Genomic DNA, 112,509 nt, shown 5'->3' on the forward strand with positions numbered 1-112,509 from the left:
GCGTGACCGCGAGACCGTAGCGTTGATCGGCAAGCCGGTCATGCTCGGCCAAGGCATGAACCTGCAGCAGTGCAATAAGGCGATCTACCTGGGCGTCTCGTACAAATTTCACGACTTCATTCAAAGCCAGCACCGCATCCAGCGGTACGGGCAGACCCGCACCTGCCGCACCCACATCATCCATGCCGAATCGGAACGTGAAGTCGTGCGTGCTCTGCGGGACAAGTGGACCCAGCACAAGGAGTTGAACCATCGAATGACCGAGATCGTGAAAGAGGTTGGGCTGCGGCCCGCCGACGTCGTCGACGTGTTGAAGCGGTCCATCGGTGTTGAACGAATCGAAGCGTCGGGGGACGGGTGGCTGGCCGCCAACAACGACTGTGTCCCCGAAACCCGCGACATGGAAGGCGATTCGGTAGACCTGATCGTCACCAGCATCCCGTTCGCCAACCACTACGAGTACACACCCGCCGTCGAAGACTTCGGGCACACCGACAACAACGACCACTTCTGGCGTCAGATGGACTACCTCAGCCCGCAACTGCTGCGGATCCTCAAACCCGGGCGCATCTACTGCTGCCACGTCAAGGACCGAATCCTGTTCGGCAACGTCACCGGCGCCGGCGTCCCCACCGTGTCACCCTTCCACGCCGAGGCGATCTTCCACGCCCAAGAGCACGGATTCGACTACCTCGGCATGATCACCGTCGTCACTGACGTCGTACGGGAGAACAACCAGACCTACCGGCTGGGATGGTCGGAGCAGTGCAAGGACGCCACCAAGATGGGTGTCGGCTCTCCGGAGTACATTCTGCTGTTCCACAAGCCGCAGAGCGACCGGTCTAAGGGCTACGCCGACACCCCGGTCACGAAGGACAAAGCGATCTACACGCGGGCCCGGTGGCAGATCGACGCGCACGCGTTCTGGCGGTCCTCCGGTAACCGGCTGCTGACCACCGACGAGCTCGCCCAGCTGCCCGCCGATCAGCTGTCACGCATCTTCACCGAGCAGACGCTGCGCGAGGTGTACGACTACGAATCCCACGTCCGGATCGGGGAGCATCTCGACGGCCGCGGCGCCCTACCGGCCACGTTCATGAGCTTGGCGCCCGGGTCGTGGTCACCGGAGGTGTGGCACGACATCAACCGCATGCTCACCCTGAACACCACCCAATCCCAACGCGCACAACAGATGCACGTGTGCCTTGCCCGCGACTCACTGGTGCTGACGAGGGGCGGGTACAAACCGATCCAGCAGGTCGGCACCGGTGAGCTTGTGCTGACCCACAGAGGCCGCTGGCGTCCCGTGCTGGCTGTGCAGAACACCGGTGTTAGGCCGGTCGTCAACCTGCGCGCCCATGGTGTTCCTCACGCTGTCATGACGCCTGATCACAAGGTCTGGACCCGAGATCCCAGGGCATACGCGCGTGAATCGGACTACCTGCGAAAGGTGAACCCAGACTGGGCTGAAGCGGCGCAGACAGTAGGTGCCTATGTCAACAAGAAGCTCGCACCCGAGGAACATCCGTCGACGTCTGACCGACGCGTCTGGTGGACCGTCGGCCGATGGCTCGCTGACGGCCACATCGACGCCCGCGGCTGCGTGATCCTCTCCTGCGGGGCACACGAGGTCGACGACCTATCGGCCCGCCTCGGACCATTCGTTGGCAGGACGTTCCGCCCGACGAGCAGCGGCGCCGCGCGCCAAGTTCAACTCCACGACCCAGATCGTGCGCTCCGCAACATCCTGAAGACCTGCGGGCACGGCGCTGCCAACAAGCACCTGCCGCAGGAGGCCTACACACTCCCCGCCGCCGAAGCGGCCGCCATCCTCGACGGCTACCTCTCCGGTGACGGACACTATCGGCCGGACCGGCGCAGGTGGATGGCCAGCAGCGTGTCCAGGGAGCTGATGCTCGGCGTCGCATACCTCGCGCAACGTGTGCACGGCGCAGTGGCAAGCGTCTACCCCGGGCGCCCGGATCGCGACGGCACGATCCTCGGCCGCCAGGTCCGAATGCGCCAGGAATGGGGCCTGTCCTTCGACTTGCCGGACGAGTCTCGACGCAAGCACCCCCACGTTCTCGACGACGGCGCCTGGATGCGCGTCCGGAGCGCCGAACCAGTCGGCGAGGTTGAGACTTGGAATCTGCGTGTGGCGGAGGATGAGTCGTACCACGCCGACGGGATGGTCGTGAAGAACTGTCCCCTGCAGTTCGACATCGTTGACCGGCTCATCAACCGCTTCTCCAACCCCGGCGAGTTGGTGTTCGACCCGTTCGGCGGGCTGATGACTGTGCCCGTCCGGGCACTGAAGCTCGGCCGCCGCGGCCGTGCAGTCGAACTGAACCCCGGCTACTTCCTCGACGGCGTCAAGTACCTGCAGGCCGAGGAACACCGCCGCGACATGCCCAGCCTGTTCGACATCGACTCTGAGGTGGTCGCCTGATGATCTCATTCGACGTGCATCTCAATGACCGCCAGGTCGGGCAGGTCACGATCCACCGATTGGAGGGCGCCAGCCACCCCTCCAATGTGAACACCTATGAGGCGACGTTCGAGTGGGTCGAACTGGACGGCGCAGCCCAGCGCCGCCATGTCACGTTTACCCACACCTACGGCGATCCGTGGCCAGCCATGCTGCACGCCGCGCTCGACGCACTTCGGCTCAGCGGCGTGGTGCGCTGATGTCCCTACCGATCACGCATCACGGGGAGGCGACGTCGCCGGCGGACGCCGCGCGGGTCCTGGCGGACTGGCTGGCCGCTCACACCTACCGGTGGCTGTCGGAGGCGGATCTGCAGGCCGCGATGCGTGACGTGCTGTCGGAGAGGTTTTTCACGGACCGGGAGAAACCTCTGTCCCGCCGTGACCGGCCCGACTTCCTCGTCACCGTCGGGGAGTTCACCGTCGCAGTCGAGGTGAAGGTGAAAGCTCCACGCGCGGTGGTGATCCGCCAGCTCGGCCGCTACGCCGAGCACGAATCGGTGGACGCGATCGTGTTCGCCTCCGGGCGCCGGTCCCTCGTCCCGGCCATTCCCGCCGTGATTCACGGCAAGCCTGTCGTGTCGGTGTTCGTTGGGTCGGTGGCGCTGTGAAGCGGGTCGCAGGCACCATCGACTACGGCAGCACCGGCACCCGCCGGGCGTGGAGGATCATCGCCGAGCCGGACATCATGATCCGGCTCAAACGGCTGATCCCCGGCGTGAAGCATTCAGCGGCAGCCCTGTTCGTCTCCGACACCGAGGAGATGGCGCAGGAACTCGAATGGATTCTGCACCGCTGGGAATTCGTCATGACCGACGAGGCCCGCGCCCTCCTCGCTCAGCGTGCGGCAGCCGCGGCGGCGCGGGAGGAACTCGTCCAAGGTGTGCTGGCCGGTACCCGCACACCCCGCGGGCAGGAGTGGATCGAATCCGCTCTGCCGCTGCGCGACTACCAGCGCACCGCCACCGACCTCGTCCACGCCACCGGCTCCACCCTCGTCGTCGACGAACTCGGCCTCGGCAAAACACTGATGTCGCTGGCGTTGCTCGAAAACCCCGCCCGCCGGCCCGGTGTGGCGGTCACCCTCACCGGGTTGGGTGGGCAGTGGCTGCGGGAGTTACGCAAGTTCTACCCGACGTTGCGCGGCCACGAGGTCCGCTCCACCAAGGTGGAGAAGGAACTACCCCGCCTCCTGTCCGATGGGCAGCTCGACGTCGACCTGATTCTCCTGAACTACGCGAAACTGTGGGCGTGGGGACCGGTCCTGGCCGATCACGTCAACACCGTCATCTTCGACGAGATCCAGGAACTGCGCCGCGCCGAGTCCCTCAAGTACGAGGGCGCTCAAGCGTTGATCTCGAAAGGCGCTGTCACAGCCGGGCTGTCGGCCACACCGATCTACAACTTCGGCGGCGAAATGTACTCCGTCATGAACATCCTGCGCCCGGGTTGTTTGGGCACCAGGGAGGAGTTCCTTCGTGAGTGGGCGGGCGGGTGGAGTAACGACCACAACGGGAAGGTGCGGGTCCGCAACCCCGAAGCGTTGCGGGCGCATTTGAAGTCGCAGGGCCTGTTCCTGCGCCGCACCCGCGAGGACGTCGGCATCGAACTCCCCGCGATCGAGACGATCGAACAGCAAGTCCCCTCAGACCAGAAACGCCTCAGCGAACTGTCGGGCAACGCCGTGGAGATGGCACGCTTGATCCTGTCGCAGGACGCCACCAACAGCCAGAAGTGGCAGTCCGCTGGGGAACTGGACTGGCGGCTCCGCCAAGCCACCGGCGTGTCGAAGGCGCCGTTCGTCGCTGACTTCGTGCGACTGCTGCTCGAATCACAGGACAAGGTGCTGCTGTTTGGTTGGCATCGCGACGTTTACAGCATCTGGATGGAGCGGCTGCGGGAGCACCGCCCCGTCCTGTACAGCGGCACCGAATCGCCGAAGCAGAAAGCCGAAGCGTTCGAACGGTTCACCAAAGGCGATTCCCGTGTCCTGATCATGTCGCTGCGCTCCGGAGCCGGTCTCGACGGGTTGCAGGACGTGTGCTCCACCCTCGTGTTCGGTGAGCTGGACTGGTCACCAGGCGTGCACCGGCAGGCCATCGGCCGGCTCGGCCGACCCGGACAGAAACATGGTGTGCTGGCCTACTTCTGCGTCACCAACGACGGCTCCGACCCGGTCATCTTGGACACCCTGAACATCAAACGGATGGAGTCCGACCGGCTCATCGAACCGGAAGTCGGCACCGTCGCCACCGCCACACCGGCGCAATCACACCAGCACATCAAACGGTTGGCCGCTGCGCTGATCGAGCGGACGGAGAAGTCAGCATGAAGGCCTTGTCGCGATTCTTCTACCGGGGTGCGCACCGCGCCAAGCAGTTCAGCATCCGTGTCGCCGACATCAAGGACCGCCTGGACCAGGAGCCCGTCGGCAAGATCGGTGCCTGGACGGTTCTCGGCGACGGCACCCTGGTCATCCCAAACATCACCATCCGGTTCCCCAGCGCGCCGGAGGCGGAGCGCGGCGTCGTGATGCTCGCCCCTCCGGGCGGCGTCTCCAGCTTCCCCGCGTTGGTGGGCGATGACTGATCCGCGTATCCGGCTGCTGTTCACCCCGAAGGAACTCGCGGCCCTCGGCCGGTGCACCAGCTGTGGTTGGCACCCACCGACCCAGTTTCATCACCCGGACTGCCCGGAGGCTGAAGCCAGGAAGGACACAGCGTAGTGGCCAACGCAGGCGCACTCATCAACGAGGGACTCTGGCGGAAGGACAAAGAATTCCAGAAGGTGCCTCGCCTCGCGCAATGCACGTTCTGCCAGGTGCTTTCAGGTAAGGACCTGGACACCGCCGGAGTCATGACCTTCCACCTGGACCTGCTCGCCAAAGGCTGCGACGAATTGACAGTCGAGCAGCTCAAGGAGGACTTCGCCGCTCTCGAAGATCGACGCTTCCTGTTCGTCGACTACGACACCGACGAACTGTTCATCCGGTCGTATGTCCGCCTGGTGAGCGTGAAGAACCGCAACTCGTGGCTGTCGGTTCCGAAGAACGCCCGGATGGTGGCGTCGGAGAAGATCCGGCACGAGCTGGCCATGGAGTTGCGGCGGCTGAAGCGAAAAGACGCGACCGAACTCGCCGACGAAATAGACCCGGTCCCAACCCCGTCTGGACCGGGTGGAAACCCCGTCGAGACCACGTCTCAACCAGGTACCCCGTCGGAACCCCGTCGGGACGGGGACAGTCAAGTACTAGTCCCAGTCCTAGTGTCACCTTCCGTAGTTGGTTCTGTTGGTGTGCAGCGCGCGCGCCCGAACTGCTCCAAACACGAAACCGACGCCGACGAGAATTGCCGCGCCTGCATGCGCCGCCGACTCTGGGACGAAGAGCACGCAGCCGACGAGCTGGAACGCCAACGCGACAAACGCGCCGCCGTGGCCAGCGCCCTACAGGCAGCGATCGACGCCTGCCGTGAGTGCGACGAAGAGGGCTGGCGCTACGACGATCGTGCAGTCAAGTGCACACACCCGGCGGTGGCCCATGGCTGACATCAAGTGCGAGCGGTGCCGACTCCGGATCACCGAGGGCCAGTTCTACATCGAGGCGCGGAAGCGCGCTGGGGCGCCGTTCATAGCTCCGAGGCCGGGAATCGACAACGGGCTGAACTTGGACCCGATCACCTACCTGCACATTCCGTCGTGCGACGTCTACCAGGAGGCCAATCATGGCTGAGCAGTGCGATCGTCACGCGTTCGGTGGTGGCCGGTGTGAGCTCGACGCTGGCCACGACGGCAAGCACTACCGGGCCTGGCCTGACCGTGACGGCGGATTCGAGTGGACCGACAAGTCCCAAGCAGAGCTGGTCGACCGCTACAGCTCGAGGTTCGACTGATGCCCACCTACCCGACCGGGCCCGGATCACACCGCCGCGGGCGGGGCCCGGTCATCGAAGCCTACGCCGACACAGGGGCCCTGGACCGGCCCTGCCCGCACCCCCCGGTCGGGTGCGGCGCTGCCGTGGGCGAGTTCTGCACCCAGCCCACCGACGACATCCGACCTGACCCAATTCCGCGCGCGATCCCGTGCGTGGCCCGCACCCGCGAAGGAGAACACGATGACAGGCCCTGAGAGGTCCCCGAGAGCTGCGGCGGGCACAACCACCCGTGCGAGGCAGGAACTGGCGGCCCCGGACTATCTGGCCGCGATAGCGCATGCACTGGTGTCGATCGCCGAGACGCTGGCGCGCCACGGGGCGACCGTTCCTGCGCCTCCACCACTCAGGAGCGGACTCGACGGCATCGAGGTCGTCAAGTCTCTCGGAGTGCCCCACAGAGACCGGCAGTGGATCGGAATGGACGGGATCTGCTGGCGATGGCGCGAAGACGACCAGGCTTGGGCCAGCTTCGACAACCGCTCCGAGCGGCGGCGCCAAGACCCAACCGGGCGTGGCCCGTTCGTCGAGATCAGCATGCGCTCATGAGTGACGGTCCGGACGAGTTGAGCATCATGCGTGCCAGGCGGCAGAACCGCGACACCGAGCAGGCCGTCGAGGAGGCGAGCTGGCCGCGCATCGAGTCGACTCTCGACGCCCTGGTCGCCGACTACCGCCGCCACGACGGGACGAGGGGTTTGCGCGGCTGGCATTACCGCCACTACATGAAGGCCGGCACGGTGAAAACCCTCGCGGCCCTGCTTGCAATCGCTGTTCAGCGGCTCGCCCGAACGGAGCAGTCATGATGAATCCACCGCCCCCGCACGCTGTTGCCCGGTTTGATCAACGTGTCGCAGCGTGCGAGACCACAGTCGATGCCCTAGTGCAGCGATATCGCGCATTAATCACCGCCGGCAACAGCGAAACCATGGTGATGACCTGCTTGGCTAAGGACCTCGACGACGCGGCCCGCACCTGGCCAAATGGACTAGACGCGATGACAGACATGCTCTGCGTGGCCATCAAGAAGCTGGCGCAGCCGTGACCGCCCCCGACCTCGAACCGTGCGTTTGGTGCGGGCATCCCTGCCACACGCATGGAACAGGCCCCTGCATCGCGAAAACGGTGTCTGGGCCGCCCTCCAGCAGCGGGCAGCCGAACTACGAGACCGGCGACTACGACCACATCGGCCGCACCGTAACCCCATGCCCCTGCACCGAATACGCCACCACACGCAACGGAGTCGCCCATGCCTGACCTAGCCCCATCACTGGCGGATGTCATCGCCACCCACCGATGGAGTCGGACCACGGACCTGCCGTGGGTGGTGCGTTGCGCCGGGTGCGAGTGGACCACCGACCTCCGCAATACCGCCAAAACATCAACCAAGCTGGTCGCCGAGCACGCCGAACAGGTGTGGCGTGAAGCCTGCAGCATCCGCTCAGTGGCCCAGCTCGACGCGCTGCCGCACCGATCGGTGATCCTGGACCGGGACGGGGCGGTGCTGCGCCGAGACCCGTGGGGCGTGTTCCATGACAGCCCGAAGTGGCATCCACTCGACAGCGAGGGAGGCGCGTACGAGAACGATTTCGGCCTCGATCCCGGCGAAGTGAAACTCGACGCGCTGCTGCTCTGGCACCCCGATTGGGCGCAGCGGTGAGCGCCGATCTGGTGTCGACGTTGGTGTCGATGCGCTACCGGGCCGGCCTGTCGCAGGAGGCGTTGGCGGAACGGATGGGCGTGACCCGTTCCAGCATCGGGCATTTCGAAACCCGTAACACTTGCCCACGCCTGGACACACTGCAGCGGTACGCGGAAGCGGTGGGCGCCGAGATCACCGCCACCCCGAAACCACGGCCGGAACAGCCCCGCCCGGTGCGGCTACGGATCATCTGCGACACCTGCCGCGACGACGGCGAGCCGAAGCACTGGGACCAGACGTGTGAGGACTGCGCCGCCGAGCTCCTCGAACGGCACGCAGCCGAACACACGGACCACACTTTCACCATGCTCGGGAGGTTGCCGTCATGGCCATGAAACCGGACCGCCAGTGGACCGATACGTGGGGCGACAAACTTGAACTGCACTACGCCGGATCGGGCGTCGTCATCGCCGTCGTCCGCCGCGGCTCACCATCCGATACCGATCACCCGTGCGTCGAGCTCGACTCTGCGCAGCAGCGAGAGCTGCTCCAAGCCCTGCAGGCGAGATACATATGAACGCGACCGTCTCGGAGCTCACTTTCACCGACCCGGAACTGCGTGAACATGAGTGGCTCGACAGCACGGGATGCCAGTTCAGGTGGGTCGGCGAAATCTGGTGCGAATGGTCAGACGCTGGGCGTGGAGAGTGGCGTCCGTACGGACTAACGGTCTACCTGACGGGGCCGTTCACGGCAGTGCCCCGCGACGACGAGATCGGCCTGTACGCCGACTGGTGGTGGGAGGACTGGTGGGAGGACTGGGAGGACTACGGCGATGAGGACTAACAGCACGTTCACAGCGCGCTTCGAGGGCGACTGCCGCACTTGCCCGGACCGGATCAGGGTGGGGGACCGGATCCGCAAGATCGACGTCGGCTCCGACACATTCGCTGTGTACGTGCACGCCGACTGCCCCGACCCAACACCGGAACCCGACCCGCTGGCCACCGACGGCCTACCGCTGTGTGGCGACTGCTTCACCTGACCACCGAGGAGCTTGCTTGTGACGAACCAGAAGTGCGAATCCTGCTCCGCCCCATCGGACCTGTTCTTGTGCGGAAGGTGCATATCGGATTTGCGGGACCTGCTGACGTCGCTCGTGTCGTGCGGCTCGGTCACCGACCAGATCCTGCAAACCGTCGAGATCGACGAAGACCTGACCGAGGTGCGCCTCGTCGACCGCACCCGCAAGCTGGCCGGCCTGCTGGAGTACCTGCGCGGCTACGCGGTCGGTCAGGCACGCCGCGGCGAACAAGCCCGCCGCACCCACCGCGAACCCGACACCCTGAACGGTGACGACACCCTCGCATCGCACATCGACCCGCTCGCCGGATGCGAATGCCCGGAAGACGGCGAATGCGTCTGCAGCCTCGACAAGTCCAGGGACCGCCGCGAGTATCTCGCCCTCAACCGCGCCCTGGCGTCGGGTGGAGTGAACACCGCCGCGTCCTGGCTCCTCACCGAGATGAACTACTCCCTCGGCTCCTGGGCGAAGGGCATCGCCAAAGCGCACAGGATCACCCTGCAGTGGAAAACCACCACCGGCTACGCGCATTTCCTCGCCCAGAACGTCCCGAAGATCGCCCTCGATCCGGACGCCGGCCACTTTCACCACCGGGTGCGGGCATTCGTCCGCCGCGCGGAGAAGATCATCAACCCCCCTGAAGCCCCTGAGCGGGTGTGCGGGCCCTGCCCCACCCCCGTGGAGACCGAACACGGCCGCACTCTGTGCGCCACACCCCTCACCGCGGACCGCGCCGCCACGGAGGTCATCTGCCCGCAATGCAAGGAAACCCACCGCGTCGACGACCTGATCGACCGCCTGTGGAACGACGTCGACGAATGGCACCTCACCCGCCACGAAATACTCGCCCTCGTCGAAGTCCTCGAACGACCCGTCTCCGTCGACACGTTCAAAACGTGGTGCCACCGCGGCAAGAAGATCGGCGACCCACCAGTCCTGCAACGTTTGCATCCGCGCGGCTACCGCCGCCCCGGCGAAGCGGTCGGGGAGTGGCACGCCCTCCGCAACAGCCCCGGCGACAAACCCGTCTACCGGCTCATCGACCTCCGAAAGTTCATGACAGACGGCAAGAGATCCACAGTCTCCGCCTAAACCCACAGGAAGGAACCAACCAGTGAGTACCGATCCAGACACCGAACGCGGCCTGTACAGCAAGTACCGCGTCGAGAAGGTCAACGGCAAACCCGCGTCGTCGCACTGTGCGGCGAGGTGTTTCCGGTGACTCGCTCGGCCAAGCCGGGTTCACCGGTGTGCCCGGACTGCGAACGCATCTACCAGAATCTCAAGAAATGAACGCGCGGGTGACGGTCGGCCGTGTCGGGACTGGCGACGGTCGCGACGGTCGCTACGTGGAAGTCGCGGTGCTGGTGCCCAGCGGGAACGTGTATGTCAGCACCTCTCACAACACGGGCCACTTCACCACGGACGCACTCGCCGCCGAGAAACTCAGGGCAGTGATGGCTGCCGCGGTAGCCGCGGCGCCGGCCATCGTCGCCGCCTACGAGACGTGCGACCGGGACCAGACACGCGCCGCTGAAACGCGGGCCCGCCTGGTCCGTAACGCAATCGAGACGGCCGTCAGGAAAAAGAAGTGACTTTCCGGAAACACAGCCTGCTAGACCGCCTGGCACGCATCCTCGGCTATGTCCCCGCTGGGGAGCAGATCACCGGAACCGTCGAGTTCAAGCGCGACGAGCAGCCATTCGTGAACCTTGAGCTGCCGGGCGGCCAACGCGTCTACGGCTGGGTGGACAACCGATTCCCGTGGATGAAGGTCGTCCACGAACCGCCACCGGTGACAAGCGACATCACCACCCTGGCCGGTATCGCCGCTGAAACGCACTGCTTGGCCGAATCACCGGACGGCTACGCCTGCGGGGAGGAACCCGGGCACGACGGTTGGCACCGCGCCGAGGGAAGCGATGGGCAACTCTACGACACCTGGCCACAGGAGACACCATGAGCGACCTTGTTCCTGCTGAGGACATAGAACGGATCGTCGGCGTTCCCCGCCACCGAACCGTTCACTACGGTCGAGCCGTCTCATCGGAGCAGACCGTGTACATCCTGCACTCCCGCGAGTGCAAGGAATCCGGCATCGACCTGCGCGACTGCCGATTCTCGATCGCCATGGACCGCGGTATCGAGATGTCCTCATGGGATGGCCACGAGGACACCTCGGTCATTCTTGGCGTCTGGAACGAACGCCTCATCCCTCTCAAAGGCGCAGAGATTCGCCCGTGAGTGGACGCCGAGCGAAGCCACGAACCGGGGGCGTCCAACAGGCCAAGGCGCCGAGCTTGCGCGAAGCACTACGCGACCTTCCACGGGCAACCTGTATGCGCCCCGACAAAGTCAAGTACCGGTCACTCAAGGCGGCGCAGACCGCCGCGGAGAAGCAGTGGATCGCCGACAAACGCATCCTCAAGCCCTACCTGTGCGGCGACCACTACCACCTCACCAGCAGACGACCATGAGATGGCCGCACCGTCTGGCCACGCACGCACTCGACGCGGTATTCATCGCCGCTCCACCGACCGACCGGTGGCCGCGCATGACGCCAGCCGATGACCGAGACCGCCGAGCGGCCCGCGACGGCGAGCCGTTCACCGCCACCACGGACTGCCCCGACTGCGGGGCCGTGGCGGTGCACTGGCTCGAACAACCCCGCCAGGAACCGGTCTACGACGACACCCCGGCAAGCAGAGTCTTGCGGATGGCTGATGAGATCAGCGATTCTCTTGCTGCCGCTGCTGGCGTGCACAGCATCCACCGAGATAGCGAGGTTGTGCGTGTCTGCGTCCGCTGCGGGCACCGGTGGGGCCAAAGATGAGGCCCTGGCACAGTAGTAGGGACATGCAACAACTAGTGGGGGAAAGATGTGGCTATGACAGACATCCGAGATATACCGCCCGACCCAGGCTCTACACCTGAAGCGCTCGCCAGGAAAGCGCAGGCCGACCTCAACAAGATGAACGTGTACTGCGAAGGTTCCCGCACTACAGCCGCACATGAACGCTACGTAGCCGACCTAACAACCACTGAACACGGTGGCCTCGTATACACCTGCAAAGTTTGCGATCAACGCCTGCAAATCGGACACAAGAGCGTCCAGGGGATACGTGAGTTGGTAGCAGGACAGCCGTCGTTGGACGACGGAGTATCACTACTGTTCCTAAATCAAGTCATGAGCCGCTTCGCTGGGGCGGTCCGCAAGCGAAGATAAGACATGCGCGGCCACACAGGTCGACATTCCCGACTAAATGACATGCGTGTAAGCATCCTGGTGTACAGTTGAACCCGGTTCGGAGCTGCTGACTACGCGCGCCCGGACCACGATCCCAAGCCCGCCGACCAGGGAAAACACCCCCAGGTTACGGCGGGCTTCCCTCGTTGCAAGGGAGCTCGCACCGTGACCGCACCAGACGACAACACCATCGATCAGCTCGTGCAGTCCGGAGCCTTCGCATCCAAGGGCGCGGCCCGCCGCGCATTCGGCATCAACGACGGCCTACCACAGATCACCGACAACCTCGTCACTGTCGTCGGCCGACTCACAGCCGGCATCGCCGGCGCGCGGCCACCACTGCCCAACCACTGACCGGATGCCCAGCAAGTCCTGCGCAGCATGCGGGAGCACGTTCGTGGCGCGGAAGGAACGCAGAGCGTGCAGCCGGGCATGCAAGTACGCGCTTCAACGCAGGCCCGCCGAGCCACGCAAGTGCGGGCACTGCACCCAAAGCTTCATCCCAGTCCTGCCTAAGCAGCGGTTCTGCACCAAGAGCTGCGCAATGTGGGACCGCAACCTCGGCCGCGCCAGCAAGACCGCGTCCGCGGTCCGATTCCCCGACTGCGTCGCATGCGGTAAACCGTTCTGCACCCGCAACAGCACAGCCAAGACCTGCAGCAGAGAGTGCCGACGCAAAGCCGTTGCCGAATGGACCCGCAACAAGTACGCGGCGAACCCCGAGTTCCGTGCCCGCAGCCTCGCCGAAGCCCACGCGAGGCGCGCCAACAAGCTCGGCCTCGGCAACAAGAAAGTGCTACTGAGCTACCTCATCGAGCGCGACGGCGGCCAGTGCCGAATACCGAACTGCCTCTTCCCCCACCGCAAGGTCACCCCACTCGGAAGCACCGGGCCGCGCCGCCCCAGCATCGACCACATCGTCCCCCTCAGCAAGGGTGGCGAGCACGCACTGCACAACGTGCAACTGGCACACACCAAGTGCAACCAGTCGAAGAACAACCGCGGCGCCGGCGACCAACTCGCACTGGTCGGCTGATGCCAAGCAAAGGATCCACCAGCGCACGCGGATACGGCGGGAAACACCAAGCCGAACGCGCATCATGGACCCCCAAGGTCAGAGCAGGCGGCGTCAACTGTCGACGCTGCGGCAACCCGATCGACCCGCGAGAACCCTGGGACCTCGGCCACCAAGACCACGACCGATCACTGCCACGCCACCCCGAGCATCGTAAATGCAACCGCGCCGCACCGAGCCGAAGGCGAAGCCGACCAGCCGCCCCACCAGTCGTCGTCGCGCCGGCCCTCAAGTTCTTCGACACCACCGAAGCATAACCGCAGGTCAGGGCCATTTTTTTGAGCCACCACGCCCTGACCCCCGGTCACAGTCAGGAATATCTCCCCGCCGTTTTTTTCCACCACCAAACCGGCGACGCTGCGTCTTAATGTGTTGTGCCGCAACGTATTTCGACTCATGAAACCTGTTGCAGCACTGTACATTTCGCGCATCATCGGAACTTGGACAAGGAGGTGCTGTTGGGGATGGCTGGTAAGACGGGGCTGCGAGCCGTCCAACCAGGCGAAACAGCAGCTCAGACCAGGCGCCGCCCCAAGTCCGTCACCACTGCCGCAAGGTCGGGATCGCACCGCGAGCTGCTCGTTGCTATGCGGGAACGCATCGCCACAACGGTCTCTGATCCGGGCTGCCCGCCGCGCGACCTCGCCGCGCTGACGCGCCGGCTGCAAGACATCGCGAAGGAGATCGAGTCGATCGATTCCCGCGGAGATGACGGCGAACGAGCGCAACTGCTCGAGTCCGCGCTGCGAGAGATCGCGCCGGACCATCCGCTTCTGAACGATGCCGTCGATGACGCCTTCGACGCCTCGGTTATCTGAGGTAGCGCGCCGTCTCGTTATCCCTGAGGGGATCGAGACATCGGTGTGGCCGCGGGTGCAGAAGCGCCTGAATGCCGCAGGCGCGTTCTTCGATCCGTGGCAGCAGGGTCTGGCAATGGCGGCGCTGGGATGTCGCGCCAACGGCAAGTACGCCGTCACCGTGGGCGGGGTTGTCATTTCGATCCCACGCCAGGTGGGCAAGACGTACACCGTCGGCGGGATCGTCCTCGGTCTATGTCTGGAGTTTCCGGGGTCGAAATGGATCTGGACGTCGCACCACAACAGGACGACCACAAACACCTTCCGCTCGATGTCGGCGATGGTGAAGCGCAAAGGGATCGTCGAGCATCTGGCACCGACCACCAATCAAGGCATTCGAGCTACCAACGGTGAGCAGGAAATCGCTTTCCGCAACGGGTCTCTGATTCAGTTCGGAGCCCGGGAGCAAGGGTTCGGCCGCGGCCTCGATGCGATCGACGGCGAAGTGTTCGATGAGGCACAGATCCTGTCCATCAGGGCGCTTGAGGACATGGTGCCGGCAGCGAATCAGGCGAAGCATCCACACGGTGGCCTGATCTTCTATATGGGTACGCCGCCACGGCCGATCGATGACGGTGAAATGTTCACCGTTAAGCGGAACAAAGCACTCAAGCTCATTCCAGAGGGCGAGAGTATTGTGACCGCCGGCGATCAGATGTACGTCGAACTCGCGGCGGACCCGGATGCTGATTCGGACGACCAGACGCAGTGGCGCAAGGCAAATGTGTCGTTTCCGCATCGTACGCCGCTGGAGTCAATGCTACGTCTGCGGGAAAACCTTCCCGACGAGGACTCCTGGCGTCGTGAGGCGTTGGGAATTTGGCCGGCGCTGGGTATGTCGGTGATCGACTACGCGCACTGGTTGACGCTGGGCAGCTCCGAAGTTGAACAGCCAGAGCGGGCTGTTCTGGTAGTTGCCGTATCGCAGGACCGCAAGTGGTCCTGCATCGCCGCGGCCGGCGACGTTGGTGGCAAAACGTTGGTGATGTGCCAGTCCTTGCAGGGCCTGTCGCAGGTGGCGGGGGTCCTCGCCGAGTTGATGGACAAACGCGACATCGTTGAATTGGCACTCGCAGGAGATCAGGCCAAGGCGCTACAGCCAGAACTAGTGAAGGCTGACGTCGAATTTTCAGTGCTGACTCGCAGCGATCTAGGCGCATCTTGTGCGGCGTTTCAAGAGGGAATCAAAGACAGCACTGTGATCCACGTCGGACAGCCTGTCCTGAACATCGCGGTGGAGAACGCGAAGACTCGATTCTCCGGCGAATCGGAGCAGTGGGACCGCCGGGATCCGAAGGTCGACGATTCCCCCCTCGTGGCGTGCTCGGCCGCTTTCTATCTGTGGGGGCTCAAGTACGACCCGAACTACGAGATCTTGGAGTCGATCCTATGAAGGCTGGGGCGGTGGTGACGACAGTGCTCGACCTGGTCGGCGTCGTCTGCCTGGCCGTGTTCGCGTGGTTTGTGTGGCCGCCGGCCGCTCTGCTGCCGGTCGCCGCTGGAGCCCTGTTCGCGAGTTGGTCTGCTCAGCGCGGCGGTACCGAGTGAGTCCGTCGACTAGGTGTGCCATTCCATGACATTGGTGACACGGCTACTCGTCGTCGAACAGGTCCAGCTGTTCGTTGGGGCGCTTCGGTAGTTCCACGTCGGTGATCCCCTCTGCGGTCAGTCGGTAGGTGTCCAGCGGTACCCGGCTGGCGGGCGGCTTGTGGCCCAGCGAGGCGTGCGGGCGGTGATAGTTGTAGTGGTTCAGGAAGTCGACCAGCGCGGCCCGGCGCGCCGCTTCTGAGTCGTACTCGCGGACATAGGCCCACTCGCGAGCCAGGGTGCCGTTGAACCTCTCCACCTTCCCGTTGGTGCGCGGCGTGTACGGCCGGGTCCGCTTGTGCGTGGTCCCGGTGGCTTCGAGTGCCGCTGCCCATGCGCGGGAGCGGTAGCACGACCCGTTGTCAGTCAGACAGCGCACGATGTGCTCGATGCCATGCTCGGCGAAGAACGTCACGGCGCGGAGCCAGAAGTCCGCCGCAGTGGTGCCCTTCTCGTCTTCCAGGCACTCGGTGTACGCCAGCCGGGAGTGGTCGTCAATCGCGGTGTGCAGGTAGGTGTAGCCGACGCGACCGGTGCCAGCGCCCTTGCGCTTGGAGGCCCGGTGCTCGTCGCTACCGACGCCGTGGATGCGCCAGCCGCCACCGGTAGGGATCTTGCCCAGCTTCTTCACATCGACATGCACCATCGCGCCGGGGGCGTCGTGCTCATATCGCAGGACGGCGCGCATCTGGTCGCCGGTCGGCGGGTCCAGGTCGGCCACACGGTTGATGCCGCGCCGGACCATGATCCGGTGCACGGTGACGGGTGCTACGACGATGCCGTGGTCGGCTTTGAGCACGGCAGCGAGGCGGGCGGCACCGAACTTGGTCTCTCGGCGCAGCTGTTCTACGAGGTCTTCGATCATGGGGGCGGTCCTGTCTGGCAAGGTTGTCGGGGCAGACGAGCGATCCGCCAAACCGTCAGGCCCCTCGGCCTCCCAGCGGGCGTACCACTTCGCCAGACAACGACGCGAGATCCCCGCCTCAGCAGCCACGTGAGCGATCGGCCTGCCCTGGTCAACCCGCTCACACAACCGCCGACGACCAGCCGGTGTGAGCGGGGCATTGGGATGCCCGCTCACAGCCGTGAGGCCCGCGTCGATGTCATGACAGCAGGCTAGCTGGGTGTTATGACACGTAACGCTTTGCTCGCATTGATACGAGCACATTTGGGGATAACTACTGCCCTGTTGATAACCGCGAAAAGATCTTGCCGGTGTCATTACACCGTGCTACCCTGGGTGTTATGACACGCAGCCACCCGAACGACCGTCACGACACCTATTCGTTCCTACTGGACGTGAGCGACTTTCTCCGCAGCCTGGACGGCATGAGCGACTGGTCGGACCGGATCACAGCCATCGCCGATGAAAACTTCGACCCGTCTGTTGACGGTGACAAATGAGCCCCCACACCGGCCTGCCGAGCATCACCAACCTGTGCGGCAAGGTCGTAGTTCTATGCCCCGAATCGCACGTAATCGCTACATACAAGCCCGAGGATTGGGCACATTCATCCGCCGAGGCGAACATGCACGTCGCCGTCACCTGCTACGGGAACTTCTGATGGATCGGATCACAACCAGGGACGAGCTATTCGCCGCTCTTGATGAGTTGGTGCAGGCCATCGACAGCCCTGAAGTCTTCACGGACGAGATGAGTGTCCAGATTTTCTGGGAGCGTGGCCGCGCTCATTGGGAGGCGTGATGGTAGAGCCGGTGTGCCAGGACTGCAATCAGTTGGTGGCGGAAAAACAGGATTTGCGCGACAAGCTCCGTAGTGCGTATGCCGTCATCGCCGAACGGCAGCAGCGGTTGGAGGACGACGAGCGGAACATGCGAGCAGCTCGACGCCAACTGGAGTTGTTCATGGACGACGGCATTAGGGAACGCATCACCGTCGCGCTCGCCCTGCTCGACGAGAACGTGGAGAGTCGCAGCGAGGCGTGGTTCGACTTCACTGAACAGCGGGGCCAGTAATGCCGCAGACGGTGCACGTCTATCCGAATAACGACCTCATCGAGCACGACACCGACGGCGGCGACTGTCCGTGCGGCCCCACTTCTGAGCCTGTTTTCGATGCGGACGGGGCGTGTGGATGGGTCATCACGCATCACAGCCTCGACGGACGTGAGGCCAATGAGCCGGAGGTGGTGTAATGACACCTATGCCGAATGCGCCCCGCACACCACTCAAGTCCTTCCGTATACCCGAAGACCTCTACCGGGAAGCCCAACAGCTCGCCGCCGACGAAGGCCAGTCGGTCTCTGATGTCGTCCGCAAGGCGCTGGAGCGATACGTCAAAGCCGGCCGCAGGAAGCGCGCTCAGCGTGGGGACGTGTAACCAACCTCATGGAACAACACAACTAGGGCAGTGACGACGTGAGCCTGTTCTTCCGCCGCTCCGAGGAGCGGGTCATGCAGCACTGGTTCGGCGTCGGCGACATGCCGTCGACTGCGGCCACGTCGCATGTCGTCAACCCTGAGACGGCGACCTATTTGGCGCCGGTGTTCGCCGCGCTGCGTCACATCGTCGACTTCGGATCGACGCTTCCGATCAGCGCGTACCGGAGATCCGACGATGGCACGCGTAGGCGGATCACGCCGCCGCAGCTGATTTCCGGCCTCGACGCCGAGGGGGAGCCGGGGACTGTTGCGTGGCTCGGTCAGGCGTTCTACGGGCTGGCGGCCTACGGGAATGCGGTCGGCTGGATTCGGCGCGTCGACGGGCTCGGGTATCCGACGGCGGTGTCGTGGCTGAGCGACTCTGATTGGGCCTACAGCGAGATCACCAAGCAGTGGTATGTGTTCGGGCAGCAGGTGCCGTCATCTCGGATCGTTCACATCCCGTGGATCGTCCCGCCGGGGAAGAAGATCGGGCTCTCGCCGATCGAGCACTTCGCCTCGATGATCTCGGCTGGCATGTCGGCCCAGGAGTACGCCGATATGAAGCGTGGCGGCGGAATCCCACCGAGTGTGCTGAAGAACAGTGAGAAGGTGCTCGACGCCAAGCAGGCTGCCGAGGTCAAGAGTCGACTGGTCAGGTCGCTGAGCAAGGGTGAGCCGTTCGTCACAGGCCGGGACTGGGACTACACGGCGATCACGATCCCGCCGAACCACCAGCACTTCATTGAGACGCTGAAGCTGTCAGCGAACCAAACCGCGGCGATCTACGGCATCGATGCGACCGAGATCGGCGGCGAGGCGGCGAACTCGCTGACCTACTGCGCCGATACCGAGACGGAGATCCTGACCGATCGTGGCTGGCGCCGGTGGGATGAGGTCGTAGCGGGGGACATTTGCCTGACCCTAAACACGGAAACTCAACTCGGAGAATGGCAGCCGATCGAGACTGTCAACGTGTTCGACGGACCGCATCAGGTCCTGAAACTGCGTAGTGGCGCGCACTCGTCGGTGACGACACCTGATCATCGGTGGCCGACGATCCGGCAGGGCCGGATGCGCTGGAGGACGACCGACGGCATGACATCCGCGGATCGGATCCTGGCTGCTGCTCCCGTCGTGAATGGGCCAGCGGAGCAGAAGTGGTCGGATGCTCTCGTGGAACTGGTCGCGTGGCACTACACGGAAGGTTGGGTCGGCCGTTACGGCGAGATCAGCATTGCTCAGTCTCACGCGGTCAATCCGCAGAATTGCGCCCGCATCCGGGCATGTCTGACCGAAGTATTTGGCCCTTGCTGTGAGGAAAAGTACGTACGATCCCGGCCAGCCTGGGTAGAGGACGCTTCCGATCGGGTGACGCATTTCCGCATCAACAAGATGGGAGCCGAAGTTCTCAGGGAGTTGGCGCCGGAAAAGGTGCCGACAGTCGAGTTCCTCGCGTCGCTGACGCGATCTCAGCTGGAGTTGTTCATCCAGACCTCGATTGATGCCGATGGGAGCGTTAATAGCAACGGGACGCCGATGTTTGCGCAGAAGGATCGACGTCGCGTGGAAGCCTTCCAGGTCGCCTGCAACCTGACGGGGCGCTCTGGTGTTATCCGTCAGCAAAAGTCGGGGATGTGGCTGATCGCGGTGACCGGCTCGGCCTTGCGAGCCCCCAAAGCGCATGGTCGGTACATCGCGACTGGCACGATTGCCGGACCGGTCTGGTGCCCAACGACATCGAACGGGACTTGGTTTGCGCGGCGCGACGGTACGACGTACTTCACCGGCAACTCCAATGAGGAGCATCGGCAGATCAACCGGGCAGCGAACATGCGCCCGTACATCGTACGGGTCGAGAAGACGATCGACCGCATGCTGCCGGGGCCGCAGTTCGTGAAGCTGAACATCGACGCCACGATTCGCATTGACATCAAGACCCGCACCGAGGTTCTGGGCGCGCAGATCAAGGACGGCCGGAAGTCCGTCAACGAGGCACGCGCGCTGGAAGACGAGCCGCCCGTCGACGGCGGTGATTTCCACAATGTGCCCTCGCCGATGGCGGGGCCTGTCAACAGGGAAGAAGGGAACAAGCCATGACCGACGCAGAGCGGCGGTTCACGTCGGTTCGGGTGGAAGTCCGCGCCGGCTCGAACGACAAGATGACGATCGGCGGTTATGCCGCGAAGTTCAACCGGATGAGCCAGAATCTCGGCGGCTTCGTCGAGCAGATCGACCCCCGTTTCTTCAACGGTTCCCGCGGTGACGGCTGGCCCGACGTCATCGCCCGGTACAACCACGACGACATGTCGCTGCTCGGCACCTCGCGGGCCGGCACTCTCCGGTTGAGCATCGACAACGTGGGTTTGGTCTACGACGTGGACCTGCCCTCGTCTCGCGCCGATGTCTACGAGCTGGTCGGTCGTGGCGACGTCAACAAGTCATCGTTCGCGTTCGTCGCTCTCGAAGACGACTGGGGCGTCACCGACCAAGGATTCCCGCTGCGGACCCTGATCGCCGGCCGTCTGATCGATGTGGCGCCGGTAAACACTCCCGCTTACCTCGACACCGACACCGGACTCCGGTACGCCGAGGCGGGGTTACGTTCCCTGGCCAAGAAGTTCGACGCTCCTCTCGAAGAGGTGCGAAAGCTCGCCGAGGGCGACGATCTGATCCGCTTCTTCAAGCGCAACGACAAGCAGTCCGCGCCGCAGCGCCGTTCGCCGCATCTGGCGCTCGGCAGGGTCATGAGTCTGGACCCCGATCTGAAGCTCTGATCACAGTTGGGGGCGGGGATTGCCCCCGCCTGGCCGGGAGGGCGACACCCCTCGGCAAGCGCACAACTGAATACTGCCGGGAGGGCGACACCCCTCGGGACATTTGCGAGAGAACAACATCCATCTATCCCAGAAGGGGAAAACCATCATGGCAAAGTCACTTGCCAACGAACTGATGCAGCGCCGCGCCAAGCTGATCAAGGACGCTCAGGAAATCGCCCAGCGCGGTGTGGCTGAGGACCGAGATCTGACCTCCGAGGAGCAGACCTCGTTCGACCAGATGATCGCCGAGGCGAACAAGCTCCACGAGCGGGCCACGGCTATCCACAACGGCGAGAAGGCCGCCAACGAGCTGGAGGAGTCGTTCCGCAGCGTCACCGGCCGCACTCCTGAGGACGGCGACGAGGAGCCGCGCGACGCGACCTTCGTGACGTGGGCGCGTTCCGCCCGCCCGGGCGACACTTTCGATCTGCCCCAGTCTCGGCAGATCGGCCGGGCTGGGCAGGGTGAGCAGCGCGACATGTCCGCCACGGGTGGCGTCGGCAAGAACAGTGTGTCCTCGCAACTCTGGGAGTACGCGCTGCACGTCGGGCAGATCCTTCAGTCGGGCGTCGACATCATCAACACTGCCGACGGCAACGCGCTGCCCTTCCCGGTGGCCACCGCCCATGCGGAGACCGACGACGACGCGCTGGATCCGCATGACCCGATCGTCAACGATGAGTCGACCATCACCACGGTCGAGTCCACGGTCGCGAAGTACGGCTTCATCTCCTACGTTCCGACCGAGCTGATCCAGGACGCGACGTTCGACCTGGAGGGCTACATCGCCCGAAACGCCGGCCGCGAATTGGGTCGGCGCGTGTCCGCGATCGCCGCGGCGGGGGTGATCGCCAGCTTCACCACAGCAGGCGTGACCGCGCCGGCCGGGGTGCTGACCACACTCGGCGCCCAGACGGCAGTCGGGGAGGGAACCGACCTGATCTACAAGCTGTTCCACTCGGTGTACCCCGAGTACCGGACCAGCGCATCGTGGATCATGTCCGACCCGACCGCGGCTATCGTGCGCGCATTGAAGGGCTCGGACGGCCAGTCGGTGTGGCAGCCCGCGCTGACCGCCGGTGACCCCGATCTGCTCGTCGGCAAGCCGGTCTACATCGTTCCGCAGATCGCCGCCCCCGCGGCGAACGCCAAGTCGATGTTCTTCGGTGACCTGTCGGCGCTGAAGGTCCGCATCGCCGGCGGCCTGCGGTTCGAACGGTCCAGCGAGTACAAGTTCGGCAACGACCAGGTGGCGTTCCGCGGCATCGTCCGCGCCGGCGCCGTCGGCTTGGACCCGAACGCTGTCAAGTACCTGCTGCACCCGGCGACCTGACCACAGATCCGTCGTTGGTTCTTGGTGCGGCGGCCCATTCCGGTCGCCGCACCAAGAACTCGGGAAAGAAGGAGAATCCATGAAAGTGCGGATCAAGGTGCGGCCGACCGGCTACGTCAGCCTCGACGGAGGCCCGCTCACCGCCTGGCCGCCGGTCGGGACAGTGGTCGACCTGCCGGAAGCGATGGCCGAAGATCTCGTCAACGGCGGACGCGCCGAAAAGGTGCGGGTCGGTCGGGCCGAACCTATCTCCGAGACGGTGGAGACACGGCCCGCGCAGACCGCCGACGAGGAACAGCGCGCGAAGCGCCCGACGGCCAGAAAGGGCGCATCAACCGGTGAGTGAACTCGCCCCCGGGGATGTCCAGACATTCACCCGAGGACGGCTACTCGCCACCGATCAGGTGGTGCAGGACATGCTCAAAGCGGCGCTGGCCGTGGCGCGCAACTACACGGGGTGGCCGGTCTCGCCGGTCATCACCGGGGCCGTGATCACCCTTGACGGCCCCGGCGGGCGTGACCTGTTTCTGCCGACTCGGAAGATCACCGCCGTGGAGTCCGTCGTGGAGGACGGGGTGACGCTGGACCCCGCCGACTACGTGTTGTCGGCGAACACCCCGGGGATGCTTCACCGGAAGAACGGTCGTTGGACGACGGCGTACGCCGGGATCACCGTAACCATCGATCACGGCTATACCGAGGTAGAGGCCGCCGACTGGCGTCGCGCCGTGATGCTGATGGTCGACCAGATGTCGCGAGCTCAGCAAGTCGGCGCGAGGTCGGCCGAGGACCTGGTCCGCAAGAAGGTCGACGACGTCGAACTGCAGTGGGCTGACTACGGCTCAATGGCTGAACGAACGCTTCACTCGGTGCAATCCATCCTGGACAGCTATGCGCTGCCCCCCACAGGCTTCGCGTGATCGCTGGCCCCGGCCGAGCCGTCCCGATCTGAAAGAAGTTGATGACCGCACCTGTCAGTGAGTTCTTCGACGACCAGCTCGTCACCCTCATCGCCAAAGGACTGCCGGCGCTTCCGCACCCCGACGGCACCCCGCTGTCGTTCCCCGCGCACGTCGACACCTTCCCCGGTGACACCGAGGAGGAGCAGGCCGCGAAGCACGCGATGAACATCACGATCGCCGAAGCGTTCCTGAACTATCTGCAGTCGCAGGAACACAGCATTGTGTCGAATGCGCTGCTGGCGCAGCCGCAGCAGTTCGGCGAACACACGATCGTCACGATTCATTGCGCGACGTGCGCCGCGGTGATGTTCACAGCGACGATGTCGCGGGACGGGAAGATCAGCATGCCGCCCCGCGCGATCGACCCCACATGCCCGCTTCATGGCGCGGACCGGTAGTGGCGCACCGGATGGGTAAGCGTGGATGCACCGTCGAGAATTGTATGTTCACTCACAACGACCTAGACCGTCCACAAGGGGACGCAGCATGACCGCCCATCAGCAGTTCCCTGGCCACGTCGGAGACGCGGGCTCCACCGGGTTCGCTGCACAGTTGCCGCCGCAGCTGTTGGCGATGATGCCGGCCAACCCGCGGCCCCGCACCCCGCAGGAATCCCTGACCATGCTCGTACAGATCATCGAGCTGTTGGCTCAGCGCGGCCCTGACGCGGCGAACGGATTGACCGTCGTCCAGACCCGCGACGAGCGCGGTGTCACCATCCGGATCGATCTGCCGGGCTGATGGATTTCGGCAGCCAGACAGTCGGTTTCGTGGCGGTCACACTCGGCCAACCTGATGCGAACGGTGTCCGCCCGCCGACGACGGTGCAGGTGAATGTGCATGGTTGCCGGTTCCGACCACTGCGCGTGGAGGAGACGGCCGGCGCGGTGGAGATAGCCACCGAGGTGTGGAAGTGCACCGCCCCGCCCGCGCCGGCTGTGCTGGCCGCCACGTCGATCGACGAACTTGTCTACGACGGCACCAAAAATCCGCAGCGCGGCGCCGACGACGTGAACGTGTACCGGATTGACGGCGGGGTGAAGCCGTTCAACGACGAATCCGAGGACGTCTACAAGGTGACTGTCGTCGCTCACAAGCACAAGGGATAGAAGGGAACCGCATGTCCTACACCGTGGTTGAGGAGTTCGTGATCCTGCGTGACGGCGGCGTCGTGCACCACAAGACCGTCGGATCCGAAGTGGAGCTTACGGTCGAGGAAGCCGCAGCCCTGGTCGCCGCGGGCAAAGTGACGGCCGACAGCACCGCAGCGGTCCCACTGGTGGCCGACGGCGTCGCCCGGGAGATGAGCGAAGCTGCCGCAGACGGCAGCTGGACGGAGATCTCCAGCGAGGACAGCGATGGATCGTACGAGGCCCTGCCCGAGATCGACAGCTATCCGGAGGACGCGACGCCGCTGGAGGTCGCCGAGGTTCAGCAGTCCGAGAAGGTCACCAAGGCGCGGCGCCGGTAGGTCATGGCGCGGCGTGGGGTGCGCGAGTCTGCGCGCGACATCGAGAAGCAGCTCCGGTTGCAGATCGCCGCGCGGGCCGAGCTCGACGCCGCCAACGCTGAGCTTGCCGAGAATGTCAAAGCTGAAGTGCAGTCGCACATCCCGATCGACCAGGGCGACGCTGTCGGGTCGATTCAGATCAAGAAGCTGAAGAACACTCGCGAGCACCCCCTCCCGGGGCGGCTGGTGTATTCGGACAGCCCGATGTTCCACATGCTGGAGTACGGCACCAAGGCCGACCCTGACAGCACGCAGGATCCGAGGCGGGTTCAGATGCCTGATGGGTCATGGGTGACGTTGGGGCCGGACACCCCAACGCAGGCTGTCGCGCCATTCGGTAAGGCGCGCGCGAAGTTCGGAGACAAGATCAGGTGAGCGTGGAGATGCTCGACCGGACCCCGCCGCCGGGGTTGCGGTTCCTGCGGGCGTGGCTGCTGCCACTGGGTGGGGTCGGCGCGATGCGCAACCCCAGTGTCGATCCGCTGCCATTCACGCTGCTGCAACGCTACGACGGGCACGAAGATTCACACACCGACCACGGCTACTACCAGCTCGACCACCTCGCCAGGGCAGTGGGCGGGAAGACGGCGTTCACGGCGTGCGAGGACTACGCCGACCTGTGCAAACGCCGAATCCTGTATCTGCGCGACCACTCCTACACCGAGGTGGACGTGCCCGGGTGGGGTGCGGCGACAGCTGATGTGGTGCGCTGCATCGAATCCCCGCACTGGCAGCCCTACGCAGACCCGGCCATCGCGCGGTTCGTGTCGCGCTACTACGTCGACCTGCGCCTGGTCACCGCCCCCTAACACCTGTCACAGCAAATTGCTGTGATCGGCACCCCTTCTGTGGGTGTGCATCCCGTTTCATCGCCGGATCGCGTCGCGGTCCAATCCCTTGATCCTGGAAAGGAATTGTCATGACACGACCTGCAACCGGCGGGCTGCGGCCGACCCCGACCGGAGAGGGCTTCGACGCCTCGTCCGCGAGGAAGGCGCTCGACGGCTACATGCTGCTGCGCGACCAGGACGGCGTGAACACGTCGCTGGCGTTCGTCGAGGAGGACGGCGTCTGGGTGTCGGGGTTCAACCCGTTCGCGCTGGACGGGCAGATCCGCCACGATCTGATCGTCGAGATGGGCGGCACCTGGTACAACCTCGGTGGCGGTGAGTCCGCCGGACCGACGTTCGCGAACTCCTTCGACGTGAAAAAGGAGCGGTTCTGGCAGACCCGCCAGGTGATCCGCACCGACATCACCTCCGAAGAGGGCACCGTCGAGTTCGGGCTGGGGGAATACTCGACACTGTCGGACACCCTCGAGTTCGATCTGCCGCTGAACTCGACGCCTGTGAAGGGCACCGCCGATTACGCCCGCAAGCGGCCCATCGAGTTCGACGGCCGCCTCCGGCAAGCCATCGTGTACACGCGGGACAAGGGCGGCTACTTCACCGCCGACGTGTTCCCGAACCTGTCCATCGAGAACATCGAGGACCGGGAGCTGTCCGCGGAGAACCTGATCGCCACGATGCTGCGGTGGGGCATCTCCATCGACGCCCACTCGGGTTACTCGCACGCCCGGTTCCGTTCGGGCCCGGGCTGGACGGGCAACCCCGGACCCCCGAAGTTCTCCGCCGCGCCGGTCGCCACGCCGGGTGCTGGCGGCACGGTGGCGTTGGTGTTCCCCGCCCCGGTGGGTCCGGCCACACCATTCACCTACACCGTGAAGAAGACGCGGGAGGACACCGGTGTGGTCACCGATCTGACGTTGTCGGGTGCGCCGGGAGTGGTCGACGGCGTGGTGACGCTCAACGGTACCGGCCTGGATGAGGAGGACTACAGCTTCCAGGTGCACGCCGCCAACGCGGTGAACAAGGTGGCCATCTCGCCGCGGTCGAACATCGTCACCGGCCTCGAATAAGGACCGTCGTGGGGTGCCCGCCTGGTGCGGTCGGGCACCCCACGGCCCCACTCTCTGCCGCACCGACACCGCATCAGCCAACAAGGAGATAACCGCACCCCATGAGCAGCAAGAAGAACAGAGACGAAAGCAAAGACGCCCAGTTCGCTAGCGTCGAGGACGCGAAAGCCCAAGTAGCAGAGTACTTCGGGTTCGCGCTCGGAGTGCCGATTCCCATCACCCTGCCCGATGGGACCGTCGAAGAGTTCGTCGTCCCCTATCCCGGGATGCTCGGCGCTGAACAGCGGAAGCGGTGGAACCGGCTGCAGTTCGAGATCAAGCAGTGCGACCGCTACCCCGACAAGGTCGTCCCCGATCACAAGCTGACCCACAAGGTGGTCGAGAACGCGGGCACCGAGAACGAGCGTGTTGAGGAAACCGAATCGTTCATCCCCGGCTACACCGAGCGGGGCGCACTGATCCTTCCCCACCAGAAAACTCTGCCGGACGGCACCGTTGAACTGATGGAGCCCGACTACGAATCGCGTGTCGCGATCGCGTTCTGGGGCGAGGACGGCTACGAGCGGTTCCTTTCCGGGGGTGGCGACCCCTACATGATCAACCTCATTCAGTCGAAGATGCAGCGCGAGTTCGAGGAGCGCCAGGCTGCAGACCCCAAAAGTGGTTCAGGCGCTGGAAGTGTGGCTGAAGTACCCGAAGCAGATTGAATCTGGGCTCTGCACCGAATACCCGGGTTTGGACATCGGGCAGTGGCATCGCGGCGAGATGTCGTCGCGCAAACTGATCGTCCTCATCGAGGGGTTGTCCGGGGATTCGTGGTTCAAGCAGTCCCTTAACGCTGACCTGAAAGAAGCTGCCGCGCAGCGACGCCGCGAGCAGATGGCCGAATCGGCCGCCGACTTCGAAGGCAGGTTGCGCGGTGAGATCCGCGACCCGTGGGACATGACGGTCGGCCTGGTCGAGAAGCACGCACTGACGGAGGAGTGAGGTGATTCGCTCGTGGTGACCATGGTCGTGGGCACGACGCTTGACGACAACGCCATCCGTCAGGTGTCCAACGACCTGCAGAAGCGTTTCGGCGACGTCGCCGAGGACATCGGCAAGGACTTCATGTCCCAGTTCGCCGACGGCGCGGCTGCGGCGTCACCGAAGCTGCAGAAAGCTGTCGACAAGGCGGCCAACGCCACCGGGAAGCTTCGGGCGGAACAGGAGCGTCTCAACGCGCTCACCAGCGCTGGCGCGTCCCGGGATCGGATCGTCGCCACCTCGGAGCGGGTCGCGACCGCCCGCCGCAATGAGGCCCGCGCGGTGCGGGAAGCCGCCGACGAGTACCGAAACCTTGCGGCCAAGCGGCTGTCGGCGTCGGCGTCGTTCGGATCGGGGTTCTCCCGCGGTATCCCGTTGCTGTCCAGTTGGACAGCTGAATTGAGCCAACTCAACGGCGCCGCGAACAAGGCCGGCTACGTGGCCGGTAGGGCGTTGGGTACCGCGTTCACGATGGCGGCCGGCAGCATCATCGGCGCGGCCGGCTACACCTTGTTCAAGGGTTTCGAGCGGTATGAGGCGATCGAGTCGGCGACGAACCGGCTCAACAACCTCAACAGGGTTCTGGAGAAGACGGGCCGCGCTACCCACGATGTGAATGCGGTGATGGAAACCGTCAACGCGGCGGTGGAAGGGACACCGTACTCGCTGAACGCGGCGTTCTCCATTGCCAGCCAGGGGCTTTCGAGGCCTATCGGGGACCTGAAGCGGTTCATGACGGCGGTGACCAACACTGCTGCGTTCCTGGACACGCCGCTGGAAAGTATCGGCGACGGATTCCTGAAGATGGCCTCGGAAGGCAAGGTCAGCCTCGAGGTGCTGCAGAACCAGCTCAAGGGATTCCCGATCGACCTGCTGGCCGACAAGCTCGGAGTGACGACCGCCGAGCTGTACAAGATGATCAGCGCGAACCAGGTCGGCTTCAAGTCCCTGCTGGAGACCGTCGAGCAGAACATGGATGGTTTCGCCAAGGGCGCGGTGAACACCCTGACGGGGGCGAAGGACCAGTTCAACACCGCGGTGGCGCGTCTCGGCGCGAACTTCCTGGGCGCGGCGTTCGGCAAGCCCACCGAGGAGGCGAACACCCTCAAGGACGCCATCGAGGCCGTCACTGAGCGTTTGAATGAGGCGAACGCTTGGGTTTCGGCGAATTCGGGCCGCATCCAAGGCATGTTTGAAGATGCCACCGAAGTCGCTGGGGATCTCGCCAACGCGGTCGGGTTTGTTGTCGAGCTGATCGACAACATCCCCGGGGGGCTCGGCACCGTGGTGACGGGATTCGCCGCGTGGAAAGCCCTGACAATCGGGTCGGGCGCGATCAGCGCTGTGAGCACGATGCTCGGCGGCATGAACACCATGCTAGGTACGACGCTTCCCGGTTCGGCAGATAAGGGCGCCAAGGGAATTACCGCGGCCTTGGCCCGGGTCAAAGTGCCCGCATGGCTGGCTTTCTTGGTCGCGTCCAACGGTCCTGAGATCGAAGAGTGGGCGGAAAACACCATTCCGGGGGCCCGTGAACTGAACCGGCTCCCTAACCCCGGTGATGCGGGCAAGGCAGCTCGGGAGTGGTGGGACCGCAACATTCAGGGACAGCAGGGGCCCGACCCGGGCCCGTCGCCGCTGCCGCAACAGGGCGGCGGTAACGGCCCAGCGACTGTCGGTGGAATTCCCATCCCCGGCCTGGTGAATCCGAACCAGCCTGCCCCCCTTGCGCCTCCCGGACCTTCGATGCCCGCGATGCCGGGGCGCGGCATGCACTGGGAGGACGGCAAGGGCTGGGTGCTCGATGCTCAGCTACCCCCGGGCGTGGTTGCTCCGGACGCGCCCGGGCGGCCTGGTGAAGCTCCGGCGGGTAACCCGATCTTGGATCCGGCCGGCCTCGACGACGGCAGCGGATCGGGTTCGTCTTCCCCGGTGTTGCCGTACCCCGAGGAGTACGGGCAGGGTCCCCGGCCCGGTGAGTCACCGGAGCAGTGGCGCGACCGCATGGCGCAGATCGCCGCCGATCACGACGTCGCGGAGAAGCGGGCCCGCCTCAACCAGCTGGAGGCCGACAACACCGCCGACGCCAACGATGTGGTTAAGGCGCGCAACGATCTGATCGATGCGGAGATGCGGCAACGCGAGCTGCAGATGCGCGCACAGACAGCGCAGCGCGAGCAGGAGGCCGCGCAGGTGCCGTATGCGCCCGGCTATCTGGCGCCGCCGCGGCCGGGGCAGACCGCCGAACAGTACCGGGCCGAGTCGTCGCTGTTCGAGGCGCAGCAGAAGACAGCGCAAGCGTGGGCGCGGCTTCAGCAGCTCGACGAGTTCACCTCTCCGGAGGATCGGCTCAAGGCGCAGAACGACCTGGCCAAGGCGCGACGCGACGAGTACGAGGCGCAGCTGCGTCTCGCTGACGCGGCCAACAAGACCACGGCGCAGCTTGGTGACCTGACTGCGCAGCTCGACGGCGACTTCGGGTTGTCGGAAGGGTTGCCCGGCCTGGCCGAGAATCTGGTGAAGTTGGCTGGCGCGTTGGCGTTGGCGCCGCTGACAGCTCGGCTGTCGGCGATCAAGGAAGCCGCCGGCGACGAAGGCTCCGGCCTGTTCGGCATTGCCGCCAGCACGGGGATGCTGGGAGAGCGGTTCATGCCCCGCCGTGAGGCCTCTGGGGGCGATCCGAACGCCGCCTACGTACCGACTGAGCCGAGTCCATCGAATTTGGGCCCGTCGGCGCTGCAGCCATCCGGCAACGCGAACGTCAACGCGATGCTGGCTTTGGCCCAGTCCGCGTCCGGGCGCACCAAGTACGCCCCGGCTTCGGATCTCATCAACGGTCTGGCGGACTGCTCGGGGTCGATCTCTGACCTGTACGAGGTGCTGACCACGGGGAAGTCCACCGCGGCGCGCATGTTCACCACCACAAATTTCGCCAGCGACGCCGAAGCGGCGAAGCTGGGGTTCCTGCCGGGCTACATGCCGGGCGCGTTGAATGTCGGTGTCAACCCTTATCCGGGACAGTCCGGCCACATGGCCGCCACGCTGCCGAACGGGGTGAACTTCGAAGGCGGCGGCGGCACCGGCGGCGGCGCACAGTACGGCGGCAACGCGGCCGGTGCCCTGGACCCGCAGTTCGAGAAGCGGTACTACTTCCCGATCTCCGGGATGCCCACATCGTTCGCGCCGCCGACCACGCCGGCCACCGGCGCGGGGCCCGGTCCGATGCCGGTTGCTCGCAACGATTTCCCGATTCCGCTGCCGGTGACCATCGTCGGCGGTCTCCCGACTGGGCTGCCGACGACAGTGCCCGCTCCCACGACGACGACGCCCGGTGCGCCGAGCGCGCCGACGTACACCCCGACTGCTCCGATCGGCCCGTCCGCTCCTACCATTCCCACGCCCGGTGTCATCCCCGACAGTCAGCTCTACACCCCCGAAATGACGAACCCGGCGCTGACCCCTCCGCTGCCCGCCGGTGTCCCGGGTGGTGGCAGCACCTTGCCGGGGATGGGGATGCCGCAGTCGGCGCCCTTCGGGATGCCGCAGGCCCAACCGATCGGATCATCGGTCATTCCGGGTCAGTCGCCGCAGCCGATCCCTGGCGCCGGGTCGGGCATGAATCAGGGCATCAGCGGAATTCCGCTGGCGGCGCTGCAGTCCGCGGCCGGGGGCCTCGACGCCCTTGCACCGGGGGCCGGCGCTGCGGCGAACCTCGGCATCCAGCTGGCGAACCGGGCAATCGGGTACGGGGCGCAGCAGGTAGGCAACCTTTGGTCCGGGTTCTTCGAAACGTTCACCTTGTCTGGGTCCGGCGGGATGACCGATCCGCTCAAGACGCTGCCCGGCCGGCTTCTGGCCGGGATCGCGGGGGCACGGCCGTCGATCCCGAACGTGGCCGGACAGCCCGCAGGCCCACGCTCAGGTGATCAGCAGCAGAACCAGCAGCAGCAGAACGCGCAGCAGCCCCAGGGCGGGCCGCTGGTGGAGATCAAGGAGCTGCACCAGGCGCCCGGTGAAGCTCCCGACGCGGTCGCCAACAGTGTCGCCAACCAGTTCCGGTCCTACGAGTACAGCGGAGGGTTCCACGGCAGATGAGCGCGCCCAAGCTGCCGTTCCCTCTCGCTGAGATCGCCACCGAAACCACGGTGTACCCGACTGGGCAAGTCACGATCCTCGGTGAGCAGCTTCTGCTGGAGCACGTCGACCCGATGCTGTCGTTCTCCAGCCTCGACCGGCGCTTCACGTTCCACTTTTCCGGGCCGATGGCACCCTGGCCGAAGCAGCAGGACGGGGTGCAGCTGCTCGAAATCACGCCGCCCTCACCAGGCTTCAAGCACCTGAAAGCCAAAGGGGCCCGCCAGCACGGCGTGACGTGGAATGCCACCACGTTCGACGAAACCCAAATCAACATGGTGCTCAAGGCGTTCGCCCGAACACCGGAGCTGCTGGGGCAGGTGGTGTCGGACTGGGTGGCCATGTGGCATCCCACCAAACTGATCCGCTTCGAATGGTTGACGTTCGACAAGGGTCTGTGGTGGTGCGACTGCCGGCTGTCGAAGGTGTGGAACGATCGCATCCAATCGTCGCCGCGCCGGCACCGCGAGCAGGTCCTCACTCACGTCATTGAGAACGCTGAAGCGTTCTGGCGGTCAGTGGATTCGATGTCGACGTTCGAATTCCAGTACGAGGACTTCACCGACACGTTCAACACCGACTACCCCGACGACATGGGCCCTGACTGGCCGCTTCTCTACAGCGGTGACGGCGAGGGTCACGCCTACACCCAGGGCGGCACACTGCGGTGGCGCGACGACCCCGACAGCGTGTTCTTCACCAGCCCCCGAGGGGTGGTGTGCGGACCTTACGTCGATGCCGACTCCGGCGATGACACCGACGAGGTGTCCATCGTGTTCGGTAGCTTCGCCGAGGCCGGCGGGTCGGCCAACGATCTGTGGATCCGCATGAACCGCGACGAGAACGGTGACTGGGGTGGTGACGGGGTACGGGCCCGGTGGATCTACAACCAGTACCTGAAGCTGTCGTACTTCGTCGACTTCGTCGAGTACGAGATCCGCACCGAGTTCGAGTTTTTCGCCGCGTTCCCGGGTGAGCGATTCACATTCCGCGGCGGTGTCGGCGGCAACCTACGCCGCTTCCAGATGCTGCGCGGTACCCGGGTGATCTTCGACCGGGTGGAGGAAGGCACCGGCTCTCGTGTCGGCCCCGATCATCGGGGCCGTGGCTTCGGTTTGCGTGGTGGCGGCGCGGTGTACACGCAGGCCACCCCGGCCCGGGTGCGCGAGTTCAAAGCCAAGACCGTCGTGTTGGACTCCTTCAACACCCCCATCGCGGTGGGGTTGGGGGAGAACTGGCCGCTGCACTACTACGAGGGCGACGGCGACGCCCACATTTACGTGACGGCCGGCACCGCCGCCTGGAATGACAACTCCGGCACAAGCGCCCAGCAGGTGATCTACGGGCCGCGCAGGGATTTTCACACCGACACCGACAACCAGGTCGAGTCCGTGGTGCTGGACACGATTCCGGAGTGGTCGCTGCCGGAGTCAGGAAAGTTCTACCTCGGCTGCCGCATGAACCGCGACGAGAACGGTGATTGGGCAGGCGACGGGGTTTTCGCCGAGGTGGGCCGGTCGGTCGCGGAGATCGTGCGCTACAACAACTTCGTCCGCACACCGATGTGGTGGACCCCGATCTGGCCGCCACCGTTCTGGGGCGAGAAGTACACCCTGATCGCCGGCCAGGACGGATCACCCCGGACGTTCAAGCTGCTGCGCAACGGCGCCCCCCTGCTCAACCGCACCGAGGCTGGTGAAGGGTCTGCGATCGGCCCGGACCACCGCGGCGCCGGCGGCGGCCTGTACGCGGGGGCGGCGCTGATCACCCAGGCCACCCCGCCCCGGCTCCGGAAGATCGCCGCAGGGGACAACGCAACCGTCACGCAGTCCGGGTTCCTCAACCTGACCAACGTTGGCTCCGAGGAAGGATGGCCCACCATCGTGTTCCGCGGTCCGGGCACGATCGGCGTCGGCAACGGGCCGGGCAGCCAGGACATGATCACCTTCGGGCCGCTCAACGAGAACCAGCAGGTGCTGATCTCCACCCATCCCCGCTACCGCAACATCATCGACCTCACCACCGCCGGTGAACTCACCGGTAAGCAGCGCCAACAAGTTGAGGACATGGCCAAACGCATCGCGCTGGGCCAGGTGCCGCCGCTGCTGTCCTGGTACGAGTCGGTGTTCGGGGTGCTGCCCCCGCAAGGCAACCTGTACGAGCAGCTCGAGGGCCGGTTCTCCCGGCCGATCCCCGGCGTGGACCAGCCCTCCGATGCGGTGACGTCGAAGATTGCGCTCACCGTCGTCAACGGCAACGCCAACACCCGGGTCCTGGCCGCGGTCACGCCCCTGCGCAGGTGGCCGGAGTAGATGGCGCGCATCAACGACGTCGGCGATTATCTCGACCTCGCCGACACCCAAGCGCGTCTGCTCTCCCAGAACCCGCACGAGGTGATGTCGGCGGCCCGTGACGTCGCCAGCATCGAACAGCGGCCACCGCAGGACATCATCTGCCGGATCTTGACGAACACCTGCAAGACAGCCGGCGAGGCCGGTGACCGGGAACGGTTGAAGATCAACTGGCCCCGCCTGGGTGTGCCGATCGGCGAACTGACCTTGAAAGGGTCAGACCCGCTGGCTGACGTGGTGCTGCAGTGTGATGAAACGGTCGTCCCCGTCGTGGTCGACGTCGGGCCGCTGCGGTGGTCCGGACGGGTGGATGTGGCGCACGACAAGTTCGGCGACCCTGAGAAGCCGGACACGGTGGAATGTCAACTGCTGCACGACAAAGCCTGGCTTACGCGGGTGGCGGCGTGGCCGTGGTGGTTCATGCCGCTGCAGATCCAGGGCCCACCAAGCCGGGGTGTGTCGTTCGGCAACGCCATCACCGTCATCAAGTACCTGTTCGGCTCCCAGTTCCTGCGTATCCAGCTCGGACTGTGGGAGGCGATCAACAACCTCATCAGCCTGAATCTGGACTGGCGGGCGTTCTTCGCCACCGAACTGGCCGGGAACGCGAACGGCGTTGACATTCGCGACATTCGGCGGCTGGCTGTCACCCCCGTCTACGTGGTGCGGCGCGGCACCGGCTGGAAAGACACCTCCCCGTTCATCTCGTTGAACTGGAAGATGGAAGACCTGCTCACCGTCGTCGAGCAGACCTGCCGGGACTGCGGGTTGACGATCGAGGTGTGGCTGTGGGAGCCGGGCATGGAGCAGCCCGACGAGCACGCCAAACGCGGCAACCTGCTGAAAAGGCCCACGGTCTGCATCGACGTCAAAGACCGCCAGGGCGTGACAGGGTTCTCCGGCACCTGGGTCGACGGCTTGCAGCGCACGTTCGTCGACCTGATGGGCTCCATGCTCGGCGAGGTGCTGAAGCCGTTCCTCAACCCGAAGAACGAATACGCGCCGAGGGGTGTGAACATCGCGCCCGCCCTGGGTGTGCACTACACGAAACCATGGACGGTTTTCAACGCCGATCATCCGGATTCCGGTGTCCGGGGCACGATCTCGCACCATCATGCCGTGGCTTGGCGGACGATCACAGGGGGGAAATCACCCGCCTGGTTTAACCGCATGATCGACAATTCCATCGCCTTCTTCATCGACATGATCTCCATCGTCATTGGGATAACGGGCATCCCCTCCACCGTTTTGGAGGGCGCTTTCAACGACCTGTGGATGGCATACCAGCTCACCGACAACTTTGACCGGCGGATGAAGCTCGGCCCCATGGGGTTCCCGGAAGTGTTCAAGGCCACCGGGTCCGGCAGCTACACCCTGGAGGCGTTCTTCCAGCAGAAGGCGCTGATGTTCGACACCGCCGGCTACGCCTCCGCGCAGGTGATGGTCGACAACTGCTTCCCCTACGAGATCGGCCGAGACTTCTTCCCCGGCGGCATGTCGACGGTGATCCGCCGAGGCAAAGTGTTCTCCCACTTCATCGAGGACACGGTCCTGCTCGACGACGGCGACGAATACGCCAAGTTGCTGATCCAGATCGGCGACGGCCGCGCGGAAGAAGCGCCAGCCGCGAAGATTCAGCGCCGCCTCGGCGACATCCAAGCCGGAATCAACGTAGCCCTACTCAGTAACTAGCAAATTGGCCCCGGCGGTTGCGCGAACAACCCCGGGGCGTGGCCGACTGAAACGGAGTCGACATGGCAGATTCTACCGCGAAACTGTGCCTGCGCTGCGGCGCCGAGATGATAGGCGCCCGCCGTTCACGGACGAGCAGCTAGCGGCGAAAGGTCGCGTACTGGGGTGGCCGATGCTGGGTGTGCGGTGCGGCCTGGTCGACGATCGACCATGTCAAGCCGATCGCGGCAGGCGGGGCGCACATGCTCTGCAATCTGCGCCCGATGTGTGGCAGTTGCAATCCCAGCAAGGGTGCTAAGTGGCCACTGGAAGATCCGCTGGGCCGACATCGGCAAGCGGCCTGATCCTCTAAGGGAGGCAACGTCTGTGGCGATCATTGTCGATGAGGCCGCGGGAACGATCTCCTTCACCGACTGCACGGTCACGTTCCCCTACGGGTTCAACGTCAGCACAGGTGTCGGAACGATCATCATCACCCCGTCAGGCGGTGTCGCGTCGTTCCCGCTGGCCATCCAGGGTGAGGGCGGCGCCCCGCCGGTCATCAACTGGGTTATCGAGCTGATCGGCCCCGACGACCCTGTACCGGAGCCGAACCCGCTCGTCGTCATCCACGACCCCGGGGGGCCGGGCGATCCCGTTGTGCAGACCAACACGATTTACATTCCTAGGGGCCCGCAGGGGGATCCGGCGGGGTTCAACATGCTCGACGCTGAGGACATCACCGGGGACCGCACCGACGGCTACGTCCTGGCCAAGGGGCCCGGCGCGACGGTGGTGTTCGTGCCGCTGCCCACCTGCGATGTGCGGTCCTCCACCGGAATCGAAGCGACCGCCTTCAACGCCACCAACCCGCGCCTACTCACCACGGTCACGTTGGCGTCTAAACCGTTCCCCCGGAAGGTTCTTCCGAAGGGCTCGCTGGTGGTGACTGGCTCGGTCGACACCAGAGTCGATCTGGTGGCCTACCTCGGCGACCCGGACTCCGGCGGGGTGGAGATCGGCCGCGGCTTCGGCGCTGCCGGCGCGGCCCCGCCACCTGTGGTGCTCGCCGACGGCCCCCCGAACACGCCGACAGGTGCCGACGCTTCCTACGGGGTGATCCCTGCCGGAGAGGCCGGGGTGGTGTACTTCCGGGCCGAGCAGATGGCTGCCTCGTCGAGCGGGTGGGCCACCGCCGCCGCCCCCGACGGGGCGCGGTGTTCCGCCGTTGGGGTACCCGTCTAGTGGAGCTGCAGCCGCTCGACGAGTTCGACACCCCCGCCACCTCGTGGCCGGGATCAGGTCTGGCGCAGCCCCCGAGAACGCAGTGGACGCCCACTAGGATCAAGTCCAAACGCAACAACATTGTCGAACTGATCCTGCAGCAGGTCACGCTCGCGCTGCGGGGACACCTGACCAATGGGCACAGCTTCTCCCAGCTGCGCGGGTGGGGCGTCGGCATCGAACAGGTCTTGACGGAGAACACCTCAGCGATCGTCGATCTGCAGGATGTCGCCGCCGCGATGCGCACCACGCTGGCCTATGTGGGCGACGAGCAGCAGATGGTGTCGGTGCCACGCTGCCTGTTGACCATCCCCACCATCTCCGGGTCCACATCACCGCCGAAATCCCGCAACATTTTGGACGCGGTCGAGTTTGTCTACACCGGGGCGTTGCATCATTCCACGCTGCCTGTGATCTACCCCGCCACCGCCGGCGGCAGCACTCTCGGGACGATCTACTACACCCCGATCATCGCCGACCGCGAGGGGCTCGTGGAGGGCATGGCCTGGATCGGCGGCGCGGACACGTCGATCTTTTCCATCGACTACTACGAGATCGCGCTGTGCGTTCTCGACGTCGATACCGGCATGATCAACAAGGTTTGGGGTTCGGGGAACATCAAGGACGCTGAGGCGTCGGTGAACACTTCGCAGCCGCAAGAGCTGTACAAGGCGATCGTCGACGATACGCCGCAGGAATGCGCCCCGGGGCAGATTCTGTTCGCAGCCCACCAGCAGATCGCGCCGGGGGTTTTCCAAACGCCGCGGGCTATCGGCGCTGTGCCGGGAGCCAACATTGCGCGAGGTTCCGCGCTCCGCCTCGACGCATGGTGCTACAAGGCCGACAGCCACTCTCAGGGCATCCCGTCCAGTATCAGCTTCGCCGGCCTCACCCGGGAAAACCGTTTCTGCCCCTGGTTCGGGTTGCGGGTAGCTGTCTTGGAGGATGAATGACCGATGACGAACTGATCGCCCTTGCAGATCACATCGACGACTTCGCCGACGCAATGCCCTCACTGGCCGTCCAGGGCCGCTACTGGTGGTTCCGCCCTTCCGACAACACGTTTCACGCCACCGACTCCCGGGACAGCACCCCTGGCGACTTGTACCTGCTGGATGCGTCCCCCCAGTGGCAGCAGCAGTGGGCCGGCAACTGGGAAGCGGCGGCCCTGCACCTGATGGACGCGCTCGACGCAGAGATGAACCGACCCGTGACGGAAGGCCAGTGATGACTACTCCGGAGCTCAAGCACAACTGGCGGCCCGGAGAGAAGTACTCCGCGGAAGCGGCGAATGCTGTCGCTGCCAATATCAATCGAATCAACGGGATGATCTACCGGGGTGAACTTATTCCGTCCTCGGAAATGGTGACACCCTTAGTCGTAGCTGCCCTTGCCCTCCTTGCTGGTCCGGCCGTGGCGGATGAGGCGCAGCAGGCGGTTGCATCGGCCGCCGCTGAGCTCACCATCAGCGTCATCAGCCCTAGCCCCGGGACGATGCAAGTGACTGTCGGCGGCGTCCCGACGGGTGAGGCATTCGATTTCAACGTGCTGGCGATCGAGAACTTGGTCGGCAACTATGAACCCGAAGCGATCTCCCTGTTCGACCGGATGGATGTGCGCCCGAACTTTGACCGCCGGCACGCGATCAACCGGCTCATCAAAGACCTGAAGGATTACAACCTGTGGTCGCGGCTGGACGGGCTGTACGTGTTCGCGGCGCACACGGCGCAGGCGGGATTACTGAACTGGCGTCGCGACGCGGCGAACATGACGGCGTTGAACTCGCCGACATTCACCGAAGATCGGGGATTCACCGGCGACGGAGTGTCTTCTTCGCTGTGGAACACCTCGGCGGCGACAGTGAACACCCAGGCGACCGACGCCGCGACGTCGCTGTGGGTGTCGCAGGCTGCGTCGACGAAAGACACTGTGTTCGACCTCTGGTGGACGAACTGGGGGATGTCGATCGACTCGGCGCGCACCTCCACACAGATGGGGTGGCGGGGCGCGAATCAAACCACGCGTGCGGTCACGTCCCTCGATGTCGGGTTGTTCTCGGTCGCGCAGACGGGACCGGAAATGGCGCGCGCCTATCGGGATGGGGCGCAGATCGACAGCTTCACAGGGGCCTACGACGACACGCTGTCGTTCGCGCCGGCCTCACCGATCAGGATTCTGTCGCAGAACGGGTCGACGTCGTTTACCAACCCGCGGGTGTCGTTCGCTTCCTACGGCGCCGGGATGAGTCCAGCTGAGATGGCGTTGTTCTACAACGCCGTCAACACCTACATGACTGCGGTGGGTGTGGTGTGATCGTCCTGACCCAAGAGCAGGCGGCGAATCTGTTGTGGCGCGATCAGTTCCGCCACGCCCGCCTGCTGGGCCGGCGGCTCAATGACGGCAAGTACGCCTACCCAGAGTCGGTGCTGACCGATCCCGCGCACGCGCGCTGGCATTCGCTGCTGCGGCAGGGAACGATCACCCCCGCCGGGAGTTTGACGTTCACCCCGGTCGCGGAGGGGCAGCGGTTCAGCGTCCTGGTCGACGGCAAAGAGATGTACCTTCAGCCGGGTGCCGAACCGACGACGTACGGCTTCCCGGTTCCGGACTTGTTCGATATGCCGGCCGCGAATCTGTACCGCTTCGAGGCGCACCGCAACCGTGATGCTGTCGCTTCCGGCGACTACAAGAACAACCGCCGCCGCGTCGAGCTGATCAAAGAGCACAGCACCGGCTATGCGGCCGGGGAAACGCTCTGGGCGTCGTGGTCGCTGATAATGACCGATCAGCGTGAAGGTTTCACCACCGACAACTGCACCCTGATCCACCAGTGGCACGGCTCGTATTCCAGCGCGTTTCTCTATCCGGTGTTCTGGGTGGGGTTGCGCGACAGCACCCTTGAGGTGTGCACCCGGTCCAGCGCGGACGGCGACAAGCACACCCACTACTTTGAGCCGTTCGATCCGCCGTCTGGGCAGCCGAACCACTTCGTGGTGTCGGGGCTGCTGGGCGAGTCGGGGCACCTGAATGTGTGGCTCAACGGTGAGCAGGTCGTCGATGTGGATATCCCGATCGGCTACTACAGCGAGCCTTACCCGCTGGCTTATCCCCAGTTCGGCATCTACATGAACAACGCGCACAGCGTCGACGTGCTGTACCACGCGAACGTCGAATACGGGCTGTCGGATCTGTCGGCGCGGATCACCGACCCGGTGACAGTGCCGACCCCGCCGGAAGGCTGGCCAGTGGTCGAATACTTCCCCAGTGACGACCTGTTCCCCGCAACCAACATCTACCCCTCGTAGGAGCAGTTATGGCGGGTTACACCAAGCAGACGTGGTCTCCCGGATCGGGTGGTGGAACACCGTTCTCAGCGGCAAGGATGCAGCACATCGAGGACGGCATCGAGGCGATGTCGCCGAACATTCAGACATTCACCACGAGCGGCACCTGGACGAAACCCGAAGGCGCGGTGCTGGTGGACGTGTACCTCGTGGGTCCGGGCGGCGGCGGCGGTGCGGGTGCTCGGCAACCTTCGGGCACGGCGTCTTGCGGTGGCGGGGCGGGGGGTGCAGGCAGTATCACGCGTGCGACTCTGGCCGCTTCTGATCTGACGCCCACGGTCGCGGTGACGGTCGGGACGGGCGGCGCTGGTGGCGCCGCGCAAACCGCGGACGGTTCGGCAGGTGCGAACGGCTCTCCCGGGTCGTCGGGTACGTCATTCGGGAGTTACCTCGCCGCGGCGCGGGGGCAGGCCGGTGGGGGTGGCGGCGCGGCGACGGCGGGGACTGCCGGGTCGGCGGGCGGTACGCCCGGTGGTGCTGGCGGAACGGTGTCGTCACCTAACGGGCGGTTTGGAAACGGTGGTGCTGGCGGCGCGGGTTCCACGTCCGGGGCTGGCGGCGCGGGCGGTAACGGCGCGACCCCCGGCGGCGGTGGGGGTGGTGGTGGCGCGTCGCTGAATGGGAACAACTCCGGGGCCGGTGGTAACGGCGGCGACGGTTTGTGTGTCGTCGTCACCTACTTCTAGGTCCATGACGTAGAGGTATCCGATAGCGAGGGCGAACAGAATCATGGTCCGCTGCTCGCCGTACAGGGTGGTGTTGTCGGCCATGCCGTGCAGGAACACCCATGCGACCACACACAGCGCGAGGACAGCGGTTCTGCGGTCACGGACTGTGGGCTGAGAGGCCGCGACCCGCAGCCCTAAGAGGATCGTCGCCGCCACAAACGCGACAACGACGAGGGCTGCCAGGATTCCCGAGTTCGCCCACGCCGCGATGATGAAATTGTGGGGCGGGGTTCGCCGCGACGTGAATGCGACGATCTCTTCAGCCCAGCCGCCGAACCCCAATCCGAGAAAGAAATGGTCCTGGAACAACGCGGAAGCTCCCTCCCATATCGGCCGCCGGCCTTCGAGGAGGCTGTATTCCGATCGGGCGAAGAACTCCGGGGACGCCTTTTGCAGGATCTCCATCATCATCGGCGTGACGAGTGGCAGTAGCAGCACCACGGGAATCGCCGCCAGCACCGCGAAACCATGCAACATGTGCGGCAGCAGCAGGATCATGATCGCGCATCCTGTGGCGACGAAGATCGCTGTTTTCGAGCCTGTGAAGACAGTGCCGGTGAAGGCCAGTGCCGCCGCCCAGTACAGCCATCGGCTGCCGGTGCGCCGTGCGGTGATGATGTAGAGCAGCGCGGCGATGCCGCCTAGCAGCGATGCGATGTTGCCGTTGACGAAGACACCGCCGGCTTTGTCCGCGTACCACACGTTGTTCGACAGCGTGGTGTAAAGGTCGACGGACTGGGGGCCGACCAGGAGCGGGGCCAGTTCAGAGTTCAGGAAACGCTGCTCGGTGTGCGGGTTGCTCCGGAAAACGATCGCCAGCACCGATTGGGCAGCCACGCCGGGGACTGTCCACATCACGAGGGTGTCGAGGAGTCGGGGGTTGTCCTTGGCGACGACGATGACTTCCCGCAGCCACAGCAGGAACACGGTGCTGCGAACCGCCGTGGCTGCGCCGCTGTTGACGCCGTCGGGGGTTGCCCAGAGCAGCGAGACCACGGTGATCGCCACGAACATGCACATGATGGCGATGAGCGGGCTCTGCGCTGCTGGTCGGCCGCGTGCGGCTGATCCCATGACGCAGGTGCTCAGCGTCCAGAGCACCGCGGCTGTGGCGAGTTCGGCATGGATTCCCGGCAAGTAGAGCTGCGGGACGAGAAGCACGACGACGCCGATCAGCCGTATTCGGTGGGGCACCACCACGTTGGTCACCAGTGTCGCTGCCGCGATAGTCACGGCCGTCAGCATGCGTCCCCCATAGTCGGCGCAGTTTACCTATCAGGAGGTCACCATGAGACGAGTTCACCGGTGACCGTCGTCATCACCGTGGGCGGCGCGAACTTCGGCCTCACCGACGGAGTGGGGCGCGCTCTGGGTGGGTATGTGCGCCGCCAGCACCGCCGCCACAAGATCGGGCCAGCGCAACCGTCGATCCCGTTCTCCCTGGCGCGGCGGGTGGCCGAGCAGCAGTACGCGAACCTGCGCGAGGCCGCCCTGTCCATGCGGGAGCCGTTCGAGCTGTGGGGGGCGTCGTCGGGCGCTGAACGCATCGCCGAACTGCTGCACGAAACCGCGCCTGAGCACCTGGCCCGGGTTGTGCTGCTCGGCTGCCCCGCCTCCCAGCACGGCGGCGTCGGGGGTGTCGGGTTCCGCGGCCCCCGCACACCCGTGCCGTCCACCCGGTTCGAGACCCTGGTGATTGCCCGCCTCGGTGACCCGTTCGCCAACGCCGACCAGTGGGGCATCTCTCAGCCCCGCACCGAAGCCGCCATGACGCTGTCCCGGCTCCTGGGCGGCGGTTTGGCGCACGCCGACTACAGCGGCGTGGATCTCGACGAGTGCCGCACCCGCGCCGCCGAAGGAAACACGCGATTCCTGGTGGCTCCGTGAGGCCGGCGCTGACGGCTGTCGCGGTGGGTGCTGCGACAGGGGCTGTCCTGGTGCTGCTCGGCTGCTGGGCGGTGATGATGTACGGCCCGGAAACCCTGTTCGAGTGGAACGACATCGTCTACGACGCTGATGGCCAATACGCGGGGCTGCGGTGAGTAACTGGTGGCGTCACCTCGCCTGGTTCGACGTCAAACGCGCCCGACTTTGGCAAGGCGTCATCTGCACCGGAGTAGTGCTGGCGTTCGTGCTCATCGTCGCCGCGGTGTTCGCCGACATCCCCTAGGCCCCACCCCCTCTCGTCCACCCTGCCGAATTTCGACGGCAGGCCTGGCAACCATGCCCGAAAGGACCGCCCATGGCAGACAGAACCGTCTACGGACGCACACACTCCGAGAACGGTTGGCGCATGGTCGATCGCAACTCGTGCCGCCACGTCCTCATCCCCGGAACCAACATCCGCATCTGGATTCGCGAAGGCCAGCCCGAGAAGATCCTCGGCGCGTTCGCCGCCGACTTCAACGCCCACGTCGAACCGCTGCGCCAGGAGGACAGCGGCGGCTGGACCGAAACGAACGACGTGGCGTCGAGCAACCACCTGTCCGGCACCGCCATGGACCTCAACTGGCACGGCCCAGACAAGCAGCGCTTCCGGCTGGGCATCACCGAGCAGCAGGCATACCCGCCGCCCAAGGACGCACGGCTACGTGAGCTGATCGCCTTCTACGAGGGCATGGTGTTCTGCGGCGGTCTCTGGTCGATCCGCGACTGGATGCACTTTCAGATGGGCGCCAACACCTACGGCTCGCAGCATGTCGCAAAGGTGAACGACTTCATCGCCCGCAAGATCCGCCCCGACGGGTTCTCCACGTTCAAGCGGGCAGGCGCACCGTCATCGCCCGTGCCGGTGACGTACTGGGCTGAGGAAGGCCACAAGGGTGAGCACGTGAAGCGGCTGCAGGCGTTCCTCAATACCCGCGGCGCAGGTCTGGCCGTCGACGGCGACTTCGGCCCGCTCACCAAGGCCGCCGTCCAGGCATTCCAGAGCGATGCGCGCATCGCCGCTGACGGCATCGTCGGCCCGATCACCCTGCAGAAACTCAAGGAGGCCGGGTTCAACCCGGATGGCGCACCCGCCCCGCCGCCTGTGAAGCGGTTCCCGCAGGACTACTCCGACCGCGAGCTGCTGGAGTACATCGCCGCGCAGCTCGGCCCCGGCCACGAGTCGTGGCAGTCGAAGGGGATGACGTTGCGCGACAAGGTGTGGGGGCTCTGATGTTCGGACTGATGACCGATGTCCCACCTTGCAGTTGTGGCCAGCGGGTGAGTCCGCACTGCGTGCACCACGGCGCCGCCTGGAATCGCATCGCCGAACGAGTGAACGCTGATGCCTGAACTCAAAGTCGGCTACCAGGGGCCGCTCTACGATCCCTGGTACACCTGGGCCACCAAGTACGCCAGCAGTTACGCGTTCCTGCTCGGGCCGCGGGACGGCTACTACGGCAACGATGAGGCCGCATTCACCCGGGAGATGCAGCGCCACCTCGGCATGGTGCAGGACGGCATCTTCGGGGATCGTCTCGCCGCCCGCGTCGGCTACGTCTGGCCCGGCCAGTCAGCGCCCTCGAAGGTTGAGCAGCGCCGGCCGATTTGGTTCTACTCCAACCCAGGCAGCGGCGCCGGCTGGGATGTCGGTCCTGGGTTCGTTGTCGGGGAGATGGTCGCCGGGAAGCGTTGGAATCACGTCGGTCGCGAGTCGCTGCGTATCAATCACCAGCCGGTGGGGTCGATCATCGGCGGCTACCTCGGCCTGATGGGCGGCGACCCGAAGCACTCCTACCTCGACGTGCTGGAAGACCAGAAACGCGAGCAGGCCAAGCTGCTGCGCGATAACCCCGACGTGCAGCGCGCCATGACGGCACGTCGTGCGGACCCGAAAGCCGCGGTCGACGTCGAGCTGTGGTTCCAGGGGTACAGCCAGAAAGCAGACGGCGCCCTCGAAGCGGTCGCCGCCTTGTTCGGTGACGGGGGAGAGTTCGCCCTGATCCGCGACCGGATCGACGGGATCATCTGCCACGGCAACCCCGCCACCGCCGAGACCGGGATCGCGCGCAAGACATTCCCCGACTGGGTCAACCGGCTGACGGTCAACGTCAACACCCGAGACGACTTCTACGCCGTAGCCCGAGACCGGGTCCGGCCGCTGTTCTATGAGTGGTTTATTCGCGCAGAAACCGAGATCCCGTTCGTGGTGTACACCGCGCAGATCATCATCCCTGCGATGCTCAACCTGCTCATGCCCGGACTTGGCAGCGGAACGCTATCCCCGGTCGCCACCAATGTCCTGGCCGGGGCGACGGGTGTCGATGCCAACCTGATGGGCACCGTCGTTCAGCAGGTCAACACCACCCGCCAGAAACCCAACCCTGCCTTGATCGAGTTCCTGTCGGTGCGCGGCATTCTCACCCACCTGCCCGATCTGATCCACCTGATGGCCGCGCTACCCGGCCTGCAGTCCCATGGCACCTACCACCTGCCGCGGCCGGAGTTCGGCGGCCGCGACGGACACATGGTCGCTTACGACCACATCGCAGCATTCCGACGATAGGAGACACCATGAACTGGCAGCACTATTGGAAATCCATCCTCGCGTTCCTGTCGCTGGTCACGACCAACGTCGCTGTGGCGCTGGTGCAATCTGGCCAGCCGTGGCCCGAGACCGGCCAAGAGTGGGGTGTGTTCGCCCTGACCACCACCCTCGGCACCTGGCTCGTCTTCCAGAAAGGCAACGCACCCAAGCGCAGTGACGCGTAGTGACCGCCACGGTTGAGCCGACAGCCGCGAATCGAATCGGGATGGACAGGTTCATGACTCGCCTGACGCCCACGTGCAGCAGGAGGATCCGCGTGCGCAATCTCGCCACCTCACGAATCCCACTCGGAGATGTGTGGTTCATCGTCTCAGCAGCCCAAGGCGTCGAATACCTACTCCGACCCCACGGTGTTACCCGTGTCCTCAACGTCGTCGAGGCCGCCCTACCCTTCCAGGCGTGGGCCTTGTGGCTGCTCATCCCCGCTGTAGTCGGTTTCATCGCCAACCGGTTCAAGAAGTGGCCGGTCGCGATCGGCTGCCACATGGTCTCCGCAGCTGCCTATGCCGGCCTCACATACGGGCTCATCGCCGGCGTCGTCGCCGCCAACCAGACATGGGGTTGGCAGCTCGCACCCGCTTACGCACTTCTCTTCGCGCTGCACGCGTTCTGGGTGTTCGTCGACATCTTCCGAGAACGCATCCTGCACCTGATGAGCCACCCCCGCGACCTTCCCCCAGGGGCTGCCGCGTGACACTCGCCGACTACCTGTCCGGCCCCACGATCGCCGGCGCAACAGCGTTCATCGTCCTGGTCATCACTCGCATCCCGGTCGTCAACCGACGACTGGCGCGGCTGCTCGACCCGCTGGTGAGGTGGTGGACCCGCGGCGCGCTGACTGATCAGGTCACCGAGAACGAGCGCAGGATTCTGTTCCGCCGAACCCAAGACGTCGACATCCTGGAGGCATATCAGGATGAGATTGCGCGCTGGTCCGTTGAGGTGCGGGCTATCGCGATCGAGCACAACATCACGATCCCGCGCATGAAGACGTTCCGTCAGTTCAAGGCCGAGTGGTTGCGTGACCACCCGGAGTACGCCAACGAATTCGGGGAGCGCCGGCACATGGAGCGCGAGGGATCGTGAGCGCGCAGAAGGGCGACTGGGAGATCGACCTCGGCGCCGCCCTGGTCGCCGCAGTCGCGCTGGCCGGCTTCGCCGCCCTGGTCGTCTATCTCATCTGTAGCTGAACTCTTTCAGGGGTTCGGCCCCGCTGGCGACTTACTACCGATACAACCCGCCCCACAGCTTTCCGGCTGTGGGGCGGGCTTTTGTCGTCTGCGCACACGGAATCATGGTCCGTACTGCCATTCCTCGCCGTCGTCGAGCGACCACGCCGTGTTCACTTCCGTCTCGCTGATCGCCGAACCCAGCTCGGTCGGCGCCACCTCCGTCGGCGGATCGTCCGTTTCGTCCCCCGCGCAGAAAATGCTAGCGAGTGGGTAGCGGGGGCCGGACCGCTTTCTGCAGGGGATGCGCGAGTCGGCAAGGTGTGGACCCGGTCCACGCGCGGCGTAATATGAGCAGGTCGCGAGTCATCCCGAGCCATGCCGAGAAACACCACCTACGCAGGTCAGCAGGTGTTTAGGGCGTCTATGCTGGGGTTCGAATCCCCTTAGCTCCACCAATGTGATGAGTCGCGTCATCGGTTACACCTGAGTCGCGTCATCGGTGACAGATTGCCCCGGCCATCGGCCGGGGTTTTTCTGTTGGTTGCGCCAGTCTGCTCAACCGGTTGACATCGTGAGATGGAGGCGATCGACGATGCGTAGCGCTTGAGCAGGGTCGCCCCCGTCGAAGACTGCGGCGTGTATTCCGCGCATGGCCCCGGTGAGTGCGTGAGCTGCTTGCGGGACATTGGTGTCAGGGTCGATTGCCGAGGATGCGGCACACCTCGCCAGGATGTGCTCGACGGCCTGCTCGAAGGTGTCGTGCCAACGCTGCGAAAAGCAGTCCGAGCGCGGAACTCCGAGGTCGCGGAAGAGGACGTGCGCCGCCGGTGTGGCGTAGATGGCTTCGGCGGACAGGCGCAAGAAGGTGCTCAACTGCAGTAGCGGCTCGTCCGGCCACTGAGCTTCTTGGTACTGGTGGCGCATGGCCTCGACGAGGACCACGGCAGCGTTGTCGATTGCTGCGCGGAAGAGTTCGCGCTTGCTGTCGAAGTGATGGAATGCGGTTCGCAGCGCGACACCGGAGTGCCGGGCAACTTCTTCGACGGTGATCTGGCTGTAGTCGTGATCGCGCAGCAGTGCCTGTGTGGCACTTATCAGACGAAGATCGGTGGGGGCGGAATCGGTGCGATGGGAGGTCGCATCGTTGACCCATCGGTGCACGGTGGACGGATGCACACCGACTTCTTCCGCCACGGTCGATGCACGTTGTCCACTGAGTACTCGCTCGACCACCGCCTGCCGCTCCAGGGCATCGCGACGCGACCTGCCAGCCATTCGACGATCGTACGAGTACCCAATGTTGCGTCAATTGCACTTGAGATGCAATAGTCGCATTACGTAGGCGGCATCGCGTTCTCGCAACCCGCCCTCGGGCAGATGACACGGAACGGAGGCGCATCGTGGGCAACGACTACCGGTCGGCGCGCGCGCTGGTGACGGGTGCCAGCTCGGGAATCGGAGAGGCCTTCGCGAAGGCGCTTGCCGCGCGTGGCTGTGATCTGGTGCTGGTGGCCCGCCGCCAGGATCGGCTCGATCTGCTCTCCCAGGAGCTCGAGGCTCGACATGGGATCTCCTGCACACCGGTGGCATTCGATCTTTCCGTTCCGCACCCAGGAACCAGGTTGCGAGCGCTGGTCGAGGGCGACGTGGACATCCTGATCAACAGCGCCGGGTTTGCCATCCAAGGTCCCTTCATAGAGGGCGACGCGGAAGACTACGCCCGAGTCCTTGCGGTCGACGTCGGAGCGGTCGTCGACCTCTGCCATGCGTTTCTGCCGGAGATGGTCCGGCGACGTCGTGGCGCGATTGTGAACGTTTCCAGCACGACTGCGTATCAACCTGTGCCGACCCTGGCCGTTTACGCTGCGGCCAAGGCCTTCGTGCTCAGCTTCAGTCAATCCCTTTGGTACGAAGCGCGACAACGCGGCGTCACAGTGTTCTCCTTCGCGCCGGGACCCACCCACACTGAATTCTTCGACGTGATCGGCGAAACCGCCACCGCCGTCGGCCGCATGCAGTCGGCTGATCAGGTCGCGGCGGCTGGCTTGCGGGCGCTTGACCGCCGCTGGACACCGCCCTCTGCGGTCTCGGGGGTCAGCAATTCGATCGCCGCGGCTCTGGCACGGCTGATCCCACGGCGTGTGCTGATGCCGGCGCTCGCGCGGTCGCTGCGGCCGGTGAAGGCCAGAAAATGACCATCCACTCTTGGCCCGCATTGGGCCCCAACAAATCTCGTTCACGATAAATCCACTCGAAACCCGACGGCAGGAGCACACCATGATCTTGGTTACCAGCGCAGCAGGTGGTGTCGGACGTCCCCTGGTGCGACAGCTCGTCGCCACCGGGCAGGGTGTGCGCGCATTCGTCAAGAACGAAGACCAGGCCCGACGATCGCGAACAGACGGTGCAGCCGAGATCGTGATCGGTGACCTGAGGCAGCCCGGAGATCTGGAGAACGCGCTGCGCGGAGTCCGTCAGATCTACCATGCGGCCCCGACGCAGCTCGTCGACGAACTCCCTGTGGCCGAACGACTGATCGCGGCAGCGAAGTCCGAACAGCTCGATCAGGTCGTGTTCCACTCAGTCATCCACCCCGACATCGCCGAACTTCCGCATCATCGGCAAAAGCTCATGGTCGAGGGCATCCTGCGTGACTCAGGTCTGCCCGTGACCGTGCTTCGCCCCTCGCACTACATGCAGAACGTACTGGACTTCTGGGACTTCTTCGGTTCGGGACTGCTTCCGTACCCCACCTCGCCACAGAGTCGAATGGGCGTCGTCGACGTGGAGGATATCGCGGCCGCGGCGGCCAACGTGTTGATCACCCCGGGCGGACACATCGGCAAGACCTATGACCTCTCGACGGTGGAACTCACCCGTCACGACATGGCGCGAATCTGGAGCCGAGTGCTCGGCCACTCCATGGTCGCCGTCCGAATTCCGCCGCAGGCACTGAAGAACCCGCTGGTGGCCGTGGGACCGTTCGGGTCTGCCATCGCCCAGTCGTTGCTGTCAACCAGGATGCGTTCCCTTCCCCACATCGTTCGAGGGCTGCGCGCGGCACCGAACGCTCGAGGGTTTCGAACGTGGTCGGCAGAAGCCCAGGACACTTACGTGCAGATGATGACCTACTACGACGTGCACGGACTTCCTGCCGGGAATCTCGATGATCTCCCGAAGGTGTTGTCGCGGCAGCCCACTGATTACGAGCAGTTCGCTCGCCGTACCGCTGCGGCGCGCGGGGTCGGCACACCGTGACTCGGATCGGAACCGACAGCCCCAATCCAGGTCGAGAGCGGCGCCCTCAGCTCGCCGAGTCCTGCACGGTCGGGCTCTCGCCGGCGCTGAGTTGGTCGATCTCATTCAAGAGGGGCTGTGCTAAAGAACGGATTTCGTCCATCGTCATCGTCCGCAGCGGATGGATCCCGAGGATGAGCCGCACATGGCCGCTTCGGTCCAACACGGGGGCGGAGATGGTGGCCACTGGGTGAGCGCCCGGAGCGCTGTCGTCGGGTAGCAAGTTCGCCGAAAGGAACTCGACCCGCAGTTGGTCGATGACCGAGCGCACATGGCGCGGAACCTTCTCGCCGGCCAAGACCCCGATGGCCTGAGCCGCCTGGGCAAGCGCCGGAGTCATCCAGTCGACGTCGAATCCGCGCTCCCTGGTCTGGGCTAGCACAGCGCGCAGGCGGTCGGCCAAGGCCTCATCTGCAGCCGCGCCGCGCTGTACCCACGACTCCTGCTCGCCTGGCGCATCCCACGCAGCACAGGCGATCCCAAAAGGTGGTGCGTAGGGAATGCGCTGGTCGGGCAGGGCGGGACCAGCCATGCCATCGGGGTTCTCGAAAGCGGTGATGACCAGGTCGTCTCCGCTGCGTTCGACCACCGAGGCCGGTGTCCCGGTGGTGCGCGCGAGACGCGCGATGGCACCTCGGGCGAGGGCGGCAAACGGGCGCGTGGCCTCGAATCTTTGCGCGATCTGGGCCAGCGTGAGTCCTGGTGCGAACCTCTTGGAAACAGGATCCCGTGTCACCCAGCCGCGGTCGCTCAGCGTCTTGAGGATCGAGTGCGCGGTCGATTGCGACAACCCGAGCTCACGGACGACGTCGGAGAACCTCAGCCCGGGGCTGCCCGATTCGCTGAGGAGCTCCACGACGTCGAGGACCCGCCCCGCTGGGGCGGAACCGGCTCCGCGCACCTTGACTACCTCGGATTCGCCTTCTACGGTCAATGCAACTATTAGAGAAAACTTTCTCGAATAGTCGAGAATAAGTCAAACCGCAAAGGGGCGGCAGTTGCGTGCAGTCGTGTTGCGGGGCGGCGAGCTGACGGTGCGCGAGACCGCCGATCCAATTCCCGGGCAGGGTGATCTGCTGCTGAAGACGCTCAGCACTGCAATCTGCGCGTCCGACGTCCACTACATGGACCATCCTGATCTCGCGATCAACGATCCGACCGGCCGGTCGCTCTATGACCCTGACCGTGACATCGTCATGGGGCACGAGTTCGTGGGCGAGGTCATCGGCCATGGATCGGGATGCAGCGACGCGTTCCCGATCGGCACCCGGGTGACATCGATGCCAATCCGACTGGTCGACGGCGGCGCGGGCGGCCTTCGCATCATCGGTCAGCATCCCGAAGCCCAGGGCAGCTTCGGTGAACTGCTCGTCGTGCCCGAGGCGACCGCGAAGGCCGTCGACGGTGCGGTGCCCAACGACGCGATTGCCGTTGTCGATGCTTTCGCGGTGGGCGAGTTCTACGTGCGTTCGTCGAACGTGCAGCCCGGCGAGATCCCGATCGTTATCGGTGCTGGTGCCGTCGGGCTGTCGGCGGTCGCCGCACTGAGCGCGCGCGGAATCGATCCGATCATCGTGTCAGACTTCCACGCAGAACGCCGCGACCTGGCCCAATCCGGTTTCGGCGCACACATCCTCGTCGACCCTGCGCAGCAGTCGGTGTTCGACGTCTTCCGCCAGGTGCGCGCCGAACGGCATCTGGCTGGTTGTGCGGTGGTCTTCGAATGTGTGGGCGCCTCGGGTCTCATCGACAAGATTGTCGGGGAGGCAGAGTTCTGCTCGCGGGTCTATTGCGCGGGCGGGTGGTACACCGGCGACACTTTGAGCATCACCGAGGCCACCCGCAACGGCTTGACGATGCAGTTCGGCGGAGGTCCGATGCCTCAGGACTGGTACGGCGTACTCGATGCCGTCGTGGCGGGGACACTCGACCCGCTGCCCAGCGTCGGGAGGATCATCGGCCTCGACGAGGTACCCGAGGCGCTGGACCAGGCTCGCCGATCAGAGGGCCCGCCCCGGATCGTGATTCATCCGAACGGGGACCTTTGATGTCCGACCGTGATGAGATCTTCGACCTCACCATCCGCTATGCCACGGCGATCGACACCCGCCAATACAGTCTTCTCGCAACGGTGTTCACCGAGGACGCCGATATCGATTACGGGGTGATCGGGCATTGGACGTCGGCTGCGGAGGTCATCGAGTTCATGGACGCAGCCCACGTCGGCGCGGAGCACACCATGCATCGGATGACCAATCAGGCCATCGACATCGCGGGGGACACCGCGACTGTCCGCACATACGTGGACGCGCTGATCCTCTTCGCCGGCGGCGGAGCGAATGCCGTCGGCTACTACGACGATCACGTCGTGCGCACATCGCAAGGATGGCGCATCGCGCATCGGACCTACACCTCGGTCCGGATCGCAGAAATCAGAACTCATGGGTGATGTCGCGCAGAAGTACGGGCGCAACGACGTGGTTCGGCTGATCATGCAGGCGAGCGCCGAAGTGATGGGTTCCGACGCACGGCAGAACGGATAGAACCGGTGTTCACTCTTCGCTTCGACATGCGAGCGCCCTCGTGGGCAGCCCCGGCCACCGACTTGTACGCGGCCGCCGGCGATATGTCGGCGTGGGCCGAGGATCGCGGTTGTCTGGCTGTCGTGCTGTGTGAGCACCACTGTGCCGACGACGGTTACCTACCGTCGCCGCTGCTGCTCGGTGCGGCGATCGCCGCTCGTACCAGCCGGCTGATGCTCAACCTGACGATCTTGCTGCCCTTCTACGATCCGGCACGACTGGCCGAGGACATGGCCGTGCTCGACCACATCAGTGCGGGCAGGGCCACCTACGTATTCGGAATCGGCTATCGACCCGAGGAATATGCCCACTTCGGTCTGTCCATGTCGCAACGAGGCCGGCTCGCCGATGAGAAGCTCGACGTGCTGCGCCGACTGTTGGCCGGCGAGGAGGTCGAATACGGCGGCAGGCACATGAGGGTCACTCCGCGACCACGGTCGGCCCAGGGGCCCATGATGAGCTGGGGCGGGGCCAGCCTGGCTGCCGCCCGCCGCGCCGGCCGAAACGGGTTGGGGCTGCTGGCCAACGGCGGAGTTCCAGGAATGCGGGAAGCCTATGAGACAGCCTGCCGCGACAACGGGTTCGAGCCCGGCTTCGTGCTGATCCCGGACCGAGATGCAGCGACGAACTGCTTCGTCGCCGACGATGTCGACGCCGCCTGGGACGAGATCGGCAAGTATCTGCTGCACGATGCGATGGCCTACTCGGAATGGAATCCCGATAACACCGTGTCGGCAAACATCACCACCGCCACATCGGTTGACGAATTGCGTCAGACGTCGACATCGCACGTCATCCTGTCGGTCGAGGAGGCGCGGCAGCGCCTCGGCGCTGGCGAGGTATTCAACATCGCTCCGCTGTGTGGCGGGATACCGCCCGACGTCGCCTGGCCGTACCTGAAGCGATTCGTCGAGCTGCACTAGTGGAAAGGAATGTGAGATGACCGAGGGCCGGGTGGCCCTACACGAAAAGATCGTCTACGAAAAGTGGGAAGGGTATGCGAATCCGATCGAGCGGGGCCGCCACGTGAACTTCGGCGACCAGTTCACCTTCGATCTGGTCCCGGAGTACGACGTCGACGTCGCCGGCCTGGAACGCGTCACGATGCGTGCTGTTGATGTCGGGGTGGGCAGTCACCCGTTTCAAGCCTGGAAGGAGGACGAATGGCCAATCAGCAGTCTCGGAAGTATCGGGTGGTTCACGTGGGCACCGGGTTGACCGGCAACGAGGCGCTGCGGGCGATCATCGATGACCCCGCGCTGGAACTCGTGGGAGTCAAAGTGTCGACGGCTCAGAAGGTCGGCGTGGACGCTGGACAACTCTGCGGTGCTTCGGAAGTCGGTGTCCGAGCGACCGATGATTTCGACGCCGTGCTGGCTCTCGCGCCAGACTGTGTCGCATATTGCGCCACAGCGGTTCGGCGCGAGAACGACGCTATCGCCGACATCGTCAGGTACCTGGAGTCGGGAATCAACGTCGTCACGATCGCCACGATCCCGATGGTCTACCCGCCGGCCGCGCCACCGGAGTGGCGCGCTGCGATCGAAGCGGCTGCGAGGAAGGGAAATTCAACCTTCTACGCCACCGGCGCTGAACCGGGGTTCATCAGTCTCAACATCCCGACCGCCTTGCTCACCGGGGCCGGAACCGTCGACCGCTACCGCATGGACGAGTACGCGATCGATCTGGACAAGGCTTACCCCATCTGGGAAGTACTGCACGAATCCATGGGCTTCGGAAAGCCTGACGGCCACGTACCCGCACGGATCGCCTCGGGCAAGGTCAACCATGACTGGGAGACCGTGGTGCGCTACCTCGCCGACATCCTGGGTCTGGAACTCGACAGCATCGAGCTCGACTGGGAGACGCTGCTCGCACCCACGGATCTGCAGACCGCCCTCGGCGTCATTGCCGAAGGCACGATCTGTGCACACCGCTGGCAGCTTGCCGGCGTCGTCGATGGCCAGCCAAGGGTCGCGGTCCAGTACTTCGCCACGGTGAGCGCCACACCCTGGCCGGACCGGTGGCCCCGGCCCTCGCGAGCGGACCAAGGCGGCATGGTCATCCGCGTCGAGGGGCAGCCCAGTATGTGCCTGGAGCTGTACTTCGAGCAGTCACCCACAGATCGGGTCAATCCCGGCGTGGCGGTGACGGCGCTGGCTGCGGTCAACGCGATACCAGAAGTCGTCGACGCAGGATCTGGCGTGCTCGCCCAGCCATTGGCCGGGCCGGCAATCGTGAGCAGGCAGTCGCGAACGACTCGTCGATAGCGCAGCCCAACTCTGCTGAGCGTATGCACAGCAATCCGGGGACGTTGCCGTCGTCCGCGGTGTAGCTTGCGCTGCATGCCCCTGGAGCTGGCCGCGTTCGTTCGGACGACTCTGCCGCTCGACCTGAGCCGAGTCGACGCCCTCGATCAGGGTCGTTACCACTCCATCTGGCTGCCCGATCACCTCGTGAGCTTCTGGCCCGATTCGATCTGGACATCCGAGTTCACCGATCTCGCGGAGATCTCGCCGTCTCCACACCGCTACCTGGACGCCGTGGCCCTCGCCGGTGCCGTGGCGGCTCGCACGGAACGCACTCGGCTCGCGACGAGCGTCCTGGACACCGTCCGGCGCCATCCCGTGATGCTCGCCCAATCGGCGCTGACCCTCAGCCATCTCTCCGACGGCCGGTTCATCCTGGGACTGGGCGCCGGCGAGCGCGAAAACCTGGCTCCGTACGGCTTCGAGCACCGCGACGCGGTGAGCCGGTTCGCCGAGGCGCTGCAGCTGATCCGGCTGCTCTGGGACGCCGACGGACCGATCGACTTCGCAGGCCGGTTCTTCACACTGGAGCACGCCCGGCTGGACACCGAGCCGCACCGCAGCGGCGCGCCACCGATCTGGATCGGCGCCAACGGTCCCCGCATGCTGCAACTGGTCGGCGAACTCGGCGACGGCTGGTGGCCGAGCGGCAGTGCCGGGCCCGAGACCTACGCGCACCAACTGGCGTGCATCCACGAGGCGGCCGAGCGGGCCGGACGCGATCCGCACGCGATCACTCCCGCCAAGATGGTGGTCTGCCTGGTCGGCGAACCCGACGAGCTCGACGAGATCCTGCGCCGCCCACTGGTGAAGTCGCTGGTCCTGCAGTTGACGGCCGATGCGCTGGCCGCGGCCGGTCACCGCCACCCGATGGGGGAGCGCTGGCGTGGCATCCAGGACATCGACCCGCGCGTGCTCAGCCGCGACCGACTGCTCCGGCTCTTTGAACAGGTCGACCCGGCCGCCATCCTGTCCGTCGTGCCGCACGGCACGCCCCAGCAGGTCGCCGAGCAGATCACCGCGTTCGGCGATGCGGGCGCGCGGATCGTGTCGGTGCTCGATTACAGCGCCATGGCCGGACAGGCCTTCGCCGCTGACTCGGCGCGCAAAGTTCGTGAGGTCGAGGACGCACTGCTGCAGCACACAGGGAGCACGCCATGACACTTCTGGACGCCGACGTCCTCATCGCCGACGCGCGGGAAGCGTCCGGCCTCAACGACTTCGGTGACGACACCCTGCCCGGGCGGGTAGCGCAGGTCGTCGACCGCATCAACGCCGCCGGACTCGACGATGCCGGTGTGCGGGCCGCCGCGGACACCATCAGTGGACTGCTGACGAGCCGGTTGCACGTCATGGCCGACCATGCGAACCTGCCGCTCGCCGACGAACGAATCACCGCCCCACTCTTCGCCACCGGTGAGCCGCGGTCGGGCACGACGCTGCTGCACGCCCTGCTCGCCGAGGACCAGCAGTCCCGCGCACTGCGGTTCTGGGAGGTCATGTATCCCTCGCCACCGCCCGGCCCGGCCGTCGGCGACGATCCACGCCGAGCGCAGGCCGACACCGACTGGCGAGAGATCCTCGATCGCATCCCACCCTGGATCGTCAGCCATCCCTACAACGACCTGCTCGGTGCCGGGCTACCCGAATGCGAGCGCACGTGGGCATACGACTTTCGTGCGACGAACCCGAGCGCGTGGTGGCGCGTTCCCATGACGATCGCCAATTTCGGCCAGGACCATCACGCGCAATACGCTCTGCACCGCATGATGCTGCAGCACATCCAGTACACCCGCACACCGAAACGGTGGGTACTGAAAGGTTTTCACGGCCGACGGTTGCGGGCGCTGTTCGACACCTACCCGGATGCTCACATCGTCTGGGTGCACCGTGACCCCGTGCAGGTGCTCGCCTCGCAGATCGTGGCCTTCGGCCAGATCAACGAGAGCCTCGCCGGGACGCTGGACTGGACTCAGTACGCCACGGACACGATCGAGGGCTCGCGAGCCAACTTCCACGCCTACCTCACCGACCCCCTGGTGGGCGACTCGCGCATCCACCACGTCCGCTACCGTGACTTCGTCACCGACCCGATCGCCACGATCGGCGGCTTCTACGACTTCGCCGGGCTCCCATTCCCGGCCGACGCCGAGAAGGCGATGCGTGACTATCTCGCTACCAACCGCGGCGACCGGTACGGCAAATTCACCTACTCCACCGATATGCTGCCGGTTCCGGTGCAGCAGCTGCATGATGAATTCGCCGACTATCGCGCGAGATTCGGCCTCGACATCGAGACGAGGCGCTGATGGCCTTCGGTGACACCCCGCACGACGACGCGCTGCGCGCGGCCTGGCACGAGTTCTGTGACCGACTCAAGGCGGCCGGAGATCTCGCCTTCAAGGACACCTCACCGGCGACTGCGCTGCAACGTGCCGACGCCTTCCGCTACCTGACGCAAAACCTCGGGCAGGCCTACGATCTCGCACTGGAGACCAAGGACACCCGCTACCCGCTGATCCACCCGTTCTGTGGCCCGACCCGCAAGCTCGGCGGCGACAACGCCGATTTCGTCTATCTCCAGGCGTGGATCGACGGCAGCTCGACATACCAAATCCGGGGCGACCGCGGCACGGCGCGATTCATCAACTTCACTGTTCAAGGGGCGCGCCCCGAAAGCGATGTGTACTACGGGGCCGACCATCCGAACCTGCACGAGCCGTTCGGGGATACCCCGGAGGCAAACATCACCGGCGAAGACCTGATCACCGAGCCGGACGGCAGCTTCGTCCTGTACATCGGCGGCGTTCGGCGGGAACCGAACTGGCTGCCGACCACAGCGGACTCGCGCAAGCTCTTCATGCGGCAGGGCTTCGATTCCTGGGCCGAGCGCTCAGCGCAGTTCAGCATCGAGCGCCTCGACATGCAAGAGCCGCGACCGGTGCCCACGCCGCAGGATCTGATCGCGTCGATGCGTTGGGCGGGCGACTTTCTCACCGGGACGATGACAGACTGGCCCGACCGCGAACGACAGATCGGCTCATTGTTCGGCGAGCCTGAGCCCAACGTCTTTCCCGGTGCCCGGTTCGCCGGCCCGGCCGAGCAACGCGATGCTCGGCGCGGCCGGCTGATCGTCACCATGCCGTGGCGTCTCGGGCCGGACGAGGCGTTGCTCTTCGAATTTGCTGACGACGGGGAGTTCTGGATGCTGACCAATATGGGCGCCTTCTGGAACAGCATGGACTACCTGTACCGGCCGGTGAGCTACACACCGAGCAGGACAGCGATCGACGCCGACGGCCGCGTGCGAATGGTGATGGCTCACAAAGACCCCGGCGTGCACAACTGGATCGACACCCAGTGCTTCAGTGAGGGCTACCTGACGATGCGTGTCATCGGAAGTCGGCAGCTGCCCGAGGTCAGCACCAGGGTGGTTGCCGCGGCCGAGCTGGACACCGCGCTGCCGGACCACACCCGGCGCGTCACGCCCGACGAGCGTGCCGCGCAACTGCACACCCGCTTCGACGCCATCCGCCGCCGATACAGGATCTGACATGGACCCGAAACTCGAGACGCTGGCCGCATCGGCCTTCGACAACGTCTACCACGTAGGTCACCTCGTCCCCAATCTGCTCTCGGCCATGGAGACGCTTGCCGGCAGCATGCAGATCACGTGGGCGCCACCGTTTGAGATGCGTAGTGGCTTCACCCGTCCCGACGGATCCGCCGACGACCAAGGCGTGCGTATCGCGTTCTCTGCGTCCGGGCCGCCGTACCTGGAGTTGATCGAGGTCGTCGCTGCCGCGGACTCGATCTTCGCCGAACCCCAGCGCGGCGGTATGCACCACCTCGGCTACTACGCGCAGCGTTGGCGCGACGATGTCGCGCGGCTGCAAGACCAGGGTTGGGAGTTGGAGCGGACCGGCGCCGGTGTCGCGTTCCTTCGCGATCCGCACAGCGGGCTTCGGGTGGAGGTGGTGAGCTTCAGAGGGCGCGACTTTCTCAACCAGGTGCTCAGCGGCGAGATGGCAGCCGCCCATCCGCTGACAGCGCGCACGTGACCGCAATCGCACGCACCTCGTCCGGAGCTCTGCGCGGTGACCCCGGTGGAGAAGTCACAGTGTTTCGCGGCGTGCCCTATGCGGCGCCGCCGACAGGCGAGCGGCGTTGGCGCCCAGCACAGCCCGTGATCGCCTGGGCAGGAGTGCGCGAGGCGATCGGGTTCGGGGCGATTGCCCCGCAGGACATCTCGCCCGAGCGGCTGGCCAAGCGCGGCCTGACGATGAGCGAAGACTGTCTGACCCTCAACATCTGGACGCCCGCGGTCGACGGCAACCGCCGGCCCGTGCTGGTTTTTCTGCACGGCGGCGGGCAGGCACAGGGACATGGATCTGCTGCGCTGTTCGACGGTTCGCGGCTCGCCCGCCGAGGCGACATCGTGGTCGTGACGATCAACTTCCGGCTCGGGGTGCTGGGGTCGCTCTATGCGCCGGACTGGCACGGCCCCGACTCCACCAACCTCACTCTGCGCGACCAGACGTACGCGCTGCAATGGGTGCGCGAGGAGATCGTCGCGTTCGGCGGCGACCCGAACGCGATCACGGTGGCGGGGCAATCGTCCGGCGCGGTGGCGATATCGGCGATGCTGGCCGCAGGCTGCGACCTGTTCGACCGTGCCATCCTGCAGAGCGGCGGCTTGGAGCGTGTGCGCTCTACGGCGGCGGCCGCCGCCGTGGCCGCGCAACTTGGTGACGTGATACGCGGCGAGGAGCCGGGTGTCGAGGAGATCCTTGCCGCGCAACGGGGTATCGACACCGGGTTCGTTCCGCCGCAGGGGCCGTTCCATCCCTGCATAGACGGCAGCGTCATCGCCGAGCATCCGTTGGTGACCGCGCGGACGCGCGATATGCCGGCGGTCCCTGTCCTTGCCGGCACGACACGCGACGAGTGGCGGATCTTCGACTCGCCGCTGGACGAGAATGTCTTCACCGAGCAGTACGTGCGCGACAGGGCCCAGGCACTCGCCGGGGGTGGTCACGACCCCGAGGCGGTGCTCGCGACGTATCGCACCGACCATCGGAGGCTTCGCGATGTCGCCAGCGCTATGGTCACCGACTACCACTTCGCCGCGCCGACCGAGCAGTTCGTTCGGGCGCACGCCGAGAGCGGTAACCCGGTTTTTCGCTACGAATTGCAGTGGCCCTCTCCGCGTGCCGGATTCGGAGCATGTCACGATTCATGCCTGCCGCTGGTCTTCGGCAACCTCGACGCTGCACCGGCACTTGCTGGGGTCGACGAGGCGGCGCGCCACATGTCGGACTCGATTCAGGACCTGTGGCTGGAGTTCGTCCGCGGGGGCGAACCCTGGGAGCGTTATGACGGTCTCGGCGGGCCCACCATGCTGCTCGGCCTCGAGCGCGGAGTCGTCCGCGAGCACCGCGCAGAGCAACTCGCACTCTGGGAGGATCGCTATCCCGGCTACGGGTGAGCCAGGCGCCCCACGCGCGCGCCATCCCTACGCGCAACCCGATGCGACAGGGCCCGGCACGTTCGTGGACAATGGTTCTCCGCAAACCCGACCCAGCAGCCCACGAGAGCGGTCATGCCTGAGGACCAGAACACCGACGTTCCACCGAATCACCTTTCCATCGATCCGCGAAGCGAGTTCTACAGCGAAGAGGCGCTCAGCCGCGATGTGGGAATTCTCTTCAACGGCGTCGAGAAGACCAACGTGCACGAGTACGACGTGGCCGCAGGTTGGATTCGTGTCGAAGTCCCGACCGCCAAGGATCGCCGCGGAAATCCGATGGTCATCAAGCTCAACGGCACGGTCGAACCCTTCTTCCGCCTGGAAAAATAGCGCGACGAACGGCTGGTGCCGGGAGCAGTCGTGGGCAGCGGATCACGCGCTGAGCCACTGCCGGATCTTCGCGTAGATCTCGGGGTGGTTGAGCAGATCGAAATGGTGCAGGCCGGTCATCGTCAGGCCCGCGTCCTCGCTGAATGGAAGGCATCGCCGACGGCCACGCCCGGCCGCGCTCGACGGACGGACGAGGTGGTCGCCCAAGATAGCGCCCAGGGCGGCCGGTGCGGCAGAGGTCGCAACGAAGTGGTGCGACGCAGTGGGCAGGAAGGGCACCTCCGAACACCGGTCCCGAAGGAACTCGTCGGGGTCGGTCTCCCGCCAGTCGTCGTCGAGCAGAGCGCCGAACCGCAGATCCTTGATCCCGTCACTGCGCAGATTGAGCAGTTCGGCGATCGCGCGGGTTTCGCCGAGCTTGGCCATGACCCAGGCGGCGGCGTTGACGCTCTTCTCCAGATCCGCGCCCAGGTGCGGAGACCCCAGGCAGATGATGTGGCGGGTGCTCCTGGCCCAGCGGCGGTTGCGCTCGTGGCCGTAATGGCAGGCGCTGCGCGCCACCAGACCGCCCATGGAGTGGCCGATCACCGCGATGCGGCGCACCGGCACCGGCCAGATCTCCACGAGTCTGGTCAGCGTCTCGTCGAGGTCTCGGCCGTTGGTCGAGATGTGCAGCCCGGTGTTGTAGCGGATGTCGACCGGGGTGACTCCGAGGTCCTCGGCGAGCCGCTCGCCGTAGTGACGGTGGTCGGTCTCACCAGTGGGCCGAGGTGGTCGCCGCCAGGACGATTCCGTCTGGCACAGCCCGTGCACAAACACGGCCAGCGCTTCGGTCGGCCGCGGATAGGCGGTGGTGATCGCGTCGGCGGTCAGCGCGACCGGGCGACCGTCGACTCGTAGCGACATCGGCGCGGCCAGCGCGGACCCGCGCTCGGCGAGTTCGTCGCCATAGATCCCGTTGAGTGCGGCGATGGCCTCGGCGACGCCCGGACGTTCGTCCAGCGCGGGGTCGTCGTCGAAGGCCAGCCCGGACGCGGCCCAGGTGGTCAACGTCGGTGGAAGGTGCTGACCGGCGGCCCCGAGGGTGTCATACACCGCGCCGGCGATCGCGTCGTGGACGAGCTCGACGGGTCGGGCGGCGGGCCCGATGGAGGTGAAGGCGCGGCCCGCGATACCGCGGTGCATGCCACGGACCAGCGTGGTGAGGACGGTCAGGCCCTCTGCGGCGACCTCTCCGAGGGCCTGCATATCGGTCCTGCGCATGCCTCCACCCCGAGTTTGAGTGAACAGATGTTCTCTCAGGGTAACCCGGATCGCCAGAACGGGCTGCGCGGCGGCCAGGACACCCATCGCCACAGTCGTGGGCGGTCACGCCGCTCGCCCGTCTGGTGGTGCGGGTCCGCCGGGTTCTCCGGGGTTGTCGGCGGGGTGTGGTGCGGCCTCTGAGTCCGCAGTCGTGCTGTGGTCAGCGGGATCGGTTGCTGCAGTGCTGTTTTCGCGACAGGCTTCCGGCTCGTCGTCGGGGTGTCTCAGGAGTTGTTCGGGGCGGTGGTAGGTGTTGATTCGGGTTTGTCCGGTGTCGAGTTGTGGTGGTGGGATCCATTCGACCTCGCAGCGCGCGTTCATGCGGGTGGTCCAGCCGCCCCGGCCGACGCTGCGGTTGTCCGGGCCGCAGGCCAGGCCGAGTTCGTCGATGTTGGTGTTGGCGCCGTGGGCCCAGTCGGCGTTGACGTGATGGACCTGGCTCCCGTAGGCGCCGATGGTGCAGCCGGGTTTGGTGCATCCGCCCTCGCGGCCGATGAGCATGATCCGTTGGGCGGGGGAGGCGATGCGTTTGGCGCGGAACAGCTCCAGCGCGGATCCGGTCGCGCGGTCGAACACCGCCAGGTAGTGGTGGGCATGGGAGGCCATCCGGATCACCTCGGCGATCGGCAGCCTGGTGCCGGCGCCGGTGGTGCCGATCCCGGCTCGCGATTGCAGGTCCTGCAGGGTGGTGCGCACGATGATCGAGACCGGTAGGCCGTTGAGTTGGCCGAGTTGGCCGCTCATCAGCGCGATGCGCCCGACGGCGATCAGTGCGTCGTGTTGGCGCTGGGCCAGGTTGCGGTGATCGTTGTCGATCTGGGCTTGGGTCGGTGTGCCCGAGGTGCACGGCTGCCGATCATCAGGGTTGCACATTCCGGGTGCGGCGTATTTGGCGAAGATCGCCTCCCACACCGCGCGTGCTTCCGGGGACAGGTGTCCGGTGATCGCGCTCATCGCGTCGTCGCGCTGGGCGCTCATCGACACCCCGCGTCGGCGGGCGCGTTCACCCTCGTCGGGTTCGGGCCCGTCCTGGTCGAGCAGGAACACAGTCAGATCAGCGGCATCTTTGAGTTCTTTGGGCCCGACCCCGACCGCGGTGCGCACCAGATCGACCTCGAACTGCTCGCGGGTGGCGGTGTCGACGAAGCTCGGTAACCGGTCGACGGCTTTGCAGATCACCTCGACATGTTCGGCGTTGATCAACCCCTGGGCCTGGGCCACCGCGGTGGCCGCCAGGACCGGGGGCAGTGCCGGCCCGGTCACCGCGCGCCGGGGCGCCAACACCGCGGCTTGGGCCAGCCGTCGTCCGGCCTCGCCCCGCGAGATCCGCCACCGCACCGAGAGCACCTCTTTCCAGGACTTGGCGCCCATCTGCTGCGGGGTCGCCTCGACCTGCAACCGGGCCAGCACGCGGTGCCGCACCGCGGGCAGCCCGCAGCCCACGGTCTCCAACTCATCGAGAACCTCGACGAGTTCGCCACGAGTCAACAGGTCCAGATCACAGCCGGCCAACCCGTCGAACGCGGCACGAACGCCGAAACCGCCGCCTGCACACCCCCATCGGACATACTCCGAACATACATTCGACCCCCGACAAATCCACTGACTCAAACTTCCTGGCAGGGTCGCCGGACACCTCGCCATTTGGCAGGTGACCCTCACGGCTCCTACTGATGCTGTGCTTTCTCGGCCGCCCACAGCCCGATCACGAACGCGGTGAGGTCGTTGTGCTGCAACGGGTCTCGTCCGGTGATCTCCTGAATGCGGGAAAGTCGGTGCCGCACGGTGTTGGTGTGCAGGAACAACTCTTTCGCGGCGTCGCTCAGGGAACCGTTGCACGCCAGGAACACTCGCAGGGTGCGCACGTGCTGGGTCCCGCGACTGCTGTCGAGTTCGGCCAGGGGATCGATCAACAACTGTTTGAACGGCGCCAGCTGAGCCAGTGGCAGTTGTTCGAGCAGGCTTTCCAGCGTGCTCAATTGATCCGGCCCCACCCGGGTGCCGCGATGTTCGGCCAGCGTCAGGGCGATGCGGGCCTGCGCGATCGCCGACCCGATGTCGGTCAAACCGACCGGCGCCGAGTGACCCGTCGGCAGCGACAGATCCTCGGCTACCTGCAACGGCCCGACCGTCAGCATCAGACACAAGTCGGGGGCGTCACCGATCAGCGCGTCGGGGAACGCCATCGACAGCAGCGCCCCGGCGCCGGCCGGCCAGGCCGAGCAGGCGATCTCACCGGCGGTGAATCCCGGCCAGTCGAGCAACTGATGCAGCGCGCCCGGCAACAACATTCGTCGTTCCACCAGGGACAAGAGCTGACCAACGCGTTCTCGAGCCAGGGCCGCCTCGATATCGCGCTCGCTCTGGGCGGCGCGCACGAAACGCGCGATGAGGTCGAACACCGCCGGTTCCGGCGGGTCTCCGCGGCCGACCCAGGTCAGCGTCCCCAGTTCCGGGAGCGCCACAGTGACCGAGCCGTCGTCGTCGGATCCGGTGTTGTCGTCGGACTCCAGCAGGAAGTAGCAGCCGAGCACCTGCCCGGCGGCGTCGAGCACCTGCCGCGGCGAGTCATGTCGGCGCAGCGAAGACAGCAGTTCCGGTGCCAGCGCGTTGGTGGCGCGGGCCACAGCGATCTCCGAACCTAGCGACAGCTCAGCCACAAAGCGGCTTACCTGGCTGAACGGCACGCTGGGCGGGGCGATCAGCACGGGCAGGCGGTTCCTGCGGCTCTGAGCCAGCAACGCAGCGGGCACGGTGTCGTGTCCGTCACCGATCCCGAAGCACACCCCGGCGGCGCCGGCTCGGGTCAATGCAGCGACGAATACCCCGCAGTCTTCGTCGGATTGCAGGCTGATGCCCACGGTGCACACCAGCTCACCGCCGCGCAGGTAGCGCGACGGATCTCGCATCTCGGTGGTGTGCACCCAGCTGACCGGCCGGTCCAGATCCCCCGCGGCATCGTCGGCAGCCGACAGACCGAGCCCGGCTCTCTGGAGTAGGTCACGCAAGCTCGGAGCGGCCGACTCTTCGGGTAGCTCCGACATCCCGCGAGCGTAACTCGGCTGTCACACGATTCCGGCCGCCCATTGTGCGATCGTTCAACGTCGGGCCACCTTGACGGTGCGATCTCTGCGTCTTCGCCGCAACCGCTGGCGCGGGGTGGATCTGCAGCGTGATAGTTCCTGCCATGTCGTCATCGGTCAGTCCGGCGCAGCAACAGCCACAATTGCGTCGCGAGTTCTCGCTGGGGTCGGCGTTCGCGTTCGCGTTCGCATTCATCTCCCCGATCGTTGCCCTCTACGGAATTTTCGGGCTGGCGCTGTCGGCGGCCGGACCGAGCTTCTGGTGGGGCTTCGGTCTGGTCTTCGGCGGTCAGTTCCTGGTTTCGCTGGTATTCGCCGCCCTGGTTTCGCGCTGGCCGCTGGAGGGGTCCATCTACCAGTGGGCGCGTCGGCTGCTCGGCAACACCTATGGCTGGTTCGCAGGCTGGGTCTACATGTGGACCCTGGTCATCGCGATGGCCACCGTCGCGCTCGGCGCGGCCGGTTTCGCGGCCAACATCGTCGGTGTCGAAGCACCGTCGGGCGGCACCCTGGCCTGGATCGCGCTGATGATCCTGCTGGCCGGCACCACCGTCAATCTGCTGGGCCGTCAGGTGTTGAAGATCTTCATGATCGGCAGCATCATCGCCGAGGTCATCGGTTCGGTCGTGCTGGGCACCTGGCTGCTGCTGTTCCATCGCAAGAACTCATTGTCGGTGCTGTTCGAGGGCGGCGGCGTCGAGTTCGACGCCTGGGCCTATTTGAGCGGCCCGTTCCTGTTGGCCGTCGCGTTCATCGGCTGGTCGTTCGTCGGCTTCGAGAGTGCCGGCTCGATCGCCGAGGAAGTCCGCAACCCGGGCCGCGACCTGCCCAAAGCGGTGCTGTTCTCGCTGACCTTCATCGCTGTGGTGGTCGGCTATTCCAGCCTGGCGATCATCTTGGCCATCCCCGACCTGGGTGCCGTGGCCGAAGGGGCGGTTACCGACCCCGTCTACGAGACGCTGACCACGGCGCTGGGTGCCGGTATCGCCAAGCCCGTTCAGGTGATGTTCATCATCGGATTCCTGGCCAGCTTCCTGGCGCTGCAGACCTCGGCGTCGCGAGTGATCTGGGCCTACGCGCGCGACGGCGCACTGCCGGCCGCCACGGCGCTCGTCCAACTACGCGGCCGCGCCGGGATCCCGGTGGTGGCGATCCTGGCAACCACGGTGCTGGGGGCGGGGCTGTTCGGACTCAGCATCGTCGCAGGCGACATCTACTCGTTGATGGTCAACTTCACCGCCGGCGGCTTCTATCTGGCCTTCCTGTTCCCGCTGATCGGTTTCCTGGTGGTGGTCCTGCGTAAAGCGTGGACGCCGGCGACGTTCTCGCTGCGCGGCGCGACGCTGCCGGTCGCCGTGGTCGCCGTGGTGTGGGCGGTGCTGCAGTTCGTCAACATCGCCTGGCCCCGGGATGCCTTCGAACAGCGCTACCTGGACTGGTCGGTCTGGATCGGCATCGTGGTCCTCGGCATCATCGGAGCTGTGCTCTACGCAAACGTGAAGTCGCGCATTCACGCCGTCAATGCACCGCACGAGCAGGACGAACCGGTAGCCGTCGATGACTGAGCGGCCGGTAGCCCTGGTCACCGGCGGCGCCAGTGGAATCGGCGCCGCGGTGGTCGCGGCGCTGTCCGCCCGCGGCTACGTCGTCGGGTGTCTGGACCTGCAACCCGGCCCGGCCCAGAACACCGTTGCCGTCGACGTGTCCGACGCCGGCGCGGTCTGCCGCGCCGTAGCCGAGTTGCGCGAGCGGTTGGGTCCGCTCAGCGCGGTGGTCACCTCCGCCGGCCATTACGAGATGGCGCCGGTCTCCGACATCGGCGTCGACGCGTGGAGCCGAATGCTGCGCGTGCACCTGGGCGGGCTGGTCAACGTCGCGCGTGCCACCCTGCCGGATCTGCTGACTGCCCGTGGGTCGCTGGTCGCGGTGGCCAGTGAACTCGCCGTCGGCGGCGGCGACGAGGACGCCCACTACGCCGCCGCCAAGGGCGCGATCCTCGGAATGGTGCGCAGTCTCGCGGTCGAGGTCGCGGCCACCGGTATGCGGGTCAACGCCGTGGCTCCAGGCCCGACCGACACCCCGCTGCTGGCAGCCGATTCACCCTGGCGTGCAACAGAATACCTGCAGACCCTGCCGCTGGGCCGGCTGACCACACCGGCCGAGGTGGCCCGCTGCGTCGAATTCCTGGTCTGCGACGCCACATTCAGCACCGGCGACGTTGTCAACGTCAACTCGGGGGCGGTGATATGAGCACCGACCTGAGCGGGCGGGTCGCGCTGGTCACCGGTGCGGTCGGCGGTATGGGCGCCGCGCACGCCCGGCGGCTGGCCGCCGCAGGGGCGCTCGTCGCCGTCAACGACCGCGACGAGTGTCCGGCCCTGTCGGTGCTGGCCGCCGACATCGGCGGATTCACCGCCGCCGGCGACGTCTCCGACCCGCAGACGTGTCATGCCATCGCCGCCCATGTCACACAGACCGCCGGTCGGCTCGACATCCTGGTTGCCAACCATGCGTACATGACGATGGCGCCGCTGTCCGGCCACGACCCGGACGACTGGTGGAAGGTGGTGGACACCAATCTGGGCGGCACCTTCTTCCTCGTGCAGGCCGTGCTGCCGCACATGCGCGCGGCCGGAGCTGGGCGCATCGTCGTCATCACCAGCGAGTGGGGTGTGACCGGCTGGCCGGAGGCAACCGCTTACGCCGCGTCGAAATCCGGCCTGATCTCGCTGGTCAAGACCCTGGGCCGGGAACTGGCGCGCGAACACATCATCGTCAACGCGGTGGCGCCCGGCGTGATCGACACCCCACAGCTGCAGGTGGACGCTGCCGCCGCCGGGGTACCAGTCGAGCAGATCCGGAGCCATTACGCGGCAGCGATACCCGCCGGACGCATCGGGTCCGGTGACGAGGTCGCCGCCGCCGTCGAGTTGCTGTCTGACTTCAGCTTGGAAGCCGTTGTCGGCCAGGTTGTTTCGTGCAACGGCGGCGCGACGCGAACCCGGGTATAGACGAGAAGAGGTTACGGCAGTGCACAACGACCCGCGGATCCGGTCGGAATCCGGTGTGCTCGGGCAGGTCGACGCCCGACAGGTACCGCGCTACGCCGGGGTCGGCACCTTCGCGCGGTTGCCGCAACCTCACGAGGTCGCCGACTACGACGTGGCGGTGATCGGCGTTCCCTTCGACAGCGGTGTCACCTATCGGCCGGGGGCACGCTTCGGTCCGGCGGCGATCCGCCAGGCCTCCCGGTTACTCAAGCCCTACCATCCGGCGCTCGACGTGACACCGTTCGCGGCCGCCCAGGTCATTGATGCCGGCGACGTCGCCGCCAACCCGTTCGACATCACCAGCGCGGTGGAGCAGATCAAGGATGGCATTCTGGGTCGGGTGAGCCGGCCGGATCAGCGCTTCGTGCTGCTCGGTGGAGACCACACCATCGCGTTGCCGGCGTTGCAGGTGGTCAACCAACTGCACGGACCGGTGGCTCTGGTGCACTTCGACGCCCACCTCGACACCTGGGACACCTATTTCGGGGCGCCCTGCACCCACGGCACCCCGTTTCGCCGCGCCTCCGAACAGGGGTTGATCGTCAAGGGTCATTCCGCCCACGTCGGCATCCGCGGTTCGCTCTACGACGCGGCCGACCTGCTCGACGACGCCGAGCTCGGCTTCACCGTCGTGCACTGCCGAGACATCGACCGCATCGGCGTCGACGCAGTGATCGAACGGGTACTCGCGCGGGTCGGAACCCATCCGGTGTATGTGTCGATCGACATCGACGTGTTGGATCCGGCGTTTGCGCCCGGTACCGGCACCCCCGAAATCGGTGGTATGACCAGTCGCGAGCTGGTCGCGGTGCTGCGTGCGATGCGTGCGCTGAATATCGTCGGTGCCGACGTGGTCGAGGTAGCGCCGTGCTACGACCACGCCGAGGTCACCGCCGTGGCCGCCGCCAACCTGGCCTACGAACTGATCAGCCTGATGGTCGACTGATGGACCAATTCATTTGGCCGGCAGGAAAAACCGCGGCGGCGGCGTTCACCTTCGACGTCGACGCCGAGTCGGCTGTGCTGTGGGGCAACCAGAGCGTGGGCGCCCGCATGAGCGTGATGAGCCATCAGGCCTATGGTCCGCTGGTCGGTATCCCGCGCATCCTCGATCTGTTGGAAAAACACCAGATTCGGTCCACGTTCTTCGTTCCCGGCCACACCGCCGACCGTTACCCGCAGGCCGTGCGCAGCATCGTCGCGGCCGGTCACGAGATCGCCCACCACGGATATCTGCACGAGCAGCCCACCGCGCTGACCCGGGAGGAGGAGATCGACGCGCTCGACAGGGGGCTGGCCGCCCTGGCCGACGTGGCGGGTGTCCGCCCGGCCGGATACCGGGCACCGATGTGGGATCTGTCGTGGCGCACCCCGGTCCTGCTGGCCGAGCGGGACTTCCTGTACGACTCCAGCCTGATGGATGCCGACCATCCCTACGAGTTGGCAATCACCCCCGGCGCGGCGCAGTCACTGGTGGAGATCCCGATCCAGTGGGCCCTCGACGACTGGGAGCAGTACTGCTTCCTGCCCGACATCACCGGCAGCGGACTGATCGAGAGCCCCCGCAAGGCGCGGGAGCTCTGGCAACTGGAGTTCGACGCGCTGCGCGCGGCGGGTGGGTGCTGGGTATTGACCAATCACCCGTTCCTGACCGGTCGGGCATCACGGGCCGCTGAACTCGGCGGGCTGATGCGCTACGTACTCGACCACGACGACGTGTGGGTCGCGAGTCTCGGCGAGGTGGCCGAACACGTTCGGTCCCTGGGACTTACGCCGCGGTCGATCACACCACCGGACATCCCACGCTGAGGTGGATGCCCACAGCGTCAGTCATGCATGTGCCTGCGCACCTGTTCGAATACCCCGGCGCGGGTCAGGAGCAGCGCGCTGACCACCAGCACCCACACCGGAAACGCCATCGCGACCCAGATGCTCACGTCTCCTGCGACCAACTCGGCGACCGCGGTCAGCAAGGTCAGTACCACCAGCCAGCGTGGCATCAATCCGGTGCGCAGCCAGATGGTGGCCAGCGAGATCATGAACACCGCGGCCATGCGGGTGGCGTAGGTCTTGGACGTGGTCAACACCATCATCTCGCCGAACGCCCTGGTGTCCTCGCTCATGGTCCCTGCTGCCGCCGCCTCTGCCGACACCAGACCCTTGGCAATCGCCATGGACACGAACATCATCGCCAGAAACAGCAGGCCGCTGCCCAGGAAGACGGTCACGAAGAAGCGGTCCTCGACCGCTCGGAAGTTGTCGCGAACCACGGCGATGAACCACAGGAAGCAGATGCCCGCAAACGGCATCAGGATGGCGGCGGTCGAGATGGCGCTGTGTCGACCGATCCCCTCGAAAGACAAGTCCGAGCCTTCCGGAATTGCGCTGCGCACCAGCACGATGACGATGGCGAACAGGATGGCGAAAAGGATTCCGGCGGCCGCGGCGGCGCGCGGGGTGGTCAGGGCCCGCACAGCGGTAGGGCCCGGGTGCTCGGGAGAACTCGATGGCGAGGTCATGGCGGCATCTTCGCACCGACAGGCGGTCCGCCCGGCCTAAGTCGGCGATCTCGGGCTGCGCCGCCGATACCGCCGATCCTCATCGGAGGTTTGCTCGCTTTGTTAGCCTTCCGGTGCGGGCCGGGGCTGAGGGGTGGGCCCTGATCGGATGGCCGGCCCGCGCATGACGAGCCTGTCACGTCGAAGGGGCATCTTTGCCGGCGCAGCACAGTTCCGCATCGCCTCCCGGTCGTTCGGCGGGCGAGACGGACGGCGCGCTCGCCGATGCCCGGTATCGCCGATTGCTGGACCTGAGCTTGTCGCCGATCTGCATACACGACGGTCGCGTCGTGCACTACGTCAACCTCGCCGGCGCCCGCGCGCTGGGCATGACCTCGGCCGGACAGATCGTCGGACGCCCCATCACCGACTTCATCGACCAGGCTTCGCTGGTTACGGTACGGGGCCGACTGGAGGCGCTGCGGGTCGAGGGCGACGTGACCGAACCGGTCCACCTGACGCTGCGCCGCATCGACGGCACCACCATCTCGTTGCATGCCGTGGCGACGCTGAGGGTGGACCGGGGCGCGCCACTGTTCGAGGTGGTCTTTCAGACCCCGATCGCAGAGCCGACCCGTAGCGCACGTGCCGGGGCGTCCGGTCAGCCGGCCGTCCCGTCGGTTCGGGGAGACCGGCTGTACACAGTGCTCGACCTGCTCCATGTCGGTGTGGTGATCATGGACAGCGACGGGCGTTTCGAGTTCACCAACGAAGCGGCGCGCCGCATGTTGGGTAGCGGTGCCGGCGAGCTGGTGGGTCTGCGCCACAGCCGCAGCGGCGTCGACCTACCCATGTATGACACCCAGGGCGCACAGATCGGCAAGGAATCGCATCCGTTGCGCTACATCCTCGAGACCGGCCTGAGCGTGGCGGGTGAAGTCATCGGCGTGGACCGGCTGGACGGTCGGCGGATCTGGTTGACCGGCAAGGGGTGTCTGATCGATCCGGATACTCCGGCGACGTCGTCGGTGATGTTGTCGTTCACCGACATCACTGAGCACTACGACGCCCGGGAGCGACTGCTGCATGAGGCGACCCATGATTGGCTCACCGGCTTACCGAACCGCGGTCACGCGCTCAATCACGCCGCTGCCGGACTGGTCGCCGACGGAGCCGACCGGCTTGCCGCCGTGTTGTTCCTCGACCTCAACGGGATGAAAGCGGTCAACGACACCTTCGGCCACCCCACCGGTGACGACGTGTTGCGCATCGCGGCGCAACGGATGCGCGCGGTGGTCCGTCCACAGGATCTGGTGGCCCGCATCGGTGGCGACGAATTCGTGATGCTGCTGATGGGCTTGCTGACCGCCGACGAACTCGACGTCGTGGTCGCGCGGGTGCAAGATGCGCTGGCGCCGGGCATTTCGGTGGGGTCGCAGGTTCTGCAGGTCGGCGTCAGCATCGGGGTGACGATGGTGTCGCACAACGACCCGCGCAGTCTCGCCGAGGTGCTGCGCGACGCAGATACCGCGATGTATCGCGCCAAAGCCCAAGGCCGCTCAACCACAACAGGTTCCGGTCAGTAGCTGATACCGAGGCGGTCGCACACCAGCAGGAACGCCTCGGCGAACGGATTGGCGGCGGTCTCGCGGTACAGCAGATCCCAGTCCAGTTGCTCGCGTACGGCCCGCACCAACGGCAGCAGTGCCTCGATGTTGCAGTGGTGTTCGTGCATCGCGTGCAACTTCTGCCGGATGACTTCGGTCGGCGCCAACACCGGCATGCAGACCGCCAGTACGTCGCGTAGCTGTGCACCTTCGATCATCGAGCGCTCCACGGGGACCCGGTTGATCTGGTGCAGCACATCGACGACGGTCGGGGAGTCCACCCCGGTCGCGGCCTTGAACAGCCACTGCTCAGGCGGGCGGCGGATGTCGAAGCCCGCTTTGGACAGTGTGGCGGCCGCCGCCTCCACATCCTGCTCGGCCACCACGAAGTCCACGTCGTGCACGGGCTCGGGAGCCCCGTGCACCCATAGGGCGTAGCTTCCGGCCAGCGCAAACTGCGGACCGTCCTCGGCCAACGCCGAAGCAGCCTTCTTCAACGCGGCCCGCAGAGTGTCGCGCGACACCGCCACCGCCGTGAGTTCTGAGGACATGGTGGGTAGTTGGTTACCCATGAAGCTGGTGACATTCAACATCCTGCATGGACGGACGCCCGGCGGCGGAGTGGACCTCGCGCGGTTCGCCGAATGCGTGGCCGGCCTCGACGCCGACATCCTGGCCTTGCAGGAAGTCGACTCCATCCAGGAGCGATCAGGCCTCGCCGACCTGACGGCATTGGCCGCCGAGGCGATGGGAGCGCGCAGTCACCGCTTCGTGGCCGCGATCGCCGGCACTCCCGGCGCGACGTGGATGGCAGCCACCGGGGAGGAACAGCCGGGCACAGCCGCCTACGGAGTGGCCCTGCTGTCGCGGTATCCGGCGCGGAACTGGCAGGTCGTACGGCTGCCGCGGATACCGTTCCGGTTCCCGATGTACCTGCGGGCCCCGGGGCGGGTTCAGGTCATCGACGAAGAGCCCCGCGCGGCGGTGATCGGCCAGTTCGACACCCCGCTCGGCGACCTCACGGTCGTCAACACGCACCTGTCGTTCGTGCCGGGATGGAACCGGCTACAGCTGCGTCGGCTGTTGCGGGATGTGCGGGCCCTGCCCTGGCCGCGCATCGTCACCGGAGACCTCAACATGTCCGCCGCCGCGGCGCGTCGTCATTCCGGCTTGCGCCCGCTGGCCTGCGCGCCGACCTTCCCCGCCGAGAATCCCAGCCAACAGCTCGATCACGTCCTCACCGACGATCCCGCGCTGAGCGCCAAGGAGTTCCGCGCACCGCATCTGGCGATCTCCGATCACCGTCCAATGGTCGTTCGCCTGCAACGTGACGGATAGTCCGGCGGGGGACCTTGGTCCCATGCCGGGGTGACCGACTTCCCTTCCTGGGCAGTCCAGGCCCGCGATACGGTCGGCTCGTCGGGCGGCGATGGCGCTGCCGAGCACACGTCAGGAGGCGGTCATGACCAGTTCACCAGCACCTCTGGGGGTCGTAGTCGGAGTTGACGGCTCACCCGCAGCCCGGGTCGCCGTCGACTGGGCCGCCCGTGACGCCGCGCTGTGGCATGTGCCGTTGACGCTGGTCCATGTCCTTCCCGGGGCCGCGATGCAAGCCTGGATTCAAACACCGTTGCCGGCCGACTACCTCGAGGAGTTGCGCCAGAGCGGTCAGGAGATCCTGGCCGCCGCCGCCCAGGACGCGCGCGCGGCCGGCGGTGAGAATCTGGTCAAGATCGAAGAACGGATCGTCTCGGGTTCACCTGTCCCGGCGCTGGTCGACTTCAGCAAGCAGGCCGATCTGGTGGTGGTCGGAAGTCGTGGGCTCGGCAAGTGGGGGCGACGCCTGCTCGGGTCGGTCAGCAGTGGGCTGGTCCACCATTCCCGGTGCCCGGTGGCGGTGATCCACGACGAGGATCCGCTGATCCCGCACCCAGCCCAGGCGCCCGTCGTGGTCGGAGTCGATGGATCACCGGCGTCCGAGCACGCCATCGCCATCGCCTACGAAGAAGCGTCCCGGCGCGGCGTCGAACTGGTGGCGGTGCACACCTGGAGTGATGCCGGTTACGAGTTGCCCGGCGCCGAGTGGTCCAACGTCCAGCCCGAGGAAGACATGCTGCTGGCCGAGAGACTGGCCGGCTATCGGGACCGCTATCCCGACGTACCGGTGCGCCGAGTGCTCAAGCGAGATCAGCCGGCCCGCCGTCTGCTCGAGGAAGCCGAGAACGCCCAATTGCTGGTCGTCGGCAGTCACGGCCGTGGTGGATTCACCGGGATGTTGCTCGGTTCGGTGGGTTCCGAGGTGGTGCAGTCGGCGCGAATTCCGGTGATCGTCGCCCGGCGGTGAAGCCGAGGCGAAACGCAAGATGATGCTCGGGATCGCGCGCCGGGCAGCATGCGCCGGCACGATCACCCAGAGCTCAGGTGCGCATACCGGCTGATGTGGTGATCGGTCGAGCCGAACTCGAATTGCAGTGCGGTCAAACGCTTGAAGTAGTGCCCGATCGCCAGTTCCTCGGTCATCCCCATGCCGCCGTGCAGTTGGACGGCCTGCTGACCGACGAACTGTGCAGCGCGTCCGACGGTGGCCTTGGCCGCCGATACCGCACGCGCTCGGGCGGCTTCGTCGGCGTCGAGTTTGAGGACCGCCAACAGCGTCGCCGCGGCGGCCTGCTCCACCTCCATGTACATGTCGACCATGCGATGCTGTAACACCTGAAAGCTGCCGATCGGCTGACCGAACTGCTGGCGCTGCTTGCAGTAGTCGACGGTGTCGGCCAGCACCTTGCGCATCGCCCCGACCGCTTCGGCGCACACCGCTGCGGCTCCTTCGTCGCGAGCGTGCGCCAGCGAAGCCCAGGCGGCGCCTTCCTGGCCGAGCAGAGACGACGCCGGTAACCGGACGTGGTCCAGGTCGATGTCGGAGGCGCGCCGGTCGTCGATCGTGCGGTAATGGTGCAGGGTGAGCCCCGGCCGTTGCCCGGACACGTCGACCACGAACAGCGAGATGCCGGTGGTATCGGCGCGCTCGCCCGATGTCCGTGCCGTGATCAGTACGTGGCCGGCCAACGGGGTGGCCGCGGACACGATCTTCGCTCCGGACAGCACCCACTGCGCACCGTCGCGCTCGGCGACGGTGCTGACATCTCGCCAGTTGTCGCCGGAGCCGGCCTCGGTTGCGGCCAACGTCACGATCGCTGTGCCGGAGGCAATCTGTTCGAGGAGTTCGGCGGCGACGTCACCGCCGGCGCGCTCGAGCAGGCCGGCCGCGACGATCGCGGTGTCGACGTAGGGTTCGACGACCAGTGCGTGACCCAGCGCCTCGGCGATGAGCATCATCTCCACGGGCCCGCCGCCGATACCACCGTGTTCCTCGGGCAGTGCAGCCCCGAGGATTCCGAGTTCTTCGGCGAATGCGCGCCAGATCTCGGGCTGCCATCCCGAACCCATCTTGGCGGCGGCCCGGCTGGTGTGAAGGTCGTAGCGGGTGGCCAGGAACTTGGTCAGTCCGTTGCGCAGCAGCTCTTGTTCGTCGTTGAGTGTGAAATGCATGTCCGTCCCCTACAGCCCCAGAGCGGCCTTGGCCAGAATGTTGCGCTGAATTTCGTTGCTACCGGCGTAGATCGAGCCTGCCCTGTCGTTGAAGTAACGCAGCGGAGCGACTGCCTGCCACGGTTGGCCACTGAGGTAACCGTCGGGCGGTGGCTCGAACTCGGCGATCGGACCGCCCGGGAAGGTGGCGTGTGGCTGGTATGCCCGTCCGCGCGGGCCGGCGGCCTCCATCGCGAGTTCGGTGATGCGCTGGCTGAGTTCGGTGCTGAGCACCTTGAGCATGGAGGACTTGGCGCCGGGGTTGCCGCCCCCGGCGACCACCGCCAGCACCTGATACTCCAGGATCTCGAGAACCTCGGTGCGGATGCGGGCATCGGCGAGCTTGCGCGCGAACGCTGGATCGTCGAGCAGGCGTCCGCCGTCGGGGCCGGGTTGATCGGCCGCCACCGTCGCGATGTCCTCGGCCATCACCTGCAGCGCCGGGGCGGTGGCACCGCCGCCGCGTTCGAACTCCAGCAGGTACTTCGCCACCGTCCAGCCGTCGTCGATCTCACCGAGGACGTTGGCTTTCGGCACCCGCACCTCGTCGAAGAAGACCTGGTTCTGCACCTCTTCGCCGGACGTCATCACCAGCGGCCGGATCTCGATCCCGGGCGAGGCCATGTCGATGAGGACGAACGTGATGCCGCGTTGCTTCTTCTCCGAGCGGGTTGTCCGCACCAGTGCGAACATCCAGTTCGCCTCCCGCGCGTGGGTCGTCCAGATCTTGCTGCCGGTGCAGACCAGATGATCGCCGTCGTCGCGGGCGGCCATGGTCAGCGCGGCGAGATCGGACCCGGCCTCGGGCTCGGAGTACCCCTGACAGAAGAACACCTCGCCGGTGAGGATTCTGGGCAGGAAGTGGTTCTTCTGCTCCTCGGTGCCGAATCGGATGATGGCGTGTGCCACCATCCGGATTCCCATCGGTGACAGCGACGGCGCTCCGGCCAGTGTCGATTCGCGGCTGAAAATGTAGTGCTGGGTCAGCGTCCAGTCGCATCCGCCGTAGGCAACCGGCCATGCCGGCGCCGCCCAGCCCTGTTCATGCAGAACGGCCTGCCACTGCATGCTGGCGTCGTGATCGGCGTACACGCTGGTCATCAACCGGCCGGCGCGGCGCAACTCCGGTGTCAGTTTGGTGTCGAGGAAGGCGCGGACCTCGTCGCGAAACGCGAGATCCGCCGGCGACCACTCCAGATCCATGACGTCTCCCTTCTGATAGAGGCTCAACGACACAGTAAACCTAGTTAGTTAGGTGAGGAAAATCCGGGGGCTCGCTGGATCGGTCGGAAGGAATACCGGTTGAGCCGATCACGCCAGCTCGGCTGGTGCGTTGCGCCGTCACGGCACCGTCAGTGCTAGCTTTCATGAGTTGCCACAGCCGATGATGGCAAATCCCCTCATTACCCATCCCGGCTGTGGCAACCCGGTTGCTCGGTCTTGTTCGGTGCAGGTGCTGTGGTGCCCTACGCTGTGGGCTGCGGCGCACCTCGGCGTCCAGGCAACGATGAGGCAGATAACCGTGTACACCGAGACGGATTGGGACGACGAGGTGGACGTCGTCTGCACCGGCGCAGGTATCGCCGGTCTGGCGGTGGCGATCTCTGCGATCGACGAGGGCGCCGACGTTATCGTCGCCGACCGTCCGGTCGCCGCACCGCAGAGTTGCTGGTGGCCGGTGGCCTGTACCGACGACGACACGCTGGCATATCTCGGTGAGCTGACCGCCGACCTGGACACTTCGCAATTGCGTTGCCAGGAGGAGGATCTGCCGCTGCGGCTGATCTCGGCCGACAACGACCGGCAGAGCACGACCGTGCCGCCGTTCGTCGGTTCACGGATGCGAGACTGGGCAGCCCAGTGCATCTGCTCGCCATCGGGATTCCTCTACACGCGGGTGACCGACTGGCCGACGAGCACCGTCGTCCTCGGCGGTGGCGAGACCTGGGAGATCAACGAGATCGGTCAGTTTGACCCCGACGGCGACGATCCTGTTGCGGCGCTTCACAAGTGGTTGACGGCCGAAGCGGCCGAGCGTGAGATCGAACGCATGCCGGCCAGCGGTCTGCAACAGTTGGTCCTCGACGACGGTGTGATCATCGGCGCGGTGGTCGCCACAGCGTCGGGTTCGTTCTCGGTGCGCGCCCGCCACGGGGTGCTGATCTGCCCGCAGACCCAGACGAGTCGGGAGTCCGGCCGCATCCCAGAGGATGCCGGGCTGCGGGTGGCGTTGGTCGGGAAGGCCGGTAGCCGCTTCGGGCGGGTGGAACTGTTGCGGTCTGCTACAGCCGCTGAGAAGCGCTGAACTTCAACGCGATCCGCCCTCTGGCCAAGAGCGACTCCATCGCCGCGCCGGCAATCGGCCGGGACAGCAAGAAGCCCTGCGCCCGATGACACCCGTGGCGCAGCAGGGTCAGCGCCGCCGCCTCGGTCTCCACACCCTCGGCGACGAGTTCGAGACCGAATGACTCGGCAAGCGCGATGATGGCGCGAACAATCGCGAGATCGCCAGGATCGGAACCGAGTTCACGCACGAAGCTGCGGTCGACCTTGAGGGTGTCGACCGGCAGCGACTTCAGATGTGACAGGGCGCTGTATCCGGTGCCGAAATCATCGATGGCAACCTGCACCCCGGCGTCCTTCAAACCGGCCAAGGTGACACGTGTCGTTTCGATGTCCTGGACCACGACGCTTTCGGTGATCTCCAGGCAGACCGACTCCGGGTCGATGTCGAACTCGGCGATGATTGCGGCGACGGTGTCGACGAATCCATCGGTCACCAACTGCACCGGTGAGACGTTGAGTCGCAAGACGACGCTGTGTCCCACACCGCGCGATCGCCACCCGGCGAATTCTGCGCACGCGGTCCGCATCACCCAGCGTCCCAATTCACCGGCGAGGTTGATGGACTCGGCGACCCCGATGAACGACTCGGGGGAGAGCAGTCCGCGGGTCGGATGCTGCCAGCGGACAAGTGCCTCGATGGCCAGGATCTCACCGGTGCGCATGTCGACTTCTGGCAGGTAATGCAGAATGAGCGCACCGTTTTCGATCACACTCTGCAGATGAAGCTCGATGTCGTTGCGTAGTTCACTTTCCAGCGACATCTCCTCGCTGAACACCGAGATCATGTTGCCGCCGCTGCCCTTTGCGACCAGCACTGCTTGGTCGGCGCGCCGCAGCAGATCCGATGTGGTGTCCCGGCCGGGTATGCCGAGCGCGACGCCGATGCTCGCAGTCCGGGTCAGCATCTCGCCGTCGATCGATACTCGCTCGTTCAACGTGTCGCGCAGTCGGTGAGCCAGCGCTTCGGCTGCTTCGACAGCTATCGGTTCGCTGGGCACCACCACGAACTCGTCACCACCGAGTCGGGCAATCAGATTGTTTCCGTCAGCTATTCGGCGCAGACGTTGTGCCTGTACCCGGATGAACCAGTCGCCGGCGGTGTGTCCGAGATAGTCGTTGATCGCCTTGAGTCGGTCGAGGTCGAAAAACAAGGTCGCGACTGGGCCGGGTTGGCCCGCGGCCAGCCTCTCGTCGAGGTGGGCCAGTAGCGCCCGCCTGTTGTTCAGGCCGGTCAGGTCATCGTGTTCAGCCAGGTAGCGCAGCTGTTCTTCGGCCAGTACCCGCGCCTGGACCTGCGCCAGCAGCGAGGTGATGGCCTCCAGCGCGTTGAGTTCCTCGGTGGTCCACTCGCGGTCGCCGAACTTGACGAACCCCAGTACGCCGGTGGTCACGTCGCCCGACACCAGTGGGGCCGCGGCCAGCGACGTCTCCCCGATTGCGCGTCCTTGCTCGATGCGTCGCTGGTAGTCGCCCGTCGCGGCTTCCGGACGGAACACCATCGGACGTTTCGCGTGCTCGCTGTGTGCGAACACCGGGTCGGCATCGGCGTAATAGACGACAGCCAACGGATCCGGGTCGGGGATACCGGTGCGCACCGGCCATTCGGCGATCAACCGGGACGCGCGGACGGCGTGATCGTTGTAACGCAGAAAGCTGACGTCCACGCCGAAGTACTCGACGAGGTCGGCCAGCACCTGTTGACTGACCTGAGCCGAGGTGGCCGCATTGGCCGCCATCAGCTTGGTGGCCACCGAGGTGACCACTGAGTCGAGGCTGGGTGGCGCCGCGCTTGCAGACATGGTCCGATCAGAATACGGCCGCAGACCCGAAATCGAGAGTCCGACGTCGACTGCGCACCGATGTCGGAGGCGCTGTGGTCAATCGCAGCAGCAAAACCTGGGCATGCTCGGGCGGCGTTGCCGTCATGAGTCGAAATCGTGATCGAAGCTCGATCAACTCTGCGGCGAATGTTGGTGACAAAGCTGTGAGTTCGCTGTCATCGTGCGCGTAGAGGAAGGCCGGCGAGATCGGTTGCACCGCCAACCCCAGTTGTTGTGCGGTGAGCCACAGCGCTTCGGCGCCGCATCCACCGCGCGCGTAACCCGTCAACGACCGGTCATCGACGGTCAGCACCGCCAGGGCAGAACATTGCGCGATCCGACTGCCGGTGTCGGAGCCGAGAACGGTACCAGCGTCCCACTGTGCCAGCACCGTCATGACGTCGGTGCGGCGCAGGATATCCAGGGTCGCGAGTTCATCCGGGGGCAACTCCAGGCTGTACACGTCGATTCCGGAGTCGGCGGGCTGGTCACCGGGCCACCGCATCTCTGAGGCCATGTCGGCGTGCAGGACCGGCGTCAGGTAGCGGATGCGGTCGGCCGCGCCGAGCAGTTGACCCGCGACCTGCAGGTCGGAGGGCTTGGAGAGCAGCTCGACACTGACTCCCTCGCGGTGCGCTGCGGCGCGCAGGGCTTCAGCCACCTCCTCGGACAACATCTGCGCGGTACCCCGGTGCCGGTTGGTCTCCCGGGCGTCCACCGCGGGGTACAGGCCGGCAAGGTAGGCGTCGTCACCGGGCGCCAGCGCCACCTCGGCCAACAGCGGATCTCGGTGATCTTCGGCGAAGCGTACGGGTCCGAGGAGCCCGTGTGCAGCCGCTGCGACCCGGGCGTTGAAGACAGCTGCACCGAGGGCCACGGCACTGCCCCGCAGTCCGATGTCGAGCGTCGAGCTGTACTCCGGCGCCAGCCGGATGGTGACCGCCTGCTCGGTGGCGTCGATGTGCCACGGCTGCGCGTTACCACCCGACGGCGCGCGGTGGGCGGCCAGCGCAACCGCGTGCGTCGCCGAGCGCGGTGTGGGCGGCGGCTGGACCGACGGTGGATCCTCGGGGCGTGCCGCCGTGGCCGCCGGATCGGTGAGCGTGCTCATCGCAGTGGCCACATCGATCCGGACCCGCCCCGACGTCAGCGGTTCACCGAGACCGATGCGGCGCACGGCCTCGGCGACAGCCGACGCGCCCACCAGCACGTCGCCCACGAGTTGTGGCCAGGTGGCCAAGGACTGGCCGACCTCGACCAACGACGCGGCACCGCGAGGTGACAGGCTCGCAGCATCCAGGATGCGCAGAACGTGCGGGATCTTCTGTCGGCCGTCGAGCGTGGACAGCGTGGCCACGTCGACGTCGCCGAGCAGACCATGGAACAGCGGACGTCCGGACTCCACGTCGAAGCGCTCCACATCGATCAGACCCCGGTCGCTGCTGGCCATCAGCACCGGGATTCCCCGGGTCCGAGCCCCTTGACGCACCAGCGCCTTGACATCGAGCGAGTCGCACTCCTCGACCACGACGTCGAGGCCGTCGAGAAATGCGCCCAGGTTGTCCTCGGTCAGCCCGGCGTCGAGCACCTCGACGTCGAAATACGGGTCCACTTCGGCGATTCTGCGTGCTGCTGTTACCGCCTTGTTCACGCCGAGGTCGAAAACCGTTGCCGGCACCCGGTTCAGATTCGACAACTCGAGGTCGTCATAGTCGGCCAACCGCAGGTGGCCGCACAGGGCCTGCATCGCCAGCGTGTGCGCGATGGCGTGACCGACGCTCAGACCCACCACCCCGACGCGCAGCGAAGAAAGCCGGTGGTGCTCGGCGAGCGTGATCAGGTTGCGGTTGCGGTCGGTTCGCGTGCGCGCATACCCGCGCGGCCCGAGTACCCCGACCAGTGCGCGTCGCCACGGGTAATACGCCCACCGCCGATGCTCACGTGTGAGGTCGTCGTCAGGTGCCGGAAGCAGACCGGCCAATGTTGCCGCTTGTTGGTCGGTACTGTCGAACACCACGATCTGCGGATCGGCGCGCAGGGACGCGATCGTACGCGCATCGTCATCTCGTTGGGGGTCGAGAATGACGGCGCGCGAGGCATTCTCGACATGACCTGGGGGTGGGGGCGAACCGATGTCAGAGTGATCAGACGTCACAGCGCATTATCGCGTAGGGCGGCCGACCCTCCGTAGGTGACCCCCGCGCGCTCCAGATCGCGGACGTCGGCGAGGATCTTGGCGACCTGGCCGGGCTCCGCATGGCGGATCCAGGTCCGGCGGTCCCACCACATCATCTTCGTGCGGTACCGCGGGTCCGGGTAGGGCGTCGCGGGGATGGCTGCGACCACTCCGCCCGATGTCCGCCACTTGTCGAGGACGTGCGGAGCCGATGTCGCCATGCAGAACTGCACGTCCATCACCGCCATCGAGTGCGAGCCACTGCGCGCGAGCGCGCTGGTCACCCCCTTCGAGTTTTGCGGGCGGTCGTCGACGAAAGCCGCTTTCATCTCGAGTACCCCGAACGGCACGCGGTCGTCGATCATCTTGCGGACCGCGGCCAACCCGGGCTGGCCTTCCCATTCGACGACGGCATGGGAGTCCTCGGCACAGGTCAGCGGCCCCTTGGCGCGTACTCCGCCGATCACCCGGCCCGACCTGTCCAGCGCTGCCCAGAACAGGGCGGTGTCATGGCCGTCGCTGATGCTGGCGATGTCGATCGCTCGGCCGACACCGAACTTGTGGTAACTGCGTTCAGCGCCTTCGAGATACTCGAACCACAATTCACGGTCCAGTGCCGGCTGAGACAAGACCAACGTGCATTGCGCGTCGTCGTCCCACCACGAGTGCCGAGAAGGCAGGACGAAAGTGTCGGTCATCGGTTCGGTCAGCGAAATGGTCATCTCTGTTCCCATCGTCGTGCGGGCGCAACACCCAAACGGGTGTTGACGACTGCTGTCATTGCGGATTCGTTATTCGTCGCGAAAGCGACGACACCAGTATGTAGCTGCAGGTATCTGAAATTCCAGCTAGGCATGACAATTTCCCTGACGAGCACTGGCAGTGGGCGTAACTTATGCACAAAGACTTACCGTAGGAAGTCTTTTCGAACACTGAAATCCGGTGAATCCACCGAAAAAAAGTTGCGGCAGTGTTATTCGAGCGAACTGCTTGGCAAAGCGGCCGCGTAATCTTGCACGGGAAATGCAATACAACGGATTTCGTCGCTAACTTGGCGCCGCAGCGCGGCGCAATTGCGTGGTGCCGACAGGTGAACAAGGCACGCCCGCAATGTGACACCGATGTTTCGCGCGGGCGTCGCGACTGCCGCGGCTTCGCTGCGTGAGAAGACTGCAAGCACAGCCGGCCAACGCGACAGTCCCTGCCAGCATCCGGGATCGGTCCCGGCTCACCGTCGAGTGATCGTGTGGCACTGTGAGATCCGCCGGGGTTCGCAGATGCACCGTTATCCCGGTGTGTTCACGTCGCACGGTCGCCACAGTCGAAGGAGACAGCAATGAAGAAGTTCGACGACCTCACCGCACTCGCTGCCGCCGAAGGCACGCAGCTCGGTCCTACCGAATGGCTCGAGATCTCCCAGGATCGAGTCAACCTCTTCGCCGATGCCACCGATGACCACCAATGGATTCACGTCGATCCGCAGCGTGCCGCCGACGGACCGTTCGGCGGAACCATCGCCCACGGTCTACTGACATTGTCGCTGATCCCTCATTTCACCCACCAGCTCTACGCCGTCGACAACGTCGCCATGGCCATCAACTACGGCTACAACAAGGTCCGGTTCATCACCCCGGTCCGGGTCGGCGCCAAACTGCGCGCGCGTGCGGAGATCAGTGCGGTCGCCCAGCTCGACAACGCGGTGCAGGCAACGCTGACCACGACCGTCGAGATCGACGGTTCGGAGAAGCCGGCCGCGGTCGCGGAGTCCATCGTGCGTTTCATCGGCTGATCGGCCACTGGGCCTGCCGCATCATTTTACGAGTGTCAGCGACCATTGACGTATGTCAAAAACGCTCGTAGATTGCGTTGCGGCAGGAGGAGTGTCGGTGAAACTCAAAGACCCCAGCGTTGCGGTCATTGGGGCCGGTATCAGCGGCCTGACTGCGGGCAAGATGCTCAAGGACTACGGCGTCCGGTACACGACCTTCGAGACTTCTGACCGGATCGGAGGCAACTGGGCCTTCGGCAACCCCAACGGGCACAGCAGCGCTTATCGGTCACTGCACATCGACACGTCCAAGGACCGGCTGTCGTTCAAGGATTTTCCGATGCCCGAGCACTACCCGTCGTTCCCGCACCATTCGCAGGTCAAGGCGTATCTCGATGAGTACGCCGCAGCATTCGGGTTGTTGGATCATGTCGAGTTCGGCAATGGGGTGCTGGCTGCGCGGCGCAGCGAGAGCGGGGGTTGGCAGCTCACCGATCAAGCCGGCGCTCAGCGTCAGTTCGACCTGCTGGTCGTCGCCAACGGGCATCACTGGGATCCACGACTGCCCGACTTCCCCGGCTCGTTCTCCAACGAGTCGATGCACTCCCACGACTACATCGATCCATCGACCCCGCTGGACCTGCACGGCAAACGCATCCTGGTGGTGGGAATCGGTAACAGCGCCGCCGACATCACCGTCGAGTTGTCGTCGAAGGCGTTGGGTAACACGGTCACGCTGTCGACCCGCTCGAGCGCATGGATCGTGCCGAAGTACATCGCCGGACGGCCGGGGGACACCTTCTGGCGCACCTGGCCGCACCTTCCGCTGAAATGGCAGCGCAAGGCGGTCCAACTGGTCGCCCCGATGTTGGGAACCGATCCGACGATGTACGGATTGCCGCCGGCCGATCACAAGCTCTTCGAGGCCCACCCGACACAATCGGTGGAGTTGCCGCTGCGCTTGGGTTCCGGCGACGTGATTCCCAAACCCAACGTGGCGCGACTCGACGGTGACACCGTGCATTTCATCGACGGCACCAGCGCAGTCTTCGACGTCATCATCTACGCCACCGGATACAACATCACCTTTCCGTTCTTCGATCCGACGTTCATCAGCGCACCGAACAACCAGATCCGGCTGTACAAGCGCATGTTCACACCGGGCTGTGACGACGTGGTCTTCATCGGGTTCGCGCAATCGGTGCCGACGCTGTTCCCGTTCGTCGAGTGTCAGTCGCGGCTGCTGGCGGCCTACGCCGTCGGTCGGTACGCGTTGCCGTCGGTCGCGGAGATGGAACGGGTCATCGATGCCGATCAGCAACTACACGCCGGTCACTGCACCGATCGTCCGCGTCACACTCAGCAGGTCGATTACTTCATCTACGAACACGACCTGCGTACCCGGGAACTGCCCGCCGGTCTCCGGCGGGCCCGGCAGGGCGCACCGGTACCGCGATGACGCCGGCAGAGATCACGTTCACCAGTGCCGGAGTGAACTGCAGTGGCTGGCACTTCCGGGCCGATGGGGCCGGTGATCGGCGACCGATCGTGGTGATGGCGCACGGCTTCGGCGGCACCAAGGACTCCGGTCTGGCCCCGTTCGCGCAGCACTTCGCCGCATCCGGGGTCGACGTGCTGGCCTTCGATTACCGGGGCTTTGGCGCGTCGGCAGGTCAACCACGCCAGTCGCTTTCAGTGCGCCGGCAGGTCGAGGACTATCACAGCGCGGTCGAGGCAGCCAAGGCGCTCGACGGTGTCGATCCGGGCCGCGTCGCGCTGTGGGGTGCGTCGTTCTCCGGCGGGCACGTACTCACCGTTGCAGCCGCGCGCACCGACATCGCTGCGGTCATGGCGGTGACGCCACTGACCAGCGGTCTGGCTGTCAGCAGGGCGGCCGCGGCATCACGCGACCTGATCACGTCCCTGCGATGGACGGCGGCCGGAATCAGGAGCCGCGTCGCGGTTCGTCGCGGTGGCGCACCGACGCTGATGCCGCTGGTCGCCCCGGTCGGGGAACCGGGCGCGCTGGCCCTCGACGGCGCCTACGAGAGCTACACGTCCATGGCCGGTCCGACGTGGCGCAACGAGATCGATTGCGCGGTAGGGCTGGAAGTCCTACGTGTTCACACCACCGCGGCGGCCAAGAAGCTGCGGTGTCCGTTGCTGGTGCAGATCGCCGACTTCGATCAGTACGTGCCGGCCGGTGCGGTGGCCGCCACCGCGGCCCACGGACGCGCCCAGGTGCACCGGTATCCGTGCGACCACTTCGACGTGTGGCCCGGTCATGGCTGGTTCGACAAGGCCGCGGCCGACCAGGTGGCGTTCCTGCAGCGCACCCTGCTCAGTAGTGCGTCGAGCCCTGGTCAATCGAAATAGCGCTTGCTGTCACGTATTTCGACTCATCACTGGCCAGCCAGCACACCGCGTCGGCGATGTCCTCGGGTTCGACGATCCAGGTTGGTAGAAACGGAGTCATCATGTTCTGCAGCTGCGGGTTGGTTTCCATCGCCTTGCTCAGCGCGGTGACCATGTCCCCGGTGCCCATATCGGTCAACACCGGCCCTGGATGCACGCTGTTGACCCGGATCGAGTGCTTGCCGAGCTCGGCGGCGAAGGCCCGCGCCATACCGGTGACGGCGTGCTTGCTGGCCGTGTAGTGCACCATGAACGGTTGCAGTTTCACCCCAGCAGCCGAGCTGATCAGGATGATCGAGCCGCCGCGGCCACCGTCGACGATCTTGTCGGCACCGGCCATCACGGTGTTCCACGTGCCGGTGACGTTGATGTCCATCACATCGCGGAAGTCCTCGGGTCGGATCTGGTCCCAGGCCTGGGGCGCGGCGACCCCGGCATTGGCGACGATCACGTCCAGCCGACCCAGCTCGGTGACTGCGGCCGACACGACATCGCGCAGGCCGACGTAGTCACGGGTGTCGACCTTCGCCGAGATGGCGCGGCGGCCGGTCTTCTCGACCAGGCGCACTGTCTCCTCGAGGTCGTCGACGGTGGCATGGTCGTAGGGCACACACGAGGGCAGCGGGCCGGCGATGTCGACGGCGACGACGTCGGCGCCTTCGTTGGCCATCCGCACCGCGTGCGCCCGTCCTTGCCCACGGGCTGCGCCGGTGATGAACGCGACCCGGCCTTCAAGCCGGCCAGTCGGGTTCTTGCTCATGACTTCTTTGCCGCCTTCACCAATGCGCCGCCGATGATGAGTCGCTGTATCTCGCTGGTGCCTTCGTAGAGGCGCAGCAGTCGGACGTCGCGGTAGATGCGCTCGACCGGGACCTCCCGCATGTACCCACTGCCGCCGTGGATCTGGACCGCGAGATCAGCGACCCGGCCCACCATTTCGGTGCAGAACAGCTTGGCCGCCGACGGCGCGATGCGACGGTCCTGGCCGGTGACCCATTGCCGGGCGGTGTCGCGAACCAGCGCTCGGCCGGCCATCACGCCGGTCTGCTGATCGGCGATCATGGCCTGCACCAACTGGAAGTCACCGATCGGGGTTCCGCCCTGAGTCGCGGTTGCGGCGTAGGCCACCGATTCGTCCAGAGCCCGCTGGGCCGTGCCGACGGCCAGCGCGGCGATGTGCACGCGCCCGCGGGCCAACGATGTCATCGCTGCGCGGTATCCGTGGTCCTCACTGCCGCCGACCAGTGCGCTGTCCGGGACGCGGACATCGGTGAAACTGACGTCGGCGGTCCAGGCCCCCTCCTGGCCCATCTTCTTGTCCTTGGCGCCGACCTCGACACCGGGTGCATCGGCCGGCACCAGGAACACCGCGATCCCGGCGCCCTTCTCGTCGGCCGGCCGGCTGCGGGCAAACGTCACGAACAGGTCGGCGGTCGGGGCGTTGGTGATGTATTGCTTCTGGCCGTTGATGACCCATCCTGAATCCGGCCCGTCACCGTCGCGGACGGCTTTGGTGCGCAGCCCGGACGGGTTGGACCCGGCACCCGGCTCGGTGAGCGCGAAGGACGCCACGACGTCGCCGGAAGCTATCCCTTCGAGCCAGGTGGCCTTCTGTTCGTCGGTGCCATAGCCGACCAGCACCTGACCGGCGATGCCGTTGTTGGTGCCGAACATCGAGCGCAGCGCCAGCGAGGTGTACCCCAGTTCCATCGCCAGCTCGACGTCTTGGACGAGGTTCAGACCCAGACCACCAAACTCCTGGGGGATCGCGTAACCGAACAAGCCCATGTCCATGGCCTGCTCGCGCAGGTCGTCGGGAACCCGATCCTCGGCGAGGATCTCCTGTTCGCGCGGGACGACCGCGGTCCGGACGAACTGTCGGGTCTGCGCCAGGATCTCTGCGAAATCCTCATCGCTGACTTCCTGGCTGCCGTCTTCGGTGCTCACTGATCGACACTCCTCGGGGTCCTGGTTAAGAAATATCGTATATGAAATACGATATCGGTCAGGTCAGTCCCTACAGACGCGAGGATGGTGGAACAGGTGTCGTTGCTGACGGGTCAAACCGCCGTGATCACCGGTGGAGCGCAAGGTCTCGGATACGCGATCGCCCAGCGATTCGTCGCCGAGGGTGCCCGGGTGGTGCTCGGTGACGTGAACATGGAGGCGACGCAGGCGGCCGCGGAGTCCTTGGGTGGCGACGATGTCGCCCGCGCGGTGTGCTGCGACGTCACGCAGTCCGCAGAGGTCGACGCCCTGATTCAGGCGGCGCTGGACGGCTTTGGCGCATTGGACGTCATGGTCAACAACGCCGGCATCACCCGCGACGCAACCATGCGCAAGATGACCGAGGAACAGTTCGACCAGGTCATCGCGGTACACCTGAAGGGCACCTGGAACGGACTTCGGGCGGCCGGTGCGGTGATGCGCGAGCAGAAGCGCGGGTCGATCGTCAACATGTCGTCGATCTCCGGCAAGGTCGGCATGGTCGGACAGACCAACTACTCCGCCGCCAAAGCCGGCATCGTGGGCATGACCAAGGCTGCGTCGAAGGAGCTGGCCTATCTCGGGGTGCGGGTCAACGCGATTCAGCCTGGGCTGATCCGCTCCGCCATGACCGAGGCGATGCCGCAACGGATCTGGGATTCCAAGGTGGCCGAGGTGCCATTGGGGCGCGCCGGTGAACCCGAGGAAGTCGCCAACGTCGCACTGTTCCTGGCCTCAGGCCTGTCGTCCTACATGACGGGTACGGTGCTCGAGGTGACGGGTGGACGGCACTTGTGACGCGCGATGCCGTGATCTGTGAGCCGGTGCGCACGCCCATCGGCCGCTACGGTGGCATGTTCAAGACTCTGACTGCCGTCGACCTCGGCGTGAAGGCGCTGCAGGGACTGTTGACCCGCACCGGCGTGTCGTCCGAGTCGATCGAGGACGTCATCGTCGGTCATTGCTATCCGAGCATGGAAGCCCCGGCCATCGGGCGGGTGATCGCCCTCGATGCCGGTCTGCCCGTCACCGTCGGGGGTATGCAGATCGACCGGCGTTGCGGTTCGGGGCTGCAGGCCGTCATCCAGGCATGCCTCCAAGTTTCCAGTGGCAACAACGATCTCGTCGTCGCCGGCGGTGCCGAATCGATGAGCAACGTGGTGTTCCATTCCACCGACATGCGCTGGGGTGGGGCGCGGGGCGGTATTGCGGTCCACGACGCGCTGGCCCGGGGTCGCACGACGGCGGGCGGCAAGAATCATCCGGTGCCCGGCGGCATGCTGGAAACCGCAGAGAATCTGCGTCGGCAGTACTCGATCTCCCGCTCGGAGCAGGACGAGTTGGCCGTGACCTCGCATCGGCGTGCGGTCAAGGCCCAGCAGGAGGGGGCGCTGGCCGAGACGATCGTGCCCGTCACCGTCCGGTCGCGGTCTGGTGAACAGGTGATCGACACCGACGAACATCCGCGCGCAGACACCTCGATCGATGCCCTGTCAAAACTGAAACCGATTCTCGGCAAAGATGATCCAGACGCCACGGTCACCGCGGGCAACTCCAGCGGGCAGAACGATGCGGCGTCGATGTGTCTGGTGACCACTGCCGAAAAGGCCGCCGAGCTCGGCCTGACGCCGCTGGTGCGGCTGGTCTCATGGGCGGTGGCCGGTGTCGCGCCGAAATTGATGGGCATCGGTCCGGTGCCGGCCACCGCCGCGGCACTGGACAAGGCCGGGCTGTCGTTGCCGGACATGGACCTGATCGAGCTCAACGAGGCCTTCGCCGCCCAAGCACTGGCCTGCCTGCGGGAATGGCAATTCGGTCCAGCAGATATGGAGCGGACCAATGTGCACGGGTCGGGAATCTCGCTCGGGCACCCAGTCGGTGCCACCGGCGGCCGGATGCTGGCCACGTTGGCCCGCGAATTGAACCGACGAGGCGGACGCTACGGCTTGGAGACGATGTGCATCGGCGGCGGGCAGGGCCTGGCGGCGGTGTTCGAAAGGGTGACACAGTGACCAGACTCGCGCAGACGTTGGGACTCAACGAGTTTCAGACCGAGATAGTCGCAACCGTGCGGCAGTTTGTGGACAAAGAGGTCATCCCGACCGCGCAGGAACTCGAACACCGCGATACCTACCCGCAAGCCATCGTCGATGCGATGCGCGAGATGGGACTGTTCGGGTTGATGATCCCCGAGCAGTACGGCGGGCTGGGGGAGTCGCTGCTGACCTATGCGCTGTGCGTAGAGGAACTCGCACGCGGCTGGATGAGCGTGTCGGGGGTCATCAACACCCACTTCATCGTCGCGTACATGATCCGCCAGCACGGTACCGACGCGCAGAAGAACTACTACCTACCCAAGATGGCCACCGGTGAGACGCGGGGTGCGTTCTCGATGTCCGAACCCGAGCTGGGCAGTGACGTCGCGGCGATTCGCACCCGAGCCCGTGAGAACGGTGATGGCACCTACACCATCGACGGTCAGAAGATGTGGCTGACCAATGGCGGCAGCTCCACCCTCGTCGCCACGCTGGTGCGCACCGACGAAGGCGCCGACAGGCCGCACCGCAACCTCACCGCCTTCCTGATCGAAAAGCCCACGGGATTCGGCGAAGTCGTGCCGGGACTGACCATCCCCGGCAAGCTCGACAAGCTGGGGTACAAGGGCATCGACACCACCGAGCTGATCTTCGACGGCTACCGCGCGCGGGCCTCCGACATCCTGGGGGAGGCGCCCGGCCAAGGCTTCTTCCAGATGATGGACGGTGTCGAGGTCGGGCGGGTCAACGTGTCCGCCCGAGCCTGCGGCGTGGGCATCAGGGCCTTCGAGTTGGCGGTGCGCTATGCCCAGCAGCGCAGCACCTTCGGCAAGCCCATCGCGCAGCACCAGGCCATCGCGTTCCAGTTGGCGGAGATGGCGACCAAGGTGGAGGCGGCGCACCTGATGATGGTCAATGCCGCGCGGATGAAGGACAGTGGTGACCGCAACGACGTGGCCGCCGGCATGGCCAAGTACTTCGCCAGCGAGGTGTGCGCCGAGGTCACCCAGCAGAGCTTCCGCATTCATGGCGGCTACGGCTATTCCAAAGAGTACGAGATCGAACGGCTGATGCGCGACGCGCCGTTCCTGCTCATCGGTGAGGGGACCAGCGAGATCCAGAAGAACATCATCAGCAAGCGTCTGCTGGCGGACTACCGGGTGTAGTGCGATGAGCAGCCCCGAGTTCGCGGTGCGCCCTCAGCTTGCCGAGGACGTCGCAGGTTTCGTCCGGCGCCGCATCTTCGACGGCACCTATGCCGCGGGAAGCTATGTGCGATTGGAGCAGCTGGCAGCAGACTTGGGTATCAGCGTGACGCCGGTGCGCGAAGCGCTGTTCGAACTCAAGGCCGAGGGGTTGCTCGACCAGCAGCCGCGGCGTGGGTTCGTCGTGCGCCCGGTGACCGTCCGCGACATCACCGACGTCTCCGACGTCCAGGCCTACATCGGAGGGGAACTGGCGGCGCGGGCGGCCCGCGCGATCAACGACGACCAGGTCGAGGCGTTGACAGCCATCCAGTCTGAGCTCGAAGCGGCCTATGCTGCCGACGACGGCGAACGTGCAGTCCGGCTCAACCATGAGTTCCACAAGGGGATCAATGTCGCCGCGGACTCACCGAAGCTGGCGCAATTGATGTCCCAGATCACCCGGTATGCACCAGAAACGGTGTTCCCGACGATCAGGGATTGGCCAGAACAGTCCAACGGTCATCACCGACGGGTGCTCGATGCGCTGGCGCGCCGCGACGCTGAGGCCGCCCGAGCGGCGATGTCGGAACATCTGCGCTCCGGTGCGACCCCGCTGATCGAGCACCTCTCGTGCCGCGGCGTGATCGGATGACCCGCGAGCAGACGCCACGGCCCCCAATTCCCGGATGATATAGGCGATTTGGTGTCTGCTCGCCAGAGGAGAGGAGGGTGATGGCAGTCCTAGAGGGTATCCGCGTCCTCGACTACGGCCGGTTCATCGCCGCACCGTGGTGCTCGGCTCTGCTGGCCGACATGGGCGCCGATGTGGTGCGCGTCGAGAAGCGTGAGGGCGGCGAGGACCGCTGGGTGCAGTCGGTCACCGACAGCGGGGAGGGCGGCACCTTCCTGCAGTGCAACCGCAACAAGCGGTCGCTGACGCTGGACACCACGACCGACCAGGGCCGGCAGATCAGCCGCAGGCTCGTCGAGCGGGCCGACATCGTGGTGGCCAACATGCCGTCGGCGGGGATGCGGGCCAATGGCCTGGATTACGAGACGCTGCGCGCGATCAAACCCGACATCATCCTGGCCAGCGCGACAGCCTACGGGGAAGGCGGTCCCTACAGCGACCAGATCGGGTTCGACGGCGCCGGTCAAGTGATGTCCGGCGCGGTCTACCGCCAGGGCTTACCGGAGCTGCCCATCCGAACGGTGGTGCCGTACGCCGATTTCGGCACCGCATTGACACTGACCATCGGCGTGATGATGGCGCTGTACCACCGCCAACAGACCGGTCAGGGGCAGCACGTCGAAGGCGCTCTGCTCCCGACGGCGATGATGATGTCGAATGCGTTTCTCATCGACCGAGACCTGTCGGGACGCGACAAGCCGCGGATGGGAAATCAGGGCGGGTCGGTCGCCCCTTGCGATCTGTACCGCACCAAGGACGACGCCTGGGTGCTGCTGCAGGTGGCCGGCCAGGCGATGTTCAAGCGCTGGTGCCGACTGGTCGGGCGACTGGACCTGTTCGACGATCCCCGGTTCGCCGATGACGACCTGCGCTGGGAGAACGGCGACGAACTCAACGACATCATGGCGGCATGGTGCGCGCAACGATTCAGAACCGACATTCTTGCCGAGCTTCAGGCAGCGAAACTACCTGCTGCCCCGTTGCTTTCACCGCAGGGTGTACTGGACGACCCGCATGTACAGGCAATGGGTTACCTGCAGCGAGTGCCGTTTCCCGGCGCCGACAAAGACGTGCCGATCATCGAGACGCCGTTCCGGCTATCGGCAACGCCCGGCGAGATCCGGCGCCGGGCACCGTTACTGGGCGAACACACCGATGACGTGCTCACCGAGCTCGGCTACACCGATGGCGAGATCGCCACCCTACGGCAGCGCGGGATCGTCTGAGTCGCCGGGTGAGGTCAGTCTGGCCCGTAAAGCGGTGACATCGATTTTGCCGGTGGCACCGCGAGGAATCTCGGTGTCGTCGTCGATGAGCTTCCAGACGGTGGGAACCTTGAAGCTGCTGAGCAGCTTTCGCGCAGCTGTCCGCAGTGAGCTGACCGTGCCGTTCCCGGCGATCAGGGCCGCGACCTGGGGCCCGTCGGGGCCCGGGACATCGGTGACGGCGACGGCGCGAACCCCGTCGATGCTGCGCAGCGCGTCCTCAACCTCGGCGGGGTACACGGTGGCCCCGCTCACCTTGAACATATCGTCGGATCTGCCGTGATAGAACAGGAACCCGTCGGCATCGAAATGGCCCAGATCCCCGGTCGGATAGAACTGGTCGGCGGTGAACACCTCCTGACGGGTGCGTCCGAGGATCCCGCGCAACACGTGCGGGCCGCGAATCTGGATCTCTCCCACCTCACCGGGCGCCACGGCGACACCGGTGTCCGGGTCGACGATGCGCACCTGCATGCCGGGGAACGGCTTTCCGCAACTGCCCCATGCCGACCGCGGCATGTCGGTGTCGGCAGCGAAACCGCAGAAAGGGCCGAACGACTCGGTCATGCCGAACAGGTTGGCCCGAGCGCCTTTCGCGCTGCGGAGGTGCTCGGGAAACAACGCCTCCAAGCTCCCCGGCCGAAGCGCCGACAAGTCGGCGTCCACCGACTCGAGGTGCTGGGCCAATGCTTCGGCCTGGCTGGGCCAGCCGCGAAACAACGTCACGCGTTCGCGGGCGAGCAACCGCAGCGTGGACTCGGGAGTGGGAATCGCTTCGGTGACCAGAGCGGCGCCACTGACCAGTGCGGTCAATGCACCGGCACCGAACCCGCCGACCCAGAACAGCGGCATGGGCAGATAGAGCCGGGACTGTGCGGTGACGCAGCGTGCAGCCAGCCCGGAGCGTACCGCCGCCAGCGCGTTGCCGTGGCTGTGCACCACACCTTTGGGCGCTCCGCGGCTGCCGGAGGTGAACATGATCACCAACTCCGTGCTGGGCCGCACGCCCGCGCCGACACCGTCGACGACGTTGTCGGTGACCGGGGTCCTGGGCAGTGACAGGGCCTGCCGTGCGGTCCATACCTGCTGTAGGGCGGGCAGTTCGGCCAGCTGTGCGTCGACGGTCTGCCGATAGCGATGACCGCGGAACTCGTCGATACTGATCAGGTACTGCACCGATGCCCGGCGCAGTTGTGCCAGCAGTTCGCGCGGTGCCAGCAGCGTGCTCAACGGCACCAGTACGGCACCGATGCGGGTGACGGCGAACGCAAGTCGGATCCAGTCCACGCCGTTGGGCATCAGCAAGCCGACCCGGGTACCCCGGTTGACGCCCGCCTGCAGCAGTCCCGCAGCCAGTGAGCGGGTGGATTTGTCCAACTCGAAGAACGTCGCGCGGTCATCGGGGTCGATCACCGCGGGTTCGTGGCCCCGGAGCGCGGCTTGCCGGCGCAGCGTGGCGTCGACGGTGTCCTCAGTCATCGAACAACGGTCTCAACGCGCAGAGGTCGACTTTTCCGCTGGGCAACAGCGGGAGGTCAGTTCGGCGGCAGACTCGCCACCGGCGCGGGATCTTGTATGCCGACAGTTCCCGGCGAAGTCCCGCGCGGACAGTCTCGACCTCGACGCTGGGAGTGCCGTCGAAAGCCAAGACGGCGCCGACGATCTCACCGCGTGTCGGGTCAGGCAGCCCGACGACGTGCACGGTGGCCGGGTGGCCGGCCGCGGTCAGCACCCGGGTCAACGCGGCTTCGACTTCGCCGGGGGTGACGTTGGCGCCCGCGGTCTTGATCATCGCGCCCGCCCGCGCGGTGAAGTAGTAGAAGCCCTCGGCGTCGGTGCGGACCAGATCTCCGGTGCGTAGCCAGCCGTCCGGATCGAAACAGTCCTCCCGGTTGTGACCGTGGTAGTGCTGCATGAGATACGGCCCACGAAGCCATAGTTCGCCGATCTCGCCGACGCTGACCGGCTCGGTGGTCGCGGGATCGACCACGCGGGTCTGGAATCCGGGTGCCGGGGTGCCGAACGATCCGCGTCGATGCTCGGGCTGGTCGGTTTCGTCGCCGCTGAGCAGGACGACGCTGCCGGCCTCGGTCATACCGAGCATGCTGTGCCGCAGCGCGGGGTCGGCGGGGCGGGCGTGCTCGGCCATGATCGGATAGAGGTTGCCCCGGGTGGCGGTGAACACCCGGTCTGCATAGCTGGGGTGCTCGGTCAGGTGGGTCACCGCGGCGACGAAACCATTGGTGATGGTGGGCCGGTGCTCCTCGATCAGGTCCAGGGTGGCGCCGGCGTCCTCGGCATTCGAGCACACCAGCGTGGCACCGGCGACCAGCGTGGCCAGCAACCCGAAGGCGTAACCTCCGACCCAGAAGAACGGGGAGTTGCAGAAGAGCACGTCGTGCGAGCTCAGGCCGCGAATCTCGTTGAGGTTGCGTTGATGTGCCAACAGTGCGCCGTGGGTGTGCACGGCACCTTTGGGGGGACCGGTGGATCCGGAGGTGTAGATGATCGCCATCGGATCGGCGGCGTCGACGGCGTCCTCGAGCCCGGCGACTCGATCCTCGGCTGGGTGCAGCGTCGCGGTGTCGGTGTCGAAGAGCACATGTCTTAGGACGGGAGCCGCGGGGGTGTAAACCGCGGTCTGGCTGTCGATGTCCGATGCCGGTCTCTGTAGTGCCGCAGTGATCCGGTCGATGTAGTTGTGGTTGCGGAATCGACGCGCAGCCAACAAGATCGACACATCGGAAGCTATCAGCTGGGCCTGCAGCTCGGTGGTCACGGCGAAGGTGGAGAACGGCACGACCACTGCCCCGATCCGGGCCGCCGCGAGCATTGCCACCACGAAGGCGCTGCCATTGGGGTACAGCACGCCGACGTGAGTGCCCTTGCCGGCGCCCAGGCCGACCAGTCGACGGGCCAGCGCGGCCGAGCGACGCTCGGCGTCCCGGTAGCTGAGCTGGTCGGTGTCGCAGATCAGCAGCGGTTTGTCGCCGAGGCCTTTCCGCGCGTGCAGCGTGTGGGCGACGGTCGGCTGCGACGGCGGCGTGGGTGTCATACCCGCGCGAAGTGCGACCGGACTGCGTGGAGGTCGGGCTTGCCGGAAGGAGTGCGGGGAATCGTGTCGACGATGACGATCTCGGTGGGGATCTCGTAGCGTGCCAGCCGGGTGTCGAGGTAGGCCGTGAGCTCGTCGGGATCGGTGTGGGCGTGGGTGCGCAACTCCACCAGAGCGACCGGTGTCTCCCCGAGCCGGGAATCCGGTGCGCCGACCACCGCGGCACCGGCCACCGCGGGGTGGCTCTCCAATGCGGCGCGGACATCATCGGGCAGAACCTTGAAACCTCCGCGGATGATGGCCTGGTCGGCCCGGCCGAGGATCCACAGGAAGCCGTCGGCATCGATGCGGGCCAGGTCGGTGGTGCGCATCCAGTCACTGTCCGGACCGAGCTGAGGGGGTCTGACCTCCAGCAGCCCGGGCTGGTCAGGCGCCAATGGCTGCCCGGCTTCGTCGACGACCCGAAGTTGGGCACCCTTATTGGCGCGGCCCACACTTCCTCGCTTGGCGTGCCAGTGTTTCCGGTGATCGGCAAGCGTCCAGCCGGCGACTCCGCCGCCGAATTCCGTTGCTGCATAGGAGGTCAGCACGGGGATGCCGAACTTCTCGGTGAACGCATCGGCATCGTCGGCCGACAGGGGAGCGGTCCCTGACGTCACGGCCAACACACCGGCCAGGTCGTCGCGGGTCAGGTCGGAATGCAACACCATGCGCAGCGCGGCGGGGACCAACGAGACCGCCCGGGGCCGGTGATCGCGGACCGCACGGGCCCACTGGCCCAGGTCGAATCGGCGCAGCAGCACGAACGGGCGCGCCTCGGCGATGCACAGCAGAACCCGGAACACTCCGCCGATGTGCACCAGCGGCGAGTTGACGATGGCTACGCCCCGACGCAGTTCGGTGGGGCCAGCGGCCTTCTCCGGTTCGTTGCCGATGACGCTGCGGGCCAGCATGTCGTAGGTCAGGTCTACGCGTTTGGGAGGCCCCGTGGTCCCGCTGGTCAGCATCCACACCGCCACGCCGGGCCGACCGGGATCGGCGGTGCCTGAGCCCTCGGTGACTACCGGTGCGGTGTCGAGATCGCGCAGTGTCACCACCGTCGCCGGGGTCTGTGGGGCCAGGGTCGCGAGGTCGGCGGACAGCCCGATCAGTATTGGTAGCTGCAGTGCGGCGATGTCGGCGCGGGTGCGCTCGTCACCGCGGGCCGGGTTGATCACGACCGCGGTGCCGCCGGTGGCCAGCACTCCGAGCAATGCGGCGACATGGGCCGGTTCGTTACGCAGCATGATCCCGACGCGACCCGTGCCCGCGACGGCGCCGACGTGCCGGGCCAGCGTCGCGAGCTGTCCCCAGGTGAACCAGTCGCCATCGAACTGCATGCCGGGCGCGTCCGGATCGAGATCGAAGACATCCTCGATGCGTTGCGAGAGCGGGTGTGTCATCAGCGGATCCGTGGTGGCTTCTTCCCCGGCGCGCCCCGCTGGGCGAGCTCTGCGGTGGCCAGCGGGTTGCCCAGCCGGGTGTAGATCAGTCCCTGGTCCATCGCCGCGCGGTAGGGCTTGTCCAGGGATTCCCAGATGGCTTTGACGGTGCCTTGGGTCGCGGTCGGGGGTTTGGTGGCGATCGTGGTCGCGATCTCGTGCGCACGGGCCCACAGTTCCTCCTCGGAGACCACTTCGGTGACCAGACCGATGCGCAGCGCAGTGTCCGCGCCGACACGTTCGTCGTTGCCCATCAGAGCCATTCGCAGCGTGTCACCCAGCCCGATCCGGCGCATCAACCCGACCGGCTCCAGTGCCGACACCAGTCCCGCGCTGACATGAGAATCGAAGAACGTCGCACCCGCGGAGCAGATCACGACGTCGGCCTCGTTGACGAAGTACAGCGCTCCGGCAGTGCACATACCCTGTACGGCGCACACCACTGGTTTCCACATCTTCTGCCACTTCGGGCTCAGTAATTCGCCGGGATCCTCGTGGTTCCATACGATCTCGGGCTGACCGTAGCGGGACTTCATGTCCAGGCCGGCGCTGAACGCGCGGTCGCCGGCGGCGCGCAGCACGACGGCATTGATCCCCTCATCGGCCTTGATGGTGTGCCATGCGGTGCGCATCTCCTCGCACATCGTGCGGTTGAACGCGTTGAGCGACTCGGGCCGGTTCAGCGTGACCGTCGCGACCCGGCAGTCGTAGTCCAGGTCGAGCAGGATGGTCTCGAACGTCATGGCGTTCATCGGCACTGCCAGTTCGGGGTTCGCTTCTCGACGAACGCACGGGGGCCTTCCTGGGCATCTTCGGTGCGCACCACCCGCTCGCGGAACGTCTCCGCCAGGATCTCTCCCTCCAGCAGCGGTAAATCGAGGGTCTTGTGAATCGCCAGACGGGTACCGCGCACCGCCAGAGGTGCGTTGGAGTTGACGATGTCGGCGATCTCGTGGGCGCGCTCGAGCAGCGTGTCGTGCGGGACCACCTCGGTGATCATGCCGAGTTCGTAGGCCCGCTCGGCGCTCATCCGCTCGTGCTTGCCTGTCAGCGCCATTCGCAACGCGACCGAGCGGGGCAGCGCACGCGCCAGTCGCACCATCTCGCGGGCGGCCACCAATCCGATGCTCACATGCGGATCGAAGAAGGTTGCCTGGTCCGACGCGATCACGATGTCGCCGGTGGTGACCCAGTCCAGCCCGGCACCGCAGCAGATCCCGTTGATTGCGGCCAGCACCGGCTTGGCCATCCGGCGAAACGGGGGCGTGCCCTCCTGGGGCGCCTCCCACTGGTCGTAGGTCGACAGGTAGGGCCGTTGGTAGATGACCTTCCCGTCGTCGGGGATCTCCGTGACGTCGGCGCCGGTGCAGAACGCCCGCCCGGTTCCGGTCACGATCATCAGCCAGATGTTGTCGTCGTTCTCGGCCTCGTCATACGCGCTGCGCAGTTCGTCGATCATGTGCGGCGACAAAGCGTTGAGGGCCTCGGGGCGGTTGAGCGTGATCGTGGCTTTGTGCCCGTCGACCTCGTAGGTGATGGTGTCGTAGTCGCTCATGCGGTCCCTTCTGCTACCGGCCTTGGAAGTCGGGAGCTCGACGCTCCCGGAACGCGGCCAGTCCCTCTTTGAAATCAGCTGTCCGGCAGGATAGTTCGAGAGCTGCCAGCTCCTGGTTCATCGACCGGGGCAATGTTTCGTGCAGGCTGTTCTGAATCGTCTGCTTGGCCAGGCCGATGGCCACCGTCGGGCCTGCGGCCAGCCTGGCCACGAGTTCCTCGGCGGCAGCCTCGACCTCGCCGGGCTGGACCGCCTGGTCGATGAGGCCCCAGTCGGCGGCTTGCCTGCCCGAGATCTTCTCGCCGAGCAACAGCATGCGTTTGGCTCGGGTCAACCCGGCCAGGCGCGGGAGCAGCCACGTGGCACCGGAGTCCGGAGTGAAGCCGCGTGCGATGAACGGCTCCCAGAAGGTGGCGTCGGTGGCGGCGACGGTGAAGTCGGCAGCCAGCGCGAGGTTGCAGCCCAGCCCGACCGCCCATCCCTGCACGCTGCACACGACTGGGAGCTGGATGGTGGCAAGGAGTTCGACGATGCGGTTGTGGGTCAGCGGGACGCGCCGGGTGAGATCTCCGGTCCGCCGTCGGCGGTCGTCACGGTTGGTGGCCACCCAGTCGGCGCCGGCGCAAAAGTTCCCGCCGTTGCCGCTCAGGTGCACCGCGCGCAGCGAATCGTCGGTTGCTGCCCGGGTGAGGACGTCGACCAGCTCGCCGATCATCTGATGGGTCAATGAATTTCGGTGGTCCGGCCGATCCAGCGTGATCCGCAGAACGGTGTCGCTGCGGGTCTGATGTACCGCGCCGTCGTCGGGCACCGGCCTACCTTTCGGCGGCTATATAGATAGCCATACAGTTAGCGCATCGATTACTATCATGTACAACTTAGCAAGGAAAGGCTGGCCGCGGAACAGTGTCGGCGCATCGTATTCGTCAGCCACGGGTCGCAGAACTCGTAGCGTCCCGACTGCGTGACGACATCCTCACCGGGCGCCTCAAAGAAGGTGACGTGCTGCCGTCACAGGAATCTCTGTTCGCCGAGTTCGGCGTGAGCCCGCCCGCGGTCCGCGAAGCGCTGCACATCCTGGAGTCCGACGGCCTGATCTCGGTGCGACGCGGCAACGTCGGGGGAGCAGTGGTGCATCTGCCGTCCGCCGACCGCGCCGCTCAGCTGATCGGGATGGTGTTACAGACGCGGGCGGCCACCCCGACTGACGTCAGTGCCGCGCTGCTGCATCTCGAGCCGATCTGCGCGGGTATGTGCGCGGCGCGCGAGGACCGGATGGCCGAAGTGGTGCCACACCTGCAGGCCGCGATCGACCTGCAGATCGAACAGTTCGACACCACGTCGCGCTACGTGCCCAACGCCCGCCGGTTTCACGAAGCGATTGTCGAGCACTGCGGCAACGAGCCGATGATCCTGGTGATCGGCGCGCTTGAGGTGATCTGGTCGACCCACGAGTCGTCGGTGTGGAGCGACGAGTGCAACCCCGGCGACCCGCTGAAACCGCGCACCATGCGCGCGGCGTTGCGTGACCACCATCGGTTGCTCGATGCCATCGTCGACGGCGATTCGGCACGCGCGACCCGGTTGGCGCAGAACCACCTGGCAGTGGCGCGCCGCAACACGCTGGCCGAAGCGTCCAGCAGAACGATTGAAGCCAAGCTCATTTCGAATCACAGCCGGTGAATCGGATCCGACAGAACAGGATGAACCATGACCACCGCCGCCGATGACCGTGTGCTCTACGACGTCGACCGCGACAAGCGGATCGCAACCATCACGCTGAACAACCCGGCCCAGCGCAACTCCTACGACGCTGCGATGCGCGAGCAACTGGCCCGCTACCTCGATGACGTCGCCGACGACGACGACCTGACCGTGGTGCTGCTGCGCGGTGCCGGCGGCGTCTTCAGCACCGGAGCGGACATGAACAACGCCTACGATTGGTATGGACGTCCGGATTCCGAGCAGGCCAAGCGCCGGCCCAGTCAGCGCCGGCGACTCACGGTGGACCGTAAGACCTTCAGCTTCTATCACAACCTGATGGGCTTCCCGAAGGTCACCGTCGGCGAAATCAGCGGCTACGCGCTCGGCGGTGGGTTCGAGATGGCGCTGATGACCGACATCTCAGTGATCGGACGCGATGCCCGAATCGGCATGCCCGCCACCCGCTTCCTGGGCCCGGCGCTGGGCAGTCTGCACATGTTCTTCCACCGGCTCGGTCCGGTGCTGTCGCGCAAACTGCTGCTCACCGGCGACATCATCACCGCGGCCGAAATCGAGCACCTGGGGGTTTTCACCGACACCTGTGACGCGGCGTCGGTGCCCGCGCGGGCCCGCTACTGGGCCGAAAAGGCCGCGAAGATGCCGGCCGACGGTGTGGTGATCGCCAAGGAGGCGTTCCGTTTGGTCGAACAGAGTCAGGCCTACCAGGGGGAGGAAGTGGCCAGCTACCTGTTCCACGCGTACGGCACGAACCTGCAGTTCGCGCCCGGTGAGTTCAACTTCGTCAAGACGCGTGCGCAGGTCGGGACCAAGGAAGCGTTCCGGCTGCGTGACGAGCATTTCCACGTCGCCGAGCCGGAGTGAGCTGGCTCACTCTACTGTTTGCGCTACACCTTCTGCTAGTTTTGTAACGTTCTGTCTTCGAAATCGAGGTCGATACCATGCCTACACCCGTCATCGTCGGTGCCGCACGAACGGCTATCGGCCGGTCCTTCAAGGGCACGCTGGTCAACACGCCACCCGAAACACTCATCACCACGGTGCTGCCCGAGGTCGTGCGCCGCTCCGGTGTCGACCCCGCTGACATCGACGACATCATCTTCGCCGAATCCCACTACGGCGGCGGTGATCTCGCGCGCTACGCGGCCGACGCCGCGGGCCTGCAGCACGTCCCCGGGCAGTCGGTGAACCGGCACTGCGCCGGCAGCCTGACCGCGATCGGCAACGCGTCGGCCCAGATCGGCTCCGGGATGGAGCGGGTACTGATCGCCGGTGGCGTGCAGTCGCTGTCGATGACGCCGCTGGTCAACTGGCGCATCCCGGGTCCCGAGCTGAAGTTCGAAGAGCGGTGGATGCCGCCGACGCACGTGGAAACGCCCGACGCTCCGACCAGGGACATGTCGATCACCGTGGGCTGGAACACCGCGCAGTCCGCCGGGATCTCCCGCGAGGAGATGGACGCCTGGGCGGCGCGGTCGCACCAGCGTGCCGTTGCCGCCATCGACGCCGGCAAGTTCATCGACGAGATCGTGGGCCTGAAGGTGACCCAGTTCGACGGCTCGGTGATCGATTTCAGCGTCGACGAGCAACCGCGTCGTGACTCCACCGTCGAGAAGCTGGCCGGGCTCAAGGTGCTGCACCCGGAGATCGAGGGTTTTTCGATCACCGCGGGCAACAGCAGCGGCACCAACGATGCCGCGGCCGGGGTCGCGCTCGTCGAGGCCGACTACGCCGCGGCGAACGGACTGAACGTGATGGCCAAAGTTCGTGCCTGGGGGGCGGTGGGGGTGGCGCCGCGCGATACCGGCCTGGGCGGCGTGCGAGTGATCGGCAAGGTACTTTACCGCGCAGGCCTGAAGCCGTCGGACATCGCACTGTGGGAGATCAACGAGGCCTTCGCCTCGGTGCCGATCGCGGCCTGCAAGGAGTACGGCATCGACGAAGAACTGGTCAACTTCTCCGGCAGCGGTTGTAGCCTGGGGCATCCGATCGCCGCGTCCGGTGCGCGCATGGTCACCACGCTGGTCTACGAACTGCAGCGACGCGGCGGCGGCATCGGCGTCGCCGCCATGTGCGCCGGCGGTGGGCAGGGCGGCGCCGTCGTCGTCGAGGTCTGATCCGCGGGGTCTAGCGTTTGCGGCCGGCGGTTTTGGACGGCTTGCGCGACGGCGCCTTGTTCTGCTCGATCAGTCGGGCGGCGTGTTCGAGGATGCACTCCAGGCCGTACTCGAAGTTGCGGTCGTCGGACCCGCTGAGGTGATGGCCCTGCGCCGTGATCGCGGCCAGCAGTGGCGCGCTTTCCGCGTCGAAGGACAACGAGTCGTCGATGTCACCCGGTCCCTCGTTGGCTGCCAGGTTCTTCTCGCGCAGTCGGCGTAACACCACCGCGCCCCGCACATGCAGGGACATCGCCGAGTAGGTGTCGAATGCCTGCTCGGGGGTCAGGCCGGCTTCCACCAGGCTGTTGACCGCGTTCTCGACCTCCTGCACCCCGAGCTTGGCCGCGCGAGGGCTCAGCGCGGAGCGGATCAGGATCAGGTCGCACAGAATCGGGCTTCCCATGAAAGTCTGTCGCATGGTGCGGGCATGGTTGGCCAGCGTTTCGCGCCAGTCGTTGGCCTCCACGTAGGGCGTGACGAAGCGCGCGTACTCGCGCAGCGCCCGGTCGGTCATCGCGTTGAGCAGATCGTCCTTCTTGCGGAAGTACCAGTAGATGCTGGTCACCCCGACGCCGAGGTGCTTGCCCAGCAGGGGCATGCTCAGGTTGTCGATGCCCACGTCCTCGGCGAGTTCGAACGCGCCCTTGATGATGTCGTCGGGATTGATGGACCCGCGTTCGCGCCGTTGCCGCTTCTCCGCAGTCGCCTGCTTTGCCACTGAAAGGACACCTCCATCGTCTCGACGCGTGTGTGGGGCGGCGGTCCCTGATGAGCCTGGCCGGGGCCCGCCGATAGCGTTAGGCTGAACTGCGACTTTGCCGTCTCGTTGCCGGGTTGCCGAGGGCCCGACCTTACCGTGGCGCACCGGGTCGGCCTTCCCGGCACCGCTTCGCCAGTTTACTGTAAGTCCTATAGTAAGCTTTTCCAGCGAAATCCCCTCGCGACATCCGAGCGAAAGGCAGAAGCCAGTGTCTGACGAAGTACTGCGGGACCGCCGGGGACGGGTGCTGATCATCACGATCAACCGGCCCGAGGCACGCAACGCGTTCAATCTCGCGGTGGCGCAGGGGCTGGCCGATGCGATGGACGAACTCGACGACTCGGCCGACCTGTCGGTGGCCATCATCACCGGCGCGGGGGGCAACTTCTGCGCCGGCATGGATCTCAAGGCGTTCCTGGCCGGCGAGGTACCCGCCATCGAAGGCCGCGGCATCGGGTTCACCGAACGGCCTCCCCGCAAACCGGTGATTGCCGCGGTCGAGGGCTATGCGCTGGCCGGCGGAACCGAGATCGTTCTCGCCACCGATCTGATCGTAGCCGCCAAGAACGCCAAGTTCGGCATCCCCGAGGTCAAGCGCGGACTGGTCGCGGCCGGCGGGGGGCTGCTACGGCTGCAGAAACGCATCCCGTATCAGAAGGCCCTCGAGCTCGCCCTCACCGGTGACAGCTTCACCGCCGAAGAGGCATCGCAGTGGGGCTTGGTCAACGTGCTCACCGAGCCCGGCGAAGCGCTCGAGGGTGCGCTGAAGCTGGCCGAGCGGATCACCGCCAACGGCCCGCTGGCGATCGCGGCGACCAAAGAGGTCATCATGAAGTCCGCCGACTGGAGCCAGGACGAGATGTGGAAGAAACAGCGAGACATCATCTTGCCGGTCTTCACATCGAAGGACGCGACAGAGGGTGCGACGGCGTTCGCCGAGAAGCGCCAGCCGAATTGGACCGGCACCTAATGGTCGGGACCGCCCGCTGAGCATCGTCTGACGCATTCCGTCTTCCGGCTGTCTGCGCTCGAAATACCCTGCCGGGCAAGCTACTTTGCCCATTGCGCTCGATCGCCGCGACTGTCCGCCACGACCTCGGTTGACCGGCCCGCAAGGGTCCGGCGGCATTGCAGAAGCCGCTACCGATAGGTGTACAGTATGAGCATCTGTCGATCTGAGGAGGCAACGACGTGAGCGCTGTCGAACACGTCGCGGCACCGGGCACCGGCTCAGCTGATCAGTCGGTGCTCTATGAGGTCCGCGGTAGTGGCGTCGCCGTGCTGACCTTGAACCGGCCCGAGCGATTGAACGCCTGGGGTGGCGGTCTGGCCGGTGCGTTCTACCGGTGCATCGACCGCGCCGAGGCCGATCCCGCGGTGCGGGTCGTCGTGCTCACCGGCAGCGGCCGCGCGTTTTGCGCCGGTGCGGACATGGGTGATCTGGACGGCATCAGCGGCGCGAGCGCCGGTGGCGGTGACACCGACGTCACCCAACTGGTCGGTGAACGTCATCCGTATTTCGTCACCGAGCTGCGCAAGCCGATCATCGCCGCGATCAACGGTGCCTGCGCCGGCATCGGCCTGACCCAAGCGCTGATGTGCGACATCCGTTTCGCCGCGGCAGGGGCCAAGTTCACCACCGCTTTCTCGCGCCGGGGACTCATCGCCGAGTACGGCATCTCCTGGATTTTGCCGAGATTGGTGGGCTGGGGTGCAGCGCTGGACCTGCTGCTGTCCGGACGCACCTTCTACGCCGAGGAAGCCAAGGAGCTGGGGCTGGTCAAAGACGTCGTCGCGCCTGACGAGTTGCTGCCGCGGGCGTTGGCATACGCCGAGGAGATGGCCGCCCACTGCGCACCGAGCGCGTTGGCGGTGATCAAACGTCAGATCTACAGCGACGCTCTGCGAAACGTGTGCGACACCAGCGCGCGAGCAGAGACACTGATGCACGAGTCGATGCAGCGGCCCGACTTCATCGAAGGCATCACGGCCTTCTTCGAGAAGCGACAGCCCCACTTCGGCCCCATGGAACTGGAGAAGGAGGACGCGTCATGAGCGCTCCGCAACCGTTGGACTACCGCGCGATCGACGTCGACAACCACTACTACGAGCCACTGGACGCCTTCACCCGGTACCAGCCCAAGGAGTTCCGCAGCCGCGGTGTGCAGATGGTGCAGGACGGCAAGCGGACCCTGGCGGTGTTCGGCGGGGTGGTCAACCACTTCATCCCCAACCCCTCATTCGACCCGATCATCGAACCAGGCTGCCTGGATCTGTTGTTTCGCGGGGAGATCCCCGAGGGCGTCGACCCCGCGTCGCTGATGAAGGTGGACCGGCTCGGCGACCATCCCGAATATCAGAACCGCGACGCGCGGGTGACCATCCTGGACAAACAGAACCTCGAAACGGTGTTCATGCTGCCTACGTTCGCCTGTGGTGTCGAGGAAGGTCTCAAACACGACATCGAGGCCACCATGGTGGCGATGCATGCGTTCAACCAGTGGTTGGACGAGGATTGGGGATTCCACCGGCCCGACGGCCGGATCGTCTCGGCGCCCATCATCTCGTTGGCCGATCCGGAAAAGGCGGTAACGGAGGTCGAATTCGTACTCGGCCGCGGCGCGAAGATCGTCTGTGTGCGACCGGCTCCGGTGCCGGGGCTGGTCCGCCCCCGTTCGCTGGGCGACCCAGTGCACGATCCGGTGTGGGCCCGGCTGGCCGAAGCCGGGGTCCCGGTGGTATTCCACCTGTCCGACTCCGGATACATGGCGATACCCGCATTATGGGGTGGCAGCGGGGTGTTCAAGGGCTTCGGCAAGCGTGATCCGCTCGACATGGTGATCATGGACGATCGCGCCATTCACGACACCCTGGCCTCGATGATCGTCCACCAGGTATTCACCAGGCACCCGCACCTGAAAGTGGCCAGCATCGAGAACGGCTCCTACTTCGTTCACCGGCTGATCAAGCGGCTCAAGAAGTCCGCCAACACGGCACCGCACCACTACCGGGAGGACCCGGTGGAGCAGTTGCGCAACAACGTGTGGATCGCGCCGTACTACGAGGACGACGTCAAGCTGCTCGCAGAGACCATCGGCGTGGACCGGATCCTGTTCGGTTCGGACTGGCCGCACGGCGAGGGGCTGGCCGACCCGATGACGTTCACCGCCGATATTCCGCAGTTCCCGGAGTTCAGTGCCGAGGACACTCGGAAGGTGATGCGCGACAACGCACTCGAGCTGCTCGGCATCGATGTGACGGTCTCTGCCTAGCCATGCCGCGGACGCGAGGAGCATGACGGTGTCAGAGTGGACGATCGGCGGTGTCGTCGACGCCATCGCGGCCGCGGTGCCCGACCGGGTGATGACGATCTGCGCAGACCGCAGGAGCACCTACGCGCAGACCGCGGAGCGCACCCGCCGGCTCGCGAATTTCCTGGTCGCAAACGGAATCGGCATCTATCGCGAACGCAGCGAACTGCAGGGCTGGGAGTGCGGGCAGGACCGAGTCGCGCTGATCATGCACAACGACTTGTACCCGGACATGGTGATCGGCGCGCTGAAGGCGCGGGCCGTGCCGGTCAACGTGAACTTCAACTACACACCCCGCGAAGTCCAGGATCTATTGGGCTATCTCAAGCCGCGCGCGGTGATCTGCCACCGCTCGCTGGGAGCGAAGTTCGCCGATGTGTTGCCCGGTGATGGTGTGGAACTGGTGATCTCGATCGACGACCACGGGGTAGGCGCACAGCTCGCCGGTGCGATCTCGTTGGACGAGGCCCTGGTTGCGGGCGACGTCGACCAGGAGATCACCGCGTCTCCCGACGACGTGATGATGATCTGCACCGGCGGAACCACCGGCCGGCCCAAGGGCGTGATGTGGCGGCAGACCGACACGTACGTGATCTCGATGAACGGCGCCGATCACGAGTCCGCCAGCGAGATCCACGCCAAGGTTGCCCATGCCGGGCCGCCGTGGTTCGCGGTATCTCCACTGATGCACGCTGCGGGCATGTGGACCGCGTTCGCGGCATTGCTCAACGGACAGACGGTGATTCTGTACGACAAGACGACGCTGGACCCGGCGGCGGTGCTGAGCACAGCCGAGAAGGAGAAGGTCGGGTTGATGACGATGGTCGGCGACGCCTACGCCGGTCCGCTGATCGCCGAGTTGCGCCGGCATCCCTACGATTTGTCGTCGCTGTTCGCCATCGGCACCGGCGGTGCGGCGACCAATCAGCGCCACCAGGATGCGCTACTGGAGCTGCTGCCGCAGATCATGCTGATCAACGGGTACGGCTCGTCGGAGACCGGCAACATGGCATTCGGGCGCAGCCAAAGCGGCGACCGTAAGGATACTTTCGAGCGTCGGGACGGGGTGGTTCTGTTGTCGGAGGACCGCACCCGCTTCGTCGTCCCGGGCGAACCCGAGGTCGGGTGGGTGGCCCGGGAGGGCCGGATTCCCCTGGGCTACTTCGATGATGCCGAAGCCACGGCGGCGACCTTCCCGAAGGTCGACGGACGACGCGTGGTGATCTCTGGGGACCGCGGCTCGCTGGAGGCCGACGGCACGCTGCGGCTGCTCGGCCGTGATTCGTTGGTGGTCAACACCGGCGGGGAGAAGGTGTTCGTCGAGGAGGTCGAGGAGGTCGTGCGCAGCCATCCCGACGTTGCCGACGCGCTCGTGGTAGGCCGACCCAGCGAGCGCTGGGGAGAGCAACTGGTCGCCCTGGTTGCGGTGCGGGCCGGTGCCGAGCTGACCGACGAGGCGTTGCGGACGCTGTGCCGCGAACACCTGGCCAGATACAAGGCGCCCAAGCAATTCCTCTTCGTCGATCAGGTGCGCCGTCTCGGCAACGGTAAAGCCGACTACCGGTGGGCCAAAGAGCAAGCCACCCAGATCAATACACCTGTGGGGCAGCAATGAGTGAACAGCTGCACCCCCGCGTCATCGATTGTCTGGTCAACGTGCACTTCGGGGAGACTGCCAAGCAGCCCGAGTTCATGCTCAAGGTCCGCGACGACTACTTCAAGGGACCCACATCGCTCTACGACCAGGTGGAGCTGGCTGCCCTGCTCGACGAGATGGCTGAACACGGCGTCGAGAAGGCCATCCTGATGGACAACCTCGCCAAACCGTCGGTTACCGCGCGCACGTTCGCCGAGCAGCGACCGGACAAATTCGCGCTGGCGATCGGCGGTGTCAACCTGCTGCGGCCGGTGCCGTCGCTGCGGGAACTGAGCGCGGTGGCCGCCGACTTGCCGGTTGCCTATGCCGCTGTGGGACCCAGCTTCTGGGGCGACGGCATGTACCCACCCAGCGATGCGGTCTATTATCCGCTGTACGCCAAATGCGCCGAAATCGGTCTACCGCTGTGCATCAACACCGGGCTGCCGGGTCCGCCGATCCCCGGCGAGGTGCAGAACCCGATCCATCTCGACCGGGTGTGCGTGCGGTTCCCCGAGCTGAAGCTGTGCATGATTCACGGCGCCGACCCATGGTGGGATGTCGCGATCCGCATGCTGATCAAGTACGCCAACCTGCGCATCATGACCTCGGCGTGGTCACCGAAACGACTGCCCGACAGCCTGCTTCACTTCATGCGTACCCGCGGAAAGAACAAGGTGATCTTCGCCTCGGACTGGCCCGTGTTACGGCAGAGCCGCGTGGTCCCGGAGGCGCTCGCGCTCGATCTCCCGCCCGATGTACTCGACAACTACCTGTACAACAACGCCGACGACTTCTTTTTCGGCCCGAAGCACCAGGAGACCTGACCATGGACCGCTACGAGCTGCGCAGGCTGGACTACAGTCTGTCGGAGGATCATCAGGCACTGCAGGCGGCCTACAAGGACTTCTTCGCCAGTCACTGTTCCATCGACGCCGTGCGGGCCGCCGAAGAGACCGGCTTTGACAAGAGCCTGTGGGAACGACTGTGCGCGATGGGGGGGACCTCGATGGCCCTGCCGGAAACGGTGGGGGGTGACGGAGCCACCCTGGTCGACCTGACCCTGGTTGCCGAGGAGGTCGGGCGGTCACTGGCCCCGGTGCCGTGGATCGACCATGTCTGCGCTGCGCGGCTACTCGGCCGCCTCGGCACGGTCGACGCCGATATCCTCAGCGGAACCACCGTCGTCGGATTCGACGCCCAGCAGGACCCATCCAGTGGTGTCCGGTTGATCCCCGCCGGCGCGATCGCCGACCGGATCGTGCTGCGTGACGGTGCCGACGTGGTGCTGCTGAGCTTCGGTTCGCAGCCTGCGCGTGTCGACAACATCGGCAAGTTGCCGATGGCGTGGGTGGACCCGGGGGCCGCCGACCAGCGCACTGTGGTCGCCAGCGGCGCCGTGGCGCTCGCGGAGTATCAGCGCGCGCTCGACGAATGGCGTCTGCTGACCGGGGCCGCGCTCGTCGGACTGGTCGAGGAGACCATGACGATCGCCGCGGAGTTCGCCAAGACCCGCTACACCCTCGGGGTGCCGATCTCGACATTGCAGGCGATCTCACACCCGCTGGCCAACATCGCGATCACCGTGGCCGGCGGTCGCAATCTCGCGCGCCGCGCGGCCTGGTTCCTCGACAACGAGCCTGACCAACGTCGGGAACTCGCGCCGTCGGTGTTCGTGTTCATGGCCGAAGAGGCCGCCAAGGCCGCCACCATGGCGGTACACGTTCAGGGCGGTCTCGGCGTGTCTGCCGAGGCGGCCGCCACCGCATATCTGGTGCGTGCCCGGGGATGGGCGATCGCCGGCGGTGACCCGGGTGCCACCGCCAAGCACATCGCACGCGTCGTCGCCGATCGAGAAGGACGGAACTGATGGATTTCGCACGGGTGGAACTGGCCGACGAGGACCAGAGGTTCCAGGACGAGCTTCGCGGTTTCCTGAGTGAGATCGTCACCGAGGAGGTGATCCGCCGCGAGCGGGAGACCGGGGACAATTTCGACGAAGGGGTACACCTGGCGCTCGGAGCCGCCGGCTACCTCGACCGCGACTGGAATCCGGATTGCCCCAACCCGTTCACTCGCTTGCAGCGCCGGATCTGGGAGTTGGAGAAGCGGCGGGCTCACGTTCCGTGGGTGACCTCGGGCACGACGGCGATGATCTCCAAGTCGGTGCAGAAGTTCGGTTCGGCCGAGCTGAAGGACGAAGTGCTGCCCAAGGTCTACAGCGGACACGTGCGGATGTGCCTGGGGTACACCGAACCCGAAGGCGGTTCGGACGTTGCGAGCTGCAAGACCCGGGCCGTGCGCGACGGTGACGAGTGGATCATCAATGGGTCCAAGATGTTCACCACAGGTGCGCACAACTGCCAGTACGTCTTCTTGATCACCAACACCGACCCGGTCGCACCGAAACACTCGAGCCTGACGATGTTCCTGGTGCCGCTGGACACCCCGGGCATCGAGATCCAGGGCATCCGCACCGTGGACGGAGACCGCACCAACATCGTCTATTACAGCGACGTGCGGGTCAACGACCGCTACCGCCTCGGCGGGGTCAACGAGGGTTGGAAAGTCGTGCGCGAACCGCTCGACGCCGAACACGGTGCGGTGGAAGCCGCCGACGACGGCCTGCAGGACGTGTCGATCATGATGCACCAGGCCAACTTCATGGCCACCGCGGTCGACACGGCCGCCCGCACGTCGGCCGTTGCAGGTCCCAACGGGAAAAGGCTGATCGACGACGGCGCCGTGTCGTACCGACTGGGCCGCAGCGTCGCCCGGTTGGAAGCCGCGTTGTCGGCGCCGAGCATCTTCGGCCGGGTCGCCCTGGCACAGACGATGCGCGACATCTCGCCGGAGCTGATGGACATCGTGGGTGCAGCCTCGGC

The 112,509-nt window shown here is 65.8% G+C and carries 124 protein-coding genes and 5 pseudogenes (2 of these 129 cut by a window edge); 105 read left to right on the forward strand and 24 right to left on the reverse strand.

Annotation, left to right across the window (positions count from 1 at the left end):
- The 26 genes and pseudogenes from KXD98_RS07940 to KXD98_RS08065 all read left to right on the forward strand — a co-directional run.
- Positions 1-2,449, forward strand: the 3' portion of a protein-coding gene (locus KXD98_RS07940; RefSeq protein WP_260763058.1) for a helicase-related protein. It extends 1,148 nt beyond the left edge of the window; the window shows 2,449 of its 3,597 coding nt (coding positions 1,149-3,597); its start codon lies beyond the left edge, outside the window; it ends in the stop codon at positions 2,447-2,449.
- Entirely contained in the window at positions 2,449-2,688 is a 240-nt protein-coding gene (locus tag KXD98_RS07945; RefSeq protein ID WP_260763059.1) for a hypothetical protein, read from the forward strand. Before KXD98_RS07940 ends, KXD98_RS07945 begins: the two co-directional genes overlap by 1 nt.
- Positions 2,688-3,098 carry a hypothetical protein gene (locus KXD98_RS07950; protein ID WP_260763061.1) on the forward strand — a complete coding sequence of 137 codons (411 nt, stop codon included), beginning with the start codon at positions 2,688-2,690 and terminating at the stop codon, positions 3,096-3,098. The genes KXD98_RS07945 and KXD98_RS07950 overlap by 1 nt, the downstream gene beginning before the upstream one ends.
- Positions 3,095-4,819 carry a DEAD/DEAH box helicase gene (locus KXD98_RS07955; protein WP_260763063.1) on the forward strand — a complete coding sequence of 575 codons (1,725 nt, stop codon included), beginning with the start codon at positions 3,095-3,097 and terminating at the stop codon, positions 4,817-4,819. Before KXD98_RS07950 ends, KXD98_RS07955 begins: the two co-directional genes overlap by 4 nt.
- Positions 4,816-5,076 carry a hypothetical protein gene (locus KXD98_RS07960; protein ID WP_260763065.1) on the forward strand — a complete coding sequence of 87 codons (261 nt, stop codon included), beginning with the start codon at positions 4,816-4,818 and terminating at the stop codon, positions 5,074-5,076. Before KXD98_RS07955 ends, KXD98_RS07960 begins: the two co-directional genes overlap by 4 nt.
- Before the next feature lie 135 nt (positions 5,077-5,211).
- Complete coding sequence (locus KXD98_RS07965; protein ID WP_260763066.1) at positions 5,212-6,033, forward strand: hypothetical protein; 822 nt, start codon at positions 5,212-5,214, stop codon at positions 6,031-6,033.
- A complete protein-coding gene (locus tag KXD98_RS07970; protein ID WP_260763068.1) occupies positions 6,026-6,217 on the forward strand; it encodes a hypothetical protein in 192 nt (63 codons plus the stop codon). The genes KXD98_RS07965 and KXD98_RS07970 overlap by 8 nt, the downstream gene beginning before the upstream one ends.
- Entirely contained in the window at positions 6,210-6,377 is a 168-nt protein-coding gene (locus KXD98_RS07975) for a hypothetical protein (RefSeq protein WP_260763070.1), read from the forward strand. Before KXD98_RS07970 ends, KXD98_RS07975 begins: the two co-directional genes overlap by 8 nt.
- Positions 6,377-6,613 (forward strand): hypothetical protein, encoded by a 237-nt coding sequence (locus KXD98_RS07980; RefSeq protein ID WP_260763073.1) that lies wholly within the window; start codon positions 6,377-6,379, stop codon positions 6,611-6,613. The genes KXD98_RS07975 and KXD98_RS07980 overlap by 1 nt, the downstream gene beginning before the upstream one ends.
- A complete protein-coding gene (locus KXD98_RS07985) occupies positions 6,600-6,965 on the forward strand; it encodes a hypothetical protein (protein WP_260763075.1) in 366 nt (121 codons plus the stop codon). The genes KXD98_RS07980 and KXD98_RS07985 overlap by 14 nt, the downstream gene beginning before the upstream one ends.
- Positions 6,962-7,222: a hypothetical protein gene (locus KXD98_RS07990; RefSeq protein ID WP_260763077.1), complete on the forward strand. Its 261-nt coding sequence runs from the start codon at positions 6,962-6,964 to the stop codon at positions 7,220-7,222. The genes KXD98_RS07985 and KXD98_RS07990 overlap by 4 nt, the downstream gene beginning before the upstream one ends.
- Positions 7,219-7,461 (forward strand): hypothetical protein, encoded by a 243-nt coding sequence (locus tag KXD98_RS07995; protein ID WP_260763079.1) that lies wholly within the window; start codon positions 7,219-7,221, stop codon positions 7,459-7,461. The genes KXD98_RS07990 and KXD98_RS07995 overlap by 4 nt, the downstream gene beginning before the upstream one ends.
- Before the next feature lie 204 nt (positions 7,462-7,665).
- The gene (locus KXD98_RS08000; protein ID WP_260763081.1) at positions 7,666-8,076 is read left to right on the forward strand and encodes a hypothetical protein; all 411 of its coding nucleotides are present in this window, start codon (positions 7,666-7,668) and stop codon (positions 8,074-8,076) included.
- Positions 8,073-8,453, forward strand: a complete 381-nt coding sequence (locus KXD98_RS08005; protein ID WP_260763083.1) for a helix-turn-helix transcriptional regulator — start codon at positions 8,073-8,075, stop codon at positions 8,451-8,453. The genes KXD98_RS08000 and KXD98_RS08005 overlap by 4 nt, the downstream gene beginning before the upstream one ends.
- Positions 8,444-8,635, forward strand: a complete 192-nt coding sequence (locus KXD98_RS08010) for a hypothetical protein (RefSeq protein ID WP_260763085.1) — start codon at positions 8,444-8,446, stop codon at positions 8,633-8,635. Before KXD98_RS08005 ends, KXD98_RS08010 begins: the two co-directional genes overlap by 10 nt.
- Positions 8,632-8,904 carry a hypothetical protein gene (locus tag KXD98_RS08015; protein ID WP_260763087.1) on the forward strand — a complete coding sequence of 91 codons (273 nt, stop codon included), beginning with the start codon at positions 8,632-8,634 and terminating at the stop codon, positions 8,902-8,904. The genes KXD98_RS08010 and KXD98_RS08015 overlap by 4 nt, the downstream gene beginning before the upstream one ends.
- Positions 8,894-9,103: a hypothetical protein gene (locus tag KXD98_RS08020; RefSeq protein WP_260763089.1), complete on the forward strand. Its 210-nt coding sequence runs from the start codon at positions 8,894-8,896 to the stop codon at positions 9,101-9,103. Before KXD98_RS08015 ends, KXD98_RS08020 begins: the two co-directional genes overlap by 11 nt.
- Positions 9,104-9,193: 90 nt before the next feature.
- On the forward strand, positions 9,194-10,234 hold the full coding sequence (locus tag KXD98_RS08025) for a hypothetical protein (RefSeq protein WP_260763092.1): 1,041 nt from the start codon (positions 9,194-9,196) through the stop codon (positions 10,232-10,234).
- Positions 10,235-10,324: 90 nt separating this feature from the next.
- Positions 10,325-10,435, forward strand: a pseudogene (locus KXD98_RS08030) (DUF3039 domain-containing protein); the annotation flags it as partial.
- A complete protein-coding gene (locus tag KXD98_RS08035; protein ID WP_260763094.1) occupies positions 10,432-10,737 on the forward strand; it encodes a hypothetical protein in 306 nt (101 codons plus the stop codon). The pseudogene KXD98_RS08030 and the gene KXD98_RS08035, both read left to right, overlap by 4 nt.
- Positions 10,734-11,105: a hypothetical protein gene (locus KXD98_RS08040; protein ID WP_260763096.1), complete on the forward strand. Its 372-nt coding sequence runs from the start codon at positions 10,734-10,736 to the stop codon at positions 11,103-11,105. Before KXD98_RS08035 ends, KXD98_RS08040 begins: the two co-directional genes overlap by 4 nt.
- Positions 11,102-11,386, forward strand: a complete 285-nt coding sequence (locus KXD98_RS08045; protein WP_260763099.1) for a hypothetical protein — start codon at positions 11,102-11,104, stop codon at positions 11,384-11,386. The genes KXD98_RS08040 and KXD98_RS08045 overlap by 4 nt, the downstream gene beginning before the upstream one ends.
- Positions 11,387-11,481: 95 nt before the next feature.
- Positions 11,482-11,619 carry a hypothetical protein gene (locus tag KXD98_RS08050; RefSeq protein WP_260763101.1) on the forward strand — a complete coding sequence of 46 codons (138 nt, stop codon included), beginning with the start codon at positions 11,482-11,484 and terminating at the stop codon, positions 11,617-11,619.
- Positions 11,616-11,975 (forward strand): hypothetical protein, encoded by a 360-nt coding sequence (locus KXD98_RS08055; RefSeq protein ID WP_260763103.1) that lies wholly within the window; start codon positions 11,616-11,618, stop codon positions 11,973-11,975. The genes KXD98_RS08050 and KXD98_RS08055 overlap by 4 nt, the downstream gene beginning before the upstream one ends.
- Before the next feature lie 579 nt (positions 11,976-12,554).
- Positions 12,555-12,743: a hypothetical protein gene (locus tag KXD98_RS08060; protein ID WP_260763106.1), complete on the forward strand. Its 189-nt coding sequence runs from the start codon at positions 12,555-12,557 to the stop codon at positions 12,741-12,743.
- A gap of 190 nt (positions 12,744-12,933) precedes the next feature.
- Positions 12,934-13,425, forward strand: a complete 492-nt coding sequence (locus KXD98_RS08065) for an HNH endonuclease (RefSeq protein WP_260763108.1) — start codon at positions 12,934-12,936, stop codon at positions 13,423-13,425.
- Between the two features lie 167 nt (positions 13,426-13,592).
- Here the strand turns inward: KXD98_RS08065 and KXD98_RS08070 are convergent, their stop codons facing one another.
- Positions 13,593-13,886 (reverse strand): hypothetical protein, encoded by a 294-nt coding sequence (locus KXD98_RS08070; RefSeq protein ID WP_260763109.1) that lies wholly within the window; start codon positions 13,884-13,886, stop codon positions 13,593-13,595.
- 18 nt (positions 13,887-13,904) lie between these two features.
- On the opposite strand from KXD98_RS08070, the gene KXD98_RS08075 reads away from it, so the two are divergent.
- The 3 genes from KXD98_RS08075 to KXD98_RS08085 are packed head-to-tail and all read left to right on the forward strand — an operon-like array spanning position 13,905 to position 15,869.
- Positions 13,905-14,282 (forward strand): hypothetical protein, encoded by a 378-nt coding sequence (locus KXD98_RS08075; protein WP_260763112.1) that lies wholly within the window; start codon positions 13,905-13,907, stop codon positions 14,280-14,282.
- Positions 14,283-14,337: 55 nt separating this feature from the next.
- On the forward strand, positions 14,338-15,714 hold the full coding sequence (locus KXD98_RS08080) for a terminase (RefSeq protein ID WP_260763113.1): 1,377 nt from the start codon (positions 14,338-14,340) through the stop codon (positions 15,712-15,714).
- Positions 15,711-15,869, forward strand: coding sequence for a hypothetical protein (locus KXD98_RS08085; RefSeq protein ID WP_260763116.1), 159 nt, complete (start codon positions 15,711-15,713; stop codon positions 15,867-15,869). The genes KXD98_RS08080 and KXD98_RS08085 overlap by 4 nt, the downstream gene beginning before the upstream one ends.
- Before the next feature lie 139 nt (positions 15,870-16,008).
- Here KXD98_RS08085 and KXD98_RS08090 read toward each other — a convergent pair.
- Positions 16,009-16,989, reverse strand: a pseudogene (locus KXD98_RS08090) (IS481 family transposase); the annotation flags it as partial.
- A 164-nt stretch (positions 16,990-17,153) separates the two neighbouring features.
- Here KXD98_RS08090 and KXD98_RS08095 point away from each other — a divergent pair.
- The 27 genes from KXD98_RS08095 (at position 17,154) to KXD98_RS08220 (ending at position 40,603) form a co-directional block, all read left to right on the forward strand.
- Positions 17,154-17,312 (forward strand): hypothetical protein, encoded by a 159-nt coding sequence (locus KXD98_RS08095; protein WP_182878641.1) that lies wholly within the window; start codon positions 17,154-17,156, stop codon positions 17,310-17,312.
- A 160-nt stretch (positions 17,313-17,472) separates the two neighbouring features.
- Positions 17,473-17,613 (forward strand): hypothetical protein, encoded by a 141-nt coding sequence (locus tag KXD98_RS08100; protein ID WP_260763121.1) that lies wholly within the window; start codon positions 17,473-17,475, stop codon positions 17,611-17,613.
- On the forward strand, positions 17,613-17,885 hold the full coding sequence (locus KXD98_RS08105; protein WP_260763123.1) for a hypothetical protein: 273 nt from the start codon (positions 17,613-17,615) through the stop codon (positions 17,883-17,885). Before KXD98_RS08100 ends, KXD98_RS08105 begins: the two co-directional genes overlap by 1 nt.
- A gap of 178 nt (positions 17,886-18,063) precedes the next feature.
- Positions 18,064-18,249 (forward strand): ribbon-helix-helix domain-containing protein, encoded by a 186-nt coding sequence (locus tag KXD98_RS08110; protein ID WP_260763126.1) that lies wholly within the window; start codon positions 18,064-18,066, stop codon positions 18,247-18,249.
- Positions 18,250-18,287: 38 nt separating this feature from the next.
- On the forward strand, positions 18,288-20,390 hold the full coding sequence (locus tag KXD98_RS08115; RefSeq protein WP_260763128.1) for a phage portal protein: 2,103 nt from the start codon (positions 18,288-18,290) through the stop codon (positions 20,388-20,390).
- Entirely contained in the window at positions 20,387-21,067 is a 681-nt protein-coding gene (locus tag KXD98_RS08120; RefSeq protein ID WP_260763130.1) for an HK97 family phage prohead protease, read from the forward strand. Before KXD98_RS08115 ends, KXD98_RS08120 begins: the two co-directional genes overlap by 4 nt.
- Positions 21,068-21,215: 148 nt before the next feature.
- Entirely contained in the window at positions 21,216-22,442 is a 1,227-nt protein-coding gene (locus tag KXD98_RS08125) for a phage major capsid protein (RefSeq protein ID WP_260763132.1), read from the forward strand.
- A 79-nt stretch (positions 22,443-22,521) separates the two neighbouring features.
- A complete protein-coding gene (locus tag KXD98_RS08130) occupies positions 22,522-22,788 on the forward strand; it encodes a hypothetical protein (protein WP_260763133.1) in 267 nt (88 codons plus the stop codon).
- A complete protein-coding gene (locus KXD98_RS08135; protein ID WP_260763135.1) occupies positions 22,781-23,362 on the forward strand; it encodes a hypothetical protein in 582 nt (193 codons plus the stop codon). The genes KXD98_RS08130 and KXD98_RS08135 overlap by 8 nt, the downstream gene beginning before the upstream one ends.
- 41 nt (positions 23,363-23,403) lie before the next feature.
- On the forward strand, positions 23,404-23,802 hold the full coding sequence (locus tag KXD98_RS08140; protein WP_260763137.1) for a hypothetical protein: 399 nt from the start codon (positions 23,404-23,406) through the stop codon (positions 23,800-23,802).
- 88 nt (positions 23,803-23,890) lie between these two features.
- Positions 23,891-24,145 (forward strand): hypothetical protein, encoded by a 255-nt coding sequence (locus KXD98_RS08145; RefSeq protein ID WP_260763139.1) that lies wholly within the window; start codon positions 23,891-23,893, stop codon positions 24,143-24,145.
- 29 nt (positions 24,146-24,174) lie between these two features.
- Positions 24,175-24,513, forward strand: coding sequence for a hypothetical protein (locus KXD98_RS08150; protein WP_260763141.1), 339 nt, complete (start codon positions 24,175-24,177; stop codon positions 24,511-24,513).
- 11 nt (positions 24,514-24,524) lie between these two features.
- A complete protein-coding gene (locus KXD98_RS08155) occupies positions 24,525-24,875 on the forward strand; it encodes a hypothetical protein (protein ID WP_260763143.1) in 351 nt (116 codons plus the stop codon).
- A 3-nt stretch (positions 24,876-24,878) separates the two neighbouring features.
- The gene (locus KXD98_RS08160) at positions 24,879-25,289 is read left to right on the forward strand and encodes a hypothetical protein (RefSeq protein ID WP_260763145.1); all 411 of its coding nucleotides are present in this window, start codon (positions 24,879-24,881) and stop codon (positions 25,287-25,289) included.
- Complete coding sequence (locus KXD98_RS08165; RefSeq protein WP_260763146.1) at positions 25,286-25,723, forward strand: hypothetical protein; 438 nt, start codon at positions 25,286-25,288, stop codon at positions 25,721-25,723. The genes KXD98_RS08160 and KXD98_RS08165 overlap by 4 nt, the downstream gene beginning before the upstream one ends.
- 110 nt (positions 25,724-25,833) lie before the next feature.
- Positions 25,834-26,832, forward strand: coding sequence for a hypothetical protein (locus tag KXD98_RS08170; RefSeq protein ID WP_260763148.1), 999 nt, complete (start codon positions 25,834-25,836; stop codon positions 26,830-26,832).
- A gap of 101 nt (positions 26,833-26,933) precedes the next feature.
- Positions 26,934-27,539, forward strand: coding sequence for a hypothetical protein (locus KXD98_RS08175; protein ID WP_260763150.1), 606 nt, complete (start codon positions 26,934-26,936; stop codon positions 27,537-27,539).
- Between the two features lie 58 nt (positions 27,540-27,597).
- Positions 27,598-27,819: a hypothetical protein gene (locus KXD98_RS08180; RefSeq protein ID WP_260763151.1), complete on the forward strand. Its 222-nt coding sequence runs from the start codon at positions 27,598-27,600 to the stop codon at positions 27,817-27,819.
- A 21-nt stretch (positions 27,820-27,840) separates the two neighbouring features.
- Positions 27,841-31,953, forward strand: a complete 4,113-nt coding sequence (locus tag KXD98_RS08185; protein ID WP_260765063.1) for a tape measure protein — start codon at positions 27,841-27,843, stop codon at positions 31,951-31,953.
- Positions 31,950-34,304 carry a hypothetical protein gene (locus KXD98_RS08190; RefSeq protein WP_260763153.1) on the forward strand — a complete coding sequence of 785 codons (2,355 nt, stop codon included), beginning with the start codon at positions 31,950-31,952 and terminating at the stop codon, positions 34,302-34,304. The genes KXD98_RS08185 and KXD98_RS08190 overlap by 4 nt, the downstream gene beginning before the upstream one ends.
- A 198-nt stretch (positions 34,305-34,502) precedes the next feature.
- A complete protein-coding gene (locus KXD98_RS08195; RefSeq protein ID WP_260763155.1) occupies positions 34,503-36,035 on the forward strand; it encodes a hypothetical protein in 1,533 nt (510 codons plus the stop codon).
- Between the two features lie 179 nt (positions 36,036-36,214).
- Positions 36,215-36,379 carry an HNH endonuclease gene (locus KXD98_RS28505; protein WP_396882705.1) on the forward strand — a complete coding sequence of 55 codons (165 nt, stop codon included), beginning with the start codon at positions 36,215-36,217 and terminating at the stop codon, positions 36,377-36,379.
- 22 nt (positions 36,380-36,401) lie between these two features.
- A complete protein-coding gene (locus KXD98_RS08200; RefSeq protein ID WP_260763157.1) occupies positions 36,402-37,259 on the forward strand; it encodes a hypothetical protein in 858 nt (285 codons plus the stop codon).
- Entirely contained in the window at positions 37,259-38,251 is a 993-nt protein-coding gene (locus tag KXD98_RS08205) for a hypothetical protein (RefSeq protein WP_260763159.1), read from the forward strand. Before KXD98_RS08200 ends, KXD98_RS08205 begins: the two co-directional genes overlap by 1 nt.
- Positions 38,248-38,526 (forward strand): hypothetical protein, encoded by a 279-nt coding sequence (locus KXD98_RS08210; protein ID WP_260763161.1) that lies wholly within the window; start codon positions 38,248-38,250, stop codon positions 38,524-38,526. Before KXD98_RS08205 ends, KXD98_RS08210 begins: the two co-directional genes overlap by 4 nt.
- Entirely contained in the window at positions 38,526-39,611 is a 1,086-nt protein-coding gene (locus KXD98_RS08215) for a hypothetical protein (protein ID WP_260763163.1), read from the forward strand. Before KXD98_RS08210 ends, KXD98_RS08215 begins: the two co-directional genes overlap by 1 nt.
- The gene (locus KXD98_RS08220; RefSeq protein WP_260763166.1) at positions 39,608-40,603 is read left to right on the forward strand and encodes a polysaccharide lyase; all 996 of its coding nucleotides are present in this window, start codon (positions 39,608-39,610) and stop codon (positions 40,601-40,603) included. Before KXD98_RS08215 ends, KXD98_RS08220 begins: the two co-directional genes overlap by 4 nt.
- Positions 40,604-41,136: 533 nt before the next feature.
- Here the strand turns inward: KXD98_RS08220 and KXD98_RS28410 are convergent.
- Complete coding sequence (locus tag KXD98_RS28410) at positions 41,137-42,603, reverse strand: O-antigen ligase (RefSeq protein ID WP_313901275.1); 1,467 nt, start codon at positions 42,601-42,603, stop codon at positions 41,137-41,139.
- Positions 42,604-42,675: 72 nt separating this feature from the next.
- Here KXD98_RS28410 and KXD98_RS08230 point away from each other — a divergent pair, with 72 nt between their 5' ends.
- The 9 genes and pseudogenes from KXD98_RS08230 (at position 42,676) to KXD98_RS08265 (ending at position 46,990) form a co-directional block, all read left to right on the forward strand.
- Complete coding sequence (locus KXD98_RS08230) at positions 42,676-43,257, forward strand: hypothetical protein (RefSeq protein ID WP_260763168.1); 582 nt, start codon at positions 42,676-42,678, stop codon at positions 43,255-43,257.
- The gene (locus tag KXD98_RS08235) at positions 43,254-43,412 is read left to right on the forward strand and encodes a hypothetical protein (RefSeq protein WP_260763169.1); all 159 of its coding nucleotides are present in this window, start codon (positions 43,254-43,256) and stop codon (positions 43,410-43,412) included. Before KXD98_RS08230 ends, KXD98_RS08235 begins: the two co-directional genes overlap by 4 nt.
- Complete coding sequence (locus KXD98_RS08240; protein WP_260763172.1) at positions 43,409-43,540, forward strand: hypothetical protein; 132 nt, start codon at positions 43,409-43,411, stop codon at positions 43,538-43,540. The genes KXD98_RS08235 and KXD98_RS08240 overlap by 4 nt, the downstream gene beginning before the upstream one ends.
- A 327-nt stretch (positions 43,541-43,867) precedes the next feature.
- Positions 43,868-44,296: pseudogene (locus KXD98_RS28415) on the forward strand (peptidoglycan-binding protein); the annotation flags it as partial.
- Positions 44,297-44,380: 84 nt separating this feature from the next.
- Positions 44,381-44,530 (forward strand): annotated as a pseudogene (locus tag KXD98_RS28420) (M15 family peptidase); the annotation flags it as partial.
- Between the two features lie 111 nt (positions 44,531-44,641).
- Positions 44,642-45,862, forward strand: coding sequence for a peptidoglycan-binding protein (locus KXD98_RS08250; RefSeq protein WP_260763176.1), 1,221 nt, complete (start codon positions 44,642-44,644; stop codon positions 45,860-45,862).
- A gap of 8 nt (positions 45,863-45,870) precedes the next feature.
- Positions 45,871-46,068 carry a hypothetical protein gene (locus tag KXD98_RS08255; protein WP_260763178.1) on the forward strand — a complete coding sequence of 66 codons (198 nt, stop codon included), beginning with the start codon at positions 45,871-45,873 and terminating at the stop codon, positions 46,066-46,068.
- 92 nt (positions 46,069-46,160) lie between these two features.
- Positions 46,161-46,598, forward strand: coding sequence for a hypothetical protein (locus KXD98_RS08260; RefSeq protein WP_260763180.1), 438 nt, complete (start codon positions 46,161-46,163; stop codon positions 46,596-46,598).
- A complete protein-coding gene (locus KXD98_RS08265) occupies positions 46,595-46,990 on the forward strand; it encodes a hypothetical protein (protein WP_260763181.1) in 396 nt (131 codons plus the stop codon). Before KXD98_RS08260 ends, KXD98_RS08265 begins: the two co-directional genes overlap by 4 nt.
- A 641-nt stretch (positions 46,991-47,631) precedes the next feature.
- Here KXD98_RS08265 and KXD98_RS08270 read toward each other — a convergent pair.
- Positions 47,632-48,351, reverse strand: a complete 720-nt coding sequence (locus tag KXD98_RS08270) for a TetR family transcriptional regulator (RefSeq protein WP_260763183.1) — start codon at positions 48,349-48,351, stop codon at positions 47,632-47,634.
- Between the two features lie 125 nt (positions 48,352-48,476).
- On the opposite strand from KXD98_RS08270, the gene KXD98_RS08275 reads away from it, so the two are divergent.
- Together KXD98_RS08275 and KXD98_RS08280 are read left to right on the forward strand one after the other, a co-directional pair.
- On the forward strand, positions 48,477-49,271 hold the full coding sequence (locus KXD98_RS08275; RefSeq protein ID WP_260763184.1) for an SDR family oxidoreductase: 795 nt from the start codon (positions 48,477-48,479) through the stop codon (positions 49,269-49,271).
- Positions 49,272-49,353: 82 nt separating this feature from the next.
- Positions 49,354-50,334, forward strand: coding sequence for an SDR family oxidoreductase (locus KXD98_RS08280; protein ID WP_260763187.1), 981 nt, complete (start codon positions 49,354-49,356; stop codon positions 50,332-50,334).
- A gap of 46 nt (positions 50,335-50,380) precedes the next feature.
- Here KXD98_RS08280 and KXD98_RS08285 read toward each other — a convergent pair whose 3' ends face one another.
- A complete protein-coding gene (locus KXD98_RS08285) occupies positions 50,381-51,307 on the reverse strand; it encodes an IclR family transcriptional regulator (RefSeq protein WP_260763189.1) in 927 nt (308 codons plus the stop codon).
- A gap of 64 nt (positions 51,308-51,371) precedes the next feature.
- On the opposite strand from KXD98_RS08285, the gene KXD98_RS08290 reads away from it, so the two are divergent.
- The 11 genes from KXD98_RS08290 (at position 51,372) to KXD98_RS08340 (ending at position 61,124) form a co-directional block, all read left to right on the forward strand.
- Positions 51,372-52,421: a zinc-binding dehydrogenase gene (locus tag KXD98_RS08290; RefSeq protein WP_260763191.1), complete on the forward strand. Its 1,050-nt coding sequence runs from the start codon at positions 51,372-51,374 to the stop codon at positions 52,419-52,421.
- Entirely contained in the window at positions 52,421-52,822 is a 402-nt protein-coding gene (locus tag KXD98_RS08295; RefSeq protein WP_260763192.1) for a nuclear transport factor 2 family protein, read from the forward strand. The genes KXD98_RS08290 and KXD98_RS08295 overlap by 1 nt, the downstream gene beginning before the upstream one ends.
- Positions 52,823-52,921: 99 nt before the next feature.
- Positions 52,922-53,878: an LLM class flavin-dependent oxidoreductase gene (locus KXD98_RS08300; RefSeq protein ID WP_260763194.1), complete on the forward strand. Its 957-nt coding sequence runs from the start codon at positions 52,922-52,924 to the stop codon at positions 53,876-53,878.
- Between the two features lie 16 nt (positions 53,879-53,894).
- Positions 53,895-54,173 (forward strand): hypothetical protein, encoded by a 279-nt coding sequence (locus KXD98_RS08305; protein WP_260763196.1) that lies wholly within the window; start codon positions 53,895-53,897, stop codon positions 54,171-54,173.
- Positions 54,119-55,225: a dihydrodipicolinate reductase gene (locus KXD98_RS08310; RefSeq protein WP_260763198.1), complete on the forward strand. Its 1,107-nt coding sequence runs from the start codon at positions 54,119-54,121 to the stop codon at positions 55,223-55,225. Before KXD98_RS08305 ends, KXD98_RS08310 begins: the two co-directional genes overlap by 55 nt.
- A 75-nt stretch (positions 55,226-55,300) precedes the next feature.
- Positions 55,301-56,425 (forward strand): LLM class flavin-dependent oxidoreductase, encoded by a 1,125-nt coding sequence (locus KXD98_RS08315; protein ID WP_260763200.1) that lies wholly within the window; start codon positions 55,301-55,303, stop codon positions 56,423-56,425.
- A complete protein-coding gene (locus KXD98_RS08320) occupies positions 56,422-57,573 on the forward strand; it encodes a sulfotransferase (RefSeq protein WP_260763202.1) in 1,152 nt (383 codons plus the stop codon). The genes KXD98_RS08315 and KXD98_RS08320 overlap by 4 nt, the downstream gene beginning before the upstream one ends.
- Positions 57,573-58,817, forward strand: a complete 1,245-nt coding sequence (locus tag KXD98_RS08325; protein WP_260763205.1) for a DUF1214 domain-containing protein — start codon at positions 57,573-57,575, stop codon at positions 58,815-58,817. The genes KXD98_RS08320 and KXD98_RS08325 overlap by 1 nt, the downstream gene beginning before the upstream one ends.
- 1 nt (position 58,818) lies before the next feature.
- Positions 58,819-59,325: a VOC family protein gene (locus KXD98_RS08330; RefSeq protein WP_260763207.1), complete on the forward strand. Its 507-nt coding sequence runs from the start codon at positions 58,819-58,821 to the stop codon at positions 59,323-59,325.
- Positions 59,322-60,752, forward strand: a complete 1,431-nt coding sequence (locus KXD98_RS08335) for a carboxylesterase/lipase family protein (protein WP_260763209.1) — start codon at positions 59,322-59,324, stop codon at positions 60,750-60,752. Before KXD98_RS08330 ends, KXD98_RS08335 begins: the two co-directional genes overlap by 4 nt.
- Positions 60,753-60,866: 114 nt before the next feature.
- On the forward strand, positions 60,867-61,124 hold the full coding sequence (locus KXD98_RS08340; protein WP_260763210.1) for a DUF3297 family protein: 258 nt from the start codon (positions 60,867-60,869) through the stop codon (positions 61,122-61,124).
- 42 nt (positions 61,125-61,166) lie between these two features.
- On the opposite strand, the gene KXD98_RS08345 is transcribed toward KXD98_RS08340, so the two are convergent.
- The 3 genes and pseudogenes from KXD98_RS08345 to KXD98_RS08355 all read right to left on the reverse strand — a co-directional run bounded on the left by KXD98_RS08345 (position 61,167) and on the right by KXD98_RS08355 (position 65,473).
- On the reverse strand, positions 61,167-62,387 hold the full coding sequence (locus KXD98_RS08345; RefSeq protein ID WP_260763213.1) for a triacylglycerol lipase: 1,221 nt from the start codon (positions 62,385-62,387) through the stop codon (positions 61,167-61,169).
- Positions 62,388-62,492: 105 nt separating this feature from the next.
- Positions 62,493-64,012, reverse strand: a pseudogene (locus KXD98_RS08350) (HNH endonuclease signature motif containing protein).
- Between the two features lie 84 nt (positions 64,013-64,096).
- The gene (locus tag KXD98_RS08355; RefSeq protein ID WP_260763215.1) at positions 64,097-65,473 is read right to left on the reverse strand and encodes a PucR family transcriptional regulator; all 1,377 of its coding nucleotides are present in this window, start codon (positions 65,471-65,473) and stop codon (positions 64,097-64,099) included.
- 143 nt (positions 65,474-65,616) lie between these two features.
- Here KXD98_RS08355 and KXD98_RS08360 point away from each other — a divergent pair, with 143 nt between their 5' ends.
- The 5 genes from KXD98_RS08360 to KXD98_RS08380 are packed head-to-tail and all read left to right on the forward strand — an operon-like array spanning position 65,617 to position 70,371.
- Entirely contained in the window at positions 65,617-67,077 is a 1,461-nt protein-coding gene (locus tag KXD98_RS08360; RefSeq protein ID WP_260763217.1) for an APC family permease, read from the forward strand.
- On the forward strand, positions 67,070-67,762 hold the full coding sequence (locus KXD98_RS08365) for an SDR family NAD(P)-dependent oxidoreductase (protein WP_260763218.1): 693 nt from the start codon (positions 67,070-67,072) through the stop codon (positions 67,760-67,762). The genes KXD98_RS08360 and KXD98_RS08365 overlap by 8 nt, the downstream gene beginning before the upstream one ends.
- Positions 67,759-68,523, forward strand: coding sequence for an SDR family NAD(P)-dependent oxidoreductase (locus KXD98_RS08370; RefSeq protein ID WP_260763220.1), 765 nt, complete (start codon positions 67,759-67,761; stop codon positions 68,521-68,523). Before KXD98_RS08365 ends, KXD98_RS08370 begins: the two co-directional genes overlap by 4 nt.
- A 19-nt stretch (positions 68,524-68,542) precedes the next feature.
- Positions 68,543-69,508 carry an agmatinase gene (gene speB, locus KXD98_RS08375; protein ID WP_260763222.1) on the forward strand — a complete coding sequence of 322 codons (966 nt, stop codon included), beginning with the start codon at positions 68,543-68,545 and terminating at the stop codon, positions 69,506-69,508.
- Positions 69,508-70,371: a polysaccharide deacetylase gene (locus KXD98_RS08380; protein WP_260763224.1), complete on the forward strand. Its 864-nt coding sequence runs from the start codon at positions 69,508-69,510 to the stop codon at positions 70,369-70,371. Before speB ends, KXD98_RS08380 begins: the two co-directional genes overlap by 1 nt.
- A 17-nt stretch (positions 70,372-70,388) precedes the next feature.
- Here the strand turns inward: KXD98_RS08380 and KXD98_RS08385 are convergent, their stop codons facing one another.
- On the reverse strand, positions 70,389-71,081 hold the full coding sequence (locus tag KXD98_RS08385; RefSeq protein ID WP_260763227.1) for a hypothetical protein: 693 nt from the start codon (positions 71,079-71,081) through the stop codon (positions 70,389-70,391).
- A gap of 296 nt (positions 71,082-71,377) precedes the next feature.
- Here KXD98_RS08385 and KXD98_RS08390 point away from each other — a divergent pair, with 296 nt between their 5' ends.
- On the forward strand, positions 71,378-72,646 hold the full coding sequence (locus KXD98_RS08390; protein ID WP_260765067.1) for a diguanylate cyclase domain-containing protein: 1,269 nt from the start codon (positions 71,378-71,380) through the stop codon (positions 72,644-72,646).
- On the opposite strand, the gene KXD98_RS08395 is transcribed toward KXD98_RS08390, so the two are convergent.
- Entirely contained in the window at positions 72,640-73,218 is a 579-nt protein-coding gene (locus KXD98_RS08395) for a hypothetical protein (protein ID WP_260763229.1), read from the reverse strand. The genes KXD98_RS08390 and KXD98_RS08395 overlap by 7 nt on opposite strands.
- 19 nt (positions 73,219-73,237) lie before the next feature.
- On the opposite strand from KXD98_RS08395, the gene KXD98_RS08400 reads away from it, so the two are divergent.
- Together KXD98_RS08400 and KXD98_RS08405 are read left to right on the forward strand one after the other, a co-directional pair.
- The gene (locus KXD98_RS08400; protein ID WP_260763230.1) at positions 73,238-74,005 is read left to right on the forward strand and encodes an endonuclease/exonuclease/phosphatase family protein; all 768 of its coding nucleotides are present in this window, start codon (positions 73,238-73,240) and stop codon (positions 74,003-74,005) included.
- 124 nt (positions 74,006-74,129) lie between these two features.
- Positions 74,130-75,011: a universal stress protein gene (locus KXD98_RS08405; protein ID WP_260763232.1), complete on the forward strand. Its 882-nt coding sequence runs from the start codon at positions 74,130-74,132 to the stop codon at positions 75,009-75,011.
- A gap of 62 nt (positions 75,012-75,073) precedes the next feature.
- Here KXD98_RS08405 and KXD98_RS08410 read toward each other — a convergent pair whose 3' ends face one another.
- Entirely contained in the window at positions 75,074-76,216 is a 1,143-nt protein-coding gene (locus tag KXD98_RS08410) for an acyl-CoA dehydrogenase family protein (RefSeq protein WP_260763235.1), read from the reverse strand.
- A gap of 9 nt (positions 76,217-76,225) precedes the next feature.
- Positions 76,226-77,458 carry an acyl-CoA dehydrogenase family protein gene (locus KXD98_RS08415; RefSeq protein ID WP_260763236.1) on the reverse strand — a complete coding sequence of 411 codons (1,233 nt, stop codon included), beginning with the start codon at positions 77,456-77,458 and terminating at the stop codon, positions 76,226-76,228.
- Between the two features lie 319 nt (positions 77,459-77,777).
- Here KXD98_RS08415 and KXD98_RS08420 point away from each other — a divergent pair, with 319 nt between their 5' ends.
- Positions 77,778-78,560, forward strand: coding sequence for a hypothetical protein (locus tag KXD98_RS08420; protein ID WP_260763238.1), 783 nt, complete (start codon positions 77,778-77,780; stop codon positions 78,558-78,560).
- Here KXD98_RS08420 and KXD98_RS08425 read toward each other — a convergent pair.
- Genes KXD98_RS08425 through KXD98_RS08435 form a run of 3 tightly spaced genes read right to left on the reverse strand, consistent with a single transcriptional unit; the run spans position 78,538 to position 83,319 of the window.
- Positions 78,538-80,400 carry a bifunctional diguanylate cyclase/phosphodiesterase gene (locus KXD98_RS08425; RefSeq protein ID WP_260763241.1) on the reverse strand — a complete coding sequence of 621 codons (1,863 nt, stop codon included), beginning with the start codon at positions 80,398-80,400 and terminating at the stop codon, positions 78,538-78,540. The genes KXD98_RS08420 and KXD98_RS08425 overlap by 23 nt on opposite strands.
- Before the next feature lie 7 nt (positions 80,401-80,407).
- Positions 80,408-82,576, reverse strand: a complete 2,169-nt coding sequence (locus tag KXD98_RS08430) for an Rv1355c family protein (protein WP_260763243.1) — start codon at positions 82,574-82,576, stop codon at positions 80,408-80,410.
- Complete coding sequence (locus KXD98_RS08435; protein WP_260763245.1) at positions 82,573-83,319, reverse strand: hypothetical protein; 747 nt, start codon at positions 83,317-83,319, stop codon at positions 82,573-82,575. Before KXD98_RS08435 ends, KXD98_RS08430 begins: the two co-directional genes overlap by 4 nt.
- 614 nt (positions 83,320-83,933) lie before the next feature.
- Here KXD98_RS08435 and KXD98_RS08440 point away from each other — a divergent pair.
- The 3 genes from KXD98_RS08440 (at position 83,934) to KXD98_RS08450 (ending at position 86,741) form a co-directional block, all read left to right on the forward strand.
- Positions 83,934-84,386: a MaoC family dehydratase gene (locus KXD98_RS08440; RefSeq protein ID WP_260763248.1), complete on the forward strand. Its 453-nt coding sequence runs from the start codon at positions 83,934-83,936 to the stop codon at positions 84,384-84,386.
- A gap of 163 nt (positions 84,387-84,549) precedes the next feature.
- Positions 84,550-85,824 carry an NAD(P)/FAD-dependent oxidoreductase gene (locus KXD98_RS08445; protein ID WP_260765068.1) on the forward strand — a complete coding sequence of 425 codons (1,275 nt, stop codon included), beginning with the start codon at positions 84,550-84,552 and terminating at the stop codon, positions 85,822-85,824.
- Positions 85,821-86,741 (forward strand): alpha/beta hydrolase, encoded by a 921-nt coding sequence (locus KXD98_RS08450; protein WP_260763249.1) that lies wholly within the window; start codon positions 85,821-85,823, stop codon positions 86,739-86,741. Before KXD98_RS08445 ends, KXD98_RS08450 begins: the two co-directional genes overlap by 4 nt.
- Here KXD98_RS08450 and KXD98_RS08455 read toward each other — a convergent pair.
- A complete protein-coding gene (locus KXD98_RS08455; RefSeq protein WP_260763251.1) occupies positions 86,707-87,540 on the reverse strand; it encodes a mycofactocin-coupled SDR family oxidoreductase in 834 nt (277 codons plus the stop codon). The genes KXD98_RS08450 and KXD98_RS08455 overlap by 35 nt on opposite strands.
- Positions 87,537-88,727, reverse strand: coding sequence for an acyl-CoA dehydrogenase family protein (locus KXD98_RS08460; protein ID WP_260763253.1), 1,191 nt, complete (start codon positions 88,725-88,727; stop codon positions 87,537-87,539). The genes KXD98_RS08455 and KXD98_RS08460 overlap by 4 nt, the downstream gene beginning before the upstream one ends.
- A gap of 84 nt (positions 88,728-88,811) precedes the next feature.
- Here KXD98_RS08460 and fabG point away from each other — a divergent pair, with 84 nt between their 5' ends.
- The 5 genes from fabG (at position 88,812) to KXD98_RS08485 (ending at position 93,906) form a co-directional block, all read left to right on the forward strand.
- A complete protein-coding gene (gene fabG, locus KXD98_RS08465; RefSeq protein WP_260763257.1) occupies positions 88,812-89,564 on the forward strand; it encodes a 3-oxoacyl-ACP reductase FabG in 753 nt (250 codons plus the stop codon).
- Entirely contained in the window at positions 89,561-90,778 is a 1,218-nt protein-coding gene (locus KXD98_RS08470) for an acetyl-CoA C-acetyltransferase (RefSeq protein WP_260763259.1), read from the forward strand. The genes fabG and KXD98_RS08470 overlap by 4 nt, the downstream gene beginning before the upstream one ends.
- The gene (locus KXD98_RS08475; protein WP_260763261.1) at positions 90,775-91,968 is read left to right on the forward strand and encodes an acyl-CoA dehydrogenase family protein; all 1,194 of its coding nucleotides are present in this window, start codon (positions 90,775-90,777) and stop codon (positions 91,966-91,968) included. Before KXD98_RS08470 ends, KXD98_RS08475 begins: the two co-directional genes overlap by 4 nt.
- 4 nt (positions 91,969-91,972) lie before the next feature.
- Complete coding sequence (locus KXD98_RS08480; RefSeq protein WP_260763262.1) at positions 91,973-92,641, forward strand: GntR family transcriptional regulator; 669 nt, start codon at positions 91,973-91,975, stop codon at positions 92,639-92,641.
- An 80-nt stretch (positions 92,642-92,721) separates the two neighbouring features.
- The gene (locus tag KXD98_RS08485; protein ID WP_260763264.1) at positions 92,722-93,906 is read left to right on the forward strand and encodes a CaiB/BaiF CoA-transferase family protein; all 1,185 of its coding nucleotides are present in this window, start codon (positions 92,722-92,724) and stop codon (positions 93,904-93,906) included.
- On the opposite strand, the gene KXD98_RS08490 is transcribed toward KXD98_RS08485, so the two are convergent.
- Genes KXD98_RS08490 through KXD98_RS08515 form a run of 6 tightly spaced genes read right to left on the reverse strand, consistent with a single transcriptional unit; the run spans position 93,883 to position 100,847 of the window.
- On the reverse strand, positions 93,883-95,424 hold the full coding sequence (locus tag KXD98_RS08490; RefSeq protein WP_260763266.1) for a class I adenylate-forming enzyme family protein: 1,542 nt from the start codon (positions 95,422-95,424) through the stop codon (positions 93,883-93,885). The genes KXD98_RS08485 and KXD98_RS08490 overlap by 24 nt on opposite strands.
- On the reverse strand, positions 95,417-97,000 hold the full coding sequence (locus KXD98_RS08495) for a class I adenylate-forming enzyme family protein (RefSeq protein ID WP_260763268.1): 1,584 nt from the start codon (positions 96,998-97,000) through the stop codon (positions 95,417-95,419). The genes KXD98_RS08490 and KXD98_RS08495 overlap by 8 nt, the downstream gene beginning before the upstream one ends.
- Positions 96,997-98,442: a class I adenylate-forming enzyme family protein gene (locus KXD98_RS08500; RefSeq protein ID WP_260763270.1), complete on the reverse strand. Its 1,446-nt coding sequence runs from the start codon at positions 98,440-98,442 to the stop codon at positions 96,997-96,999. The genes KXD98_RS08495 and KXD98_RS08500 overlap by 4 nt, the downstream gene beginning before the upstream one ends.
- Positions 98,442-99,224 (reverse strand): enoyl-CoA hydratase/isomerase family protein, encoded by a 783-nt coding sequence (locus KXD98_RS08505; RefSeq protein ID WP_260765069.1) that lies wholly within the window; start codon positions 99,222-99,224, stop codon positions 98,442-98,444. Before KXD98_RS08505 ends, KXD98_RS08500 begins: the two co-directional genes overlap by 1 nt.
- Before the next feature lie 5 nt (positions 99,225-99,229).
- Entirely contained in the window at positions 99,230-100,036 is an 807-nt protein-coding gene (locus tag KXD98_RS08510) for an enoyl-CoA hydratase/isomerase family protein (protein WP_260763271.1), read from the reverse strand.
- 13 nt (positions 100,037-100,049) lie between these two features.
- Positions 100,050-100,847, reverse strand: a complete 798-nt coding sequence (locus KXD98_RS08515) for an enoyl-CoA hydratase/isomerase family protein (RefSeq protein WP_260763276.1) — start codon at positions 100,845-100,847, stop codon at positions 100,050-100,052.
- A 95-nt stretch (positions 100,848-100,942) separates the two neighbouring features.
- Here KXD98_RS08515 and KXD98_RS08520 point away from each other — a divergent pair, with 95 nt between their 5' ends.
- From KXD98_RS08520 to KXD98_RS08530, 3 genes are all read left to right on the forward strand, one after another.
- Positions 100,943-101,719, forward strand: a complete 777-nt coding sequence (locus KXD98_RS08520) for a FadR/GntR family transcriptional regulator (protein ID WP_260763278.1) — start codon at positions 100,943-100,945, stop codon at positions 101,717-101,719.
- 27 nt (positions 101,720-101,746) lie between these two features.
- Positions 101,747-102,622 (forward strand): enoyl-CoA hydratase/isomerase family protein, encoded by an 876-nt coding sequence (locus tag KXD98_RS08525; protein WP_260763279.1) that lies wholly within the window; start codon positions 101,747-101,749, stop codon positions 102,620-102,622.
- A 77-nt stretch (positions 102,623-102,699) separates the two neighbouring features.
- Positions 102,700-103,875 (forward strand): thiolase family protein, encoded by a 1,176-nt coding sequence (locus KXD98_RS08530; RefSeq protein ID WP_260763281.1) that lies wholly within the window; start codon positions 102,700-102,702, stop codon positions 103,873-103,875.
- 10 nt (positions 103,876-103,885) lie between these two features.
- On the opposite strand, the gene KXD98_RS08535 is transcribed toward KXD98_RS08530, so the two are convergent.
- Positions 103,886-104,635 carry a TetR/AcrR family transcriptional regulator gene (locus tag KXD98_RS08535; RefSeq protein WP_260763283.1) on the reverse strand — a complete coding sequence of 250 codons (750 nt, stop codon included), beginning with the start codon at positions 104,633-104,635 and terminating at the stop codon, positions 103,886-103,888.
- A 250-nt stretch (positions 104,636-104,885) separates the two neighbouring features.
- Between KXD98_RS08535 and KXD98_RS08540 the strand changes: the two genes are divergently transcribed.
- The 7 genes from KXD98_RS08540 to KXD98_RS08570 form a co-directional block, all read left to right on the forward strand.
- Positions 104,886-105,647, forward strand: a complete 762-nt coding sequence (locus tag KXD98_RS08540; protein WP_260763286.1) for a crotonase/enoyl-CoA hydratase family protein — start codon at positions 104,886-104,888, stop codon at positions 105,645-105,647.
- A 221-nt stretch (positions 105,648-105,868) separates the two neighbouring features.
- Complete coding sequence (locus KXD98_RS08545) at positions 105,869-106,732, forward strand: enoyl-CoA hydratase (protein ID WP_260763288.1); 864 nt, start codon at positions 105,869-105,871, stop codon at positions 106,730-106,732.
- A complete protein-coding gene (locus tag KXD98_RS08550) occupies positions 106,729-107,949 on the forward strand; it encodes an amidohydrolase family protein (RefSeq protein ID WP_260763290.1) in 1,221 nt (406 codons plus the stop codon). The genes KXD98_RS08545 and KXD98_RS08550 overlap by 4 nt, the downstream gene beginning before the upstream one ends.
- 28 nt (positions 107,950-107,977) lie before the next feature.
- Complete coding sequence (locus KXD98_RS08555; protein WP_260763292.1) at positions 107,978-109,603, forward strand: acyl-CoA synthetase; 1,626 nt, start codon at positions 107,978-107,980, stop codon at positions 109,601-109,603.
- A complete protein-coding gene (locus KXD98_RS08560; protein WP_260763294.1) occupies positions 109,600-110,451 on the forward strand; it encodes an amidohydrolase family protein in 852 nt (283 codons plus the stop codon). The genes KXD98_RS08555 and KXD98_RS08560 overlap by 4 nt, the downstream gene beginning before the upstream one ends.
- A 2-nt stretch (positions 110,452-110,453) precedes the next feature.
- On the forward strand, positions 110,454-111,494 hold the full coding sequence (locus tag KXD98_RS08565; RefSeq protein ID WP_260763296.1) for an acyl-CoA dehydrogenase family protein: 1,041 nt from the start codon (positions 110,454-110,456) through the stop codon (positions 111,492-111,494).
- On the forward strand, positions 111,494-112,509 hold the 5' portion of the coding sequence (locus KXD98_RS08570; protein ID WP_260763298.1) for an acyl-CoA dehydrogenase family protein. 178 nt of this gene lie beyond the right edge of the window; only the first 1,016 of its 1,194 coding nucleotides appear in the window; its start codon is at positions 111,494-111,496; its stop codon lies off the right edge, out of view. Before KXD98_RS08565 ends, KXD98_RS08570 begins: the two co-directional genes overlap by 1 nt.

The organism is Mycobacterium sp. SMC-4 (assembly GCF_025263265.1).
In the GTDB taxonomy this organism is placed as follows: domain Bacteria; phylum Actinomycetota; class Actinomycetes; order Mycobacteriales; family Mycobacteriaceae; genus Mycobacterium.

Coding starts and splice junctions, on each gene's coding strand:
- KXD98_RS07995 (WP_260763079.1), top strand. CDS start 7,219: ATGATGAATCCACCGCCCCCGCACGCTGTTGCCCGGTTTGATCAACGT.
- KXD98_RS08445 (WP_260765068.1), top strand. CDS start 84,550: ATGCTCAAGGACTACGGCGTCCGGTACACGACCTTCGAGACTTCTGAC.
- KXD98_RS08280 (WP_260763187.1), top strand. CDS start 49,354: ATGATCTTGGTTACCAGCGCAGCAGGTGGTGTCGGACGTCCCCTGGTG.
- KXD98_RS07945 (WP_260763059.1), top strand. CDS start 2,449: ATGATCTCATTCGACGTGCATCTCAATGACCGCCAGGTCGGGCAGGTC.
- KXD98_RS08355 (WP_260763215.1), bottom strand. CDS start 65,473: ATGTCGGAGCTACCCGAAGAGTCGGCCGCTCCGAGCTTGCGTGACCTA.
- KXD98_RS08530 (WP_260763281.1), top strand. CDS start 102,700: ATGCCTACACCCGTCATCGTCGGTGCCGCACGAACGGCTATCGGCCGG.
- KXD98_RS07980 (WP_260763073.1), top strand. CDS start 6,377: ATGCCCACCTACCCGACCGGGCCCGGATCACACCGCCGCGGGCGGGGC.
- KXD98_RS08550 (WP_260763290.1), top strand. CDS start 106,729: ATGAGCGCTCCGCAACCGTTGGACTACCGCGCGATCGACGTCGACAAC.
- KXD98_RS08120 (WP_260763130.1), top strand. CDS start 20,387: ATGACCGACGCAGAGCGGCGGTTCACGTCGGTTCGGGTGGAAGTCCGC.
- KXD98_RS08125 (WP_260763132.1), top strand. CDS start 21,216: ATGGCAAAGTCACTTGCCAACGAACTGATGCAGCGCCGCGCCAAGCTG.
- KXD98_RS08315 (WP_260763200.1), top strand. CDS start 55,301: ATGCCCCTGGAGCTGGCCGCGTTCGTTCGGACGACTCTGCCGCTCGAC.
- KXD98_RS08450 (WP_260763249.1), top strand. CDS start 85,821: ATGACGCCGGCAGAGATCACGTTCACCAGTGCCGGAGTGAACTGCAGT.
- KXD98_RS08055 (WP_260763103.1), top strand. CDS start 11,616: ATGAGATGGCCGCACCGTCTGGCCACGCACGCACTCGACGCGGTATTC.
- KXD98_RS08325 (WP_260763205.1), top strand. CDS start 57,573: ATGGCCTTCGGTGACACCCCGCACGACGACGCGCTGCGCGCGGCCTGG.
- KXD98_RS08110 (WP_260763126.1), top strand. CDS start 18,064: ATGACACCTATGCCGAATGCGCCCCGCACACCACTCAAGTCCTTCCGT.
- KXD98_RS07950 (WP_260763061.1), top strand. CDS start 2,688: ATGTCCCTACCGATCACGCATCACGGGGAGGCGACGTCGCCGGCGGAC.
- KXD98_RS08210 (WP_260763161.1), top strand. CDS start 38,248: ATGACCGATGACGAACTGATCGCCCTTGCAGATCACATCGACGACTTC.
- KXD98_RS08065 (WP_260763108.1), top strand. CDS start 12,934: ATGTGGGACCGCAACCTCGGCCGCGCCAGCAAGACCGCGTCCGCGGTC.
- KXD98_RS08295 (WP_260763192.1), top strand. CDS start 52,421: ATGTCCGACCGTGATGAGATCTTCGACCTCACCATCCGCTATGCCACG.
- KXD98_RS08365 (WP_260763218.1), top strand. CDS start 67,070: ATGACTGAGCGGCCGGTAGCCCTGGTCACCGGCGGCGCCAGTGGAATC.
- KXD98_RS08410 (WP_260763235.1), bottom strand. CDS start 76,216: ATGCATTTCACACTCAACGACGAACAAGAGCTGCTGCGCAACGGACTG.
- KXD98_RS08565 (WP_260763296.1), top strand. CDS start 110,454: ATGGACCGCTACGAGCTGCGCAGGCTGGACTACAGTCTGTCGGAGGAT.
- KXD98_RS08340 (WP_260763210.1), top strand. CDS start 60,867: ATGCCTGAGGACCAGAACACCGACGTTCCACCGAATCACCTTTCCATC.
- KXD98_RS08045 (WP_260763099.1), top strand. CDS start 11,102: ATGAGCGACCTTGTTCCTGCTGAGGACATAGAACGGATCGTCGGCGTT.
- KXD98_RS07960 (WP_260763065.1), top strand. CDS start 4,816: ATGAAGGCCTTGTCGCGATTCTTCTACCGGGGTGCGCACCGCGCCAAG.
- fabG (WP_260763257.1), top strand. CDS start 88,812: ATGGTGGAACAGGTGTCGTTGCTGACGGGTCAAACCGCCGTGATCACC.
- KXD98_RS08085 (WP_260763116.1), top strand. CDS start 15,711: ATGAAGGCTGGGGCGGTGGTGACGACAGTGCTCGACCTGGTCGGCGTC.
- KXD98_RS08400 (WP_260763230.1), top strand. CDS start 73,238: ATGAAGCTGGTGACATTCAACATCCTGCATGGACGGACGCCCGGCGGC.
- KXD98_RS08185 (WP_260765063.1), top strand. CDS start 27,841: ATGGTCGTGGGCACGACGCTTGACGACAACGCCATCCGTCAGGTGTCC.
- KXD98_RS08020 (WP_260763089.1), top strand. CDS start 8,894: ATGAGGACTAACAGCACGTTCACAGCGCGCTTCGAGGGCGACTGCCGC.
- KXD98_RS07990 (WP_260763077.1), top strand. CDS start 6,962: ATGAGTGACGGTCCGGACGAGTTGAGCATCATGCGTGCCAGGCGGCAG.
- KXD98_RS08490 (WP_260763266.1), bottom strand. CDS start 95,424: ATGACTGAGGACACCGTCGACGCCACGCTGCGCCGGCAAGCCGCGCTC.
- KXD98_RS08070 (WP_260763109.1), bottom strand. CDS start 13,886: ATGTACAGTGCTGCAACAGGTTTCATGAGTCGAAATACGTTGCGGCAC.
- KXD98_RS08270 (WP_260763183.1), bottom strand. CDS start 48,351: ATGGCTGGCAGGTCGCGTCGCGATGCCCTGGAGCGGCAGGCGGTGGTC.
- KXD98_RS08015 (WP_260763087.1), top strand. CDS start 8,632: ATGAACGCGACCGTCTCGGAGCTCACTTTCACCGACCCGGAACTGCGT.
- KXD98_RS07970 (WP_260763068.1), top strand. CDS start 6,026: ATGGCTGACATCAAGTGCGAGCGGTGCCGACTCCGGATCACCGAGGGC.
- KXD98_RS08480 (WP_260763262.1), top strand. CDS start 91,973: ATGAGCAGCCCCGAGTTCGCGGTGCGCCCTCAGCTTGCCGAGGACGTC.
- KXD98_RS08415 (WP_260763236.1), bottom strand. CDS start 77,458: ATGGATCTGGAGTGGTCGCCGGCGGATCTCGCGTTTCGCGACGAGGTC.
- KXD98_RS08345 (WP_260763213.1), bottom strand. CDS start 62,387: ATGCGCAGGACCGATATGCAGGCCCTCGGAGAGGTCGCCGCAGAGGGC.
- KXD98_RS08330 (WP_260763207.1), top strand. CDS start 58,819: ATGGACCCGAAACTCGAGACGCTGGCCGCATCGGCCTTCGACAACGTC.
- KXD98_RS08130 (WP_260763133.1), top strand. CDS start 22,522: ATGAAAGTGCGGATCAAGGTGCGGCCGACCGGCTACGTCAGCCTCGAC.
- KXD98_RS08105 (WP_260763123.1), top strand. CDS start 17,613: ATGGTAGAGCCGGTGTGCCAGGACTGCAATCAGTTGGTGGCGGAAAAA.
- KXD98_RS08440 (WP_260763248.1), top strand. CDS start 83,934: ATGAAGAAGTTCGACGACCTCACCGCACTCGCTGCCGCCGAAGGCACG.
- KXD98_RS08180 (WP_260763151.1), top strand. CDS start 27,598: ATGTCGTCGCGCAAACTGATCGTCCTCATCGAGGGGTTGTCCGGGGAT.
- KXD98_RS08000 (WP_260763081.1), top strand. CDS start 7,666: ATGCCTGACCTAGCCCCATCACTGGCGGATGTCATCGCCACCCACCGA.
- KXD98_RS08525 (WP_260763279.1), top strand. CDS start 101,747: ATGACCACCGCCGCCGATGACCGTGTGCTCTACGACGTCGACCGCGAC.
- KXD98_RS08495 (WP_260763268.1), bottom strand. CDS start 97,000: ATGACACCCACGCCGCCGTCGCAGCCGACCGTCGCCCACACGCTGCAC.
- KXD98_RS08560 (WP_260763294.1), top strand. CDS start 109,600: ATGAGTGAACAGCTGCACCCCCGCGTCATCGATTGTCTGGTCAACGTG.
- KXD98_RS08140 (WP_260763137.1), top strand. CDS start 23,404: ATGACCGCACCTGTCAGTGAGTTCTTCGACGACCAGCTCGTCACCCTC.
- KXD98_RS08455 (WP_260763251.1), bottom strand. CDS start 87,540: ATGAGCAAGAACCCGACTGGCCGGCTTGAAGGCCGGGTCGCGTTCATC.
- KXD98_RS08175 (WP_260763150.1), top strand. CDS start 26,934: ATGAGCAGCAAGAAGAACAGAGACGAAAGCAAAGACGCCCAGTTCGCT.
- KXD98_RS07985 (WP_260763075.1), top strand. CDS start 6,600: ATGACAGGCCCTGAGAGGTCCCCGAGAGCTGCGGCGGGCACAACCACC.
- KXD98_RS08170 (WP_260763148.1), top strand. CDS start 25,834: ATGACACGACCTGCAACCGGCGGGCTGCGGCCGACCCCGACCGGAGAG.
- KXD98_RS08215 (WP_260763163.1), top strand. CDS start 38,526: ATGACTACTCCGGAGCTCAAGCACAACTGGCGGCCCGGAGAGAAGTAC.
- KXD98_RS08500 (WP_260763270.1), bottom strand. CDS start 98,442: ATGACACACCCGCTCTCGCAACGCATCGAGGATGTCTTCGATCTCGAT.
- KXD98_RS08405 (WP_260763232.1), top strand. CDS start 74,130: ATGACCAGTTCACCAGCACCTCTGGGGGTCGTAGTCGGAGTTGACGGC.
- KXD98_RS08485 (WP_260763264.1), top strand. CDS start 92,722: ATGGCAGTCCTAGAGGGTATCCGCGTCCTCGACTACGGCCGGTTCATC.
- KXD98_RS08190 (WP_260763153.1), top strand. CDS start 31,950: ATGAGCGCGCCCAAGCTGCCGTTCCCTCTCGCTGAGATCGCCACCGAA.
- KXD98_RS08305 (WP_260763196.1), top strand. CDS start 53,895: ATGACCGAGGGCCGGGTGGCCCTACACGAAAAGATCGTCTACGAAAAG.
- KXD98_RS08250 (WP_260763176.1), top strand. CDS start 44,642: ATGCCTGAACTCAAAGTCGGCTACCAGGGGCCGCTCTACGATCCCTGG.
- KXD98_RS08160 (WP_260763145.1), top strand. CDS start 24,879: ATGGCGCGGCGTGGGGTGCGCGAGTCTGCGCGCGACATCGAGAAGCAG.
- KXD98_RS07975 (WP_260763070.1), top strand. CDS start 6,210: ATGGCTGAGCAGTGCGATCGTCACGCGTTCGGTGGTGGCCGGTGTGAG.
- KXD98_RS08320 (WP_260763202.1), top strand. CDS start 56,422: ATGACACTTCTGGACGCCGACGTCCTCATCGCCGACGCGCGGGAAGCG.
- KXD98_RS08100 (WP_260763121.1), top strand. CDS start 17,473: ATGGATCGGATCACAACCAGGGACGAGCTATTCGCCGCTCTTGATGAG.
- KXD98_RS08370 (WP_260763220.1), top strand. CDS start 67,759: ATGAGCACCGACCTGAGCGGGCGGGTCGCGCTGGTCACCGGTGCGGTC.
- KXD98_RS08035 (WP_260763094.1), top strand. CDS start 10,432: ATGAACGCGCGGGTGACGGTCGGCCGTGTCGGGACTGGCGACGGTCGC.
- KXD98_RS08505 (WP_260765069.1), bottom strand. CDS start 99,224: ATGACGTTCGAGACCATCCTGCTCGACCTGGACTACGACTGCCGGGTC.
- KXD98_RS08255 (WP_260763178.1), top strand. CDS start 45,871: ATGAACTGGCAGCACTATTGGAAATCCATCCTCGCGTTCCTGTCGCTG.
- KXD98_RS08510 (WP_260763271.1), bottom strand. CDS start 100,036: ATGAGCGACTACGACACCATCACCTACGAGGTCGACGGGCACAAAGCC.
- KXD98_RS08010 (WP_260763085.1), top strand. CDS start 8,444: ATGGCCATGAAACCGGACCGCCAGTGGACCGATACGTGGGGCGACAAA.
- KXD98_RS08395 (WP_260763229.1), bottom strand. CDS start 73,218: ATGTCCTCAGAACTCACGGCGGTGGCGGTGTCGCGCGACACTCTGCGG.
- KXD98_RS08425 (WP_260763241.1), bottom strand. CDS start 80,400: ATGTCTGCAAGCGCGGCGCCACCCAGCCTCGACTCAGTGGTCACCTCG.
- KXD98_RS08380 (WP_260763224.1), top strand. CDS start 69,508: ATGGACCAATTCATTTGGCCGGCAGGAAAAACCGCGGCGGCGGCGTTC.
- KXD98_RS08310 (WP_260763198.1), top strand. CDS start 54,119: ATGGCCAATCAGCAGTCTCGGAAGTATCGGGTGGTTCACGTGGGCACC.
- KXD98_RS08155 (WP_260763143.1), top strand. CDS start 24,525: ATGTCCTACACCGTGGTTGAGGAGTTCGTGATCCTGCGTGACGGCGGC.
- KXD98_RS08385 (WP_260763227.1), bottom strand. CDS start 71,081: ATGACCTCGCCATCGAGTTCTCCCGAGCACCCGGGCCCTACCGCTGTG.
- KXD98_RS08360 (WP_260763217.1), top strand. CDS start 65,617: ATGTCGTCATCGGTCAGTCCGGCGCAGCAACAGCCACAATTGCGTCGC.
- KXD98_RS08145 (WP_260763139.1), top strand. CDS start 23,891: ATGACCGCCCATCAGCAGTTCCCTGGCCACGTCGGAGACGCGGGCTCC.
- KXD98_RS08050 (WP_260763101.1), top strand. CDS start 11,482: ATGCGCCCCGACAAAGTCAAGTACCGGTCACTCAAGGCGGCGCAGACC.
- KXD98_RS08095 (WP_182878641.1), top strand. CDS start 17,154: ATGACACGCAGCCACCCGAACGACCGTCACGACACCTATTCGTTCCTA.
- KXD98_RS08435 (WP_260763245.1), bottom strand. CDS start 83,319: ATGACCATTTCGCTGACCGAACCGATGACCGACACTTTCGTCCTGCCT.